Below are 115,343 nucleotides of genomic sequence, written 5' to 3'. Positions count from 1 at the left end.
GAAGCAGTATCAGGATCCACATGGGCCTGATAAAGCTGATGCTGGACCTCTCCGATCTGTGTGCGGCCCAGGAGGATGCCTTTATGGAAAAGGCCCATTATAACAGAAAAATAGTGGATATCATAGATCATATAAATGATAATCTCTCCGGGGATCTGTCCATAGATTCAATAGCTGACAGGTTTTACATCAGTAAATACCACATGATGAGACTCTTTAAAGCTGAGACGGGTTTCAGTGTCCATCAGTATATTACCCAGAAGAGGGTGCTAAGGGCCAGAGACCTCATTGTCAGAGGAGAGGGAGCCATGACTGCTGCCATGGAAGCCGGTTTTCACGACTATTCCGCCTTTTGCAGCGCTTTTCAAAAGCTGACGGGCAAGCTTCCATCTGATTATTCGTGGGGGTAAAGAAAAAATACTTGACACCCTGGGGCTGCTCATGTAATATAGGTAAGGTGCTTATGAGGCACTGGAAGGTGTTACCATGAGACAGGTTGAGAAATTGGTGGAACAGGGCCTTTTGTATGACTTTTATGGTGAGCTGCTCACAGATCATCAGAGAGAGGTATATGAGAACCTGGTATATAACGACATGTCGCTTAATGAGATTGCTGATGAATACGGAATCAGCAAGCAGGGTGTACATGATCTCATAAGAAGATGTACTGCTGCAATGGAAGGCTATGAGAAGAAGCTCAGGATGATAGAGCGCTTCCGTGCTATTAAATCCGCTGCAGAAGAGATAGACAGAGTGCTGGATACAGAGAATTTATCTGAATCTGATAAAGACGAACTCAGGCGCTTGTCCGGACTGATCATAGAGGAACTTGGCTGATGGCATTTGAAAGCTTATCCGATAAATTACAGAATGTTTTTAAACAGCTCAGGGGTAAGGGCAGACTTACAGAAGATGATGTAAGGACAGCCCTTAAGCAGGTTAAGATGGCCCTCCTTGAAGCTGATGTATCTTTTAAGGTTGTAAAGAAATTTACAAAAGCAGTTGAAGAGCGAGCTATTGGCGAAGACGTAATGAACGGTCTCAATCCCGGTCAGATGGTCATCAAGATCGTCAATGAAGAGATGGTAAGTCTCATGGGCTCAGAGACTACTGAGATTGCCTTTAGACCCGGTCAGGCCATGACAGTCATCATGATGGCTGGTCTTCAGGGTGCAGGTAAGACTACCACTGCAGCCAAGCTTGCTGGCAAGCTTAAGAGCAGGGGTAAGTTCCCGCTTCTGGTAGCCTGCGACGTATACAGACCTGCGGCTATAGATCAGCTAAGGGTCAATGCAGAGAAGGTACTGGTTGACTGTTACTCTGAGGGCACTGACGTAAGTCCTGTAGATATAGCAAGACATGGTATAGAATATGCAAAGAACCACAATAAAAATGTGGTGATCATAGATACAGCAGGACGCTTGCAGATTGACAATGCCATGATGGCAGAGCTTGTGAATATCAAGCAGGCTGTAGATGTATTTCAGACTATCCTTGTGGTTGACGCTATGACAGGTCAGGAAGCTGTAAATGTTGCTTCTGAGTTCAATGACAAGGTTGGTATAGACGGTATCATCCTATCCAAGATGGATGGCGATACCAGGGGCGGTGCGGCACTGTCCACCAGATTTGTAACAGGTAAGCCTATCCTCTATGTGGGTATGGGTGAGAAGCTCCAGGATCTGGAGCAGTTCTATCCCGACAGAATGGCTTCCAGAATACTGGGAATGGGAGATGTGCTCAGTCTTATTGACAAGGCTGCTGCAGCCGCTGAAGAAGCCGATCTTCAGGAAACTCAGGATATGGCTGAGAGAATGAAGAAGGGCAAGTTTGACTTTGAGATGTATCTGGAAAGCATGAAGCAGATGCGTAAGATGGGCGGACTGGGCAGTATACTGTCAATGCTCCCCGGAGCTGGCAAGATATCCCAGGATCAGCTGCCTGATGAAAAGGAGCTGGCAAGGCTTGAAGCTATAGTTCTTTCCATGACTCCTCAGGAGAGAAGAAATCCCAAGCTGATGAGCCCTTCCAGAAAGAAGAGGATCGCAGACGGCTCAGGCAATGATATAGCAGCTGTTAACCGTTTTATCAAGAACTTTGAGCAGTCCCAGAAGCTGATGAAACAGCTGGGCGGCATGAAGAAGGGCAGACATGGCGGACTGGGAAGCCTTATGAACATGCAGAATATGATGAAGGGTGGCAAATTCTTCTAAATATCCTGCAGGCTTTTATTCGCAGATTCACGAATTTACTATTGTTTGAAGCAGCCATACTTATCTGAAAAGGATTTTTCAGTGAATGACTGATTTTCATATTAACATTTATTTTTATTCAATGGAGGAAATTGAAAATGGCAGTAAAGATCAGATTAAAGAGAATTGGTAAGAAGAAGACTCCTTTCTACAGAATCGTAGTAAGTGATTCCAAGTTCCCTGTAGCAGGAAGATTCATCGATGAGATCGGAACATACGATCCCAACACAGACCCTGCAACAAGCAAGGTTGATGCAGAGAAGGCTCAGAAGTGGCTTGCTAACGGTGCTCAGCCTACAGACACAGTAGCAAAGATCTTCAGACAGGCAGGAGTACACAAGAACTGATCTGTCCAGAGCCGGAGGTGGTAGGCAGTATGAAGGAATTAGTTGAGGTTATCGCAAAGCGTCTTGTGGATAATCCTGATCAGGTTGTAGTTAATGAGAAGGATAATGGCAGAGACGTGATCATTGAGTTGCATGTGGCTTCTTCCGATATGGGTAAGGTAATAGGCAAGCAGGGTAGGATAGCCAAGGCTATACGTTCTCTGGTAAAGGCAGCATCTACACGTGAAGATAAGCATGTTGATGTTGAGATTGTCTAATGACCGGAAGCTGAGCTGATTATTATGTCCCGCGGTACTGCCGCGGGATATTTTATTCGCAGCAACTAGGAGGCTTTATATGAACTATTATGTGTGTTCTCTTTTTCCCGAGATGATCAGTCAGGGACTTGATAATTCCATATTGGGAAGAGCTATGGAAAAGGGGTTGATCAGCCTCACCGGGCTTAATATCCGTGATTATTCCCTTGATCAAAGGCATCGCAGGGTAGACGATTATACCTACGGCGGCGGAGCTGGCATGCTCATGCAGGCTCAGCCTGTATATGACTGTGTTATGGCAGCCAAAGGTATGTGCAGCTTAGCATCGCCTAGAGTCATATATGTCACACCCCAGGGAAGAGTGTTTGATCAGGCTATGGCTGAGGAATTGTCCAGGGAAGAAGACCTGATATTCCTCTGCGGGCATTATGAAGGGATAGATGAGAGAGCACTGGAGGAGACTGTAACAGATTATGTGTCTATAGGTGACTATGTGCTGACGGGAGGAGAGCTTCCCGCCATGGTCATGATAGATTGCATATCCAGACTGGTCCCGGGTGTACTTAGTAATGACGTGTCTGCTGAGACAGAGTCCTTTAATGATGGACTTCTTGAGTATCCTCAATATTCTCGTCCCGAAGAATGGATGGGTAAGAAGGTGCCGGCTATACTATTATCCGGTAATCATCAAAAGGTGGATGAATGGCGCCTGGAACAGGCTATTGAGCGCACCAGGCTTCGCAGACCTGACCTTTATGAAGCATATATGAAGGCGCATCCGCCAAAGCCTCCAAAGGCTAAAAGAAAAAGGAAAAAAAGCCGAGATAATACTGTAAGCTCTGATATTGTGACTGATGAAAACAGATGTCCTGAAGATAAAGAAAATTAACGCCAAGCATGTATGTAAATATAATGGGAGATATATATGCCATATACTGAAAAATTTCAGGTGGGAGTAATAGCTTCAACTCATGGATTAAAAGGAGAGGTCAACGTATTTCCAACAACGGAAGATCCTCAGCGCTTTAAAAAGCTAAAAGAGATCACTATGGAGAGTGAGCGTGAAGGAAGTGTGGTCCTTCACATTGAGAGAGTAGCATTTACCAAGAAATTTGTAATACTTAAATTCAAAGAATATAACGATATCAATGAAGTGGAGCGCTTTAGAGGAAACAGCCTTACTGTTCCCAGAAAGGATGCTATAGAACTCCTGCCGGGTGAGCATTATGTGCCTGATATGTACGGCCTTGATATAGTGGATGAAGATGGAAATAAGCTTGGTACCCTGGTGGAGGTGATCCAGACGGGTGCCAATGATGTATATGAGATGAAGAGGATAGATGGCGGTCCCAATGTCATGATCCCTTCTATCAAGGAATGTGTACTGGATGTTGATCTTGACAGCAATACTATGAAAATACATGTGATGAAAGGCCTCATGGACTAAAACAGATTAAGGATTGGAGGAAAGCATGGTAGATTACACAGAAGGAGCAGGTATTCAGTATCATATACATACAAGTCCTGACAACGTAGGAGAGTATGTGATTCTCCCCGGTGATCCCGGTAGATGCGAAAAGATAGCAAGCTATCTGGATGCTGCCGAGAAGGTTGCGGAGAATAGAGAATTTACAACCTATACAGGCAGTCTTTTAGGACACAAGGTCAGTGTGACCAGTACAGGCATAGGCGGCCCTTCCGCATCCATTGCCATGGAAGAGCTGGTCAGATGTGGTGCCAAGACCTTTATAAGAGTGGGCACCTGCGGCGGTATGCAGACCAATGTGCTGGGAGGAGATATTATCATCGCTTCCGGAGCTGTCAGGATGGAAGGAACCAGCAAGGAGTATGCGCCTATAGAATTTCCTGCTGTGGCTGATTTTGCAGTGACCAAGGCCCTGGTAGAGGCAGCTGAGGCCAAGGAGTATCCTTATCATGTGGGTGTGGTTGAATGCAAGGATTCCTTCTACGGACAGCATGAACCTGAAAAGAAGCCTGTAAGCTATGAGCTTGAGAATAAATGGAAAGCCTGGATGAGACTGGGGGTACTGGGAAGTGAAATGGAATCTGCGGCCCTATATACAGTGGCTGCAGCACTAAAAGTACGCTGCAGCACGGTACTCCTTACAGTGGCCAATCAGGAGAGAGCAAAGCTCGGGCTTCCTAATCCCCAGGTACATGATACAGGCAAGGCTATAGAGACAGCTGTAGAAGCTATCAGGATACTGATAAAGGCTGAGCATAAGGGAGCGTGATATTTTGAAGGATTATTTTAAGCTGATGCAGACTGCTATGGATATGAGATACAAAAGCTATGTGCCCTATTCTCATTTTCATGTAGGTGCAGCCCTTCTTACAAATGAAGGATATGTATATACAGGCTGCAATATTGAAAATTCATCCTATGGCGCAACAAATTGTGCCGAGAGAACAGCCCTCTTTAAGGCTATATCAGAGGGCGAGCGGGAATTTGAAGCCATTGCCATTGCTGCCGGAAGAGAGGAAGGAATAGGTGATCTGATCACAGTACCTGCCCCTCCCTGCGGAATATGCAGGCAGGTGATAAGGGAATTCTGCGGACCTGATTTCAAGATTGTATTGCATGACAAAGAAGGCAATATTAAGGTCTATACACTTTCTGAGCTTTTGCCTGAAAGCTTTGGACCTGAGAATCTGTAAACTTGACGATATTTGATATTCATGTTATCATATGACAGTTGTCAAAAACCGGACGGTCCTCTGTTGCTGCTGATCCCAGAGTGGAAGCGTGTATGGCATTATAGAACGTCTCAGAAGAAGGAGAAATACCATGAGCACAATTATTGAAGAAATCGAAAAGGCACAGCTTAACGAGAACGTTCCTCAGTTCAACACAGGTGATACTATCAGAGTATACGCTAAGATCGTTGAGGGCGAGCGCACAAGAACTCAGATGTTCGAAGGCACAGTTAAGAAGATCCAGGGCGGTTCCAACCGTGCTACATTTACAGTTCGTAAGATTGCTTACGGCGTAGGCGTAGAGAAGACATGGCCCATCCACTCCCCTCTCATCGAGAAGGTTGAGGTTGTTCGCAGAGGCCGTGTAAGACGTGCTAAGCTCAACTATCTTGTTGGTCTCACCGGCAAGAAGGCTAAGGTTAAGGAAGCTAGATAATCTTAATTCTTTAATCGATACGAGAAGTATAGGCAATTGTCAAAGACTTATGAGTTCTGCGACAGTTGCCTTTCTTTTTACATTACATTGAAGTGCATCCATGCACTTCAGAACATGTTAGGATATATCCGTATATCCATGACATTGAAGTGCAAACTAGTGTGGAGTGAGGGTATAAGAAGGTATGGGCAGGAGAAGAAGATCAAGAAAAGAGTTTCACCTTGTTTATGGCGATGAGAAGAAGATCATCACACCTGAGCTTATAAGAGAGATTTTGTCTTTTGTATTTTATACTGTATGTGCGGTCGCAATAGCCTACCTTTTGTCCATGGGCTTTGGCAAAAGCGTGCAGAATGTGGGAGATTCCATGGAGCCCACCATATCCTCGGGACAAACGGTGCTTGTCAATCGCGTTACTACAGGACTGTCAGGGCCATCAAGAGGCAGCATCATAGCCTTTTTGCCAAACGGCAATACTAATCTTCATTACTATATCAAGAGAGTAGTGGGTGTCCCCGGAGATAGTGTTCAGATCATTGACGGGGCTTTATACATAAACGGTGCTGAGGTTGTCAGGGATTCAGAGAGCTTTGATGAGATGGTGGATGCCGGTATTGCATCCAGTTCTGTGAAACTTGGAAACGGTGAATTTTTTGTACTTGGAGATAACAGAAACGCTTCTGAAGACAGCAGAAGTGCCGATATAGGTATCGTAAAGAGTGAATATATACTGGGAAGCTGCTGGTATTATTATGGCGGCGGCGAGCATGGATTTATAGGCAGTTCCTATCCCGAAGGGGACGAATGACGGTAAGGGATCAGATATATGAGAATGGATAATAAGAAGAATAAAAGCGGGGCCGGGCCCGGTAAAAAAGCATCTGCGGTAAATGGAGCAAAGGCTTCGAATAAGTTTAATAAGCAGGCAGCTATAAAGAATTCCGGCAAAAATAATGCCCAGGTTAATAAAAAGATAAACAAGAAAGCCGGCAAGACTGAAAATACAGATGCCTCCGATAAGAATACTGAAAAGAGCAGCATTAACTGGTATCCCGGTCACATGACCAAGGCAGTTCGAATGATGAAGGAAAATATCAGCCTGGTGGATATCATTGTGGAGATCACAGACGCCAGAATCCCTTCTTCCAGTAGAAACCCTGATATAGATGAGCTGGGTAAGGATAAATTCAGGCTGGTGATCCTCAATAAGGCTGACCTGGCTGATAAATCCATTACAGATAAATGGATCGAATATTATAAGTCTAAGGGCATATATGCCATTGAGCTGGATTCCAGGAATTTTAAGGGAATGAAGGATGTAAAGAACCTGATGACACTTGCCTGCAAAGAGAAAATAGACAGAGATAGGGCCAGAGGCATTATAGGTAGGCCTATCAGGGCCATGGTGGCAGGTATCCCAAATGTGGGCAAGTCCACCTTTATCAACCATCTGACTGGTAAGAATGCAGCCAAGACAGGTAATAAGCCCGGTGTTACCAAAGGTAAGCAGTGGATCATGCTGGGACAGGAGATACAGCTTTTGGATACTCCCGGTATACTCTGGCCCAAGTTTGAGGATCAGAGAGTAGGCAATCACCTGGCTATGACAGGCTCTATCAATGATAACATACTGGATATCGGCGAACTCTGCATTGGTCTGTTAAAGGATCTGGAAAAGAACTATGCAGCCAATATATATAAGACGTATAATATTAATGACGAAGATATTGATAGAGCTATAGAAGAGGATCATCTTATGGCCAGGGAAGCGGGTATCATTGCTGCTGTAGCAGCCAGGAGAAATCTTCTGCTGCCGGGCTCAAAGTATGATTATGCCAGAGCTTCCGATCTGATAATCGATGATTTCAGGAGCGGGAGACTGGGCAGGATCAGTCTGGAAGAACCTATGCATGACGATGGCTTATAGAAGGGACATGGATCCTTTCGTTTCATGGCTTATTGATGACTACTCAGTATAATAATTTCCTTATTCAGGGGGTTGTGCGAGATATGGAAGACAGAATAATAGAAAGCTGCGAAGATAAGAGTGAATCAAAACTCAGACATTTTATAAAAGAGCTTATCAGCACTGTTTTGTACTTTGTATCAGTGATAGTGATAATGATACTCTTTATGACCTTTGTTGCCCAAAGGACGGATGTACTGGGCAATTCGATGCTCAATACCTTGCAGGACGGCGATTCTCTGATAGTATCCAAGATATCCTACATTATAGGTGAGCCCGAAAGGTTTGATATTGTAGTATTTCCTCATGTTGATATGAGGACCGGGCAGGATTCGTATTTTATCAAGAGAGTCATAGGACTGCCCGGTGAGACTGTGTATATTGATCCGGAAGGTAATATATATATAAACGGTATCGTATTGAATGAGAGCTATGGCAGAGAAGTAATAGTAAATGCAGGCCTGGCTTCTTCGGAGATCACTCTGGGAGAAGACGAATATTTTGTAATGGGAGACAACAGGAACGATTCTCTGGATTCCAGATATCCGGAGGTGGGTAATATCAAGAGAGACGAGCTGGTTGGTAAGGCTGTTGTCAGGATATTCCCCTTCTCATCCTTTGGACTACTTAAGAAATAAACAAGAGCAGGGGGACCGGTAAGTAAATGGAAAGTATCACATCAATCAAAGCAAAATTTGCATCCAGCCCGGATACAGGGCTGGATCTCTTTATAGACAGCTATTCAAATGATGAGAGAAGCGGTGTACAAAGCCTGGTAAAAAGAGCTATCAAAAGAAGGGATGCTTATCAAAAGGAGCTTTTAAGGATTGAGGAGATGAAGCATTTTGAAAAGCTCTATGCTGATAGGGGCTATATCTGCGGCGTAGATGAGGTGGGCAGAGGCCCGCTGGCAGGCCCTGTGTGTGCAGGCGCAGTGATACTGCCTGCTGACTGTGACATCCTCTATCTGAATGATTCCAAGCAATTATCCGAAAAAAAGAGAGAAGAGCTCTATGAACTGATAGGGGAGAAGGCTGTGGCCTGGGCTGTAGCCTTTGCTGATAATGACAGGATAGACGAGATCAATATCTTGCAGGCAGATTATGAGGCTATGGCAGAGGCTGTGGGTAGCCTTAAAGTAAAGCCGGGGATCCTGCTTATGGATGCTGTTCATGTGCCTCAGCTTGAGGACTATGAGCAGGTATCTATCATCAAGGGAGATGCCAAGAGTATATCCATTGCGGCAGCCAGCATCATGGCCAAGGTAACAAGAGACCGTTATATGGCGGAGATGGATAAAGAGTATCCCGGATACGGCTTTGCCAGAAACAAGGGCTATGGAAGCGCTGAGCACATTAAGGCGCTCAAAGAGATAGGGCCTTCAAGGATCCATAGGAGATCCTTTATAGGTAACTTTGTGTGATAGCTTATATTCCGGGAGTGTCCGTATGGTCAGTGATCTGAGTATAAATCAGGGTTTCAAAATCAGAGAGCCCATTGGGGTTAATGATCAGCAGGCCGGGGCACGTGCGTCAAAGGATGTTGCCTCTTCACTAAAAGCAGGCGACAGCGTAAGCGGCAGAATCGTGGATCTGACAAGTAATTCCGATGGCAGCAGAAATGCAAGGGTAGATATGGGCGGCGGCAATATGCTGGATGCCAGGTTGTCCAATTCTATGGATATTTCCAAGGGACAGAATATCCTCTTTACAGTGAGAAGCGCATCTTCAGGACAAGTCACATTATCCCCCTTATATGAGAATACAGCTGCTCTTACAGCTACAACAGACAAGGCTCTCATGGCTGCAGGGCTGGCTATTACTGACAAGCTTAGGGAAATGGTGGGCAGTATGATGAAGGAGGGTATGGGCATAGACAGGAATGCGCTCCTTGATATGGCCAGGACCCTGGATTCATACCCTTTAGCCAGTCCTTCTGTGCTGGTGAGGATGACCAGTAATGAGATTCCCATAAATGAAACCAATATACAGCAGTTCACTAATTACAGCAATTATGAACACCAGATAATATCAGGAATGCATGAGATAGCAGATGGTATTCCTGAGGTTTATCAGAGCCTTACGTCCGCAGGAGATCAGGATGGCGCTTTGGAGCTCATGGGAGATATCATAAGGCTGTTTGGAGAAGGGGCAGAAGAGGGAGCTGATGAGGGACAGCTTATGAGCGCTGTAAAGGGCGAGCCCCGGGCACAGGAAGGGAGAGCAGGTATAGCAGGGGATGACGCATCAGCTGCAGCAGCTGCTAAAGGTGAAGAAGCCCTGCAAGAAGCCAAAGCAGGTGTCATAGATATAGGAGAGGGCATAAATAGCGAAAGTGGGTCAGAAAAAATCCTGTTAAAGGGCGAAGCTGCAGACAATGGACAAGGCGCGGGGGAAATAAAAGGAGAAGAAGCCCTTGCCGGACAAAAGAATCTATCTGCAGGAGCTGAGGGTAAAGGATCAGAGGGCCCCCTTCAAGCTGACAGATTGATACGGGATCTGTTATCGGGGATATCAGATACTAACAGCGCTGACAAGAATGCAGGTAATCAGGCTATAAAGAGCCTTGTTGGGAGCCCGGAATTTCGAGAGCTTGCAGGAGAGCTTTTAAAGGATCCTTCTCTGGCAGATGTTTTTAAGGGCATGCTGCAGGGAAAAATGCCGACAAGTTCCTCTGATGTGATCAATGATCTTTCACGCCTTTTTGACCAGTCTCTGCATCAAAATGACGGTGTTGATAAGGCATGGAACAGGCTTTTTAACTCAGATTCTTTTGTCAAAGCTCTAAAAGAGACCATATCCGATCAGTGGACCCTGACCCCTAAGGAAGTGGGGGAAAAGGGAAATGTGGATGATCTATACAGGCGTCTGGAAAACAATGCGAGACGTCTGACTGAGCTATTTAAGGATTCGTCTCTGGAAAATACGGCATCCTTTAAGGGCTCTCAAAATATGCAGCAGAATCTGGACTTTATGAATCAGATGAATCAGATGGCGGCATATGTGCAATTGCCTCTGAAAATGGCAGGCAATGAGGCTCATGGAGACCTCTATGTATATTCGGGCGGGAAAAATGCCGCCAGCGAGGATGGTTCTGTATCGGCTCTGCTCCATCTGGATATGGCTCATTTGGGTCCTACAGACGTCTATGTGAAGATGAAGGGCGATACTGTCACCAGTAACTTTACACTGGCTGACGAGGCTGCGATGGACCTTATAGAGGCCCATATAGATGAACTGGATGCAAGGCTAAAGGCAAGAGGCTATAATGCCAGCTTTGCAGTGAAAAAGTCAGGGGATGAGGATCCCTCAAACAGCGCCTTGGACGAGATGCTGGGCCTTAAGACTGACAGCAAGCTGGTACGTAGTACGAGCTTTGATGCGAGAGCATAGATGGAGGAATCATGGCGGATAAGAATAAAACAGCCATAGCTCTTGGATACGATCCTAATGAAGATAATGCCCCCAAAGTCATTGCTTCAGGTAAGGGAAAGATCGCCGAGAGGATCATAGAAGAAGCTAAAGAGAATAACATCCCCCTTCACAAGGACGATAAGCTGGCCGATACCCTGTCAAGGCTTGATATAGGCGAAGCTATACCTCCTGAGCTCTATAATGTTGTGGCTGAGATCCTGGTATTTGTTGATGCAATGGACAAGATCAAAGCAAAGTCCGGGGGTAAGCTGTAGTGAACAAGCATTTATACGGTCAAAGGGGTGAGGAGATAGCGTTGCGATTTATCACGGACAGAGGCGGAGAGCTCCTTGAGAAGAATTATAGATTCAAAAGAGGCGAGATAGACCTGATAGTAAGGGACGGGGATTATATAGCCTTTGTAGAAGTCAAATACAGACAAAATGACCATTATGGAAGCGCAGCTGAAGCTGTAGGTTATGAGAAGCAGCGCAATATATCAAGAGGCTGTGATCATTATTTGATACAAAAGGGTCTTGATGAATATACTCCGGTGAGATTCGACGTGCTGACACTGGAGAAAACAGATGACCAAAGGGGAGATCTGTATATCAAATGGATCAAAAATGCTTTTGATTATATACCATTAAGGAAAAAGAGGGGGAGATAGTAATATGGATTCAACTTATAATTTCTTTGCCACAATATCCAGAATGAAATATATAGAGAGATGGGCTCTAATGAGAAATTCAAGGCCTGAGAATCTCTCCGAGCACTCCTGCGAAGTAGCTATGATATCCCATGTACTCTGCAGTATGGCTAATGTGAGATATGGGCATGAGCTGGACGCCAATATGGCGGCACTCATAGGCCTGTATCACGATACAACAGAGATCATTACAGGGGATATGCCTACGCCCGTAAAATACTTTAACAGCAGTATCAGGGATGCATATAAGGAGGTAGAGAAGGTAGCGGAGAATACACTGCTGGATAGGCTTCCGGATGACCTGCGCCCCATATATGAGAAGATATACAAGGGCTGTGGCTGCAAGGAAGAGGCTTATATGAGAAGCCTGATAAAGGCTGCAGATAAGCTGTCAGCTCTGATCAAATGCATTGAAGAAGAAAGGAGCGGCAATACGGAGTTTAAGACTGCCAAGGAATCTACCTGGAAGTCAGTCAACGAACTTTGTGCCAAATATCCTGAGGTCCTTGATTTTGTAAATGAATTCCTGCCTGCTTACGGCAGGACACTAGATGAACTGAGCAGAGGATAAATAAAACAGTCCTTTGGCAAAAATTGATTTATTGCCTAAGGACTGTTTTTTTAGTTACATCAGTATGATGATCACTGCCCCAGTTCTGCGATGGAGTGGTCGCCTTCGTTGTAGCGACGAACAATCTCGTGGATCTTGGAGGTAGGAGTCAGGATATTGCTGGTGGATGAATCATGATTGAAGAAATCAATGATGGTAGCAATAAAGCTGCTCATGTCTGCCACGAGATAATAAGGACGCTTTACGTTATCAGGATGCTGGTAGGTCAGGTTGGTGGAGATAATGTAATCAAAATCTCTCTTCTCATAAGCGTCATCAAATTTATCAAGACCGTCTGTAAAGAGACCGAATGTACATGCGATGAATACCCTGCCTGCTCCCATAGCCTTGAGCTGTCTGGAGGTATCGATCATGGATGCACCTGAAGATATCATATCATCAACAATGATAACGTCCTTGCCCTGGATATTGGAGCCCAGGAATTCATGGGCTACGATGGGATTGGAACCGTTAACAACATGTGCATAATCGCGGCGCTTATAGAACATACCTGTATCTGCGCCGAGAACGTTTGCAAAGTATACTGCTCTGTCCAGAGCACCTTCATCGGGGCTTATAACAATAAGGTGATCCTTGTCCACAGTCAGGTCATTTATATTATTGAGCAGGACCTTCATGAACTGATAGGTTGCCATGAAGTTATCAAAACCTGTAAGAGGAGCAGAATTGGATATTCTGGGATCATGAGCATCAAAGGTGATGAAGTTCTTGACGCCCATATCGCTGAGCTCCTTGAACATAAGAGCTGCATCCAGGGATTCCCTCTGAGTACGCCTGTGCTGACGGCCTACATAAAGGAAAGGCATGATGACATTGATCCTCTTGGCCGAACGGGACGCAATGGCAATGACTCTCTTAAGATCCTGATAATGATCATCGGGAGACTTGTAATTGGTAAAGCCGTTCATATTGTAAGGACAGTTATAGTTCATGATATCTGTAAGGATAAAGCAGTCCTTACCTCTTGTAGAGAATCTGAATCTTGCCTTGGCTTCTCCGCTGGCGAAGCGGTCAAGCTCAGGCCATGCCAGATAGGAATCCTCTTTGTATCCATTAAAAGCGGGATCGTTCTGAGGCATTTCGTGCATGGTGTGGCGAAATTCTACAAGATGAGAGTCTACAGCTTTGGCCAGTTCTGCAGCTGAATCCATTGCTACAAGCTGAAGTGGAGCTACAGGCAGTGTGGCTTCCAATTTGTGAAAATCCGGCATTTTGATACCTTCCTTTTTAAATCTTTTACAATAAGTCTCTTATGTTTTATCATCTGTTGTGTGGCGCGTCAAGGTCAATCATGCTAAAATAACTTTGTATGCGCAGATATAATTAAGATAAAGGCAGTATATATGCAAAAAGATATTAAGGGACACCTTATAAAAGAAGTGAACCCCGGAAGCATTGCTGAGGAAGTTGGCATTGAAGTCGGGGATTATCTTCTTGCCATAAATGATAATGAGATAAAGGATATTTTTGACTATCAGTATTTTACTGAAAATGAAGAGGTCAATGTTCTTATCCAGAAGAGGGACGGAGAACCCTGGCTTTTGGAAATAGAAAAGGATGAGGATGAAGATCTTGGCATTGTTTTTGACAATGGCCTTATGGACAATTACAGGTCATGTCATAATAAATGCATTTTTTGTTTTATAGACCAGATGCCTCCGGGTATGAGAGAGACACTGTATTTTAAGGATGATGATTCCAGGCTTTCTTTTCTCCAGGGGAATTATGTGACTCTCACCAATATGTCAGATGAAGATCTGGAGCGTATCATCCGTTATCATCTATCTCCTATCAATGTGTCTGTGCAGACTACTAATCCTGAGCTTAGGAACATGATGATGGGCAACCGTTTTGCAGGGGATGCTCTGAAGAAGCTCCACAGGCTCTGTGATCCTGCTAATGGTCTGGAGCTTAATGGTCAGATAGTGCTCTGTAAGGGTATCAATGACGGGGCAGAGCTTAGAAGATCCCTTTCGGACCTCTATGCTATGAGACCCTCTATGGTCAGCCTCTCTGTGGTGCCTGTAGGTCTCTCAAGGTTCAGGGAAGGCCTGTATCCCTTAGAGCCCTTTGAGAAAGAGGACGCCGGGAAGGTCATAGAAGAGATATCCTACTGGCAGGAGAAGAGCTACAGGGAATACGGAGACCATTTTGTCCATGCTTCCGATGAATGGTATATGATAGCAGGACTGCCCATTCCCGGTGCTGAGATATATGACGGCTATGGACAGCTGGAAAATGGCGTGGGCATGGTAAGGCTGATGCTGGATGATTTTTATTCCTGTCTTGACAGGCTCAAAGCCAGATACAAAGAGGATCCGGAATTTGCCAGGCATATTGATGAGCGCAGGTTTAAATGCAGTTCCGTGACCGGCAGACTTATTTATCCCTGGGTAAAAGAGATGGCTGATAAGCTTATGGAATTTTGTCCCGGACTTGACTTTAATGTGATAGAAGTGGTAAATCATTTCTTCGGTGAGAGGATCACTGTCACAGGTCTTCTCACAGGAAGGGATATCATAGACAGGGTTAAGCAGGAGGATGCAGGAGAGGTGCTCCTTCTCCCCGGCAATGTGCTTAGGGCAGGAGAGAATTATCTTCTGGATGATATCACTGTTGAAGATATAGAAAGAGAATTACAGATTCCCGTTGAGATAATTGATTCTTCCGAGGACGGACTGGTCAGGAGACTCTTGGGAATATGACAGGTAAAGGAGTTATATGAGAAAACAGATAGTAGCTGTGGTGGGGCGCCCTAATGTGGGCAAATCCACATTGTTTAATGTTCTGGCAGGCAAGAGGATCTCCATTGTGGAAGATACTCCCGGTGTTACCAGGGACAGGATCTACGCGGATGTAGAGTGGCTGGGAAGGGTGTTTACCCTGATAGATACAGGCGGTATAGAGCCTGACAGCAAGGATGTCATCCTCTCTCAAATGAGAGAACAGGCCCAGATGGCCATTGATACTGCTGATGTGATCATTTTCCTCTGTGATCTAAAGCAGGGCGTGACCGATGCTGATGCTCAGGTGGCTGATATGCTGCGCCGAAGCGGCAAGCCTGTGGTACTGACTGTTAATAAGGTGGATTCCTATAAGAGAGACAGCCTGGATGTATATGAATTCTACAATCTGGGAATAGGCGATCCTGTACCGATCTCTGCTGCCAATATGCAGGGTATAGGCGATATGCTGGAAGCTGTTGCCGAGCATTTTCCTGATGAGAAGGAGATAAGGGAAGAGGAAGAGGATGACAGCATCAAGGTGGCTGTAATCGGTAAGCCCAATGTGGGCAAGTCCAGTATCATCAACCGTCTCATCGGTGAGAACAGGCTGATCGTATCAGATGTAGCAGGTACTACCAGGGATGCCATAGATACCAAGATCATACACGCCGGTCAGGAATATACATTTATCGATACCGCAGGTATCAGGCGTCACAATAAGATCAAAGAGAACCTGGAACAGTATATGCTGGTCAGGACAGTTACCGCTGTTGAGAGAGCCAGTGTATGTGTCCTTGTCATCAATGCAGAGGAAGGAGTCACTGAGCAGGATGCCAAGATAGCAGGCATAGCTCATGACAATGGCAAGGCTGTTATAATTGCTGTTAATAAGTGGGACCTTATCGAAAAGGATAATCATACTGTGGGCAAGTTTACGGAGAAGATCCGTCAGACTCTTGCATTTATGCCTTATGCTGAGATACTCTTTATATCGGCTCAGACCGGTCAGAGACTGGTCAAGCTCTATGATATGATAGATGCTGTATATCAGAATCATTCCATGCGTGTGGCAACAGGTGTCCTTAATGAGATATTGATGCAGGCTCTGGTAATGCAGCAGCCTCCGTCAGACAGGGGCAGGGTACTCAAGGTCTACTACATGACTCAGGTATCAGTATGTCCTCCCACCTTTGTCATTTTTGTAAATGACAAAAAACTGATGCATTTCTCCTACACCAGGTATATTGAGAATCAGGTAAGGGCAGCATTTGGTTTTGCGGGTACACCGCTTAGATTTATAATCAGAGAGAGAAAGGGCGATAATTCGATAAAGGGAAACAACAAATGACTATGACAAGCCTTCGATTTATTTGTATTGCCATTGGCTACGTTTTTGGCATGATCCAGACTGCGTATTTCTACGGAAGACTAAAGGGTATCGACATCAGACAGTATGGCAGCGGCAATGCAGGTACCACCAACACCTTAAGAGTCCTTGGGGCCAAGGCCGGATTTATCGTTCTTTTCGGAGATATGCTCAAATGTGCACTGGCTGTATGCCTGGTAGGTTTCCTCTTTTCCTCCGCATATCCGGAGCATGTGTATCTGCTTAAGATGTATACAGCATTTGGAGCTATACTTGGACATGATTTTCCTTTTTACATGAAATTCAAGGGGGGTAAGGGAATAGCTGCAACCTGCGGCTTTATGATAGCTTTTCACTGGACCTTTATTCCCATGTTCCTGATAGTATTCCTTCTCATTTTTAATCTGACACACTATGTGTCACTGGGGTCTCTTGCTCTCTATCTGGGTTTTGTGATCCTGCTCATGTTCGAGGGAGAGAAGGGGCTCTTTGGATTCGGAGCTATGGCTGCAGCTGACAGGGTTGAGATGTATATCATAGCCATTGTCATGACATGCCTTGCCTTCTGGCAGCACAGGTCCAATATCAACAAGCTGGTGAACCATACTGAACGCAAAACATATATTTTCAAGAAAAAGAATGCAGAGGATTAAATGGAAGAGACTTTAAGTATAGGCATTTTGGGTGCAGGAAGCTGGGGAATGGCTCTGGCTTTTGTTCTTGGAAGCAAGGGATATAATGTTACTGTCTGGTCCAGACGCGACGAGATGGTCAGAGAGCTGACAAGAAGTCATGAAAATAAAGACAAGCTTCCGGGAGTAATACTTCCGGATACAGTAGGATATACTTCTGATATAGAGACTGCTGTTAAAGACAAGGATATTATTTTGATGGTAGTACCTGCTGCCAAGACCAGGGAGACCTGCAAGAAGATAGCTCCCTTTGTCAGCATAGATCAGGTGATAGTGACCTGCTCCAAGGGCATAGAGGAATCAACTATGCTCCTGGTGTCGGAGGTCATAGAAGACGAGCTTGACGGCAGGATACAGAGGGGAAATGTAGCTGTCCTGTCAGGCCCTTCACATGCAGAAGAGGTGGGCAGGATGATGCCTACGGCTATAGTAGTGGGCGCATCTACAGCCAGCCTTGCCAGAAGATTGCAGAATATCTTTATGAGCAAGGTGTTCAGGGTATATATCAGCCCTGATATGACAGGTATAGAGCTGGGAGGTGCCTGCAAGAATGTCATAGCTTTGGCGGCAGGTATAGCTGATGGGCTGGGCTACGGAGACAATACCAAGGCAGCACTTATCACAAGAGGGATAACTGAGATAACAAGACTGGGTATGGCTGCAGGAGGACAGGCTGAGAGCTTCTCGGGCCTCACCGGTATAGGAGACCTGATAGTGACCTGTGCATCCATGCATTCCAGAAACAGAAGAGCAGGCATACTTATTGGTCAGGGCAAGACTCCTGATGAAGCCATGGATGAAGTCCATATGGTGGTTGAAGGAGTATTCAGTGCTAAGGCGGCGCTGGAGCTTGCCAGGAAATATAAGGTGGAAACACCTATTATCGAGCAGGTATGCGAAGTGCTTTTTAATGGCAAAAGCGCCAGGGAAGCTGTTGCAGACCTTATGCTGAGGGACGGCAAGGTCGAGAATAATACACTTTCATGGCCTGATGAATAAATTAAAAAGGGAGGAGTAAAATTATGTCACTTATCGTATCACTGATCCTGGGAGCAGTAGCAGGATGGATCGCCAGCAACATCATGAATACCAGCGGAGGCCTTCTCAGGAACATCATCCTGGGTATTGCAGGGGGAGCTGTTGGCAGCATTCTCTTTGGCCTTATCGGACTTACTTCCACAGGAAGTTTTGTAGGTAATATGATCGTCAGCGTAGTGGGAGCATGTGCTCTTATATTTGCAGGCAGAATATTGTTTAAATAATGTATAAAATAATCAAGATAACCCACCACCTTTAGGTGGTGGGAATATCTTGATTACGGGTGCGGGGTTATAAGCCCCGTACCCGTAGAACTGCGTCAGCAGTGATTTTATAACGAGCAAAAAGCGAAGCGTTTGCGAGTTTAACTGTGTCATTTGCCCCGGATGTTAATTTCCGGGGCTTTTTGAATCAAAAGAACAGCAATTACAAGAAGAGGTATAAGATGCCCGGAATCAAGGATATAGCCCAAATTGCAGGAGTGTCTCCTTCTACTGTTTCCAATGCACTCAATGGAAGAGCGAATTGCAGCGAGGTTACCAGGAACAAAATATTAAAGATCTGCAGAGAGCTGGATTATCAGCCTAATGAAGCTGCGAAAGCGCTGAAAAACGGCACTGCCAGGACCATTCTCTTTATCTTTAGCGACTTTGACAGGAAATTTTACCTGGAAGTGATCCATGGTATCAGCGATTATGTTTATTCCAGAGGCTATGACCTGATCATATGTTCCGGTAAGAGTGCTGAGAAATTCATGTCAGGCCTCTATACCTGTGGGGCTATAGTGCAGGATATCACCTGCCCTGACAGCCTTCTTATCAAAAAGGCAGAGAACGGCTTTCCTCTTGTATTGCTGGACAGAGTCCTGGGCCAGAGAGGGATCAAAAGCGTGGTAGTAGGTAATTACCAGGCTGAAAGGGAGCTTGTCTCAGGGCTGGTGGATAAGGGCTTTAGGCATTTTGCTTTTCTGAGCGGCCCTGAAAGCGATGATACAAGGCAAAGGTTCCGCGGATTCAGGGACGTGCTAAGGGAGCATGATATTGTCTTTAAAAGTGAAGATCATTATACGGGAGACTTTAGAGAGAACAGCGGAAGGCAGGCTGCCAGGCTGATCATGTTGTCTGAGAATATGCCCCAGGTCCTGGTCTGTGCCAATGATACTATGGCCATAGGGGCTATAGAGGCCTTTAAGGAGAATAATATCCGGGTGCCTGAAGATATAGCTGTATGCGGCTTTGATGACAGAGAAATGTCTGAAGTATATGGTCTTACAACGGTATCGATCCCCTATTATGAGATAGGGTATCTGGCTGCTCAGGATCTTATAGAGATGATAGATGGGGGATGTAATTACGATACCTTCACTGTAAATGCCAGGGTTCAGTGGAGAAACTCCACACAAAAAGCTATTTTGGGAAAAACAAAAGAGCATAATAGATAAAAGCATAAAAGATAAAAGCAGGGAAGCATGATCTGTAATCATATTTCCTTTGCATGAACAGCCTGTAAAAAAGGTAAAAACTATTCAAAATAAGTAAAACGTTTACTAAATATAAGTAAACGATTTACTTATTTTTTTACATATAATATGATATTCCATAAAAAACCACTAAAGATAAAAAGCCGAAAATATCTATAACGGGGAAAATAACGACAGGCCATTGACTCTATAATGAAAGTTATTAAAATACACATATAACGTTTTACATGCACCGAGTCGCGAATCGGTTGCTTGTGGATACAAGAAAAATGAGTTGGTATTGAAAATTATGGAGGATGATTATGAAAAAATTAGCTAAGTTAGGAACTGCTATGCTCAGCGTGGTAACTGTAGCAGCTATGCTTGCAGGCTGCTCTAAAGAGGCCCCCGCTGCTGATGATAATGCCGCAGCAAACACACAGGATGCAGCAGAAGTAGCCGCTGCTGACAAGTTTGTACTCTTCCAGTCAAAGACAGAGATCATGGGAGAGCTTAATAAGCTGGCTGAGGCTTACAAAGAGGAGAAAGGCGTAGAGATAGAAGTATGGGAGACTACAGGTGATTCATATTTTACAGATCTCAAGACCAACCTTTCTAACGGAACCGGACCTGCACTTTTCTCACTGGCTCCCGGCTCTGAGTCCAGGGAGATGGCTGATTACCTGGAGGATATAGGATCCCTTGAAGTTGCAGGTAAGATCTCAGACAAGCTTCTTGATACAGTAGACGGCAAGGTAGTAGGTATCCCTTATACAGTTGAGGGCTTTGGCGTTGTATATAATGCAGACCTCTATGATCCTTCCAAGGTTACAGATACCGATGCTTTCATATCCTTCCTTCAGGATCAGAAGGCTGCAGGGGTAAACGGCTTTGGACTTTCCCAGGAAGATTATTTCCTTATCGCTCACATCTTAAATACACCTTTTGCTGTTCAAGCAGATCCTGATCAGTATCTGGCAGATGTTCTTGCAGGAAATGCTCGCTTTGCAGATAATGATGCATTTAAGGATTTTGCCAGGGTAATGGAAGCTATCCGTGACAATTGCACCAATCCTATGGATATCGCTTATGACGGCAACTGCGGTGATTTTGCTACAGGAAAGAGCGCTGCTGTACATCAGGGCAACTGGTGCTACTCAATGTTTGCAGACTATGATGTAGCCTTTGATATGGCTATCGCTCCCCTTCCGATCCAGGGCAATGACAAGGTGTCTGTATCCGTTCCTACATCCTGGTACGTAAATGTGGACGCTGATCCTGCTCAGAAGAAGGCAGCTATGGATTTCCTTGACTGGCTCTATGGAAGCGAAACAGGTGTTGATTATCTGATGAATAAGTTTGGCTTTATCCCTGTAGTAGACGGTATGAAGTCTGAGCAGCTCGATCCTCTGTCACAGTCTGTTGCAGACACTGTTGCAGCTGGCAAGACAATGCCCTGGGTAATGTCCAACTGGCCTGCTGGTCTTATCACCAATGAGCTGGCACCTATCACAGCCCAGTTCTTCACCAGTGATATGACAGGAGATGAGCTCCTTGATCAGCTCAATGACGCATTTGTAAATGCAGCAAAATAATAGCTGATCTGGCCTGGCTTGCTATACAGGCTATGAAAAAATAATTACCAAAAGACAGGCTGTTCACATCAGAAATGGTGTGAACAGTATTTTTGAGAAAAACACTTTTTATCTGATCTATGGAGGTATAGATGAAGGCATCTAAATTATGGTATGCGGTATTTACACTGCCCCTTATGCTCATATTCCTCAGTGTGGTTGTGATCCCTTTCCTCATTGGTATAGGTTATACCTTCGTGTCCTGGGATGGAATGGCAAAGCATGCGGCAGAGTTTGTAGGTATCAGGAATTATATTGATGTATTTTCAGATGACAGATTTCTTCAGGCGGAGATCAGGACTGTCATCTTTACGATCTTTTCTGTTGTGGCTATAAATCTCCTGGGACTGACCTTTGCCATAATAGTGACTACAAATCTTAGGACCAGGAATATAGCAAGGACCATGCTTCTCATGCCTTACCTTATAGGCGGACTTATCCTGGGTTATATCTGGAAGAGTATATTCTCAGAGTTCTTTATCTCAATTAATTGGGGTAACTGGCTGACAGATGCGCATAAGGCCATGGCTGCCATGATCATAGTGACCTGCTGGCAGATGGCAGGGTATGTAATGATCATATATATCACAGGACTCATGGCTATACCTGATGATGTGATCGAAGCTGCAGGTGTGGACGGAGCAGGCTTTTTACAGACACTCTTTAAGATCCGCTTTCCACTTCTTATGCCTTCATTTACCATCAGCCTTTTCCTGACACTTTCCAACTGCTTTAAGGTATACGATGTCAATCTGTCCCTTACGGGATCAGGCCCCGGTAATCAGTCGGAGATGTTCTCCATGAACATAGTATCAGAGATCTTTAGCCTTAATAATTTTGGCTATGGTCAGGCCAAGGCTATCATATTCTTTGCAATTGTTGCATGTATCACTCTGGTGCAGGTGACTATCACCAGAAAGAGGGAGGTAGAGCTGTGATGACAAAAGATTTAAAAAGAAAGATCGCATCCATTGCGGCTGATCTTGCGCTCATGGTATTTTGCCTGCTTTATCTCTTTCCCATATATCTTATAGTTACCAACTCTTTTAAGAGCAGGGCGGAGATGTACGATAACATGGTTGCTTTACCAAAAGTGCTGTCTTTTCAGTATTATGCCAGCGCTCTGGAAAAGGTTAATTTTGCGGTATCCTTTAGAAATTCTCTGATGCTCACAGTCTTTTCCATACTGGCTATTGTGATCCTGACTTCCATGACTGCATGGATGATCACAAGGCAAAAGAATAAGCTATCCACAGCTATCTACAATCTTCTCATCGCCACCATGCTCATACCTTTTCAGACACTGATGATGCCTCTGATGCAGGAGATGAGCATCATACAGCGAAACACAGGTATCAGGATGCTGGATACCATACCGGGTCTTATATACATGTATATAGGCTTTGGTGCCGGAATGGGCGTTTTTCTCTATTCTGGTTTTGTAAACTCCATTCCCGTATCTTTGGAGGAGGCTGCCAGGATCGATGGCTGTAATGCCTGGTCCACTTATTGGAAAATAGTATTTCCAAATATGAAACCCACTACTGTTACAGTTGTGATTTTAGATGTAATATGGATATGGAACGATTATCTACTTCCTTCATTAACACTTAAGTCCAAGGTTAACAGGACTGTCCCTCTGGCAACAGCCCAGTTTTTTGGTCAGTATACCATTAGCTGGAATGAAGCTATGGCAGCCCTTGTGGTTACTATCATACCTGTGCTTATTTTTTATCTTGCAGGGCAAAAATACATTGTAAAGGGCGTCGCAGCAGGCGCAGTAAAGGGATGATCTGACTATGAATAAACGTATTATTTCCAGGAACATGACCCACGCAGATGATAAAGAGAGAATGCTTGCAGAAACACTTTTTTCCACTGCCAACGGATATCTTGGCGTCCGGGGATGCAATGAAGAAGGACTTCCGGATGGTAAGAATACCTGCAGGGGCATGTATCTGAACGGGGTATACGAGATCATTCCCATGAAGCAGGCGGAGAGCCTGTTTGGTCTGATAGAAGAGAAGCAGACCATGATCAACTCAGGTGATCTGCAGACTGTATATATATCCATAGACGGCGAGCGCATGGAATACGGTAAGGGGACTGTATTGTCTGAGATCAGAAGCCTGGATATGGACAAGGGTATCAGTATTAGAGAGGTCAGATGGCGCTCTGAAAGCGGCAAAGAAATAGAGCTCAGAGTAAAAAGGATGACTTCTTTTGTGCTAAAGAATCTCTTTATTTTGGATATGGAAGTAAGGAGCCTGAACTTTGAAGGTGATATAGCATTTGAAGCTCTGCATATTGCAAAGGCTAATAACTATGCTAATCCCGACGACCCCAGAATGGCAGCTGAGGGGAACTGCTATCTGGAGCCCCAGCGGATCGAAGCCCTTAAAGACAGGAGCCTTAGCCTTACAAAGACAAGGGTGAGCGGTATCACTGTAGCTATTGCTTCGGCACATGAGTGTACTGCTGCCGGAAAAAAGATAGATTGTGTTTACAATAAAGAAGGGGAGAAGGTTATATATAGAGCCGGCTGCAGATTAAAGGAAAATGATACTGCAGTCCTGACAGGTTACGTGGTATTTGCAGACAGTCTTAGAGAAGAAGATCCTGGGGCCTCTGTGATGACTATGCTGGATAGTGCTATCAGTAATAAGAGCGCATACTATTATGATGCTCAGGAGCAGTATATGGCTGCATTCTGGGACAATGCTGATATGGAGATACTAGGGGACGAGGACAGCTCCCTCTCAGCATGCTTTAATATCTATCAGCTGCTGCAATCTGCAGGCACTATGAAGCGCAGCTCCATAGCAGCCAAGGGCCTGTCTGGTGAAGGCTATGAGGGCCACTATTTCTGGGATACAGAGATGTTCCTGATGCCCTTCTTTAACCTGACAGACAGAGAAGTGGCAAGGAGCCTTATCAGCTACAGATATGATACCCTGAAGGAAGCCAGGGAAAATGCAAGACTTTTGGGGCACAAAAAAGGTGCACTCTATCCCTGGAGGACCATAAATGGTACAGAGTGCTCAGGTTATTATGTATCCGGTACTGCTGCTTATCATATTAACGGAGCCATAGCCTATGCTATATGCTCCTATTATGACATATCCGGAGATATAGACTTTATGATGGATAAGGGAGAAGAAATACTCCTGGAAACAGCAAGGCTCTGGAGATGCGCAGGAAGCTATTACAAGGACCGTTTTATGCTCTTTGACGTGACAGGTCCTGATGAATACACCTGTATGGTGAATAATAATTACTATACCAATCTCTGTGCAGCCTACAATATGGAGAGAGCAGCACAGATCATGGAAGAGATCACAGTTATAGACGGAGGAAGGCTAATGGATAAGCTCTCTTCGTCAAGAGAAGAGCTGGAAAGTCTCAAAGAGGCTGCGAAGAAGATCTATCTGCCCTATGATGAAGAGCTGGGCATTAATCCTCAGGATGATTCCTTCCTTCAAAAGCCTGTATGGGACATTGAGGCAACTCCCAAGGAGGAATTCCCTCTTCTCATGCATCATCATCCGCTGGAGCTCTACAGATACCAGGTCTGCAAGCAGGCGGATACCGTACTGGCCCATTTCCTTTTTGAAGACAGGGTGGATGCTGAGACCAGGAAGAAGTCCTTTGAATATTACGAAAAGATCACCACTCATGATTCCTCCTTGTCCAGGTGTGTATTTGCCATAGCTGCAGCAAGGCTTGGAGAAAAGAAAAAAGCTCTTTCCTATTTTGGCGATTCTGTTAAAATGGATTTGATGAATCTGCAGGGGAATACGGGAGATGGAATCCATACTGCAAATATGGGCGGCAGCTATATGGCTATCGTATACGGATTTGCAGGGCTTACTATCAGGCGAGACGAATTGTCTCTGGATCCTTTCGTACCGGATAGCTGGAAGGGTTACAGATTCCGTTTCAAAAAGGGAGATAGCAGGATAGAAGTCTGTGTTCTCACAGATGAAGTAACAGTCACTCTCCTGGATGGACCGGAGCTATCGATCAAAGTATGGGGTGAAGATCACTTGCTAAAGGCTGATAGTCCTCTAAAGCTTCATCAGAAAAAATAAATATACAGACAAAAGGAGAATTTAGGGGAAATGTTAAAGGCAGTTATTTTTGATCTGGACGGTGTTATCACCGATTCAGCCAGCTATCACTATGAGGCGTGGAAAGAACTGGCAGACAAAATGGGGATACCCTTTGATGAGAAGGTCAATGAGCAGCTTAAGGGCGTATCCAGAATGGACTCTCTTGAGATTATCCTGAGGAATGATCCTCAGAAGAGGAATTTTACACAGGAAGAAAAAGAGGCGCTTTGCACTGAGAAAAATGAGAACTACAAGAAGTTGATACTGAAGATCACTCCTGGAGATATGCTTCCCGGTATAGCAGAGCTCCTTAAAGAACTTGAAGAGCATGGCATCATGAAGGGCCTGGCATCTGTAAGCCATAATGCAGAGACCATCCTGCGCCAGCTTCAGATTTTTGACAAATTTGACTATATCGCAGATGTAAACAGAGTAAAGAGATCAAAGCCCTATCCGGATATCTTCATGGATTGTCTGGTAAGTCTGGGCGTGGACGGACGCGATGCCATTGGTATCGAGGATGCTGCTGTGGGCATTGATTCCATCCACAGAGCTGGTATGAGAGCTGTAGGCGTAGGTTCTCCTGACATGATGGGAGCAGCCGACCTGATCCTGGCAGATACCTCTAAGCTTAGCTATGATAAGCTTGTGGAGCTTGCCTAATGCATGGTTAACGAGCATTTAGTTCTTGGATTTCGCTGCTGCAGAAGTTATTTATTCGCTCACACACTTCAAATGGTGTTTTGCTAAGTTCTTCATCACAGCCTTTTTTATTACGCCGCACTCGAAAGAACTCACCTATCAAAAAGGGAACTATAGTTCCCTTTTTGATAGGTTCAAACAGCTTTCTCGTGGGCGCATTAAGGCTGTGATTGAAGAATAAGCAAAAACAACCATTTGAAGTGAATGTTCGCTTCATATAATAACTTCTGCAGCAGCGCTCGTTAGGAACTGACACCTACCTCATAATATATGCTTTGACATGTTGATAATGATATAATATATTATAATATGTTATATCATTTATTTTATAGGGGGAATTAGCTATGTTACTTGGAGCGCTTGAGGCTGGCGGCACCAAGATGGTGTGCGCCATTGTTAAGGATAATGGTGAGATATTAGAGAGAGTGAGCTATCCTACACTTACGCCTGATGAGACCTTGCCTGTACTTGCAGACTTTTTTAGAGATAAAGGTATCGAAGCACTTGGTATAGGCTGCTTTGGACCTATTGATCTAAACAAAGAGTCAGATACCTATGGTTATATCACATCCACGCCCAAGCTTGCGTGGAGAAATACAGACATAGTTGGATACTTTAAGAAAGAGCTGAATATTCCCATTGGCTTTGATACCGATGTTAACGGTTCTCTTCTGGGTGAAGTGACCTTTGGTGCTGCTAAGGGAATATCTGATGCCATATACCTGACTATCGGGACCGGCATTGGCGGCGGCGTGATGTCAGGAGGCAATCTCCTCCACGGCATGCTCCATCCTGAGATGGGTCATATCCTTATGTCCAGGATACAAGGCGATGATTATGCAGGCAAATGCCCTTATCACAAGACCTGCTTTGAAGGTATGTGCGCAGGTCCCGCTATTGAAGAGAGATGGGGAAAAAAAGGTGTGGAACTGGCTGACAGAGACGAAGTATGGGAGCTGGAGAGCAGCTATATAGCCCAGGCACTGGTAAGCTATATACTGATCCTGAGCCCTAAGCTGATCATCCTGGGCGGAGGTGTGATGCACCAGAAACAGCTCTTCCCCATAATCAGGAAGAAGACAGCAGAGCTGTTAAACGGATATCTTGAAACTGCAGAATTAAAGGATATGGATAACTACATCATATCCCCTGCACTTGGAGATGATCAGGGCATCCTGGGCGCAGCAATGCTGGGACTTGATATGCTCAAATAAAGCTATATCGTTATTTTTTTATAAGATCTATTTGTAGGAGCTATAGATGACAAAGCACTGTCATTTATAGCTCTTTTTCTTTCGCGTAAAAATCCTGGCCTCCATTGAAAGGAGGATATGCAGGAAATGTATATGGAAAAAAACTGCGTAAATTTCATATGAATAATGCATGGAACAAGGCTGGTGATATCTTCAAGAACGATTCATTACAATTGAATAACGTAGAGGAGGTAGAAGCAATGAACAGCAATGCGGAACGCTATTGCGGCGTATATAAAGAATTAGCTGAATTGCTGGGCGATGCTGCAACAATAAAGATCTGGAAGCAATTTTCAGGGCTCAGTATCACATTTCCCCAGAAACTATATTCAATTGAATATCGAAAAGAATTTATCATGGAACATCAGTGTACGATGAAGCCATCGGAAATGGCTAAAATTCTTGGACTATCTGAGAGAAGAGTTCGCCAGATAATTGTGGAAATCAAGCATGAGAAAGGTGGCGATGTAAATATTTAAATAGTTGTAAGTAGTTATTTGACAGAAAATATTATTGCATATGGAGGTTTGAATAAGTTATGAAAAGACATTATGGTCAGTGGAGCGTTGTATTATGTGTAGTAGTGTTAACTTCTCTTTTGATGGTTGCATGCGGAAAAGCAACTGAGGATCTGACCTCAAAGGAAGAAATACAAGTTGAGCATACAGAAGAGTCGGCTTCTTTTGAGGAGCCAGGCGCAGAGGAAGTAACTACAGGTGAGGCAAGTGCAGAGGAAAATAAGGAAATTACCGATACGGATACTGATAGCAGTCAATTCGTGATAGATCTGGAAGGGATCAGCAGTTTGGACGAGTTGGAAGACCGCATTGAAGAACACTTGTCGGATTGTATAGAATCATTGAGCTCCCGTGTAGAGAAATTAAGCGCAGAGATTGATTCTTATGATAAGTATTGTAAACATTCGGAGGAGATTTCAGATTTCTATAAGACAATTGAGGATGATACAAGGCAGATGTGCATTATGCTTCGAGAGTATAGCGCGGTATATGCAAGAATGATACTGGATTCTGATATGTCAAAAGAAGATAAATATGATGCAATAGAAGGAATAAGTGACTGCATCTATGACGACGCCTGTGATGAGATCAAGGATGAGATCTATGACGAGCTTATGGATGACATGAAGAAATATTTTTATGATGGAGTATTGGAAGACGGTAACGACTCTGCTGATTACAGTGAGTGGGTCAATATATGCTCTGAAGAGTATTCACAGTGGTATGATTCTTCATCTGAAGTTTATAGCCTGTATTCTGACGCTGCATCAGATATATATTCTTTCTATAGTGATATGTCCAGTGCGATATATAGCGAAGATACAGAACGTGCTGAGAAAAAATACAGTAACTTTCTGAAAAGGATTGAAAAAGAAAAAAATAAGGGAAAAGAATCAGATATTTATCCGGATGCAAAGTTTGATACAAGTTTAAGACCCGCAGAATCCTATGAGGATATAGAAGATGTCGTAGATGCGCATGTTTCAGAATGTGTTCAGGCATTGAAAAATGAGTGGACTGATCTTTCATCAAAAATAGATACATATGATAAATACGTTGAAAATACTGATGACATAGAGGACTATTATGAGCATGTAGAAGACGCAAGTGTAGAGATGCTGAATATGATATCTAATTACGGCGTGTTATATGCAAAGCTGGTTGTGGATTCCGATTTATCAAATAAAGATAAATATCTGGAGTTGGATAACTTCAAGTATTGTATTTATGAAGATGCATGTGAGTACATCAAGGATGATATCTACAAAGATCTATTGGAAGATATTAAAGACTACTGCTATGGAGGTATCTTAGGAGATATTCCGGAAGATGTTGACTATAGTGACTGGTCAGATGCGCGAAGTGATGCATATGATTGGTGGTCTGATGCTCGTGGTGGCATTTATGAAGAATGGTCAGACACTCGTTCGGATCTATATAGTTTCTGGGGGGATGTAAGATCAGAATTATATAGTGGAGACATTGATAAAGCCAAAAAGGAAATAACTACATTTGAGGGGAAAATCGGAGGATCAAAAACAATAAATGATACTGTAAATGATGAAGATGTTAATTCATCTGATGCAGAAGAGCATGAAACATCAAATACACTTGAGTCCGCGGCTTCATCAGATATTCGTCCGGAGTTTAAACAGGCTATGGATGATTACGAGGATTTTTATGACGAATACATTGATTTTATGAAAAAATACAATGAAAATCCAACTGATACCAAGCTTCTTGGGGAATACTTTGATATGCTCACGGAGCTTGAGGAGATGAATGAAAGCTTTTCCGAATGGGAAGATGATGATCTTAACGATGCGGAATTGGAGTACTATCTTGATGTTAATGCTCGTGTTGAAAAGAAAATGCTGGAATCATTGTAAAAGACACTAGTGCTTGTTTTTAGCCATTAAGCGTTTGTACATTATTTGAGAGCTCGATAAATGGAAAAGGGTCTGACTTGAAGGTCAGCCCCTTTTCACTATTATTTTTTAGAAACTGCAGATTGTAAGAAGTATTGCTTTGTATTTATATAGTGAAGTCTATCGATTATTTATGGGCGTCATGCATTTATATTCGGGTATAATAAAACTATAACACTAAGATTTGATTGTGATTCAGTTAGTTGCTCTTCACTCGCTGACAAATATACAAAAAGCACTGTAGCAGAAGGTTATTTCTGCAGTGAGCATTCACTTCAAATGGTATGTATTCTTGGAAGCTTTATCCAAGAATACATAGTTTTACTAATTCTTCATACGCAGTCTTCTAAGCGCCCGCGAGAAAGTTGTCTGAACCTGACAAAAGGAACTATAGTTCCTTTTGTCAGGTGAGTTTCTTTCGAGTGCGGCGCAATTATAGAAGGCTGCGGAAGAATTTAGTAAAACACCATTTGGAGTGTCGCGATCTAAGAAATAACCTTCTGCACAAGTGCTTCAAGTAATAGAAATGAGTGAAGAGCAACGGCGTTGAAACACTGTGAAATGTGCAGGTTTAAGTGGAAAAAATATTGCCAGGGAGAGAGTGTGTCTATATGACAAAGTCTTATGAAGATAAAGCTGCAACTAAAAACGGTATCTTAAGGTTTGTATTTTTTGGAATAGCTATCATACTTGAGATACTCTTTTTCTGGATTGTCTTTTATACCAGGCTGGAGAATTATCTTGGGCTGATAACTGTGATCAATAGGCTGCTGGCTCTTGCTCTGGTGGTAGCGATCTATAGTCAGTACGGCTCGCCTTCAATTAAGATGCCCTGGATCATTCTCATGATGGCGGTGCCTATAGTGGGAGTGTCGCTGTATCTGCTCATAGGTCTGTCCGGTTCAACAGGACGCATGAGGAAGAGATATGAAGCCATCGATAATATTATGTTCCGTCACCTTCCTCAGGATCCTGCTGTTATCAGCAAGGTGTCTCAGTCATACAGCTCCTGCGCGGGCATTTGCACTTATATCCAAAAGGAGAGCGGATATCCTTTATACAGGGATACGCTTGTCAGATATTTTAAGGATGCAGCAGAAGCTGTTGAGAGTCAGAAGAGAGATTTCCTGGCGGCAAAGAAGTTTATCTTTCTTGAATATTTCCTTATAGATGATAAGGAGTGCTGGCAGGAGATTGAAGATATCCTGGCTCAGAAAGTCAGAGAAGGAGTAGAAGTCAGAGTAATCTACGATGATATAGGCAGTATAGGCTATATCAGTAATTATTTTGCTCAGAAGCTAAGAAAGCGCGGGATCAGCTGCAGAGTCTTTAATCCCATGGGGCCTTTTCTGAATATGTTTCTCAATAACAGGGATCATAGGAAGATCACTGTTGTAGACGGAGAGATAGGCTATACCGGAGGATATAATATAGCCAACGAGTATGTACATCTCTCTGTGCCTCATGGTCATTGGAAGGATACAGGTGTCAGACTAAAGGGTAATGCCGTAAGGTCTATGACTGCCACTTTTCTTGAGATGTGGAATGCTGTCAGGGCTGATGACAAGGACGATGACGGACTAATCAATAAATATCTTCCTCGCCTGGACTATACTGCAGCCTCTGACTGCGGCTTTGTACAGTTCTATGCAGACAATCCCATGGATAAGAAGCCTGTGGGAGAGGATGTATATATGTGCATGGCTTCCAGGGCTCAGAAATATCTCTATTACATAACTCCATATCTTATCATCACGGATGAGATGAGCAGGACCCTGGGACTTGCTGCCAAGAGAGGAGTGGATGTGAGGATCATCACTCCGGGGATTCCGGATAAAAAGATAGTATACATGATCACCAGATCCTATTACAGCAGGCTTGTACGTGACGGGGTGAGGATATTTGAATATACTCCAGGCTTTTGCCATGCCAAGATGAGTGTGTCTGATGATATTATCGCCAGCTGCGGCACCATCAACATGGATTACAGGAGTCTCTATCATCATTTTGAGGATGGCTGCCTTATGATAGCTTCCGAAGCTGTCATGGATATCAAGAAAGATATGGACGAGACTTTAAAAGTATCCAGGGAGGTCACTGAGGACTACAGGTCCGGGATGGCTGCACACATGCGCTTTGGACAGCTCATACTTCGTCTTCTTGCACCCCTTATGTGATTATTATCTATGATCCAAAGGGTAAAACTTATCCGGTAAAGGTAAAAAAAGAGCAAGCGCAGTGGATTATTTACATGGGTCTCCAATTTAAAGTAAAAAGATTCCAATTTTAGGAAAACAACCTATATTATTATAGTTTCTCCGATTTTATATGTTATTTATAGGGTTATATCAAAACCAGATAAATAATAAAAAGGAGAAAGGAAATGGGAGTAAAGGTCCAAAAGAGGGGAAGAAAGACCTACAAGCGCATGTGCTCATTTGCTATGGCGGTGAGTCTTGCGGCAGGTGCAATGCCTGCAGCTTTACCTGCTGTTACAGTCTTTGCAAAAGGCGGTGACGGGGTGAGCATGAATGAATCCAATGCTTTTCTTATTGAAGCAGAGGATCACTCTTCCAGCCAGGGGGGCAAAAAGCTGGAAGATGGTAATGCCTATAGCGGCAGCGGTTATATAGGCGATTTTTTTGTGGGAAATAGTTTGACGTTTAACCTGGCAGGTATTGCGGCAGGATCATATGAGCTGCTGGTAAGAGTAGGTACTGAGCAGGCAGGGGGATCCTTTGACGTCCTGACAGGTGATGAAGTGATAGCTTCAGGATCATTTGATTCCACAGGAGGCTGGCAGAATTATATTGAAGTCAGTGTTCCCATAGAACTGAGTGAAGATATCAGTTCCATCACTATTAGAAATACCCGTAATACCTGGAATATCGACCGTATAACCCTGATAGGTGCAGGCAGCAGAGTTTCATCTGACTTAGATCTGATGATCGAAGCTGAGGACTATATCTCCGGCAGCGGTCAGTTCAAGATCCTATATGATGGGAGTGCAAGCAGTGGAGCACATCTTGGGGATTTTGATGCCGGTGACAGTGCTTCCTATGGCTTCTTTGCCCAAAATAGCGGCAGATACAGGTTTACTTTTTTGGCCGGCTCTGAAAGGGATGATGCTGCAGCCAATGTATATCTGGATGGTCATGCATATGATATATCCCTTAACAGGACAGGCGGCTGGCAGACTTATAAGCCTATGAGCTTTACAGCAGAAGTTGATAGTGGATATCACTTCCTGACTGTGGAAGATACAAAGGGGACATGGAATTTTGATACATTGACCGTTTCCTTTGTGGATGAGAGCCTTGTAACATATGTTGATCCTAAGGAGGATACAATAATCTCACCTTCATTTGTTTCTGATTATGCGGGCATTGTGATAAATGAGGATGGAGATTCAGACAGTGGTTACTGCATAGATGATATTGATGCAGGTGACTATGTGACTTACCTGCTCTCATCTGATATTAAAGCGCCTTACGAGATAAGGCTTTTGACCAAAGCAGGCGGTGATATCTATAGGGCGGCTTATCTGTCTGTAGCAGGAGAAGAAAAGCCTGTATCCATTTATTCAGGGTCAGACGGATACACACTGTCAGATCCTGTATACATCAGTCTAAGGGAAGGCGAGCAAATGCTCAGGATCAGAGCTTCTGAAGGCGACTGGAAGCTGGGCGCTATAGTGGTGAAGGGTACAGATGAAGAGGTAGAAGATGACCTTGCTGAGATCACAAGGGACGCTTATATCAAAACTTCTGACGGCTGGAAGAAAGCTGTTGAAACAAGCTCTATAGCCAGCAAAGATAATAGTATCAGTTTTTCCTTTGACCAGGAGAGATCTGTCAGGAAGCTTGTGTTATCGGGATTAAATGTATCTGCAGACGTTTCGGCCAAAGTCATTGTCAGAAACTCTGGAGGGGTAACAGAAACTCCTGCGGCAGTATCAGTTAATGATGAAACAGGGGAAGTGACATTTATGCTGCCAGGGGGTATTTGGTCTGACAGCTTTGAGCTCTTACTTGATACAGAGCTTTCAGTGTCCTGTGATCAGCTGAGGATATATGAGAATACCGATTTGGCAGCTCCAGAAAAGGATACATCCGCAGTGCTCTTTCAGAATGTATGGAAGAGAAATGAATATCTGTCTGTTAACAGTGAAGGCAGGATAGTCTACAATGCCTCCGGCAGAGAAAATGCAGATGATAACTGCGTCTGGGATCTGGAGAAAAAAGGCGAATATTACACTTTAAAAAATGCTGCATCCGGTAAATACGCAGGCATTGACGAAAACGGAACTGCTGTATGCATATCCGATACTGCAGATTCTTTGAATGAACAGTGGAAAGTCAGGGATATGGGATCTGACAAGCGCTTTGAGAATGCCGCTGATAGCAGCAGGGTGCTGCAGGTAGAGGCTCAGGACGGTCTGGTATATACAGATTATGTGCCTGATCACTATCAGAGCGCTATGTGGAATGTGGAGAATTCCTCATACGGCTATACACTGGAAGAAAACCGGGCTTATGGTCCCGACTGGAGAGTGATCGCCAATAGCGGCAGTAAGATCACATCAAACAGAGAGGGCAAGGACAATACATGGAAGCTCTCAGAGGATATCTCTTTTTCCCCTGTATTCAAGGCTCCCAACACTCCTCTTGCTGAGGCAGTATACAACCTCTCAATGGAAGAAGCTTATCTGAATATGTTCCAGGGAAATAATGGCACTGTTTTCCGCACAGGAACTGACTGGCCCAAGGTATGGACCAGGGATACAGCTATGTCCTGCGAATATTCTCTTGCAGCTCTTTTCCCTGAGATATCAAGGAACTGCGCCCTTGAGAAGGTAGTTGGAGAGGAAGGCTCTCTGACCTTTGAACAGGATACAGGTACAGGCGGATCTTATCCTGTATCTGATGACAAGATCATCACTATGCTCTCTGTATGGGAGATTTATCTGGCAACCGGTGATACTGCTATCCTTGACGATTTCTATGATATTGCAGAAAATACTATCGCTCAGGACCTTCACGTGTGCTTTGATAGTGAGGCGGGACTCTTTAGAGGGGAGACAGGCGGCCTGGATCACAGGGACAAGACCTACCCCGACTGGATGAGCGAAACATACAAAGAGAGCCTTGCAAACATAGCAGAGTCCAAGCCTGCTGTTGTAAATATCATATACTGCGAAGTATTTGATATTATGTCAGAAGCTGCAAGGATCCTTGGCAAAGATGCAGATACAGTTCAGAAATGGGCAGAACTAAGGGATAACCTTAAGAAAACTGTAGAAGAGAGACTGTGGTCAGAGGATCTGGGCATATATTCCAGCTGGGAATATCCTGAGTATATGGGCTCTCCTCTTGCATACAAGAGTGATGTTATATCTAACGGTTATGCTCTGCTCTTTGACATAGGCAGTGCCGAGCAGCTGCAGAAGATCGCAGAGAACTATCCTCTGGTAACCTTTGGTGCTCCTACTGTATATCCTCAGAAGAATGGCAGACAGGGCGGCACTATATATCACAACAGAGGCGTGTGGCCAGGCTGGGAAGCTGTACTGATGCTGGGTGCTGATCATGCAGGCAATCGTGCATTGGCTTCTGAGATCTGGGATTCCTGCATATATGGTGCTTCTGCGCTTCTCACTAATCGTGAAGTCATAGACTTTACAACAGGTGCTCCCGGTTATTCGAAGAGACAGCTCTGGTCTATTGCAGGAACTCTGGCAGGCTATCTCAAGGTTCTCTATGGTATGGAATATACTACAGATGGCGTGAAATTCCATCCATTTGTTCCTGACTGGATGGAGGGACCTTTTGAGCTGACAGGCCTGAAATACAGAAATGCTAGTTTGAACCTGAAGCTGGAAGGCAAGGGAGATACCATCAGATCCATCAAGGTCAATGGGCAGGAGTTTTCATCTGATTACATCCTTCCCGGAGACGTAACGGGCACAGTAAATATCGAGATCCTTGTAGATGGTAAGAGCGATGCTTCATCTTACAACTTAAATGATGACAAGAATCATGTGACTTGCCCTGACCTTCCTGAGCTGATTTATGAAAACGGAGAGCTTAAATGGGCAGAGAAAGCGGGCCTTAGCTACAAGCTCTGGACCGGCAGAGAATATATCTCTGTATCCGGCGGCAGCTACAGACCTGATACAAGTGTATACGGAGCATACAGCCTTGTTGCTGTAAATGCTGATGGCATCTCTTCTGAGATGTCCAGACCTGTGGTATTAAATGATCCATCAAATATGATCACCCTGGAAGCTGAGGATGGAAGCTATGCAGATGGCTCTTTTGCAAGCTCTAAGTCAGGCTATACAGGCAGAGGATATGTTAAGGATCCCCGCGCATCATCAGCACCTGTGACAGTAACAGCTGATCTTGATAAGGACGGTGTATACCTTCTGTCATCTATTTACAACAATGTGGGAGATACCACAACCGGTGATGCCTGCGCTATCAGGTCGGTATATGTTGATGGCAAGGATGTGGGCAGCCTGGTATTCCCTGTAATGGGCTTTAATTACCAAGAGAGCACCCATCTGACTCTCAGGCTTGAAAAGGGCAGACATGAGATAAAGGTGCTCTATGACAATGATAACTGGTATGACAGGAATATGAATAAGGCAAAGAATGACGTGGAATATGACAGCTTCATCCTGGAAAGGATAGCTGACTATACGCCTGAAATAACTGATCCTGATCAGCCGGGAACAGAAGATCCTGGAACGGATGTTCCTTCAGAGCCTACAGAACCTGATCAGCCGGGAACAGAAGATCCTGGAACGGATGTTCCTTCAGAGCCTACAGAACCTGATCAGCCAGGAACGGATGATCCCGGAACAGATACACCTAGTGATGACCAGTACGGAGAGCCCGTAGCTGTTGATACAAAGGCAGAGCTGGAAAAAGGCGAATTCAGAAGGCTTCATGCAACTGATTCCACGCTTTGGGTACCCGGAGTAGAATGGACTCTTACTGCTAACTGGACCAAACGCCCTGACAGATATGTAGTGTTAAAGGGCGGCGTTGCTGCAGCTGTGCAGGTAACACCTGCAGGTAAAGTACTGACTGCAACTGCCACAAAGGATGGTAAGATCCTGACAACGGTCCAGATCACTGTAAAGGACACCAAACCAAAATACAAGAAGGCAGGCCTTCTCACCACAGGCGGCATCCTGGTAACAGATACTGTAGAGCTGAGCCTTGGCAAAGAGCCTAATGACTATGTAACAGTAGCAGGTGCACTGGGACTTACAGGAGCCTCCATAAAAGCAGAAGTTTACGGCAGCGCAGTAACTGTAAAGCATTCCGGTTCCCTTCTGGGGCTGATCCATACCTTTAAGCTGTCAGCTAAAGAGCCCGGAACTGCATACATAGTATGGACTGCCACAAAGGGCAGGAAGACAAGTCAGACTCTGACTAAAGTCATCATCACAAAGCCGCTTCTTGGCAGTGAGATATCTGTAGAAGGACCTAATGTTACAAAGACTGATAAAGGCTATGAACTGGAAGTTGTTAATGGCAAAGAAGAGCAGCTAAAGATCGTGCTGCCTGCAGACTATACAGACCTTAAGGATCTGACCTTCAAAGCCAGTGGTTCCTCCGTCAAGGTAACGGCTGATGGCACAGTATCTGTACCTTCGAAGCTTAAGAAGGGCAGCTATGTGACAGTCTCACTTGGCAGTGCCAAAGTCAAAGTCTATATCACGGAGCGCAATTAACTTATTCATTTTTACAGGGCTCCCACGCAGCTAAAAAAGTGTCATGCCCGGCTTAAATTGCCGGGTATGGCATTTTTTGTTTACTAATAATATAGTAAAATCAGAGAAGGAGTATAAATGCCGAGTATATAGACTTAACGTGTTCACTTTTTTATATATCAAAGGCTAGCTTCGGAACTTGGAATATCATAAATGGAGGGAGAAGAGGATGAAAGAGATTGAAGATATCGTCATAGGAAAGAACAGTATTCCGGCTTTGATAATTACTATAATTCTTATGATCCTGATAACTGTGTGTGCTGTCATTTATTGGCGCATAAAGCATAGGGAAGAGACGAAATTCAAATATCTACTTGCGGGAGCTGCAGGCTTTATTGTATCTGCCAGAGTGCTGGAGCTTGGGGTTCATTATTTCTGCATTATTCTTGATAATCCGGTATCCCGCTTTATCAATGGCAACACAGCCGCTTTTGTCTTATACGGAGTAATCATGGCGGGGGTGTTTGAGGAGTGCGGAAGGTATATTGTTCTTAAATATTTTATGAAAAAAGATCGCACCCGTGAAAACGCTGTTTTTTATGGCATTGGTCACGGCGGGATAGAAGTCCTTTTGGTCATTTTGCCGGGGATCATCAGTGGTCTTGTGGTTGCGAGCATTTTCTCATCTATGTCTACCCGGGAAGCTATGACTGCGCTGCAGATCACTAAAGATAATGCTTCCATAGCTCTTCCCTCTATTCAGGCGGCTGCCTCTTTTGGCTACGGCATGATGGCTTTGAATGTTATAGAGCGTGTATTTGCAATGCTCCTGCACATAGGACTCACAGTCATAGTCTATTATGGTGTGGTCACATCCAGGATAAAATATCTGCCCCTTGCAATCCTTATGCATATGCTGATGGATACCTTTGCGGCTCTCTATCAGAGAGGAATATTACCACTTTGGTCAGTAGAGGTTTGGTGCGGTATTTGGGCAATTGCAGCTATATATATTGCTGCAAAGTTGTATGCAAAGCTGAAAGACTGATAAGATTGTAGGCCCCTGGATTTTTGGTCCACAAACCCCGTCCCCAGGTAGCTCATTCTAGGTCAGTATATTCCAGTCCGATCTGCTGCCTGATAGTGTCAAGGATATGCATTACATCTGATGTGGCCTTAAGAGGGACTTTTGCGCTCTCTTTAAGGCCTTCTCTTATTTCTGAGGCAACAGTGTCAAATTCGGGCATGTATCCTATTGATTCACCATCTCCCTTATAGATATCTGTTTCGCCTGTGTTTAAGATGCAGCTGGCTTCCTGGCCGAAGTGATAATTGTCTGCTGTTATCTGTCCCTTGTCACCGTTTATGGTCATCTTCTCAAGGCCATCAAAGTCTACTATAGAGGCACGTATTGACACCTTCTCGTCGCCTGCAAATTCCATTTTTACTTCTTCATAGTGATCTACGCCATTTTCTATATGGCCATTACTGCTTATCCTGACAGGATAGCCCCAAAGCCTGTAGGCATAGGTGATGGGGTAGATAGTAATGTCAAGGAGAGCACCGCCTGCGCGCCTTGGATCAGATACCCTGGGTGCGTAGTTTATGGACTGCATGCAATATGTAAAATGCGCATCTGTGACGCGGCCTATACGACCGGAGTCCACCCACTGCCTGACCTGATTGGCAGGACTTCCAAACCAGGTCCACATGGCTTCGCAAAGGTATACGCCCTTATCTCTGGATATTTTTATGAGATCATCTGTTTCACTGCCTTTTACGGTAAAAGCCTTTTCGCACAGGATGGGCTTTCCAAGCTCCAATGCCTCTTTTGCATAGCGGTAGTGGGCGTTGTGCGGAGTTACTATATATACACCCTCTACGCCTTCTGCAAGGATGGCATCTTTGGCATTCGTACAGGCTTTAGCACCATAATCGGTCGCAAAGGCCCTGCATTTATCAGGGTCTCTGGTATAACAGGATACAATTTCATGTCTGCCGCTATCTGTGATCTCTTTGGCAATATGGGTTGCCAGCGTACCTGTTCCAATAAAACACCATTTGAATTTGTCCATGATTGTCCTCCGTATATGACAAGTGTTAGAAGCGAATCTTGTTTTTGCTTCCTTTTGTAAGCATGATCACTGTATCATTTTCTGCCAGTACCTGGCTTCCGTTTGGAAATATATTTTCACCCTGTCTTTTGATCAGCACAATAAAGGTCTTTCTGGATATATCCAGATCTGATATCTGCATGCCGTTCCAGGGATTGTGCTTTTTGATGGTGATCTCCTTGAGGGTTAGATTGGTCTGAACATCATCCCGGGTGGTTCCAAGGACCAGCCTGTCATCAGCCTTTAGGATGACATTGCCCCTGGGGATAATAGTCTCGTTACCTCTTTGTATAGCTGTAATGGCAACGTCATGGGGGAGGGATATGTCTTTAATATTTTTGCCGGTCCATTCATCCTTTGCCTTGATGCGAACAGTGATGAATTTCATATTTTCCTCAATGCCCACGTCACTGATATTAGTGAATCTGGAATACTGCTCAACAAAACCTGCGGAAATGATACCTGTAGGGATGGCTACCATGCCCACGCCCAGGAAGGTGATGATAATGGAGAATATCTTGCCCAAAATGGTGACGGGATAAATATCTCCGTAGCCTACGGTAAGGAGCGTTGATACTGACCACCAGATGCCGGAAAAGGCATTCTCGAATATATCCGGCTGTGCTTCGTGTTCCAGAGAATACATACACAGGCTTGATGCCAGCATCAGTGTGAAAATGATAAAAACTGAGGATAAGAGCTGCTGGCTCTTGGCTGAAATAACCTCAGTGATAACATTGAGAGAATCGTAATAGGCATTGATCCTAAAGAGCCTGAATATCCTGATCATCCTGAACATCCTGAAGGCAGCAATGCCTGCGGGGAAGAAAATAGGCAGAAAATAGGGCAGGAAGGAGAGCAGGTCTACGATGCCGTCAAAGCTAAATACATATTTGGCGACCGCGCCCTTCTTTGTCCTGTCGGGATAGAGGCAGTGGGACGTTATGAGCCTGATCGTGTAGTCAACCGCAAAAAAAATGACAGTTATAAGCTCGACCCAGTATAGAAGTGTGCCGAATCTGTCAGCTACATATTTGAAGGTGCCTGCGAAAGCGCCTACAAGATTGGCTATGAGCGCTCCTGTACTGATCACGTCATAGCTCTGATTTATGGGATCATCTATAACACCCACGGATACCATCTTGAATAATGCGCGGATCCGTTCTTCTTTGGTCTTTGCAGCCAATTTTACTTCCTCCCCTTTATGAATGATTACCTATATCAATACTATCATACTGTATATCATCTGGATAGCAATTGGCTGACATGACAGCGGCATGGCTTAAAGCTATAATATGACGTAAGGGTCAAAAGTCATTTCGATTCGAGCTTGCTCGAAATCGAATATGAATTTATGACCCGCAAAACATGAGCAAAGTAGCACGTAGTGCGGAATGCATGGATGCATTTCGACATGTCCAGAAGTGCAGGGAGGCACTTCTATGTCGTAATTATGCGAATGTTTTAGGATTGTGAGAGTTTCGAAGAAACGGAACAATCCGTTAGTCATAAGGTGTCAAAAGGAACTTTTGACACCTACCTCATAATATGACGTAAGGGTCAAAAATAACTTTTGACACCTGCCTCATAATATCTCATAAGAGAGATGAGATAGTTAATATAGCTTTTTTAGGAGAATAATATATGAACTTTTACGTGGATTTTGATGATTGTTTGTGCGAGACAGCAAAGGCTTTTACCATGATAGCGGGGAGGCTCTTTGGCAAAAATGTCCCCTATGAAGATGTGAGATTTTTTGACCTGCAAAAGTCCTTTAGCCTTAGCGATGAAGAGTATATACAGCTTATGGAGGAGGGGCACAGGCCGGAAGTATTGCTGTCTTATGAGGAGACTCCCGGGGCCTGCGATACCATAAGGGACTGGCTTTGTAAGGGCCACGAAGTGAACGTTATCACAGGTCGCCCTTACAGTGCCTATGATGCATCCAGAAAGTGGCTTGATGAGCACGGACTCTCAGGAGTGAAGCTCTTTTGCCTGAATAAATACGGGAGAGATTCATTTTATCAGGCAGGTGAGCACAATCTGGAACTGGAGGATTTCTACAGGATGCATTTTGATATTGCGGTAGAAGATTCGCCTATGGCTCTTCCTTATCTGGAGCACTTTCCCGGGGTAAAAGTCATGGTGGTAGACCGTCCATGGAACAGGGGATGCGACTTCCCCTCAAGTAACTATATAAGGTGCATGGACTGGGATGTCATAAGGGAATGTGTAAGATACATATGACGAACGGATTGCTTCGTTTCTGCGAAACTCTCGCAATCCTGAAACATTCGCAACTTCACACTCCGTGCTTCGTTGCTCATGTTTGAACCTGTTCGTCATATTATTTTCAAGATAGAAAGAAGAATTTTCAATATACCTTTATAGTGGGTGGTTCTATAATCCTAGATGTAACGAAGAAAGAAGTTCCATATAGAGCATTATTTCAAAGTTAAATCTAAGGAGGTATTTATGAAAAAGAAATTGGTATCAGTTGTTCTTGCATTCGCACTTACAGCATCTCTTGCTGCATGCGGATCCGGTACAGGCTCTAACCCTTCTGCTAATGAGCAGGCTGATGGGGCAGAAAGCGAAGATGCAGGTGCAGAAAGCGAAGATGCAGGTGCAGAAAGCGAAGATGCAGGGGAAACAGCTTCTTCAGGCGGCGAAAACAGCCAGAAGCCTCTCGTATGGTGGAACCGTCAGCCTTCTAACAGCTCTACAGGGGAGCTGGACATGGATGCGCTCAACTTCAATGACAAGACCTATTATGTAGGTTTTGATGCTAACCAGGGTGCAGAACTCCAGGGCCAGATGGTTGTAGATTATCTCAACAACCATGCTGAGGGCATTGATCGTAACGGCGATGGAATTATCGGTTATGTACTTGCTATCGGTGATATAGGACATAACGATTCTATTGCTCGTACAAGAGGTGTCCGCAAAGCGCTTGGTACAGGCATTGATGCTGATGGCAATATAGATCCTTCACCTGCAGGCACCAACGTAGACGGAAGTGCTTCAGTAGTACAGGATGCCAAGATCACACTGGGCGGCAAAGAGTATACCGTTCGTGAGCTTGCTTCACAGGAGATGAAGAACTCCGCAGGTGCTACATGGGATGCAGCTACAGCAGGTAACGCTATTGGTACATGGTCAGCTACTTTTGGCGACCAGATCGATATCGTAGTATCCAATAATGACGGCATGGGCATGAGTATGTTCAATGCATGGTCCAAAGAAAACAATGTTCCTACCTTCGGATATGATGCTAACAGTGATGCTGTAGCAGCTATTGCTGAGGGTTATGCAGGAACTATCTCACAGCACGCTGATGTTCAGGCGTATCTCACACTTCGTGTACTTCGTAACCTTCTTGACGGTGTTGATATCGACACAGGTATCGGCACAGCAGATGCTGCAGGCAATGTTCTGTCCGACACAGACTATAAGTATGTGCCAGAGGAGCGTTCCTACTATGCTCTGAATCTTGCTGTAACAGCAGATAACTATCAGGATTTCACAGATGCTACCAAGACCTATACACCTGTATCCAATCAGCTTGATGAGGCATCATCACCTGTTAAGAATGTATGGCTTGATATCTATAATGCTTCAGATAACTTCCTGAGCGCTACATATCAGCCTCTTCTTCAGAACTATGATGATCTGCTCAACTTAAATGTTGAGTACATCGGCGGTGACGGACAGACAGAGTCCAACATTACCAACCGCCTTGGCAATCCCAGCCAGTATGATGCATTTGCCATCAACATGGTTAAGACTGATAACGCAGCAAGCTACACAGCAATACTTAATCAGTAATTAGAATTATCTAAATGGGGCAAAAAATATTAAAGGCTGCCGGCGGCACTAACCTGCCACCGGCAACCTTTTATGAAACAGGAGATTAGATATGTCAGAAAACAAAGACAATATAATCCTGTCCATTCGCGGAATGTCCAAATCCTTTGGAAGGAACAGGGTCCTGGATCACATAGACCTTGATGTTAAAAAGGGGACCGTAATGGGTCTAATGGGTGAGAACGGAGCCGGCAAATCTACTATGATGAAATGCCTCTTCGGAACCTATCACAAGGATGAGGGGGATATATTTCTGGACGGCAGGGAGGTTTCCTTTGCTAATCCCAAGGATGCTCTTGAAAATGGTATAGCCATGGTACATCAGGAGCTGAACCAGTGCCTGGAGAGAAGCGTTGTAGACAATCTCTTTTTGGGCAGATATCCGAGAAACGCAGCAGGCATTGTGGATGAAGCCAGGATGAAAAAGGAAGCTGCGGAGCTCTTTAGAAAGCTGGGTATGACGGTGGACCTGACACAGCCCATGCGCAATATGTCTGTTTCTCAGAGACAGATGTGCGAGATTGCCAAGGCGATTTCTTATAATTCGAAAATAATAGTTCTGGACGAGCCTACATCATCCCTTACAGAGCCTGAAGTCAGGAAGCTCTTTAGCATGATGAGACAGCTCAGGAGTCAGGGCATATCACTAATATATATATCACATAAGATGGACGAGATCTTTGAGATCTGCGATGAGATAAGCGTCCTTAGAGATGGCAAGCTGGTAGCTACCAAAAAGACTGCCGAGACTAATATGAACGAACTTATCTCCGCCATGGTTGGAAGGAGCCTGGATAACAGATTTCCCCCTGTGGATAACACGCCGGGAGAGAATATCCTCTCCATATCCCATTTGTCCACAAAGTTTGAGCCTTATCTTACAGATATCTCTTTTGATGTGAGAAAAGGAGAGATCTTTGGACTCTACGGACTGGTGGGCGCAGGAAGGACAGAGCTTCTTGAGACTATCTTTGGTGTCAGGACCAGGGCAGCCGGACGAGTATATTACGATGGCAAGCTCATGAACTTTAGCAGCTCCAGAGAGGCTATGGGTAACGGCTTTGCCATGATTACCGAGGAGAGAAAGGCTAACGGCCTTTTCTTGAAAGGCGATCTGACCTTTAATACCACAATCGCCAATCTGTCTCATTACAGATCAGGCCCCATGCTGTCTGACCAGAAGATGCACAAGGCCACTCTTAATGAGATTGGTATCATGCATACCAAGTGTATGGGACCGGATGATATGATCACATCACTCTCCGGAGGTAATCAGCAAAAGGTCATATTCGGTAAATGGCTGGAGCGCGATCCCAAGGTGTTCATGATGGATGAGCCCACAAGAGGTATTGATGTAGGTGCCAAGTATGAGATATACGAGCTGATCATCAATATGGCCAAAAAGGGAAAGACAATCATTGTAGTATCATCGGAAATGCCTGAAATACTGGGAATTACCAACAGGATAGGCGTAATGAGCGCAGGCAGGCTCTCCGGAATAGTAAACACCAAGGAAACCAACCAGGAAGAGCTTCTTCGTCTCAGTGCGAAGTACCTTTGATCGGAGGATAAAATGAGCGAAAACAATATGAACATATATGAGGCACTGGCAATTGCTTCTGAGAATGAAGCAAAGCTCCTCTCACCCATAAGCGAATATGTGGACAAGATACAAAAGAAGATAGATGAGCTGAGGCTGGAAGGCACTGACAAGGTCATCTATTATCAGAATCATATGCAGCTTACCAAAGAGGATAAGAGTCTGTCCAAGGGTGAAAAGGAAGCCATAAGGCGTGATGATCAGGCTAAACTTGCCAGGGCCAGAGAGGTAGAAAACTCTCATAAGGATGAGGTTGCAGGTCTTATAGCTGATGCTGAAAGCTATATCAAAGAACATTTTGACAGGGAATACTATGGGCCTGTATCTTCCACCTGTGAGCTGCTTGTAAAGAGAGCGAGAGATTCTTATCAGGAGAAACTAAAGGAGCTTAAGGCAGAGCATGAAAAAGAGATGGATGCCATAAGGTCCAAGGCAGGCACCGGTGCTTCTCAGGAAGAGAAGGATGAGAAATACGTATACAAGAACAAGATCTTTGATGCAAAGGTGAATTATCAGAAGGAACTGGAAGCTATCAAGGACCATAGACATGAGGCTTTTTCTCAGAAATATCACATGATAGACCTCCTTCGTATGTCAAGGTTTAGCCCGTCCCAGACACTGGCTCAAAGATGGGAGAATTATAAATACTCCTTTGACCGCAAGCAGTTCCTCTTAAAGAATGGTCTCTATATCGTCATCCTAATGGTATTTATAGGTCTGTGTATCATCACACCTATTGTGAAGAATACACCACTTCTGACCTGGAATAATATACTCAACATCCTGCAGCAGGCTTCACCCAGAATGTTCCTGGCTCTTGGAGTTGCTGGCCTGATCCTGCTCACAGGTACCGACCTTTCCATAGGACGAATGGTTGGTATGGGCATGGTCACAGCAACTATCATCATGCACAAGGGTATCAATACAGGTGGTGTATTCGGGCACATATTTGACTTTACAGGGCTGCCTGTTGTAGCAAGAGCTATCCTGGCACTGGTTATGTGTATCATATTCTGTACCTGCTTTACTTCCATAGCAGGCTTCTTTACAGCCAGATTCAAGATGCACCCCTTTGTTGCGACCATGTCCAACATGCTGATGATCTTTGGTATAGTAACCTTTGCTACCAAGGGTGTGTCCTTTGGTGCAATAGAAGCTGAGATCCCTTCCATCTTCATACCCAAGGCAGGCAATTTCCCTACCATCATCCTCTGGGCTGTTGCTGCGGTGTGTATTGTATGGTTTATCTGGAACAAGACCAAGTTTGGTAAATATCTCTATGCAGTAGGCGGCAACCCTGAAGCTGCTGCGGTATCAGGTATCTCCGTATTCAAGGTGACCATGATGGCATTTATGATGGCTGGTATCCTCTACGGCTTTGGATCCTGGCTGGAATGCCTGAGAATGGTAGGTTCCGGTTCTGCTGCATATGGACAGGGTTGGGATATGGATGCCATCGCAGCCTGCGTAGTAGGCGGCGTATCCTTTACAGGTGGTATTGGTAAGATATCCGGCGTGGTGACAGGTGTTATGATCTTCACTGCACTTACCTATTCACTTACCATCCTGGGCATTGATACCAACCTCCAGTTCGTAATAGAGGGTATCATCATCCTGACAGCGGTTACTCTGGACTGCCTCAAGTACGTTCAGAAGAAGTAAAGCTTGCATCTTTTTACCTCGTTACTGAACACTCGCTGGTGATATTATGATTAGCGCTGCTGAAGTATTATTCTCCTTGCTCGCTGCACTATAAATGGTGTTTTTACTATAATTCTTCAGCAGCCTTCCTGAAAACGCTCCCACTCGGAAAAAACCCGGGCTTTCAGCCCGCTTTGACAGTTTTCTCGTGGGCGCCTGGAAGGCTGCTTTGAAGAATTAGTAAAAACTACCATTTACAGTGAATGCAAGCTTCGGACAATAATTCTGCAGCAGCGCTATTATCATGCTCTATAGCGAGTGATCAGTAACTGCTTTGTATTTAAGGATGCACTTCTATGTCGTATAATAATTAATGGCTGGTTTTGAAAAGATATATATACATTCTTGGATAAAATATCCAAGAATGTATGCAAATAGGCCATTTGAGAGCGGCCAGGGCCGCTGGGCCTATTTGCCAGCAACATGTTCTCACGAAACACGCAGTAAATGCGTGTTTCTGAAGGTTCATCTAATAATACATACTTTTTTATATTTTGTATATCCGGAGGAATGGTTTTGGCATACAAGTGCTTACTGGTAGATGATGAAGAAGATGTGATAAGAGCTATCCTGGGCAAGTTGGACTGGGAAGCCCTGGGTTATGAGACTCCGGGCTATGCTGCTAATGGACTTGAGGCCCTGGAGATTGCAGAAGCAGATACCCCTGACGTTGTTATGACGGACATCAGGATGCCCTATATGGGCGGCCTGGAGCTGGCCCATGAGCTGAGGAATCTCTATCCCGGTATCAGGATCATCATCTTCTCCGGTTTTGATGAATTTGAATATGCCAAAGAGGCTATCAGGCTGGAAGCGGAAGAATATATATTAAAGCCTGTGGATTCCGAGGAGCTAAGAAGTGTATTCTTTAGGATCAAGGAGTCTCTTGACAAGGAGAGAGAAGAAAAGCAGAGTATCCAGAAGCTGTCCAGATATTATGCGGAAAGTCTGCCTCTTCTCCAGGAAAATTTCTATTATTCCCTTTTGGAAGGCAGGATCCCTTCTGATAAGATCAGGGAAGAGATGCTCAATTACCAGATCGATCTTACGGGACCAAAATATACTGTGGTCATATTACATACTTCCAGCAGGAAAGCTCCGGAAGGCCTTAATCCCGTGTTGCTGGAGCTCTCTGTTAGAAAGCTTGCAAAGGAAAGGCTTGAAAAGGAGCTGGATGCCCGTATCTTTTCCCGCCAGGGTGATACTGCCATGATAGTACAGCTAAGTGAGGATGCAGCTTCACAGATACTGGAGCTGACGGATATCTGTGACAGGTTCTGCAGGATGGCAGCCAGTGTCTGCCAGGCTGTGGTCACAGCAGGTATAGGAAGAGTGTGCTCTGACATTTCTGATATCAGTGATTCTGCAGAGAGTGCAGATGAGGCTGTTTCCTACAGAGCTGTATATGGCAGCGGCAGAGCTATCAATATCTCTGAGATAGTACCCGGCAAGGAGATAGGCGATGATCCGGAAGATAGCAGTAGAGAGCTTGGTGAGATTCTAAGGTCTATCAGAGCAGGCAAGGATATAGACCTGGCAGCCATGTCCTCTGATTTTGTGAGATGCTTTGCTTCAGGCAGTACATCCATACAGAATTATGAATTCTTTGTCTATGATACCATGAGCCGCCTCTACCGCTTTGCGGCAGAGAATGGCATGAATATAGAAGCTGTCTTTGGCAACGCGGGGCCGGCCCATATGGAATTTATGGATGCTGCGGAATTTAGCGATTATCTTTATGATATCCTAAGAAGGATGCAGGAAGAGATCAGCGAGAACAGATCCGGAAGCAACAGGTCCTTTGTATCAAAGGCAAGACAGTATGTGGAAGAAAACTATTCTGATGAGAATATTACTATAGAAAAAATATGCAGGAGCCTGGGGGTATCCAGTGCATATTTTTCCACTGTATTCAAGAAGGAAACAGGCAAGACCTTTGTGACCTATCTGACTGATGTGAGAATGGACAAGGCTGCAGAGCTGCTGACCTTGAGCGATGACAAGACATATATCATAGCAGGTAAAGTGGGCTACAGCGATCCTAATTATTTTAGTTATGTATTCAAGAGGCAGTTTGGTATGTCTCCTTCCGCATATAGGAACAGCAAATAAGCCTTTGGGGAGGCATTTATACCGCATAAAGCGGATCGTCAAATGAGGGATAAATGGGAGAAGAGACTAATAAGGAGAAGACCGGGGGCAGGTCTCTGATCAAAAAAATATATTCCAGACTGGAACCAAGGTCCATTCAGGGCCTTCTTTTGGTGTCCTTTACCATAGTAACTGTCCTGTCCATGATTTTTGTAGGCACAACTCTCTATTCCACCTTTAGAGGGAGGCTGAAAAGGGCTTATGCCCAGGGAAATGATGCTATAGTCACTCAGACAGGTCAGAAGCTGGAAAGTCTGCTCAGAGACATGAGAGTATTATCAGATACCCTCAACTATACAGTTCTCAAGAATCTGGATCTGGAGGATGAGAAGGTCTCATCTGATCTGGAGCTTCTATACGAATCCAATAAAAATGATGTAGTCAGTATGGCTATATATTCCGAAGAGGGTGAGCTTATAGCAACCAGCCCTGCTGCAGCGCCAAATCCCCATGCAAATCCCTGCGAGCAGGACTGGTTTATCAGTGCTCTTTTAAAGCCTGAAAATCAACACTTTACCCCACCGCATGTACAAAATCTTTTTGCAGGCAAGGATAATATGGGCAGATGGGTCATATCTCTTAGCTCGGCTTCCTATATGACCAGGGGAGGACGTCCTGAGAACGGCGTGATCCTTGTGGATATGGACTATTCTTATGTGGAAGCTATGTTGGAGAATATAGATGCAGGCGGAAGCGGAGGATATTTTTATCTGTGTACCGACGATGGTGATCTGATATATCATCCCAGGTATATGCAGATTGCATCAGGCCTTGAGTCTGAAGACTCTTCTTTGGCTGCAGGGCTCACAGATGGTATACATCAAAGCGTCAGATATGGCGGTAAAAAACAGACTGTCATAGTATATACAGTCAGCTATACGGGCTGGAAATTGATCAGTATAGTCCCGGAGAGAGGCTTTTTATCGGAATCTGATACTACGGGATATTTTCTTCTCCTGGTCATGCAGCTGACCCTTCTCATGGCTATACTTCTTAACAGACTCATATCCAGCAGGATATCCAGTCCTATCAGGCTCTTGACCGCTTCTATTCGTGACAAGGAGGTATCCGGTGATCAGGTTCCCAAGGTCTATATAGGGGGGAGCGGCGAAGTGAGATATCTGGGCAGGACTCTGCAGAAGCTCCTTAATCAGATATCCTTTCTGATGCGTGACATCGTAAGTGAGCAGGAGGATAAGAGGAAGAGCGAACTGGATGCTCTTCAGTCCCAGATCAATCCGCACTTTTTATACAATACGCTGGATTCTATAGTGTGGATGATAGAAGGCGGCAGAAACAAGGATGCTGTGTTTATGGTTTCTCAGCTGGCATCTCTCTTTCGTATATCCCTTTCTCAGGGCCGTACCATCATAAGAGTAGAGGAAGAGCTAAGGCATGCTGAGAATTACAGCAACATACAGAAGATCAGATTTAGAAATTCCTTTGAAACAATATTTGATGTGGATAAGGACGTGCTAAACTGCTGCACTGTGAAGCTGGTGATCCAGCCTATCCTTGAAAATGCCATTTATTACGGTGTAAAAGAGCTTGGAGACGAAGGCAGGATAGTGATAAGAGGCAGACGAGAAGGCGATGATATCTTTATCGAGGTAGAAGATAACGGTCTTGGAATGCAATATTCCCAGGTGGAGCAGATCCTGACTGAGCGGGGAAGACGCCACGCCAAGGGCTCAGGAGTAGGTCTTATCAATGTTCATTCCAGGATCAGGCTCAGATTTGGTAATGAGTATGGGTTAAAGATATGGAGTGAACCTGATGAAGGTACTAAGGTGACCATACACCTGCCTTATATACCTTATAATGATGGGAATCTGAGGATGTTGGAGAATGGTAAGCCAAGAGGAAAAGATCCCGCAGGCGATGCAACAGGGAGTGACGAATGAGAGATAAAATGCAAACTCCTGAGAACAGGGGACTGATAGCGATCATAACTCTGCTCATAATGGGCATCATATTGTGTGCTGTACTGATGGGCAGAGCCGGTATCGAAAAGAAGCCCTACAGGATATCCGTGATCGTGGACGATGTTACAGGTACCTCCAGAGAGAGTCTGACTGCAGGTCTCAAGCAGGGCGCCTTGGAAAAAAATGTCAGGCTCAATTATGTGACCAGTTATATCCAGGGCGATCTGGAGAAGCTTGAAGATCTGATGGAGCAGGAAATAGATAACGGCGCGGGAGCGCTGATCGTGCAGCTTCCCTCCAGTAATGAGACCAGGGATATGCTTTTTAGGATATCAGGTAAGGTGCCGGTGGAACTTATAGAGACTGACGGCGAGCGAAGCGAAGAGGATATGGCTCTTATTGGCTGCATAGAGGCTGATTCCCAGAGCCTGGGCAGAGAAATGGCATCAAGTGCTGCATCTCTCTACGGAGGTAGCCTCAAAGGGATAAGGATAGGCCTTCTTGCAGGCAATGTGAGGACTTCAGCCCTGAGAGACAGACAAAGGGCTTTTGAAGACGAAGTAAAAAAGCTTGGAGGGAATCTTACATGGACCCTTACAGGGACAGACACCCTGTCTGAGCGCTTTGAAGATAAGATGGCAACTGATAAGGTGGATATCATCATCAGCCAGGAAGAGAAGCTGACTCTTATGGCAGGCAGATACAAGGAAGACAATGGTGCTGATTATAAACTGCTGGGCCTTGGCAGCAGCATAGATAATCTGGCATATCTGGACAACAGAGTCACAGACATGCTCTTTAGTGTGAATAATTATCAAATGGGTTATATGGCAGTGGTAGATACGGCTGAAGTTTTGGAGAACAGATACTCCGGGATGAAGAACAGGACTATAAGCTTTTCGAAAGTGACCGCTGATAACATCTATTCCGAGGATCATCAAAAGCTTCTTTTTCCTTTCATAAAATGACGTAAAGGATAAAAGGGACTTTTGGCTACTGGCACAAATATTATCTTTGTTTAAAAGTATACATTCTTGGATAGAACATCCAAGAATGTATGCAAATAGGCCATTTGAGAGCGGCTAGGGGCGCCTTGCCTATTTGCCAGCAACATGTTCTCACGAAACACGCAGTAAATGCGTGTTTCTGAAGGTACGTCTAATAACATATAACTTATTACAGGGGGAATCATGTCAAAGGATTATTATGAAAAGACTAAGGGGGATTATCCCGGGAATATAGCAGCTGATGAAGATGAAATTTGTCAAAAATACGGAATGGCTCTGATAGACGGTGATGAAGATGTATCCTATGATCAGTCGTTTGGAAGTGGAAAGAAGATCCTTAGAAAAGTTTTCTATACCCTTATCGCCTTCATGATCATATTTCTGACTATTAATCTCTATTCCTGCAAGCCTTCATATTCAACAGGAAAGTCTACTATCAGGATAGGCGTATCTATATATGATTCCAGGGATACCTTCATCAATCAGTATATGGATTCTTTTAACTCTTTTGCAGGGGATAATGTGGCAGTGGTTACTTATAATGCGGCTCAGAGCCAGAATACCCAAAATGACCAGGCAAGAGAGATGATAGATGATGGCTGTGATGTCATCTGCATCAATCTGGTGGACAGGACAGAGCCGGCCAAGATCATAGATATGGCCAAGGAGGCAGGTGTGCCTGTGATCTTCTTTAACAGAGAGTTGGTACCTGAGGATATGGAGAGATGGGACAGGATATACTATGTGGGGGCTGATGCCAGACAGTCCGGCATAATGGAAGGCGAAGTGGCTGCAGAGGATATTGCCAGGGAGAGGACCGGCATAGATAAAAATGATGACGGGATAGTGTCATATGTTCTTCTGGAGGGCGAAGCAGGGCATCAGGATGCGTCTGTGAGAAGTGAATACAGCGTGGATACCATACAGGGACGTGGGATCAAGCTGGACAGGGTAGGCTATGCCATAGCCAACTGGTCCAGGAGTCAGGCTCAGACCAAGGTGGCCCAGTTTATAGACCAGGGCCTGAATATAGAGATGATCCTGGCTAATAATGATGACATGGCCCTGGGGGCTATAGATGCTTATCTGGATGTATACGGGGAGGAAGCAGTCCTTCCTGCTATATACGGGATAGATGGGACTACAGAGGGCCTGGAAGCTGTGAGAAAGGGCTATATGAAGGGGACTGTATACAATGACAAGGAAGGTCAGGCCAGGGCTATGTACGATCTTAGCTGTGCTCTTGCAAGAAATGAGAGCATCGAGAACTTTGATTTTACAGACGGGCACTATATAAGGCTCCCTTACAGCAAGGTGTCACCATATAATGTAGATAGCTATTAAAACCGATAACGCTATTAGGAAACTTATAAAATTTAATATTTTTCAAGGCGGTTTATATGGTGATCCCTGCGCATAATGGCGCAGTATTCCTCTGAACTACAGATGAATATGTGTTATTATTATACTGATCGGATAAAAATATAGTTGATTGATTACTTGGGAAAGGGCTATATGAAATACGTCTTTTTTGATATTGATCATACACTTTGGGATTCCTACGAGAATATCCCTGAATCTACAGTGAGGGCTATCAGAAAGCTCCGTGAAAATGGTCATGCTGCCTATATCAATACAGGAAGGTCAAGGTCCAATACCTTTAGCAAAAAGCTGTGGGATATAGGATTTGACGGCATCATAGCGGCCTGCGGCTGTCACATAGAAAGAGACGGACAGATCCTCTATGAGAGACTCCTTACTGATGAGCAGATAGCAAGGAGCCGCAAGGTCCTCTTTGAGAATCATATGCCTGTTATCTATGAAGGCCCTGAGTATCACTATATGAACCCCGAAGATTTCCCCTTTGACCCTTTTGTAGAGAGGTTGCAAAAGAGGCTGGGAGATCTGGCAAGACCACTTGATGAGCTTACAAATGGATGCAGGGTCAACAAGTTCAGTGCGGATATCTATCCTTCCACAGACCTGGACCTTGTGAGAAATAAGCTTTTTGACTTCGATTTTATAATCTATGACATGAGAGTGACCGAAATAGTACTTAAGGGCTCCGGCAAGTCCAAAGGAATTGAGAAGCTCATGGAGCTGGAGGGCGTAGATATAGATGACGTTTATGCTATAGGAGACAGCATAAACGATATGGATATGATAGATTATGTCCGTCACGGTATAGTGATGGGTAACGGTGATGACAAGCTCAAGGCTGTTGCCGAGTATGTGACTGATGACTTGGATAAGGACGGCGTGGAAAAGGCACTTATGCATTACGGTCTGATATAAATACAGCGTGGAGGTTTATTATGTTTATCTGCATGACATGTCAGGATAACACAGAGAAGACTATCACTGAGATCTGCCAGTTTCAGGGGATCCGCTATGACAACAGGTACAAGACTGCTGTGATATCTACAGAGCATTCTCATCATGACTATGTGGCTCCCATGACTGAGACCCAGTATGAGAAGCTGGTGGCTCAGATAGCAGGGGCTATGAATAAGGCTCAGGTATTCTATCTAAAGGGCGGTATTGTATTCAGATGCCGAAAGGGCGAGATACACCATGGTGCTGATCAGAATCTGACTGCGGAGATATGAATAGTTACTTTATAAGCCCGGCCTGATCATTCTCACATTATTAAGGTATTGACAGATAAGACCCAAATAGTTAGAATGATTGTTAAATGCAGTGATGGCGTGGCCTTGGTGCCGAGATGATAGGTTTTGTATCTTATTTAGAGAGAAGGGTCATCGGCTGAAAGCCCTTTTGAGACAACTTATCGGAACTTTCTCGCCGGAGCAGATCGGGTGAAAATTCAGTAGCCTGATACGTAGACGTTCGTTACACGTTTCAAGTGCCGGTTTATTCCGGAACACGGGTGGTACCGCGGATTACGAGATGATTCGTCCCATGTAAATGATTTATTCATTTACATGGGATTTTTTTATTCTATCAAATGGAGGTAAAAGATGTTGGAGAATGCTGCATTAACAAAGAAGATTGAAGCTATAAGAGCAGAGATCAAAGAGAAAATCGAAAGCCTTGACAGTTCTAAGCAGGTATATGAAACCAGGAAGAGCTTTATGGATCCCAAGGCCGGCAAGATAAATGCACTTATGAAGGAAATGAAAAATGTTCCCAAGGAGTCCAAAGCCGAGTATGGCAAGGCGGTAAATGATCTTAAAGCATGGGCACTGGACTGTTTTGACAGTATTGATAAGAAGATGAAAGAGCAGGAAGCCAGATTAAGGTATGAGAGCGAGAAAATCGATGTTACTATGCCTGCCAAGATTAGAAAGCCCGGTAACCTTCACCCTGTAACACAGATGAGAGAAACTCTTATCGATATTTTCGCAGGAATGGGATTTGAGATCTTTGAAGGTTCTGAGGTAGAGAACGATTATTACAACTTTACAGCACTTAATACACCTGCCGATCACCCTGCAAGAGATATGCAGGATACTTTTTATCTGAGTCCTGAATACCTTCTTCGCACACAGACTTCAGCAGGTCAGATTCATGTAATGGAGAATCAGAAGCCTCCGATCAAGATCCTTTCACCCGGTAAGGTATTCCGTTCTGATGATGATGCTACTCATTCACCTATGTTCTCTCAGATGGAAGGTCTTGTAGTTGATAAAAATATCAACCTTTGCGATCTGAAGGGAGCTCTGGATCTCTTCGTACAGAAGATATATGGAGAGGGTACCAAGACAAGGCTTCGTCCTTCTTATTTCCCTTTCACAGAGCCTTCTGTTGAAGTTGACTGCAGCTGCTTTGAATGCGGAGGCAAAGGATGCAGCCTTTGCAAAGGCACAGGCTGGATCGAAGTCCTGGGCGGCGGCGTAGTTAATAAAAAGGTACTTGAGAACTGCGGAATTGATTCTAATGAGTACAGCGGTTTTGCATTTGGTATTGGTATCGAACGTATCACGATGCTCAAGTACGGTATCAACAATATCAAGCTTCTCTTTGAATCAGATCTTGAGGTTCTTGATCAGATCAATCACTACGAATGATACCATTATAGACTAATGTGCGAATTTCTGAAAAATTACTTTTAGAATACATACAATAAGGACCAGATACCAGGAGGAATCAAAATGTTAGTACCTTTGAGTTGGCTTAAAGATTATGTAGATATAGATATTGAACCAAAAGAACTTGAAAAAAAACTCTTTTCCTGCGGCTTTGAAGTAGAAGAAAGCTGGGAAGTGGGCAAGGATATTTCAAAAGTTGTAGTAGGACAGGTAGAAAGCTGCGAGCCTATTCCGGATACACACCTTCATGTGTGCAGAGTTAATGCCGGAAGCCACGGCACATTTCAGGTATGCTGCGGTGCAGACAATGTTAAAGCCGGTGGCAAGTATCCTCTGGCTCTTAACGGCGCAACAGTTATAGAGACTGCCAAGGATCACGTGACTGTAGTAGGTGTTGCGACTATTAAGAAGGGCAAGCTTCGCGGATATGATTCTGAAGGCATGCTTTGCTCCGGTGTAGAGCTGGGTGTTACAGAGGATATGTATGAGGGTGCAGGATATAACGGACTCCTTGTTTTCCCTGATGATACAGAGGTTGGCGCTGATGTTAAGCCTATTCTGGGGCTTGACGACTGGATCTTTGATGTTTCCATAACAGCTAACAGGCCTGATTGTCAGAGTATATTCGGCCTGGCAAGAGAAGTAGCCGCGGTTCTTGAAAAGCCTCTTAAGGAGCCTGACCTTTCTTTTACTGAGGATGATACAGTTAATGAGGGATTTAGCGTAACTGTTGATGCTCCGGACCTTTGCCCCAGATATATAGCACATTATGTGCATGATGTTAAGATAGGCGAAAGCCCACGCTGGATGAAGAGAAGACTGGCTCTGGTAGGCAATAACTCTATTTCCAACATGGTTGATATCACCAATTATGTCATGAGAGAGTTTGGTCAGCCTATGCATGCCTTTGACGGCGGCTTCCTGGAAGGTAATCAGATCGTAGTTCGCAGAGCAAATGATGGTGAGAAGATCGTTACTCTTGATGAAAAAGAGTTCACTCTTACAAATGACAACCTCGTTATCTGCGATGGTGTTAAGCCTGTAGCTCTTGCCGGAATTATGGGAGGTCTCAATTCAGAGATCAGAGATACAACAACAGCTGTTACATTTGAGTGTGCTAAGTTTGCCCGTGACAATATCCGTAAGTCATCCCGTGCTCTTGGACAGTCATCTGATTCAAGTGCTGCGTTCTCCAAGGGGGTATATGAATATACCACTGTTATGGCTATGAAGAGAGCTCTACACCTGGTAGAAGAGCTGGGCTGCGGTAAGATATCCGCTACTCATGTAGATGTTAATACAGGCAACAGCCTTGAGAAGAGGGAAATGAAAGCTTCTATCTCTAAGGTGAACGGAGTGCTGGGTATCACTGTTCCTGATGAAGATATCGAAAGGATACTGACTAATCTTAATTTTGAGCCTGTAATTAACGGTGATGAGATGACTATTAAGATCCCTGCATACAGAGAGGATATGGAGGATTATCCTGATATAGCAGAGGAACTGATCCGTATGTATGGATACGATCACGTACACGGTACCTTCCTGGAAGGCGCAGCTGTTACCATGGGAGGCAGGAACAGCAAGCAAAAAGCTGAACTGAGGATCAAACGTGCTCTGTGTGCACAGGGTGCTAATGAGTGCATGCATTATTCATTCTTCTCGCCTTCAGATCTGGATCTTCTGGGTTATGAGGCAGATGCTAAGGAAAGAGAACTTGTAAAGATACTGAATCCTATCAATGAAGACCTGTCAGTTATGAGAACTACTTTGGCAGCTCAGATGATCCATGCTATCTCCAGGAATCAGAAAAAGGGCAGCTTAGAAGGCAGACTGTTTGAAGTTGGTAACAGATTCTTCCCTAAGAGTCTTCCCCTTAACGATTATCCTGAAGAGAAGGTTACTCTGTGTATAGGTATATTCGGTCAGGATGAGGATTTCTATACACTTAAGGGCCTGTGCGACAATGTTGCTGATACGCTACATATTAGTTTTAAATATGAGGCGGCTGATAAGCCTTTCCTTCACCCTTACAGAACTGCCAGGATCATCTGTGATGGTGTGGAAGTAGGCTATCTGGGACAGCTCACATATGAGATCCAGGATAGCGAGGATATGAGAGTTCCTGCTTATCTGGCAGAGATTGATTTGGACGCTCTTTCAAAGTATTATGAGAATGTACCTGCTTTTACAGCTCTTTCCAAGTTTGATAAACAAAAGCGTGACCTGGCTCTCATCATGGATAAGACTACTACTTGCGGTGAAGTTGAGGATGCTATCTACTCATCCTGCAAATTTGTTACAGATGTTAAGCTCTTCGACGTATATGAGGGACTTCCTATTCCTCCCACCAAGAAGAGTATGGCTTTTACTATTACCTTCACACCCAGAGATGAAGAGCTTACAGATGAGATTATCAGCGGCTACGTTGATAAAATGCTCAGAAAGCTGCAGTTTACAATGGGAATTGAGCTCAGAAGTTGAATCTCACTAAGGAGAATAAAACAATGTTAAGAAAAAATACATGGGCCATCTATGATCATGATATGGCCAAAAAAGCCTTTGATTTTGCAGAGGATTATAAGAACTTCCTGGATAATGCCAAGACAGAGCGCGAAGCTATTGATACCATTGTTAATGAGATCGAGGCGGCAGGCTATAAAGAGCTGTCTACACTTATCGGCGGCAGGAAGAAGCTGAAGAAGGGTGACAAGGTCTACAGCGTATGGATGAACAAGTCTATTGTCATCTTTAAGATCGGTTCAGAGCCCATGGAAAAGGGCATGAATATCCTTGGCGCTCATATTGACTCGCCCAGGTTGGACGTTAAGCAGAATCCTCTCTATGAGAAGGGCGGACTGGCTTTCCTGGATACTCACTACTACGGAGGTATCAAGAAATACCATTACGTGGCTACACCTCTTGCTCTGCACGGTGTTGTAGTGAGGAAGGATGGCACTATCTGCCAGTTAAATGTAGGTGAAGATGAGGATGATCCGGTATTCTTTATTTCTGATCTTCTGATCCATCTCTCCCAGGAGCAGATGAGCAAGACTCTTGCCAAGGCTATTGAGGGTGAGGCTCTTGATCTGATCATCGGTCACAAGCCTCTTGTCATTGACAACAAGGAAAAGGATAAGGCTGAGAAGATTGACAAGACTCTTACTATGGGCCAGCAGTATGCCGTATCTGCCCAGAAACAAGAGGATAAGGAGAAGTCAAAGCTGTCAAATGCTGTAAAGAAGGGCGTTCTGGCTATCCTTAAGGATAATTACGGAATAGAAGAAGATGACTTCCTCTCAGCTGAGCTGGAAGTAGTACCCGCCGGTAAGGCCAGGGATGCGGGCTTTGACAGGTCTATGATCCTGGGATATGGCCAGGATGACAGGGTATGTGCTTATCCTTCAATGCGCGCTATTCTTGAGGCAGGCGATCTGAAGAGAACCGGAGTATGTATCCTGGTGGATAAGGAAGAGATTGGCTCTGTAGGTGCTACAGGCATGCAGTCCCACTTCTTTGAAAATGCAGTTGCAGAAGTCATGAATCTCTGCGGAGATTACAGTGAACTGGCTCTGAGACGTTGTCTTGCCAATTCCTGCATGCTCTCATCCGATGTAAGTGCTGCATTTGATCCTACGTATGCATCAGCCTTTGAAGACAAGAATGCTGCATTCCTTGGTGGCGGAATAGTATTTAATAAGTTTACGGGAAGCCGCGGGAAGTCGGGCTCTAATGATAGCAATGCCGAATATCTGGCTGCTATCCGCAAGGTATGCGATGATGCAGGTGTTAACTTCCAGACAGCAGAGCTGGGCAAGGTAGATGTAGGCGGAGGCGGTACTATCGCTTATATCCTGGCTCTCTATGGTATGAATGTTGTGGATTCCGGTGTTGCTGTCCTGAATATGCATGCGCCGTGGGAAGCAACTGACAAGGCAGATATCTATGAAGCTCTTCGCGGATATATAGCCTTCCTTGAGAAGATGGATTTCTAATGGAGAATGCCATGCCCAGTAAAGAAGCTGAATTTATAAATGAATTATTTAAAAATGCACTAAAAGAAGAAGGCAAGGGCTACGAGCAGGAGAGGGAAGAAGGCAGAAAGAGGGCTAAAAGAGAGCTTCCTGAAGGTATGACTCTAAAGGAACTGGAATTAAACGGCTGCTATGCTGAGCTTATAGAAAAGCCGGGGAATAATGGTCCTCTTGTGATCTATATCCATGGAGGCGGCTTTAAGACAGGTGATGCCAGGGAAAGAAGAGAGATCACCTTTGAGATAGCCAAAGAGTACGGATCAAATGTGATCTCTGTGAATTACAGACTGGCACCTGAGAATAAATGGCCTGCCCAGCTTGAAGACTGCGTGGGTATATATAAGGAGATATTATCCATGGGTTATGACCCTGCTGACCTGGTTCTCATGGGTGAAAGCGCCGGAGGCAGCCTTGTAGTAGCCACTATCCTATATCTTCTGGATAATAATATGCCTATTCCCAAGGCTGGTGTGGTATATTCCTGCAGCATCAATCATGGAGGTCATTTCAGATCCCATTTTGATAATATTGCTACAGATTATATGCTGGGTGATGCGGTATCAAGGGATGATGATATTCCTGAGTTGTACGGTGAGGGCTTAAGAGGCATAGAAGAGAGTAAGAGCAGGTATGCATCTCCATATGCTGCAGATTTTACAGGCTTTCCGCCTATTTTCATCGCTGTGTCTGATAGTGAGGCGCTCTATGATGACTCTGTGATATTATATGACAGATTACAGGAAGCTCATGTATACTCCAAGCTTCATGTGGGACATGATCTGATTCACGCATATCCCATATTCCATACTCTGCCTGAATCTATTGAGACTATGAAAGAGACCTTCGAATTTATAGCTTCTATAGATCAGAGAAAACAAAAGAAATAGAAAAACTAATATATAAAATAATCAAGATAACCCACCACCTTTAGGTGGTGGGAATATCTTGATTACGGGTGCGGGGTTATAAGCCCCGTACCCGTAGAACTGCGTCAGCAGTGATTTTATAACGAGCAAAAAGCGAAGCGTTTGCGAGTTTAACAAAACTATTAGAAATATATTAGATAAAAAACGGTCTTAATGTATATTGCCCTCCGATAGTTGCTTCCAGGCTGACTATCAGAGGGCAGTAGTTGTTAATGCTGTTTTTATTTGCTGCTTATATTTCTCTATAATATTCTGAGAAAATTTTACAGCTTGCTGATCTCTTCCTGGTTGTAGAGACGGACATTTTCATTTTGGAGGATCTCGATGGTCTTTTGAAGATCATCTGTCTTAAGTGCTATGGATGCTCCATCATCATTGAGAGAGAGGCCGTATACATACTGGATATTGAGACCTTCTTCATTGAGCCTTTTGACTACAGCCTTAAGTGATCCTACAGCCTGAGGGATAGAGACTACTATCACCTCGTTTACCTTGGAAGTGATGCCGGTATCCTTCAGGAGGGCATGAGCCTTGAAGGGATCTGAACAGAGCATGCGCAGTACACCAAAGTCTGCTGTATCAGCAAGGGATATGGATACTATATTGATCCCGCTGTTGCTGATAACGGATAATACCTCATCCAGGCGGCCTGCTTTGTTTTCAAGAAATACAGAGAGCTGCTCTACAAACATATTTCATCCTTTCTGCCATATCCGGCAATGAATCTAGCTATTATTTATATTCATAGATGATATTTCTGAAACACGCATTTACCGCGTATTTCGTGTAAATATACGATTATTCATAGAGCTTACGCTTATCTATTACGTGCTTACTCTTGCCATCGAAGTGCTCGAGACCGTTGGGCTCTACCAGTCTGACCTTGGCATTGAGGCCTATAGCACCCTTTAGCTTCTGGTGGATCTCTTCAGAGAGTTTCTCAAGACCTGACACTTCGTCGGTGAAGACTTTCTCTGCTACTTCAACCTGTACTTCAAGAGTATCCTTGTTGTCTACGCGGTCTACAACCAGCATGTAGTGAGGTGTGGTGCCGTCTATTGTCAGGAGAGCCGCCTCTACCTGTGAAGGGAAGACGTTGACACCGCGGATGATGAGCATGTCGTCGGTCCTTCCCTTGAAGCGCTGGATCCTGGCCATAGTCCTGCCGCATTCACATTTACCATACTGAAGAGATGTAAGATCCCTTGTTCTGTATCTGAGAAGAGGCATGCCTTCTTTTGTAAGGTTGGTGATGACCATCTCGCCTGTTACACCTTCAGCTTCCTGCTTCATAGTGGTGGGATTTATGATCTCGGGATAGAAGTGGTCTTCCCAAATGTGAAGACCCTTGTGGTATTCGCAGTCGCAAGCTACTCCGGGACCGCATATCTCGGTGAGGCCATAGATGTCATAAGCTTTGATATTGAGCCTCTTTTCCATCTGATCCCTCATCTCATCGGTCCAGGGTTCAGCGCCGCATATAGCGGTCCTTAGGTGGATTTTGTCCAGTACGTCATATTTCTCTATATCCTCAGCTACATGGAGGAGATAGGAAGGGGTGCAGGCAATAGCAGTAGCTTTGCAGTCTATCATCATATCAATGAGCTTTTTGGTATTGCCTGTGGACATAGGTATGACCATTGCTCCAAGGTATTCTGCTCCGTAGTGGGCGCCAAGTCCACCGGTAAAGAGGCCGTAGCCGTAGCCTACCTGGATGATATCATCCCTTGTGATGCCTGCCATAGCCAGACATCTGGCTACTGCCTCGGACCAGATCTCTATATCTCTTCTGGTATAGACACCGATCTTGGGCTTGCCAGTGGTGCCGCTGGATGCATGTACTCTGATAAGCTCAGATGTGGGTACCGCAGACAGACCAAAAGGGTATGTGATCTTCAGGTCTTCATAGGTTGTAAAGGGGAGCTTTTCAATGTCATGGATATCCTTGATATCTCCGGGCTCTAGACCCAGCTCCTGCATCTTTTTGCGATAGTATTCTACATTGTGATAGACCCTGTTTACGGTTTTGACCAGTCTTTTGGATTGCAGTTCTTCCAGCTGGTCTCTGGACATACATTCTTTGCTCTCGTTCCAGATCATTGGATTCTCCCCGCTGCGCAGCATAGCGCAGCTTTATTCTAATAAGCTTTATTATCAGTTTCCTCTTCCCAGGTCAAAGGCTTTTTTATTAAGCTCCAGGAATTTGGCAGGAACACATTCTTCAATGGCTTCCAGCCATTCTTCCTTGCTGACGGAAGTAAAATAGTTGGAGAAACGGCCCATGAGTACCACATTGGCGGCCTTGGAACTGCCTGCTTCTACAGCAAGATCAAGAGCGTTAAAGGCGTCAACCTTAGCACCTGCAGCTGTCATCTTGTCAAGAAGTCCTTCGGGATATTCTGCAGCACCTGTGATGACAGGCATGGGATCGATCTGCTGTGAGCTTACTATCACCTGTCCGCCGGGCTTAAGATTCTCCATATATCTTGCAGCTTCCAGTAGTTCAAAAGAGATGATGTAATCAGCTTCGCCCTTATCTACGATGGGAGAGTATACCTTGTCACCAAATCTGACATAGGTTACAACGCTGCCGCCTCTCTGGCTCATACCATGGACTTCGGATACCTTCACATCGTAGCCCTTTTTGATCATTACATGGCCCAGAAGCTTACTTGCAAGAAGTGAGCCCTGACCACCTACACCTACTATCATTACATTAACTGTATTCATGATTATCCTTTCATCCGGGACCTGTCAGATCCAGGCTTATACACTGTTTATTATAGAGTTCATTTACTAAAGACACTTTGCTTATGCATTGTCTTTTGTCATAAATGGGATAGGTCGTTGCTCTCGAGTGCGTCAAAATGGCAGAGCTGTTTGCAGACTCCACAGCCTACGCAGAGGGTGGTATCAATATTAGCCTTTCCATCCTTCATTGAAATGGCAGGGCAGCCTATCCTCATGCAGGACTTGCAGCTCTTGCACTTGTCCTTATTAACATTAAGAGGAGCCTTGTGCTTGACCTGCTTTAAGAGAGCGCAGGGACGACGGCTGATGATAACGGAAGGCTGAGCCTTTGCCAGTTCCTCTTTGATAGCGTTCTCTGTTTCTGTAAGATCATAGGGATCTACTACGCGTACGCTTTCTATACCCATAGCCTTGCAGAGGGCTTCCAGGTTGATCTTGCCTGCAGGCTCGCCGCGAAGGTTCAGACCTGTGGTGGGATTCTGCTGATGTCCTGTCATACCTGTGATGGAGTTGTCCAGAATGATCACTGTGGAATTAGTCTGGTTGTAGGCTATATTAGCAAGGCCTGTCATACCGGAATGCATAAAAGTGGAATCACCGATCACGGCAACAGTCTTTCCTTCGGAATCCTGTCCCAGTGCCTTGTTAAAGCCGTGAATGGAGCTTACGGAAGCCCCCATGCATTCTGTGGTATCAACAGCTGAGAGAGGAGCTGCCGAGCCCAGTGTGTAGCAGCCTATATCGCCCAGGACAGTGATCTTGTTCTTTGACAGAGTATAGAAGAGTCCTCTGTGAGGGCAGCCTGCGCACATAACAGGGGGACGTACAGGAAGGTCCTCTATTTTTGAGCAGTGCTCCTTTACAGGCTGTCCAAGTTTTGATGCTATAAGGCTCTGGGAGAACTCGCCGATCATGGGGAAGAGCTCCTTGCCTGTTACGTCAAGGCCCAGGACCTTGCAGTGATTTTCAATAATGGGATCCAGCTCTTCAATTACATAGAGCTTTGTGACCTTAGAAGCAAAATCTTTGAGTCTCTTAACAGGAAGAGGATTGATAAGTCCGATCTTGAATATATTTACGCTATCTCCGTATACTTCCTTAACATACTGATAGGATGTGGAATCAGTGATTATACCCATATCAGAATCAGCATATTCTTCCTTATTGAGATCTGTGGTCTCTGCCAGCTCTGTGAGCTTTGCTGTACGCTCTTCGACAAGAGGATGACGTCTTATAGCATTGGCAGGAGTCATGATATATTTTGAGGGGTTCTTTTCATAGGTCCTGACAGGCACTTCAACTCTGTCAGAGAGTGTTACCAGGCTCTGAGAGTGGGACACCCTGGTGCACATTTTTAAGAGAACAGGAGTATCGTATTCTTCGGATATCTCATATGCCTTCTTGGTAAAAGCAAGTGCTTCAGAAGAGTCTGAGGGCTCCAGCATAGGGAGCTTTGCAGCGATAGCATAATGACGGGAATCCTGCTCGTTCTGAGATGAGTGCATACCCGGATCGTCAGCTACATTGATCACCAGACCTGCACCCACTCCTGTATAAGAAATTGTAAAAAGGGGATCCGCAGCAACGTTGAGTCCTACGTGCTTCATGGCACAATAAGCTCTTTTGCCAGCAAGAGATGCACCAAAAGCAGTTTCCAGAGCTACTTTTTCGTTGGGTGCCCATTCACAATAGATCTCGGGATACTTGGCAGCTTCCTCAGTGGTCTCTGTACTGGGAGTGCCGGGGTAAGAACTTGCAACACATACTCCGGCTTCGTACAGACCTCTTGCCAGAGCTTTATTGCCTAACATTATTTCTTTCATTGCTACTATCTCCTCCTGATATATATTCCTTGCCGGCTGAGGATATAAGGGAAAAGCTTTGAAAACAACTAAAAATTGTCCTTATATCAACTGGAATCAGCCTTGAAACACTTTTTTCATTATATCATTAAAGTGTTAAAGTGTGAAAGGAATAACGGATATTATTGATAATATTTGACGCTGGGTTATGCTGCTGTTATTATGTTTGAGGACCTGGAGAAGATAGCGCTTCTATGGGAGCATTTTTTGCTTATCCCATAGCGTGAGCATATAAGGTCTTAACAAGTGTAGATAATGCGGAGTATATAAGGATCATGTCATTAGAGAATAATAATAACGACCCTATGCTGGGTCTTAGAACTTCAGATTACAAATTTGATCTTCCACAGGAGCTGATCGCTCAGGATCCTCTTGAGGACAGGGCTTCATCAAGGCTCCTTGTGATGGATAAGAATACGGGAGAGCTGCAGCATCATGTTTTCAGAGATATCATAGATTATCTTGATCCCGGCGACTGCCTGGTACTCAATAATACCAAGGTTATACCTGCCAGGCTCCTTGGTACTAAGGAAGGTACTGGTGCAGCAGTTGAGATACTGCTTCTAAAGAGAGTAAAGGCAGATCTATGGGAGACTCTTGTTAAGCCCGGCAAAAAGCTTCGTCCCGGCGCAAGAGTGACCTTTGGAGACGGAAGATTAAAGGCTGAAATAGTAGAGGTGCTGGATGATGGTAATCGTCTGGTAAAGTTTGAATATGAAGGTATTTGGGAAGAGGTGCTGGACAGTCTTGGAGAGATGCCCCTGCCGCCCTATATCACCCATAAGCTTCAGGACAGAAATATGTACCAGACTGTTTATGCAAAGTTTGACGGCTCGGCTGCAGCTCCCACTGCAGGCCTTCATTTTACACAGGAGCTTTTGGACAGGATAGAAGAGAAGGGGATAGACCTTGCATATGTAACACTTCATGTGGGTCTTGGCACCTTTAGACCTGTTAAAGTGGATAATGTCAAAGAGCATCATATGCATACAGAATGGTATCAGGTGACTCAGGAGGCTGCTGACAAGATCAATAAGGCCAAACAGTCAGGCCACAGAGTGATATGTGTGGGCACCACCAGCTGCAGGACCATAGAGAGTGCAGCTGATGAAGACGGACGCATTATGGCATCCTCTGATAATACCTCGATCTTTATCTATCCCGGCTACAAGTTTAAGCTTATGGACTGCCTGATCACCAATTTCCATCTGCCTGAGTCCACCCTTGTAATGTTGGTATCAGCTCTTGCAGGAAGAGAGCACGTGCTTAATGCCTATAATGTTGCTATCAGTGAGGGTTATAGATTCTTTTCCTTTGGAGATGCATGTTTCTTTACTGACAAAATGCCATGCATAGACAAATGATAATAGATAATATAGAATAGAAATGTACGATATATCACATATATCACATGTCTATTTTATGCGAGGTGCATCATGGAAGAGAGAAGAAGAAGCAAGAGACTATCAATGTCCGGCAAGATCATCATCAAGGAGATGGCAGGCAAAGAAGCTGTGGATGAAGCCACCATCGAGATATTGAACTGTTCAAGGCATGGCCTTGGATTTAATTGCAATAAACAGCTGATGATCGGAAATAATTATGAGGCTTATCTGACTATCTGGACCATGGAAGTGCTGCATGTATTTCTGCAGATCGTCAGATCTGAGCAGTTTGAAGAGGGAATCTATAATTATGGCTGCATCTTTATTGGGATGCCCGATGCAGATCGTCAACGGATCTCTGTATACGAGACAGTTGAGGAGTTGATCCCTCACGAAAAGGATTAAGAGCTAATAAGATATAAAAAGCCGCCGGATGACCGGCGGCTTTTTATGCACTTCTATGTCGTATTTACAGGGAAGTATTCCGACATGTTCAGAAGTGCAGGGATGCACTTCTATGTCGTATATACAAGGATGTATTATGACATGCTCTGAAGTACAAGGATGTACTTCAATGTCATATTTACAAGCTTCTAAGATCGTTAAAGAATGTGGGATAGGAGATGTTCACACATTCCTCATTATCTATTGTGGTTGTTCCTTCTGCAATAAGAGATGCAATGGCAAAAGTCATAGCCATGCGGTGATCATCATAGCACTTGATATTGGCTCCGTGGAGAGGCTTGCCTCCGTTGATGATCAGGGCTCCGTTCTCTTCGTAGCAGTCAGCGCCCATTGCGCTGAGGTTCTCGATGATACCGCTTACTCTGTCGGACTCCTTCACCCTGAGCTCAGATATATTGTTGATGATGGTCTTGCAGTCAGCTGTTGCTGCCAGTACTGCAAAGATTGGTATCTCATCTATCATGGTGGGAATCAGCTTGTCGCTGATCTCGAAGGTCTTATTGGGAGCACCGTGAAGGCTGGAACTCTTTACCAGGATATCAGCCTTGGGCTCTACTTCATTGTTCTCATTCAGAAGAGTGATATTAGCGCCCATCTGATTAAGTACAGCCAGGATACCGGCTCTTGTAGGATTGATGCCTACGTTTCTGATCAGGATCTCCGAATCAGGTACCATAAGACCTGCTGCTATAAAATATGCTGCAGAACTGATGTCACCTGGGACGTTGATGCTCCTGCCAAAGAGGGGCATGCCGGGGTGCAGGACAGCTGCAGCCGGGCCGTATCTAGTCACATCATTGTGGATATCAGCGCCAAAAGCTCTGAGCATTATCTCTGTATGGTTTCTGGAGAATGCAGGTTCGTGAACTACTGTATCGCCGTGGGCATAAAGACCTGCCAGCAAAATAGCACTCTTGGTCTGAGCAGAAGCTACTTCATTTCTCCAGTTAATGCCGTGAAGTGATTTGCCGCCTTCTATGCGAAGAGGGCATGTTCCTGTGCCTCTGACACTTTCGATACTGGCACCCATGGAATTAAGAGGTTTCATGACTCTCTCCATGGGTCTCTTAACGATACTGCTGTCGCCTGTGATAGTTGAATTGAAAGGCTGTGCAGAGAGGATACCTGCCATTAATCTGGTGGTGGTGCCGCTATTACCGGTGTAGAGAGTACCATAGGGTTCTCTAAGGCCGTGAAGTCCAACGCCGTGAACTGTGATGGTGGGTACACCGTTAACAGGGCGGGAGCTCTTCTCTATCTGAACGCCCATCTGTCTGAAGCATGCTATGGTAGAAAGGCAATCTGCACCCTCCAGGAAACCGGTGATCTGGGAGGAGCCCTGTGCCAGTGAAGATATCATGACACTTCTGTGTGAGATTGATTTGTCTCCGGGGACGAAGAGATCGCCCTTCAGAGGTCTGTTGATCGGGGATAAACTCAGCATATATAATTTTTCCTTTTTTCTAATGAGATTTACATGTAACTAGCTGTAAAAAAACCTAATCTGCCAAAGTTCCTGCATACATATTAACATGAATTTTTTAATCAGAGATCGAATATCCGCTTTCTCTTAAGAGAGCAGAAGCTTTTTCTTTTTCATCACTGCTCCAGAATTCTATGCGTATGGAGCCGTTTTGCATTTCTCTGTTGTGAGTGATGCCTATATTCCTGATATTGATATTGTTATCAGCAAGGAGCGTAGACAGACGCGCGATCATGCCGGGCTGGTCTTCAATATCAGCATGGATTGTATATACCTTCTTAATAGGACCAAATGAGCTGTCTATAAATGACTCTCTGTAATTTCTGGCTGAAGTAAAAAAGTCCATAAGGGCGTCAGCATCTCCCTTATCTATATCTTCTTTTACTCTTGAAAGAGCATTGATATAGTCGCCTAAAAGAAGAGATATATTGTCTTTGTTGGTCAGACAGATCTGCTGCCACATAACAGGAGATGAGGAAGAGATCCTGGTAATATCCTTAAAGCCTCCTGCGGCTACCAGCTTCATAAGACCGTTTTCATCATCTTCTCTGTCTACCAGATTGACAAGGGCTGCTGATACCACATGGGGGATATGTGATATACCTGCCACTACTTTATCATGAAGATAAGGATCCATGACCAGGGGGATAGCTCCTGTAGCTGTCACCAGTTCTTTAAAATCCTCTACCTTGTGGGATGATATATCATCAGTATGAGTAATTATATAATAAGCATTCTCCAGTAGCAATGCCTTGGAGTTAAGATATCCGATTCTCTCTGCTCCGGCCATGGGATGTCCGCCTATGAAACGGTGAGAGAGCTTTCTCTTTCTGATCTCATCGTATATATCGCCCTTGACACTTCCTATATCAGTAAGAACTGCGTCCTCTTTCATGTAGGGAAGAAGAGCCTCTATGTTACTTATATTATTCTGAACAGGTGCACACAGGAATATATAGTCGCAGGATGAGAAAGTATCATCTATAGTGTCAGTTATGTTGTCTGCCGTGCCGTCTTCAAGGGCGGACCTTAGAGCGTCATGGTTTATATCGTAAGCGACGATCCTGATATCCGGTAGATTTTTTCTGAGGGATTTGGCAATAGAACCGCCAATGAGTCCCAAACCGACAAATCCCAGGGTCGTCTGAAAAGGGATCAACATTACTGCCTCCTAAATAAATAAGAAATCTCTGATAATATAACACTTTAACGTGCTAAAATCAAGAAGGATTTTGTTAATTTTTTAATAATCTTGTTTGGATTTTATGATGCAAAGTTTTTCTTATCAATACTGCACATTTGTGTTTTAATTCCGTTTAAACTATTGTACAATATACACATGGGACGTGTGGGAGGAGTGTCTTTGTTTTCTGCATTATACCCAAAACATACTATATACTGGAGGACATGATATGAACGTTTACACAACTGACAAAATTCGTAACGTAGTATTGCTGGGTCATGGTTCAAGCGGTAAGACAACGCTTGCAGAAGCTATGTGCTATCTGGCCGGTGTAACTTCCAGATTGGGGAGTGTTGACGACGGTAATACAGTAAGCGACTATGACAAAGAAGAGCAGAAAAGAAAGATATCCATTTCTACATCCACAATTCCCCTTGAATGGGACGGATGCAAGATCAATATACTGGACACACCCGGATTTTTTGACTTTGTAGGTGAAGTGGAAGAGGCTATCTCTGTAGCTGACGGAGCTATCATCGTAGTATCCGGCAAGAACGGAATCGAGGTAGGTACTCAGAAGGCATGGGAGCTTTGCGAGGAGTACAATATTCCCCGTATGATCTATGTTTCAGACATGGACATTGATGAAGTCAGCTATCGTCAGGTAGTGGAGGATCTGGTAGCAAGCTTCGGCAAGAAGATCGCTCCTTTTAATCTTCCTATCAGAGAGAATGAGAAGCTGATCGGTTATGTCAATGTTATCCAGGAGAAGGCTTTCCAGTGGGAAAACAAGAAGGCTACACCTATTGATGTGCCTGAGTATTCCAAGGAATACCTCTCATCCTACAGGGATACACTCATGGAAGCCGTTGCAGAAACATCAGAAGATCTGATGGACAGATATTTTAACGGCGAGATCTTTACCGAAAACGAGATCCGTTCCGCGCTCAGGACCAATGTGTGCGATGGCAGCATTGTTCCTGTTGAGCAGGGTTCTTCCATTTATTGCGAAGGCGTATACACACTTCTGGATGATATCGTTAAGTATATGCCCAGTCCTGAGAACCGCAAGATGAGCGGTATCAATATGAAGACTAACGAGATCTTTGAGGCTAATTTTGACTTCTCCAAGCCCAAGACCGCTTTTGTATTCAAGACTATCATCGATCCTTTTATCGGAAAATATTCTCTGGTAAAGGTTCGCTCAGGTGTTCTTAAGACCGATGACGTACTCTATGATCCCAATCAGGACAAAGAGGTCAAGATCGGCAAGCTCTACCTCCTTCGCGGCAACAAGCAGGAGGAAATCGGAGAAGTACATGCAGGTGATCTGTGTGCGCTTCAGAAGCTGGATATCAATACAGGCGATTCCCTTGCTACCAAGGCTAATCCTGTACAGTATGCAAAGATGAACATCTCCACACCTTATACATATCAGCGCTATCACGCTCAGAACAAGGCTGATATTGATAAGATCGCTCAGTCTCTGGCCAAGATCCAGGCTGAAGATCCTACCATCAAGGTGGTAAACGATGCTGAGAATCACCAGTCACTGATCTATGGTATGGGTGATATGCACCTTGAAGTAGTAGCTTCCAAGCTGCAAAACGAGTACAAGGTGGCTATCGACCTCACCAAGCCCAAGGTAGCTTTCCGTGAGACTATCAGAAAGAGCTCTGATGTAGAGTCCAAGTATAAGAAGCAGACAGGTGGCCATGGTCAGTATGGACACGTTAAGATGAGATTCTCACCCCTTGGTGATGACAGTAAGGCCTATGAATTCTCTGAGGAAGTAGTAGGCGGCGCAGTTCCCAAGAACTATTTCCCTGCTGTAGAAAAGGGCCTTACAGAGTCAGTACAGAGAGGACCTCTTGCAGCTTATCCCGTTGTGGGCGTTAAGGCTGTACTCTATGACGGATCCTATCATCCTGTAGACTCTTCAGAAATGGCATTTAAGGTTGCTGCAAGGAATGCATTTAAGGACGGCTTTATGAAAGCCCAGCCCGTACTACTTGAGCCCATCGTATCCCTTAAGGTTACAGTACCGGACAGCTATACCGGTGATGTAATGGGCGATCTCAATAAGAGAAGAGGCCGCGTAACAGGCATGAATCCCATTGGCGGCGGCAAGCAGGTCATTGAAGCTGATGTTCCTCAAATGGAGCTCTACGGCTATTGCACCACTCTCAGGTCCATGACCGGTGGTGCAGGCAGCTATGAATATGAGTTTGCACGTTATGAGCAGTGCCCTTCAGATATCCAGGAGAAGGAAGTGGAGGCAAGAGCTTCCAAGGTTGCTGCTGAAAGCGATGCAGACGAATGATGTCGGTCTTCCAATAGTATATTTTAGCCATATTTCCAGCGAGACACCCGGATCATCATGATCCGGGTGTCTTGCTGCCTTCATACATATACTTTGTGGTATTGTTCACTCGCATATGACGATTATCACTTATTAAGATGTTAAATTAGTATCATTGACAATGTTTGTATGATTGTATACAATTATACCCAATACTGGAAACATAAATATTTCCAGGCTTTCAAAGCTGTCTAAGACTGTTCGTATGATGACGTTATCAGTATTTTGGGGAAAGGATCAAGAACAATGAATCAGAATAATGAAACATTTCAGAACCGACCGGTTACTATGAACTCAAAGAACAATCTGCTTCAGATTGAAGAGCATATGTATATTCTGGATGATGTGGCCAAGCCCAATGTATTCAGAAATATGTTTCCATATGAAGAGATCCCCAAGATCCCTTTTAATGACAGGATCGTTCCCCATAATATGCCAAAGGATATATGGATTACGGATACAACCTTTCGTGATGGTCAGCAGTCAAGAGCGCCCTATACTACAGAGCAGATAGTCAGGATTTATGACATGCTCCACGAACTGGGCGGCGAGAACGGCATGATCAGAGCGTCAGAGTTTTTTCTTTATAGCAAGAAGGACAGGGATGCAGTATATAAATGTATGGAGAAGGGCTACAAGTTCCCTGAGGTCACAAGCTGGATAAGGGCCAGTCAGGAGGACTTCAAGCTGGTCAAGGAGCTGGGTCTTAAGGAAACAGGTATTTTGGTATCCTGCTCCGATTATCATATTTTCCTCAAACTGAAGATGACTAGAAAGCAGGCTATGGAGCATTATCTCTCAGTTATCAGGTCCTGTCTTGATGAGGGCATATCACCCAGATGTCATCTTGAGGATATCACAAGAGCTGATATTTACGGTTTTGTAGTACCTTTTTGTATAGAGCTGATGAAGCTCAAGGATGAGTATGGTATACCTGTTAAGGTACGTGCCTGTGATACAATGGGTTACGGCGTCAATTTCTCCGGTGCTGTTATACCCAGAAGCGTACAGGGTATCATATACGCCCTTAATACTAACGGCGGTGTTCCTTCAGAACTTATGGAGTGGCACGGTCACAATGACTTTTACAAGGCTGTTACTAATTCCACAACAGCATGGCTTTATGGCTGCAGCGGTATTAACTGCTCACTCTTTGGTATTGGCGAGAGAACAGGTAATACACCTCTGGAAGCTATGGTATTTGAATATGCTCAGCTCAAGGGTGATCTCAATGGCATGAATACCCGTGTGATCACAGAACTTGCAGAGTATTATGAAAAGGAGATAGGCTTTAAGATTCCGCCTCAGACTCCTTTTGTAGGTAAGAATTTCAATGTTACCAGAGCCGGCATCCACGCTGACGGACTTCTCAAGAACGAAGAGATATATAATATATTTGATACTGATAAGTTCCTGGGCAGGCCCCCTGTAAGTGCTGTGAGCAATACTTCAGGTCTTGCAGGTATCGCACATTGGATCAATGTACATTACAAGCTGAAGGGCGATGAGGCAATGGATAAGAAATCAGAGCTTGTGGTGAGGATCAAGGAGTGGGTAGATAAGCAATACGCAGACGGAAGAGTGACCGTTATTACCGACGACGAGCTTATTACTGAAATAAATAGTGTGACAGCAGAGCTTGGTATGACACTTGCTTAAACAAGGCTTTTGACTTTCCACTATAGTGATGGCCTGACTGTGCGGGCATGGAGGAAAAATATGAGCGCAAGCGATATTAGTGATATTAACGGCGACGAAATGGACAAGTACTCTTTGAGAGGACGTGTTTTTCGCAAGATCCGCGAAGATATACTAAGTGGTAAGTACAAGGATAATGAAGAACTTAAGGAAGTAGCCATAGGCAAGGAACTGGGTGTATCCAGAACTCCCGTCAGGGAAGCCTTCAGACAGCTGGAGCTGGAAGGCCTGATCAAGATCATCCCCAACAGAGGAGCCTACGTGACAGGTATCCATGCCAGGGATGTTAAGGATATATATATGATCAGATCCCGGCTGGAGGGGCTTTGCGCCAGATGGGCCTGCGAGCATATCAGCAAGGAGCAGATGGAAGAGATGGAGGAAGTGGTATATCTCTCTGAATTTCATGCTTCCAAGGGACATATGGATCAGCTGGCAGAATTGGATAACCGTTTTCATACTATCCTTTATGAATCATGCAATTCCAAGATGCTGGAGCACACACTCAAGGATTATCATCAATATGTCTGGAGAGTGAGACAGATGACCCTGGCTTCCTCCAGGGGCAATGTGTCCAATAATGAGCACAAGCTGATCATGGATGCTATCAAAGCCGGTGATAAGGACCTGGCTGAGAAGCTGGCCAATCAGCACATGATCAATGCATATGATAATATGGTAAAGAACGGCCTCTATGATCTCTATGTAGATGAGAAACCTGAAGATAATGAATAAAAGAACATGTTGCTGGCAAATAGGCCCAGCGGCCCTGGCCGCTCTCAAATGGCCTATTTGCATACATTCTTGGATATTTTATCCAAGAATGTATAACAAATAATACAATATTTTTGAGGAGAAAGAGCATGACCAAGATTCAGATGACCACACCCCTTGTTGAGATGGACGGAGATGAGATGACCAGAATCCTCTGGAAGCTGATCAAAGAGAACCTTCTGGAGCCATATATCGACCTTAAGACAGAATATTATGACCTGGGCCTTGAGAACAGGGATAAGACTGACGACCAGGTTACCATAGACAGTGCCAATGCTACAATCAAATACGGTGTAGCTGTTAAGTGCGCTACTATCACTCCTAACCAGGCAAGGGTAGAAGAGTATAATCTGAAGAAGATGTACAAATCACCCAACGGAACTATCCGTTCCATCCTGGACGGTACAGTTTTCCGTGCTCCTATCATGGTAAAGGGTATCGAGCCTTGTGTAAGAAACTGGGAAAAGCCCATCACTCTTGCTCGCCATGCATATGGCGATGTATACAAGAATGTGGAGATCAAGGTTCCGGGCGCAGGCAAAGCAGAGCTGGTGTTTACAGCAGCTGATGGAAGTGAAGTAAGAGAGACTATCCATGAATTTGATGGCGCAGGTATCCTGCAGGGCGTACACAATACTGACAAGTCCATTGAGAGCTTTGCAAAGAGCTGCTTTGAGTATGCTCTTGATTCCAAGATGGATCTCTGGTTTGCAACCAAGGATACTGTGAGCAAGACCTATGACGGACACTTCCGTGAGATCTTTGACAGCATTTATGAGAAGGAATATAAGGCTAAGTTTGAAGAGACAGGAATCGAATATTTCTATACTCTTATTGATGATGCAGTAGCCAGAGTCATGAAGTCCAAGGGCGGCTTTATATGGGCCTGCAAGAACTATGATGGTGATGTAATGAGTGATATGGTATCCTCAGCCTTTGGTTCACTGGCTATGATGACATCTGTACTGGTATCACCTGCAGGCATCTATGAGTACGAAGCAGCTCACGGTACTGTCCAGAAGCACTATTACAAGTACCTGAAGGGTGAGGCTACATCTACCAATCCCGTTGCTACTATCTTTGCATGGACCGGTGCTCTCAGAAAGCGCGGCGAGCTGGATGGTATCTCAGAACTCTGCGCATTTGCAGACAAGCTTGAAAAGGCCACATTAACTACTATCGAGAGTGGCAGGATGACAGGAGATCTGGTTCTGATCACCAGCCTTGAGAATGCACAGAAGCTTGGAACAGAGGAATTTATCCTTGCTATCAGGGATGAACTTGATACAATGGTAGGTTGATAGTAAAGGATCATCTAAGTTGAAAATAAAAAAGGTCGAGGAAAAATTCTCGGCCTTTTTTATTTATGACATGGAACCAAGTTCTTCGGAGAGGCGCTCCCAGTCAGTGTAGAGTGTCTCCAACTCGTTATTGTTTTTATCCTGCTCATCAGTTCTTATTCTAAGTTCTGCCAGGTCTGTGGCAATCTCCGGGCGGGATATCTCTTCGTCTAATACAGCATTTCTGTCTTCCAGCTCTGCAATTTTATCCTCACAGCTTTTCAGGGCTTTTTCAAGTTTCTTTTTCTGTGCTGCCTGAGCTTTCTGGGCTTTCCAATCTGCCTGAGAGCTTCCGGAGGAAGACTCTGAGCTGTACTGGAAGGAGTTGCCCTTCATATTAAGGCTGCCGTTTTTGTTAGATGCGATGTCGCTGCCTGTTTTGCCAAGTATCACGCCGCTGGCTGCACCGCTGGCAGTAGCTGCGCGGTTGCCGGATAGAATTGAGGACATCCTTTCCTCCTGATGAGCCAGGTAATAGTCATAATTACCTATATAGCTCACCAGCACTCCTCTTGTAAGGTCCAGTATCCTGGTGGCAGTCCTGTTTATAAAATAACGGTCATGGCTGACATAGAGCACAGTTCCTTCGTAGTTGTTGATGGCAGTTTCCAGGATCTCCTTGCTGGTGATATCCAGATGGTTGGTAGGCTCGTCCAGGAGCAGGAAGTTGGACTTGCTCAGCATGAGCTTTGCCAGTGATACACGGCCCTTTTCACCTCCTGAGAGATCCCCTATACGCTTAAATACATCTTCTCCTGTAAAGAGGAAGGCTGCAAGGGTGTTGCGTATTTCTGTATTGGTCATGGAAGGATATTCATCTGATATCTCCTCAAAGAGAGTCTTTTCATCATGAAGCACATGGTGCTCCTGATCGTAGTAACCGGGATATACCTTTACTCCAAGAGTGATCTTGCCACTGTCCGGAGGCAGGAGATTATTTATCATCTTGAGCATGGTGGTCTTACCTGTACCGTTATCACCGATGATGGCTACATGCTCACCTTTCTTGATCTCAAAAGAGATATCTTCAAAGAGCCTGGCGTCTCCAAAGGATTTGGAAATAGACTCGACTTTAAGTACATCGTTGCCGGATTCGCAGGAGGGAGTGAGTTTGAAGTTCATCTCGTCATTTATCTCCTGAGGCTTATCTATAAGCTCCATCTTACTTAGCATTTTCTCGCGGCTTTCGGCGCGCTTGATGGATTTTTCTCTGTTATAACTCTTTAATTTGTCAATAACAGCCTGCTGATGCTTGATTTCCTGCTGCTGGTTGAGATAGGCACGCATTTTGGCATAGCGGCGTTTCTCTTTTTCAGCGGAGTAAAAGCTGTAATTACCGTTGTAAACTTCAGCCTGGCCGTTTTCTATCTCTATGACCTTGCTAGCAGTCTTATCCAGAAAGTATCTGTCATGGGATACGATCAGGACTGCCTTTTTGTAGTTTAAAAGATAGTTTTCCAGCCATCTGATGGAATTCATATCCAGGTGGTTGGTAGGCTCGTCCAGGATGATAAGGTCAGGCTCTTCAAGAAGGAGCTTGCCCAGAGCAAGTCTTGTTTTTTGCCCGCCGGAGAGTGTGGCAACATTTTTGCCAAATTCCTCATCAGAAAAGCCAAGGCCTCTCGCAACTCCCTGTACCTGGCTTCTCCAGGCATAGCCGTCGGATATGGCAAAGAGATGGGAGAGTCTTTCGTACTCCTCCATGAGGGCCTCCAGCTCCTTGCCTGTAAGGTGCTTCATCCTCTCTTCGGCATCTCTTATTTTTTCTTCCATCTCGATGGTATCTTTTTTGACAAGCTCCAGCTCGGATATGACAGTCCCTGCCATATCAATGTTCTGATTCTGGGCTAGATATGCAAATGTGCTGTCCCTCGCAAATACAACGCTGCCCTCATCTGCCTCCATTTCTCCTGTGAGGATCTTCAAAAGGGTGGTTTTACCTGCTCCGTTGATGCCTACTATGGCGCATTTTTCTCTTTCTTCCATGTGGAAGCTTATATTCTTAAGGATTTCCTTGCCATCAAAGGCCTTGGAAACACTATGACAATCAAATAACATGGTACACCTCGTTATAGATATAATATCTGTGCCGCTCTGACTGCCCTAAAATAACAAAAGGCGCAGCTTCAAAACAGTAATCATTATTTTACAAAAAACACAGCAAAAAAGCAAAGAAAGCTTGATTGACTAGTTTTTAACAAGTGTGTAAAATACTATATATAGATAGTTAGTTATTGCTGTAGAGAGGGTTAGGATGGATAAGGAAATTTCTCAGGCGGTGATTTCAAGGCTCCCAAGGTATTTCAGATATCTTGGCGAACTCAAAGCCAATGGTAAAGAGAGAGTGTCATCTCAGGAGCTTAGTGCGATCATGCATGTTACTGCTTCTCAGATCAGACAGGATTTTAATAACTTTGGAGGCTTTGGCCAGCAGGGCTATGGTTATAATGTATCTTACCTATATGGTGAAATCAGCAGGATACTGGGTATAGACAGGCAGCATCAGCTTATCATAGTAGGTGCAGGTAACCTGGGTAGGGCTCTTGCAGGTTATGCTAATTTTTCCAGCAGGGGATTTGTTGTCAGAGGTGCATTTGATTCGGATCCTAAGCTCTGGGGCTGGAAAATAGGGGAAGTGGAGATACGTCCTGTCAGCGAGATGGAAGAGTTCGTTAGAAATAATAATATAGATATTGCGGTTTTGACCATACCGAAGGATCAGGCTGTAACAGCAGCTAACAAGCTTATTGACTGCGGAATCAAGGCAATACTCAATTTTGCTCACGTAGATCTGGATGTTCCCGAGAATGTGCAGGTTGAGAATGTGCATCTTTCGGATTCACTGATGAAGCTTTCGTATAATATAGGCAGATACGAGCGTACACACAACAAGAAATGAGGTCATTATGTCCGGTCATGAGGAAGCTTACAAGTCGGCTCTTGCCGGCAAGAATATTCCCATAGTTACTGCAGATGACAAGTGGAAGCTCCTCTTTGGCGAAGAGGGTGCTACTCCCGAGATCAATGCCATGGCCAAAGAGCTGGATGAGCTGATAGACAGACAGTCCATGTACAAGCAGAAGATCAGAGACATCAAGCGTCTCAAGAAGACTCTTCTGGATGAGGTCATTGTGCTCTCTGACAAGCTTAACAGCGGTGACAAATCTGCAGGCAAGGAGCTGGACGACCATAAGAGACTGGTCAAAGATTGCAACAGTGAAATGGAAGAACTTGAGGAGAGCCTGATAGGCCTTCCCACAGCGATATATGAACTGAATTTCAAGCTGATGCTGGCTTCCATGGAGGTCTGTTATGATAAGCTCCATGCGAATACAGAGCGTATCAACGAGATAGACTCCTGGCTTTATGCTACCAGAAAGGAATTAAAGAAGCAGGTCATAAGACTTCAGGAGGGCGAGACCGAGAATTTCAATCTCTATTCCTATATGCATCAGATATTTGGCCCTGAAGTTCTTGATATATTTGATATGGCTTATGATCCTGAAAGAGAGCACAGAGTAAGGACTACTGACCTTGCAGACTGAGCATCTGATCTGTGCCTTTTGGCTTTTTTATCAGCTCTGCAAATATGATGTTTGAGATGATTTTAGGAGATGTTATGCAGTATCTTACGGATTCTGTTGAGATGAGAACCTGCGATAATAATACAATAGATCATTTTGGCATTCCCGCTCTTGTCCTTATGGAAAGAGCGGGTCTTGCTATTGCAGATGAGATATTGAAATGGGCAGGGGAGAGAAAGCCAGGGAGAACTCCCCGAATACTCTCTTTATGCGGAAGGGGAGGCAACGGCGGAGACGGCGTGTGTGCTGCCAGGATACTAGCCTGCAAGGGCTGCAGGTCTTATATATCCATGGTTGAAGATAACGGCAGGATAGCCGCGACTTTAGAGAGTCAGATAGCCAGTGCAGAGGCTTATAATATCCCTTTTGTTAACTTTGATGAATTATACTCTCAGATAGCTGCCGATAATGCTTATCCTCGCGGACCTTTGTTTGATGTGATCATTGATGCGGGCCTTGGCATAGGAGCAGACAGGGAATTATCCCCGGATTATCTGAAAATGGTCAGATTTATAAATAGTCTGAAAGATGATAGGGGCGAAGATATACTGGTAATATCAGCAGATATTCCTACAGGTATTTCTGCTGACAGCGGCAGGGTTATGGGGGATGCCGTAAAGGCGGATGTCACTGTGACCTTTAATTATCCCAAGATAGGTCATATACTTTACCCCGGTGCAGATCACTGCGGACGCCTTCTGGTGGCTGATGTAGGCATCAGCAAGGAAGGCTTTATGGGAAAGCTCCCATCGCGATTTATTTATGGCTATGAGGATCTAGGAAGGCTTCCACCAAGGAATCCTGCCGGCAATAAAGGCAGCTTTGGCAAAGTACTCATAGCAGCAGGTAATGCCAAGGTATCGGGAGCATGCTTGCTGTCAGCGGCGGCGGCACTAAAAAGCGGGGCCGGGATGGTCAAAGTATTCACCGACAGGGCCAATATTGATGCTGTCAAAAAATACCTTCCTGAGGCTATGTTTAACTGCCCTGACGAAGATAATATAGAAGAGGAGCTCTTATCAGATATAGCATGGGCTGATTCCATGGTAGTGGGTCCCGGTATAGGCACGGATAAATGGGGCAGAAGTGTCATGTCTGCAGTCCTTATGAGCAGTATAGAAAAGCTGGTTATAGATGCGGATGCTATCACTCTCATAGCTATGGATGATAAGCTTAAAAAAAGCCTTGATTCTCTGAGTCGCAGAGGCTGCAGGATAGTGGCTACGCCCCATATGGCAGAGTTTGCAAGGCTCTATAATGCATATTATCCCGATGACCAAAGAAGCGTCTCAGATATCAAGGATGATATCTGGAAAAGCACAAGGAGACTCTCTGATAAGATGGGACTGATAATTGCAGCCAAGGACGCCAGGACTGTGGTCACAGGGCCTTATCAGTATCTGAATGTGTCCGGCAACAGCGGCATGGCTACTGCCGGCAGTGGAGATGTACTTACAGGTGTGATCGCATCTCTCCTTAATCTTGTGGACGATCCTTTTACTGCAGTATGCCTTGGAGTATATATACACGGCCTTGCAGGGGATGCTGCAGCCGGGGAAAATGGGGAATGCTCCATTACCGCAGTAGATATTGTCGGGGAGTTAGCAGGCATTTTTTCCAAAGCGAATGGCAAATAAGAGAATTATGCATAACGGCTTTATGGTATACAATGAATATATTATTTGCATATATTCCTGGATTATTTATCCAAGAATTCATATATAAGAAATAATGTAAGGACATATGCTATAAATGGAAGAATATACAGTTATAGACAGAGAAAAACTTGAGAATTATCTGAATGTAGTCCACCCCAGGGTATGTGAGGCTGTAGACCTTGACGCGGTCCTCTTTAATATGAGATCCATGCACAGGAGTCTTGGGGAGCCTACAAAGCTATGTGCAGTCATCAAGACCGACGGATACGGAATGGGCGCTGTGCCTATCGCGCATCTTCTTGAAAAAGAGGATTATGTTTGGGGAATGGCTACAGCTACCTGTGAAGAAGCATATATCCTTAGAGAAAGCGGTATCAAAAAGCCCATTCTCATACTTGGTTATACTTTTCCGGAGACCTATGAAGAGCTTGTATTAAAGGGTATAAGACCTGCAGTATTCAGGTTTGACCAGCTTGAAGCCCTTGATGAAGCTGCAGCCAAACTTAGAAGAGAAGGTTATGATATCACTGCTCCCATTCATATCGCAGTTGATACAGGTATGAGCAGGATAGGCATAAAGCCTGATGATGGCGGCGCTGAATTTGTGAGGGAAGCTCTTGGCAAGGAAAATCTTACTGTGGAAGGTATCTTTACCCATTTTGCCAGAGCAGATGAAGCGGATCTTTCTGATGCCAGGAATAAGAAAAGCTCCTTTGCTGACTTTGTAGAGCGCGTTGAAAAAGAAAACAGGGTCCGTATACCTATACATCATTGTGCTAATTCTGCAAGTATAATTGATATGCCTGAAGCCGGGATGGATATGGCCCGCGCGGGTATCACTATCTACGGAATGTGGCCTTCTGATGAGACTTCCAAGAACAAGGTGGCCATAAAGCCTGTAATGTCCCTTCATAGTCATATTGTATTTATTAAAGAGCTGGAAAAAGGTACTCCCATCAGCTATGGAGGAACCTATGTAACAGACAGATACAGCAGGATAGCCACTATTCCTGTGGGATATGGAGATGGATATCCAAGGAGCCTGTCCGGCAAGGGTTATGTGCTCATCCACGGCAAGAAGGCACCTATACTTGGCCGTGTGTGCATGGACCAGTTTATGGTAGATGTGACTGATATACATGAAGCTGCTGAAGGGGATGACGTGACCCTGATAGGCAGAGACTATGATGAAGTCATCACAATTGAAGAGCTGGGAGATCTCAGCGGACGCTTTAATTACGAGCTTAGCTGTGATATCAATCACAGGGTACCCAGAGTGTACATACATAATGAAGGGGAATTTCAATCCTGAAATTCCCCTTTGTGGCGCTTGAGCCAGTCTGCATATTCTGAGTCCAGTTTGGGATCTACCTTGGATCTGAAGGGAAGATCAAACATATATCTGCGCCTTCGTCCGAATTGCTCCCAGGGGGCTCTCATGGTAAATAGTGTCATTATAAGATATAAGATCAGATCCGCCATAAAAGATAGGGCCAGGAACTTCTGGCCGCTTACTACGGCTGAAGATATGAGAGTGGCTATAATGATCGGGATGCCAAGAGCTATTGATAGCACTACGAGGAGGATCTGCCTGATCTTGGAGCCTGTATTCATTATCAGAGCCTTCCACCAGAGGGTGACCTTTCTTGCAAGGCTCTCTGCAGCCTTGTCTGCTATATCCTGAGCGGTCTGTTCTATTTCTTCTGAGATTTTGTCTGTGAGAGTGCCCTTGCTTTCACTTATTGTTTCTTCTATATTATCCCCGAAATCCTGCAATATTGTGCTGCTGGGACTTTCAGCCGATGCATGGATGGCAGCGAGTATATCTATATCAGAGGGTATGTATTCCTTGCCTGTGACAAAGCCTGCAGTTTCCAGTATTATGAGGATCACCAGCACCAGAGAGCTGATGGGCAGGAAGCAGTAGAGCAGCTTCCATATCTTCCACACAAGACCGGCGCAGCCCTTGATCAGTGCTATGAAGAAGAATAGTATCCAATGTATGATAGTAGAAATAATAGTGATAGTTATCATGAAAATCCCCCAAAAACAATTGATCTTCCAGTTAAGTATAGTTTAAAAGATAAAACCCTTCAATAATGAAACTATGTTATGATATATGTGAAGCGGTCAAATTGACTGTTTATATGTATCAATGTACTTAATAGCGCTCCTGCAGCAACGCTTATAATTAACATGAAAGTCCTAAGCCGCAACCGTTCTTGACGGGTTTACAAGTGAATGATATAGTTGAAGTACTGTTCTTATTTTGTTAAGAGCTTGTTTTTGATGCAGCAATCTGCGAGTTTGACAAAAGGAGACATCTTATGGACGATGGCAGTCCCTCTGCCACTACAATTATCATACTGCTGATCATATTTATAATTGATGCAGTAGTATACGGTTTTGGCTCGGCACTCCATTATTTAAAGGCAGAAGATCTGGAAGAGGAGCATAATAGTCAGGATGACGCGCAGCAGACTGATAAAGTCATGGCTCGAAAAAGCAGGCACAGCTTCCTACTCAGAGTGCTTGATGAGCCTGCTGAATATATGACTACTGTGCAGCTTTTGGTATTTGGGCTTAATCTGCTCATAGGCAGGGTGTATGTCAGAGATCTGGCCTTTGTTTTTAAGAGATTTACAGCGGGCTTTGGCGGCTTTTCTGAGCTCTTGTCTCAGATACTTACAGCACTGGTCCTCTTATATCTGATGCTGACATTCAGCGTACTTTTGCCAAGGAAACTGGCAAAGCTTGCACCGGTCAAATGGGCGGTGATCACTGCTCCCTTTATCAGATTTATGATGATCATCCTATATCCTTTCTCAATGATCATCAGGATGAGTGCCGGGGGAATCCTTTATCTCTTTGGTGTCAGGGATGATAAGGACGATTATGATGTGACAGAGCAGGAGATCAGATCAATGGTCAATGAAGGTCAGGAACAGGGAGTGATCCAGGATTCCGAGGCCAATATGATCACTAATATCTTTGAATTCTCTGATAAAGAGGTCAAAGATATCATGACTCACAGAAATGATATATGCGGGATAGACGGTACTACTTCATTGTCTGATGCCATCAGCTACATGCTAAGTGGCAACAACAGCAGATTTCCTGTTTATCTTGACAATATAGATCATATTATAGGTATAGTACACATCCGTGATGCTGTTTCTGCCCTTTCTGATAACGAAGAGGCCGGCAGTAGCCAGATCAGACATGTGCAGAAGCTTATGAGGCAGCCTATGTATGTGCCTGAGACCAGAAAGATCGAGTCTCTCTTTCACAGCATGCAGGCTACCAAGACTCAGATGGCTATCATAATTGATGAATACGGCCAGACAGCAGGATTGGTATCTATGGAGGATATCCTGGAAGAGATCGTGGGTAATATCATGGATGAGTACGATGAGGATGAGAGCTATATCATCCCCTCCGGCAAGCCCGGCGAATTTATAGCCTTGGGAAGGACGCCTCTTGAGACTTTGGAGAAGCGTTTTGATTTGGATCTTGAGGAGGAAGAATTTGAGACCTTAAATGGCCTCATGATTTCCAGGATGGACAGAATACCTGAGGAGGGCGAAAAATTTGAGGTCACCATTGGTGGTTATGATTTCAGGATCATGTCTGTGAAGAATCACATGATCACTGATGTTGCTATCAGGAAGGTGGCAGCTGCCCCAAGTCCGCAGGATACTAGTGAGAGCTAATGTTAACCTAGGCTGGTCCCAGGTCATTACAAGATAGATTATTCAAAAAGGAAGGTTTTACGAAAAATGTCAGGACATTCAAAATTTGCTAACATCAAGCATAAGAAAGAAAAGAATGATGCAGCCAAGGGCAAGATCTTTACAGTTATTGGACGAGAGATTGCAGTTGCAGTTAAAGAGGGTGGTCCCGATCCATCCAATAACTTCAAGCTGGCTACAGTAATCGCCAAGGCTAAAGCCAACAACATGCCCAATGACACTATTGAAAGAGGTATCAAGAAGGCTTCAGGTGAAGGCGGAGCAGTAGACTACAAGAATATAACATACGAAGGATACGGCCCCGGCGGAACAGCAATCATTGTTGAGGCGCTTACAGATAATTCCAACCGTACTGCAGCTAATGTTAAGAGCGCATTTTCCAAGGGCAAGGGTTCCATAGGAACTCCCGGATGCGTATCTTTCATGTTTGATGAGAAGGGTCAGATCATCATCGACAAGGAAGAGTGCTCAATGTCTGCAGACGATCTGATGATGGAAGTACTGGATGCAGGTGCTGATGATTTCAAGGAAGAGGATGACAGCTTTGAGATCCTGACAGCTCCTGAAGCATTCCAGGGTGTATCCGAAGCTCTTACCAAGGCTGGCATCACACCTGTTTCTGCAGAGATCACCAGAATCCCTCAGAACTATGTACAGGTTACTGATCCCGAAAACGTAAAGGGTATTCAGAGGATCCTGGATCTTCTGGATGAGGATGATGATGTTCAGAATGTATATCATAACTGGGATGAGCCTGAGGACAACTAATAGACTATATTAATACGGACATAACTCAGAGGAACCGGGGGGCCTTGAAGATGATATTAAAAAAGAGTGGCGAGCAGTATTTGATTTGGGGAGTATTTTCTGTTTTTATCTTATTGCTTGCAGGACTTTTACTATTATCATCTGGGCTTTCCCTGATTGGAAATACAAGTGGAGGCACAGCAGGCTACCTGCTTATGGCAATAGCTGTCTGCTGTTTGTCTATGCTTGTATTTTTTTTGATATATAGACTTATGGCGCCATTTATGGAGCGGATCACAGTCTCTGAGGTTCCTCTTGAGATCTTATATGTTATAAGCTTTGCTATTATTTCCATAATATATGTATATTACAGGTTCACCGTGCTGCAGTCTCTGGGCTATGAGATCAGGGATGGAGCGGATCTCTACGATAGAGCACTGATATCCCAAGGAGCGAAGGCTATAAGTGCTGACAGCTATCAAAAGCTGTGGTATTTAACCGGACTTAGGTGGATATTTACACTTGTAGGTAACAGACAGGATGCAGCTCTTAATTATCAGATGGGACTGGCGCTTGCAGCTTCAGTGCTTTTTGCCATAGCTGTAAGACTTCTTCTGGGAAGAATAGCATCTATTACCACAATGCTGGCGTTTACCTTTTTGCCTGTATTTGGAAGAGAGATCTGCTATCTTGATGTGAGCGTCATCACCAAGCTTATGATAGCTGCAGAGCTGGTGTTTTTGGCATATTATGTCAGAACTGTCATATTTGATGCTGAGCCCGGAGTGGCGCTCATGCTTCTGCAGCTCTTTACCGGCATTATGATTGGTTTTGTCACATATATGGATGGTGGCAATCTGATCATGATCATTATTCCATTCATATGCACTTTTTCATATCTTAGAAGAAAGATTTCTATTGTAGGCTTTATAAGACTGCTTGTGGGAGCGGCCTTTGGCTTTGTAACTGCAGCTGCGCTCCTTTGGAGAGGTAATCTGATAAGTGTGTTTATGGACTGGGCAGACAGGACCTTTTACTATGGTTCTCTTAGTCCTCAGATCTATCTGGATGTTTTTTCTGAGCTGACGAGGGGCTATGAACTCCTGTATCTGCTGCTACTGGCAGTCCTCTTTGGTGCTCTTAGCACTTTTCTCTATAATAAGAGAACAGGCAGGCTTGCAGTATGGATTGCCCTGGCTATCCTGATGCTGGCTACCTATCCTTGCATGAATGAGACTGTATTTAAAAGACCTGAACTTTTGATAGCTCTCTTTTCTGCTATTGCAGGTGGGGGCCTGTTTACAGCTCTTGGTCTTGACAGCAAGGACGCAGATCTTCTTGAAGAAATGGGCGACTTTGATGAAGATAAGGATACTGCATCATTCGGAGAAGAGATCAGAGAGATCAGGATGGAGGATCTTGAAGATGGTTATGAAGGTGAGACTGTAGAAGAGAGAGTGGCAAGGCAGCTTGGCGTACGCAGAAATACCAGGCCTAAAGGCATACAGGAAGTAGTAAGACCTGAGAATCCTCTTGCTGTTAAAGTCAAAGAACATCTGCCTTTGAATGATGCCTATGACGACAGCGCCAAAGAGTCTGATAGCCATAATGATGAACTGCCTTCATATGATCCTTTGTATGAAGAACCTCTATTAACTGTGGCTGCAAGCAAAGAGAAGGAGTATACTCCGGAAACCGATAAGGCTGCTCGAGAGCCAGCTTCAGAAACTGGAGAGACTGAGTCTGTTAATGTGGAAATTGCAGACAAGGGCTCCAGATTTGTTCCTAAGGGTATGTTCGTTCCTCTTGAGAATGAATATGACACTGAAGAAGCTCATGCTGAGTCTGCAGAGCTTAAGAAGAGACGAGAAAATACCAGGAAGATGATGGAAGTAAACGGCAAAATAAAGCTTTCTGAGCATGATGGCTTTACAACGGCGCGTAGGGAAAAGACAGCTGATTTTGACCTGCCTTTTGCACCGGGGGATGACTTTGACCTGGCTTAAAAATAATAGTAAGTTAACATATACATTCTTGGATGCTTTATCTGGGAATGTATGTAATGGGAGACAGATATATGAAGGTTACAGATCTTACAGCCTATGAGATCATAGAGCACAGAGCTATTGATGATATTGGCTCAGACAGCTATATATTAAAGCACAAAAAGACAGGAGCCCGTATAGCGGTACTGTCCAATGATGATGAAAATAAGGTGTTTTATATTGGCTTTAGGACACCGCCCAAGGATTCCACCGGCGTGGCTCATATTATAGAGCACACTGTACTGTGCGGTTCCAGGGACTTTCCTGTAAAGGATCCTTTTATAGTTCTTGCAAAGGGATCTCTTAACACATTCCTTAATGCCATGACATATCCTGATAAGACTGTATATCCTGTTGCCAGCTGCAATGATACGGATTTCAGGAACCTTATGCACGTCTATCTTGACGCTGTATTTTATCCAAATATTTATAATACAGATAATATATTCAAGCAGGAGGGCTGGCACTATGAGCTTAAGGACCCTTCTGATGACCTTAAGATCAATGGTATTGTCTATAACGAAATGAAGGGAGCTTTCTCCAATCCTGATGATATCCTGGATAGAGAGATCCTTAATTCCCTTTATCCTGACAACAGCTATGGTTTCGAGTCAGGGGGAGACCCTGAGAAGATTCCGGATCTGACCTACGAGGATTATCTGGATTTTCACAGAAAATATTATCATCCTTCAAACAGCTATATTTACCTCTATGGAAATATGGATGTGGCAGAGAATCTAGACTATCTGGACAGGGAGTATCTGTCCTCGTTTGACAGGCAGGATTATGATTCATCCCTTAGCCCTCAAAAGCCTTTTGCAAATACAGCAATGATCGATATGGATTATTCTGTATTGGACGATGAGGAAGAGGAGGGTGGATATCTGTCCCTTAACTGGTCTGTGGGTAACAGTCTTGATCCCAAGCTCTATCTGGCTTTGGATGTTCTGGACTACAGCCTTTGCTCGGCTCCCGGAGCTATTGTGAAGAAGGCACTGTATGACAAGGGTCTTGGAACTGATGTATATAGCAGCTTTGAAAATGGACTGCTCCAGCCTTTCTTTTCCATAGTATCCAAAAATGTGGACATCAGTCGAAAAGCTGAATTTCTGGATACTATAAGAGAAACACTGGAAGAAGCAGTAAAGAACGGCCTTGACAAAAAGGCCCTTGAAGGGGCTATAAATACAGACGAATTCAGGTTCAGGGAAGCTGATTTTGGAAGACTTCCCAAGGGCCTGGTATACGGCCTTAAGATGCTTGACAGCTGGCTCTATGATGACAGGCTGCCCTGGATACATCTTGAAGCAGGTGATACTTACAAAGAGCTGAGAAAAGAGTTATCCGGAGACTATTTTGAAAAGCTGATACAGACTTATCTGCTGGATAACCCCCATAGAAGCGTGGTTACCTTAAATCCCGTGAAAGGTCTGGGAGAAAAGAAGCAGGCAGAGCTTGACAAGAAACTGGCTGACTATAAGGCATCCCTCACGGCAAAAGAAATTGAAGATATAGTAAAGGCTACTGCAGAGCTTAAGGCCTTCCAGGAGAGGGAGGACAGCCCTGAAGCTCTGGCCACCATTCCTATGCTCTCTATAGAGGATCTGAAGAAGGAGCCTGATCCTTTTATCTATGAAGAAAAGCATTTTGGAGACAATGTGCTCCTGTATCATGATATCCAGACCAATGGTATCGCATATCTTACCTTCCAGTTTGATATGAAGGACATTCCTGATGATCTCTATGACTATGCTTCCATCCTAAGAAGCGTCCTGGGACAGGTTGATACAGAGCATTATGATTACAATGACTTCTACAATGAAGTAAATATCCGCACCGGCGGAATGAGGGTGGATACAGCATATTACAGCGACAAAAAGGATATTAACCTCTTTAAAAATACCTTTGAGATAGAAGTGAAGGTATTAAAAGAAAATCTTAGAGATGCCTTTGAGCTGGCCACGGAGCTTGTCATGACTTCTAAAATGACTGATAAGACAAGGCTTGGAGAAATTCTTGACGAGAAAAAATCTCATATGCAGTCCGGTTTTATATCAGGAGGAAATGTGACAGCTTACCTAAGAGCAATCTCAGGCGTATCACCTGTCATGGTCTCTGTGGAAAGACTTGTTGGCGTCAGCGCTTATGAAAAGGTCAAGGCGATGGATGAAAACTATGATGAGGCTACTCACAAGGAACTCTCATCAAAGCTTGAAGAGCTTATGCGCTGCCTCTTCAGGAGAGAGAATCTCCTTATAAGTTATACCTCGCCTTCCAAGGATTATGGCGATATAGAGGCCCTTTGCGAAGAATTTGCAGACAAGCTCTATAAAGATGAATGCAGACAAGGAAGCCCTGTGTTTAAACCTGTAGCAAGAAATGAAGCCTTCAAGACAGCCGGACAGGTTCAATACGTTGCTATAGCAGGAAATTTTGCCAAAGAGGGGCTTTCCTATAATGGGGCTCTCAAGGTACTCAAGATGATCCTGGGATATGATTATCTTTATAATAATATCAGGATCACCGGCGGAGCTTACGGTGTACAGGGAGCTTGCATCCATAATGGTGATTCCTATATGGTCACCTACAGAGACCCTCATCTTGGCAGATCACTTGATGTATTCAGAAAAGTTGCTGACTTTGTCAGGGACTTTGACTGTGATGACAGGACTATGACCCAGTATATAATAGGTACCATAGGAGAGATCGATACCCCTGCCACTCCCAGTATGAAGGCTTCAAGGGGGATGGCGGCATATATCACACGCAGCAGCATTGAAGATGAGCGGGAATACAGGAGACAGGTTCTTGAAGCTACTGTCTCCGATATCAGAGCTCTTGCCGCGTATATAGAGGCCTATCAAAAGAACGCTTGCATCTGCGTAGTGGGTACTGCTGAGAAGATAGATGAATACAAGGATTTATTTGATGTGATCAGGCAGCTTTGAGAAATGAGCCGCTATACTTGCGGTATTAAATGATCCGGGTCCATGTTTTATGGACCCGGAAGTAAAGAGAAATGCTAATGGATAATTTTAAGACAGGCTATATAGCCCTGGTGGGCCGCCCAAATGTAGGCAAGTCCACACTTATGAACAATATGATAGGTCAGAAGATCGCCATCACCTCCAGTAAGCCACAGACTACCAGGGGCAGGATCCAGACGGTTTATACAGATGACAGATGTCAGATGATCTTTGTGGATACCCCTGGTATCCATGAGTCCAAGAACAAGCTGGGAAGTTATATGCTACATATCGCCCAGAAGACTCTTGAAGATGCCGATATGATCCTTTGGCTTGTAGAGCCGTCTTCATATGTTGGCGCTTCTGAGAGATATGTTATCAGTCAGCTAAAGAAGTGTCGTCAACCGGTGATCCTTGTGATCAACAAGATTGATACCATCAGTAAGGACAAGCTTGAGACTGTGATTAATTCCTATAAGGATCAGATGGTCCTGGCGGATATTGTACCGGTATCAGCTTTTAAGCGCATCAATCTGGAATCACTTATGGATACCATATATAAATATCTGCCTTACGGACCTGCTCTCTATGATGAGGATACAGTCACTGAGGAGCCTGAGAGGGATATAGCAGCTGAGATCATCAGAGAGAAGGCGCTAAGGCTCCTTAAGGATGAGGTTCCCCACGGAATAGCAGTGACTGTTGAAAAGATGCACGAGAGAGAGGATTTTGTCACAGATGACGGCAGGAGCCTGATAGATCTTGATGCGTCTATCATCTGTGAAAGGGATTCCCATAAAGGCATCATAATAGGCAAGAACGGAGCCATGCTCAGGAAAATAGGTTCCCAGGCCAGGATAGATATTGAGAAGATGACAGAGACCAAGGTCAATCTCAAGCTCTGGGTCAAGGTCAGAAAGAACTGGCGTGATGACAGCTCCATGATGAAGCATTTTGGATATGATGAGCGCAACATATGATGAATAACGGATCTTATGATGATGCAAGGATCAGGGTGAGCGGCATTGTGATAAGGCACAGACCTGTGGGAGATTATGATTTTGCTGTGACCATCCTGACCATGGAAAAAGGCAAGATCTCTGCATTTGCAAGGGGAGCAAGAAAGCCCGGCGGCAGACTGTCCGGTAATGTTGAGCCCTTTTGCTGTGGGAATTTTATCCTTTTTGCAGGTAAGAATTCATACAATATCATCGAAGCAGACATTATTTCATATTTTGAAGAATTCCGCCGGGATCTGGAGAAGACGGTGTATGGCAGCTTTCTCCTGGAACTGGCGGATTATTATGGCACTGAGAATTCAGATGAAAGAGATCTCTTTCGCCTGCTATATGTATCTCTTTGCGCCCTTACCAGGGAAGGCTTTGACAGAAAGCTGGTAAGGTGTGTCTACGAGATCAAGGCCCTTATGATAGATGGCCAGTTCCCGGGCATCGATCCCATGACTCAGAGCCCGATCCTTCAAAAGACCCTGCAGCATATCATGACCGCGCCCTTTAAGGAGCTCTTCTCCTTCAGGCTGTCCGGTCAGGGAATGGAAGAGCTTGAGCGCTATACCCGCCGCCTTAGAGACAGATTTGTGGATAGACGCCTGTCTTCACTTGATATGCTATCTGCATTTGAAAGTTGAAAAAAGATGAGGCTGCTATTATAATCTAAGAATATGCCGATAACGGGAGGATATTATATATAATGTCTAGGATATTTGATAAGCTTTTGGTATCATGCTCTATCCTTATCCTGTGCTTAGCACTTGCCGGATGTAAGGGGGCTTCCGCAAAGGATGCAGAGGTTACTACCCTTGAACTGGATAAAGATGGGAGCCTGATATCCTGTATTGTCGAAGATTTTGATATGGATTATTACGATGTGGATGAGCTCAAGAATATGGTGAGCTCAGAGATCGCCGGTTTTAGCGGCGGCGGAGTAGAGATGCTCAGCGCTGACAAAATGGGCGATAAGGTCAGGCTCATAATGAAGTTTGCCTCGGCATCAGATTATGCTGATTTTAATAATATCAGCTTTTTTGCAGGCTCTAAGACTGAGTGCTCTTTGTCAGGTATCAGCATGCCTGATCTCGTATCTGCTTCAGGGGCAGATGCTTTTGAAGTTACAGACAACATGAAGGTCATCATGATATATGAAGAAGAGGATTTTATAGCTCCTTCCAAGATATTGGCAGCCAGCAGCAATGTGACTGTATCAGGAAAGACTGCAAAGGTTAATGCATCAGAGGATGATCCTGCCTGTATAGTAATAGATAATAAATAATTGAAATAATATTATAGGGAGATTTAAGAGATGAAAGCAGAAGAAAAAACAATGGACAAAGTCATTGCTCTTGCAAAGGGCAGGGGATTTATCTATCCCGGTTCCGAGATCTACGGCGGTCTGGCCAATACATGGGATTACGGCCCGCTGGGAGTAGAGTTCAAGAACAATGTTAAGAAGGCCTGGTGGAAGAAGTTCGTACAGGAGAGCAAGTACAACGTAGGTGTAGACTGTGCTATCCTTATGAATCCTCAGACATGGGTGGCTTCAGGACATCTTGCAGGATTCTCAGATCCCCTTATGGATTGTAAAGAATGCCATGAGCGTTTCAGAGCAGACAAGATCATCGAGGACTATGCCGAGGCTAACGGCATCACTCTTGAGTCATCAGTAGATGGCTGGTCCCAGCAGGAGATGAAGGATTTCATCGAAAAGAACAATGTTCCCTGCCCTACCTGCGGTAAGCACAATTTCACTGATATCCGTCAGTTCAACCTGATGTTCAAGACCTTCCAGGGTGTTACAGAGGATGCCAAGAATACTGTATATCTCAGACCTGAGACAGCACAGGGTATCTTTGTAAACTTCAAGAATGTACAGCGTACCAGCAGAAAGAAGCTTCCCTTCGGTATCGCACAGGTTGGTAAGAGCTTTAGAAATGAGATCACACCCGGTAACTTCACTTTCAGGACCCGTGAATTTGAGCAGATGGAGCTTGAGTTCTTCTGCGAGCCCGGCACAGATCTTGAGTGGTATGAGTACTGGAAGGATTATTGCGAGAACTTCCTGCTCTCACTGGGCATGAAGAAGGATGAGATGAGGCTTAGAGAGCACGATCAGGCTGAGCTTGCATTCTATTCCAAGGGTACTACAGATATTGAATTCCTCTTCCCCTTCGGATGGGGCGAGCTTTGGGGTATCGCTGACAGGACAGATTATGATCTGGGCCAGCATCAGACTACCTCCGGTGAGGATCTTACATATTTTGACGAGGCAAGCGGTAAGAGATTTATCCCTTACGTTATCGAGCCTTCACTTGGTGCTGACAGAGTGGCTCTTGCATTCCTCTGCGCTGCATATGATGAAGAAGAGCTTGAAGGCGGTGATGTACGTACAGTTATGCATTTCCATCCTTTCCTTGCTCCTGTTAAGATCGCAGTGCTTCCTATCTCCAAGAAGCTCTCAGAGAATGCCGAGAAGGTATTTGATCAGCTCTCATCCAAGTGGAACTGCGAGTATGATGACAGAGGCTCCATTGGTAAGAGATACAGAAGACAGGATGAGATCGGTACTCCTTTCTGCATCGCTTATGACTTTGATTCCGAAGAGGATCACTGCGTGACCATCAGAGAGAGAGATACTATGGCTCAGATCGAGTACGAGCCCGGCAATGTAAGATGGCCCATCGACAAGCTTGACAGTTTCTTTGAAGAGAAATTCACATTTTAATTTGGGAGAAGGTTATGAGACAGTTTACGTCCAATGAGTTAAGAAAAGAATGGATCCGCTTCTATGAGGAGAGAGGTCACGTTAACTGTGGTGCCGTATCCCTTGTATCTGACGGTTCTACCGGTGTTATGTTCAATGTAGCAGGTATGCAGGCTTTGATGCCCTACCTCCTTGGCAAGAAGCACCCCATGGGTAAGAGGCTCTGCAATGTACAGGGCTGCGTTAGAACCAACGATATTGATTCCGTAGGCGACAGAAGCCATGTTACTTTCTTTGAGATGATGGGCAGCTGGAGTCTTGGAGATTATTTCAAGGCTGAGAGGTGCAAATGGAGCTATGAACTCCTTACACAGGTATTCGGCTTTGATGCAGATCACCTTGCAGCTACAGTATTTGCAGGTGATGAGAATGCACCCAGGGATGAAGAGGGTGCAAAGTACAGGATAGAGTCAGGCTTCAAGCCCGAGAATGTATATTTCCTTCCTGCAGAAGATAACTGGTGGGGACTGGAATTTGGACCCTGTGGTCCCGATTCCGAGATGTTCTATATAGCCGACGTTCCGGATTGCGGCCCTGATTGCGGACCTGGATGTGATTGCGGCAAGTATACAGAGATCGGTAATGACGTATTCATGCAGTATGAGAAGCATGAGGATGGTCATCTCACACCCCTGGAAAAGAAAAACGTAGATACCGGATGGGGCCTTGAGAGAATATTGGCTTTCCTTAACGGAAGCAAGGATGTTTATAAGACAGACCTTTTTGCTCCTATTATTGCTTATATTGAGCAGGCATCCGGCAAAAAATACGATGCTGATGACAAGTATACAGTATCCATGCGTATTCTTGCTGATCATACAAGAACAGCGGTGATGCTCATTGGCGATAAGGCAAGGCTCCTTCCTTCAAATATGGGTGCAGGCTACGTACTTCGTCGCCTTATCCGCCGTGCTGTGCGACATTCCAGGAATCTGGGAATCCAGACATCTGATATTCTGCATATTGCATCTATGTATGTGGATGAGATCTATAATGAGTCTTATCCTCTGCTGGTACAGAACAGAGAGTTTATCCTTACAGAGCTGGGTAACGAGATCAGAAGATTCGAGGCTACTCTTGAGAACGGTCTGAAGGAGTTTAAGAAGATACTTGGCGAGAAGAAATCTGTAGGCTCCATTGATGGCAAATCTGCATTCTACCTTTATGATACATTTGGTTTCCCTATTGAACTCACTGTGGAAATGGCATCAGAAGAGGGCCTTAGCGTAGATGAAGAAGGCTTTAAGGCTGCCATGGAAGAGCAGAAGCAGCTTGCCAGAGAAAATGCTGCATTCTCACAAAAGACTGTTGCGGCTGATATCTATGAAAAGGTTGATAAGAGCATAAGCAGTGAATTTATTGGTTATGACAGATTGAGCTCTACTGATAAGATTCTGGTGCTTGCTGATAATACAGCTGTTCAGGATAGCTTATCAGAAGGAACAGAAGGAACTGTGATCGTAGCAAAGACTCCATTCTATGCCACAATGGGTGGTCAGAAGGGTGATAAGGGTGTGATCAGGACTGCCGGTGGTGTATTTGAAGTAGCTGAGACAGTAAAGCTTCCTGAAGGTAGGATCGGACATACCGGTAAAGTGGTATCCGGAACTATTAAAGTAGGTGAGGAAGCAGAGCTTGAAGTTTGCAGGGAGACCAGAACAGCTACCTGCAAGAATCATAGTGCTACTCATCTGATGCAGAAGGCTCTGAGACAGGTACTGGGAGATAATGTAGAGCAGCAGGGTTCTTATCAGGATCCTGACAGGACCAGATTTGATTTCTCCTATGGCAAGGCTATGACAGCCGATGAGATTTCTAAGGTAGAAGAACTGGTTAACAAGGCTATTGCAGATGATCTGGCAGTACGTACAGATATCATGAGCATCGAAGATGCCAAGAAGACTGGCGCCATGGCACTCTTTGGCGAGAAATACGGTGATGAAGTACGTGTAGTCAATATGGGTGATTACTCAATTGAGCTTTGTGGTGGTACTCATGTAGCTCACACAGGTGAGATCGCTAACTTCAAGATCCTGTCTGAATCAGGCGTTGCTGCCGGCGTAAGACGTATCGAGGCTATCACAGGATCTAATGTGATCAAATATTACAAGAATAACGAAAAACTCCTGGAAGAAGCTGCTGATGCTGCAAAGACCAGAGCAGAAGAGCTTCCTGCAAGGATAGCTGCAATGCAGGCTGAGATCAAGAGCCTTCATCATGAGCTGGAGAGCCTCAAGGCCAAGGCTGCCAAGGAAGCGGTTGGAGATGTAATGGATAGCGCTGTTACACATGGTGAATACAAGCTCTTGGCTGTAAAGGTACCCGGAACAGCAATGAACGGACTCAGAGATCTTGCTGATGAGCTTATGACGAAGCTTGGAGAAGGCGGCGTAGTGCTGGCTTCTGATGAAGGCGGCAAGGTCAATCTTGTAGCCAAGGTATCTGACAAGGCAATGAAGAGTGGTGCTCATGCAGGTAACCTGATCAAGGAGATTGCAGGTCTTGTAGGCGGAGGCGGCGGTGGCCGTCCTAACATGGCTCAGGCCGGTGGTAAGAATCCTGCAGGTATTGAAAGCGCCCTGGAGAAGTCAATTGAAGTATTAAAGAAGCAGCTTGGTTAACAAATTATAATAACCCCCTTGACGGGACTTGCCATAAGGGTTTATAATTCTTAGTGCTGTGTAAGTGATTTGTTTACAAGCAAAAATAACCCGATCAGCCAGATATGTACGGGACTGAAGGGAGGGTAGAGAGCATATGTCAACAGTAATAGTAAAGGATAACGAAACACTTGACTCCGCACTTCGTCGTTTTAAGAGAAGCTGCGCTAAGGCCGGCATCCAGCAGGAGATTCGTAAGAGAGAACATTACGAGAAGCCCAGCGTAAAGCGTAAGAAGAAGTCCGAAGCCGCTAGAAAGCGTAAATACAACTAAAAAGAATTCAGCCCTTGATCCTATTGGACCAGGGGCTTTTCTTTTGCATAAATGCCTGCATATAATATCTATATATATATGAGGCGTAGTTTGTTATAATATGACATAATGAGTTTATGACCCGCCAAACATGAATGGTGAAGCACAAAGTGCTTATAGTATAAAAGTGGGAGCCTGTTTTTTAGATGGGGAGAATACTTCTAATATTAGGACTGGTCCTGATCTGCCTTTTTGTTATGGTGCTGATTGTCAGCTATCATGACATTCACAGATTCGTAACAGTCCATTACAGAATTAAGATGGCTAATATCAAAGCTCCTGTCAGGATATGCCTTATATCGGATCTACACGGATGTGTACATGGTGAGGCTAACAGGGACCTGATAGAGGCGATAGATAGAGAAAAGCCTGACCTCTTAGTGCTTGCCGGAGATGTGATCAATGGCGGTGAGCCTCGTGAGACACTTGAAATCGAGATGCCTCTTTTACAGCATCTTGCAAGCCATTATCCTGTTTATGCAGGAAATGGAAATCATGAGAGCAAGCTCTATTGGTATCCGTATCGTTATAATGGCTTTGATCGCAAATTCAAAGAGATCTATAAAGATATGGGAATCAGGCTGCTCATAGATGATTCTGAATATATAGAGGACTATGGTATCAGGATCAGTTCCATTGAGCTGGGGAGAGAGTTTTATCGCAGATTTTATGAGAGGAAGATGGGGGAAGGATATATGGAAGGGAAGCTTGGTAAAGCTGACCTTAACGTCTGTAATCTTCTGATTGCTCACAATCCCAGATATTTTAAAGAATACGCTGCCTGGGGCGCCGACCTTACTCTGTCGGGGCATGTTCATGGCGGAGTTATGAGACTGCCTCTTCTTGGAGGAGTTATTTCTCCTGCGTTTATTCTGTTTCCCAAATATGACGGAGGAGAGTATGATATGAACGGCAAGAAGATGGTCTTATCCAGAGGGCTTGGTGTACATACACTGCCCTTCAGGGTCTTTAATCCCTGTGAACTGGTGATCATCGATCTGGATACAGATCAGTAAGCTGTGAAAGGAATAATATGGCTCTTGAAGTAAAACTGCAGACTTTTGAAGGACCGCTTGACCTTCTGCTGCATCTTATTGAAAAGAATAAAGTTGATATCTATGATATACCCATCTCCATGATCACGGGCCAATACCTGGACTATATCAATGAGATGGACAGGCAGGATATGGAAGTGACCAGTGAATTTCTGGTGATGGCTGCTGAGCTTATGGCTATTAAATGCAAGATGCTCCTGCCAAAACAGGTAGATGAAAACGGAGAGGAAGAGGATCCCAGATCAGAGCTTGTTGATAAGCTGCTTGAGCACAAGATGTACAAATACCTGTCATCTCAGCTCAGGGACCGCTTTGACGGCTGTGATTATTCTTTTTACAAGAAGAGGGATATACCCAGAGAAGTGTCCGAATACGAGGAGCCTATTGATTATGATGAGCTGATAGGTGACAAAGACCTGGTGACGCTTAGGGAAATATTTGAGGATCTGATGAAACGTCAGGAAGACAGGATCGACCCTGTCAGGAGCAGCTTTGGTGAGATCAAGAGAGAAGAAGTGGATATTGACGAAAAGACTTTGTTCATCAAGGCTTATGTAAGACGCCACAAGACCTTTTCCTTTAGAAAGCTTTTAGAGTCCCAGGCTTCCAAGACGGAGGTTATCGTGGCATTTCTGGTCATCCTTGAAGAGATGAAGTTGGGCGAGATCAGTATAGAGCAGGACGAGATATTTGGAGATATTATCATTACTTCCAACAAGTACGGAGAAGAGCTTGAGGAAGATGAAATGGCACAGGAGGTATCCTGATAATGCAGCTGGTATCTTTTGCCTTTCTCATTTTTCTGCCCATTGCAAGTCTGATATACTTTTTGATCCCTTCAAGGTTCAGGTATATAGGCCTCTTTATGATCAGCGCAGGCTTTTATCTGTCTCTGGATCTAAAAGGGACACCGGTACTTGCTTTTACCCTTTTGTCTGCATATCTTGGGGGGATGTTCATAGACAGGCATAGGGGCACAGCCGGGAAAATCGTTCTTTTTCTAGTTATTGCAGCCAATATTCTGATCCTTGCTCTGGCCAAATATGCCGGCCTCAACTTTTTGTCCGCCGCAGGGATGTCCTTTTTTATCTTTATGGCTGTAGGTTATCTCATTGATGTATACAGAGAAGATATTCCTGCTCAGAAGAATATTATCCTTCTTGGCCTTTTTATATCATTCTTTCCTGTGGTTACTTCGGGACCTATTGAGAGGGCAGGGCACATGCTTCCTCAGTTTATAGAAGCGCCGGGATTTGATTATGACAGGATGAGATCCGGACTATTGCAGATGATCTGGGGATATTTTATGAAGATGATCATAGCTGACAGGTGCGCTATCATCGTTTCGTCCGTTTATTCTGATCCGGTCCGCTATGCAGGTACAGCTACCCTTATTGCTTCCATACTATATACCATCGAGATCTACTGCGACTTTGGCGGCTACAGTAATATAGCTATTGGCTGCGCCAGGGTCCTGGGCTTTGACCTTATGAAGAATTTTGATGCGCCTTATCTTTCCCGTAATATACAGGAATTCTGGAGAAGATGGCATATTTCTCTTTCAAGCTGGTTTAGGGATTATCTCTATATCCCACTTGGAGGCAACAGAAAGGGTATAGTCAGAAAGTATATTAATATTCTGATAGTATTTGTGCTCAGTGGTCTATGGCATGGTGTGTCCTATACATTTGCAATATGGGGACTTCTTCATGGGATATATCAAGTGGCAGGTGGGATTCTCCTCCCTTTGAGGCGTAAGCTTACAGATGCATTTAAGATAGACTGCAACAGCTTTTCACACAGGCTCCTTAATATCCTTGTGACTTTCTTTCTTGTGAATATAGCCTGGATATTCTTCAGGGTCACGGATCTTCATGCGGCTATATATATGGTCAGACATATTTTCAGGTTTGTTCCTTCTTTTATCACTGAGGGAGGACTGTATAGCCTGGGACTGGACAGACCTAACCTGAACCTCTTGTTCATGTCCGTCATACTTTTACTGGCTGTGGACATTGCTAATAAGAAGGGGATCGTTATATCAGAGAAGATCACCTCTTTTGGACTATGGCTGCGCTGGCTTATATACATTGCCGCTGTGTTATTTATCATTACCTGCGGCATCTGGGGTACCGGTTATGATGCCCAGGGATTTATCTATCAGGGATTTTGATATTGGTGATCAGGGTATGATTTTTTATGAAAGATAGAATAAAGCTACTGCTTAAAACAATTATTTTTCTTATTATATTATGTCTTTGTCTGGGTCTTGTGATGATTCTTACTCAGAGAAAAGAGAGCTATAACAAGAACAAGCTCTTTTTTGAAGAGGCTCGTGAAGGGCATCTGGATGTTCTTTTCCTGGGCTCTTCGCATGTGATCAACGGTATCAATCCCATTGACCTGTATGAGAAATATGGCATCACATCCTATAATCTGGGTGGCCACGGGAGTCTATTAAAGGAAAGCTACTGGCAGCTAATAAGGGCTCTTGACTATTGCAAACCGGAGTATGTGGTTGTTGACTGCTATATGATGGACAGGAATTATGACTACATAGATGAAATGTATGAGGACAGCTCGGATGAGCTTAAGGCAACATCTATCAGCCAGCTCCATCTGAACCTGGATGCCTATCCTCTTAGCAAAGTCAAGATAGCTGAAGTAAATGACCTGGTACATGATCCTAAGGTCCGTATGCAGTATCTGTTTGACTTTAGCATCTATCACAGCAGATGGAGTGATCTGGATAAGGACGACTTTGAGATCTTTAGAGGGAAAACTGATTATAACAGGCTCATGGGTGCCACAATGAGGACATCTGTAAATGATTATGCAGATGAGGGCGTGGCCTATGATCCGGGCCTTCGCCTTCCAGAGCATACTGTCAATGAAGAGTATCTGATGAAGATCATTGATGAATGCCAGAGGGATGGTATAGGGATCTTGGTGACATATCTGCCCTTTGCAGGTGAAGACAATGATATCATGGCTTCCAATTCTGCAGGGGATATTGCTGCTGTTTATGGTGTGCCGTATATCAATATGATGGCCATGCCTGATCTTATAGACATGCAGACTGACCTGGCTGACCATGGGCATCTGTCTATAACAGGAGCTTCTAAGGTAACTGACTATATAGGGCAGTGGCTAAGGGATAATACAGCTCTTGCAGATCACAGATTTGACGACTATCATCATATCATTGATGATCTCTCTGAGAGCTATGATGCCATGATCTTTAATGATTCTGTATACAGCAGTGATTTTCTTGCCCAGCTAAATCTGTTGACCATGGGCAGAGTAAGTTTTTGTTTATTCGTATCAGAGGATTCGCCGGCTTTGTCTGATCCGCGCTTCAGGCACCTTGTATCCAATCTATCCGGCACTGACAGGATAGAAGAAGCAGGTGCAACGGGCGATCAGTATTTTCTTTTGGAAGACAGGGGGCGCGGGACCAAATACGAGGCTGCAGGATATGAGAGCCTTGAAGCTATGGATACTTCCATGGGACTTATGGATTATATCCCTGTGGAAAAATTGTTCAGATTTTTGTATAAAGAATCTGATAAGGATACTAATTATCTCTATGATGATGATCATACAGAGGATGACATACAGCTGATCATATACGATAATGAAACAGGAGATATTCTTACGCATATGTATGTCAGCTCGGCATCTCACTACAGCTTTGAGAACCATTGATATTTGATGATAATAAATTACCCGGAGAGGATAAAGATTTGGAAAAAACACAAGGCGCAGCAGCAATAGAGGCAATACTATTTACCATGGGAGATTCCGTGACCCTTAAGGCTTTATGCGAAGCTCTTGAAGAGACCATGGATGAGCTTAATGAGCAGATTGACTATTTAAAGGAAAAATATTCTGCAGCTAATAGCGGCATACATCTCATAGAACTGGAGGAGTCCCTGCAGCTGTGTACCAAGAAGGAAATGTATCCTGTACTTATAAAGATAGCTCAGACTCCCAAGAAGCTCCAGCTCACAGATTCCCTGCTGGAGACCCTGTCAATAATAGCTTACAGGCAGCCTGTGACCAAGGCGGAAGTGGAGAGGATAAGGGGAGTCAATTCCGATCATGCAGTGAACAGGCTGGTGGAATTTGGCCTTGCTGCTGAGCTTGGAAGGATGGATGCACCCGGAAGACCCATACTTTTTGGCACTACAGAGGAGTTCCTTAGGAGCTTTGGTGTCAAAAGCGTTGAAGAATTGCCCTCTTTGGACGCAGTAAAAGTTGAAGAATTTAAAAAAGAAGCTGAAGCAGAGATAGATGTTAAGCTTGACATATGATACAATAGTATTCGTGAAAAGTTGGCATTGGGGAGAGATGCGGACTTTTTGGCGCATTTTCCCATGCTTTGCACAAAAAAATAAATGGAGGTAGTAGAATGAGCAGTACTTCACAGGCGAGTCAAAGAATAGCGGCTTTACTCGATGAAAACAGCTTCGTCGAGATCGGTGCCGGAGTGACATCAAGGAGTACCGATTTTGGCCTGAAGCAGGAAGATACTCCTTCTGACGGTGTAGTAACAGGTTACGGCGTTATAGGCGGTAATCTTGTATACGTATACAGTCAGGATAGCGGAGTACTCGGCGGATCTGTGGGAGAGATGCATGCGCGCAAGATTGCTCACATTTATGATCTTGCAGTGAGAATGGGTGCACCTGTTATCGGTATAATCGATTCCACAGGAATGCGTCTGCAGGAGGCTTCAGATGCACTGGACAGCCTTGGCACTATTTATGCCAAGAAGGTTGAGGCATCAGGCGTAGTTCCTCAGATCAGCGTAGTATTTGGTAATTGCGGAGGTGGTCTTGCCCTTATCCCTGCATTATCTGATTTCACATTCATGGATGACAAGAAGGGCAAGTTATTTGTCAATTCTCCCAACGCCATTAAGGGCAATTATGAGGAGAAGTGCGACACTTCCGCAGCATCCTTCCAGGGGGCTAAGGCTGGACTTGTTGATGTAGCGGGAGATGAGGGAACAATTTTTGCTGAGATAAGGAATCTTGTTTCCATGCTGCCTTCCAATAATGAAGACAGAGATTTCTATGAGGATTGCACAGACGATCTTAACAGAGCTATGGATAACTTCGATGGCGCTATTGCAGATCCTGCTCTTGCACTTTCTCAGCTCGCCGATAACGGATCTTTCTTTGAGACCAAGAGAGATTTTGCTCGTGAGATGGTAACAGGATTTATCAAGCTCAACGGAGCAACAGTTGGTGTTATAGCTAATCGCACCAAGACTTTTGATGAAGAAGGCAAGGAAAAGGAGACTTTTGAACCCCTTCTTACATCTGCCGGCTGCGATAAGGCTGCTTCTTTTATCAAATTCTGTGATGCATTCGACCTGCCTATACTTACCTTCACAGGTGTCAAAGGATTTGCTGCGACATGCTGTGAGGAGCGTAATATAGCCAAGAAGGCTGCTGCTCTTGTTATGGCCTTCGGCACAGCAACAGTTCCCAAGGTTAATTTCGTTACCGATTCTGCTTTTGGAAGCGCATATGTCATCATGAATTCCAAGGCTGACATCACTATGTGCTGGCCTGATTCCCGTATCGGCGCTATGGAAGCTGATATGGCTGCCAAGATCATTGGTGAGGGCAAGAGCGCTGATGAGATCAGTAGCATTGCCGATCAGTATTCAGATCTTAATGATGCTTCAAAGAGTGCCGCAAGACGCGGATTTGTAGATCAGATCGTAGATCCTGCAGATACCAGGAAATACGTTGTTGCAGCATTCGAGATGCTTTTCACCAAGAGAGAGGAGCATCCTGCCAAGAAGCATTCTGCTAAGTAAGGAGGAGCGCATATGACGACTATTTTATTACAGACTCCTGCGCACATCCTTGCAGCTGCAGAAGGCACAAATGTACTTTACGATGCAGGCATCAATACACTTTTGGGAATGGGAATGGCTTTTGCTGTTCTGATCCTCATAAGTCTCTTGATCTCTCTATTCCCGCTTATCAATAAGGTATTAAGCGGTGAATCAAAGCCTGCACCGGCTCCTGTACCTGCTCCGGTCAAAGCGCCCGTTGCAGAAGAAAGCGTAGATGTGACAGACGATCTTGAACTCTATGCAGTCATAGCAGCAGCTATCGCAGCATATGAAGAAGGCTCATCCACAGATGGCTTTGTAGTAAGGTCCATCAGGAAGAGAAGAATTGGAGCCAGGTAAGCATTATTGATTGAATACTTGAGCCGCCGGGTGCGGCAGGAAGGAATCTAAATGAAAACATATACCATAACCGTTAACGGAACAGCATATGATGTAACTGTTGAAGAAGGAAGCGGACAGGGCGCAGCTCCTGCAGCAGCTCCCAAGGCTGCAGCTCCTAAGGCTGTAGCAGCTCCCAAGAAGTCCTCAGGCGGTGCAGGCTCTATCAAGGTAGAGGCCGGTGCAGCAGGCAAGGTTGTTAAGATCAATGCCAACGTTGGTCAGTCTGTTAAGAAGGGCGACGCTGTCATTACTATTGAGTCCATGAAGATGGAGATCCCTATGGTTGCTCCTTCTGATGGCAGTGTAGTCAGCATCGATGTTGCAGTAGGTGATCCGGTAGAGGCAGGAGCTGTTCTGGCAACACTTAACTAAATCACGCTGATTCTGCTGGAGGACGAATAATGGAAAAAATTATTGAGACATTGTCCAATCTATGGGATCAGACCGCCTTCAATAATCTATATTGGGGCAATTATGTCATGATTCTCGTAGCATTTGTTTTTTTGTATCTGGCAATAGCTCATGACTTTGAGCCTCTACTCCTTGTACCTATCGCTTTTGGTATGCTTCTTGTTAATATCTATCCTGATATTATGAAAGAGCTGGGAGAAGACGGCGCAGGCGGCGGCTTGTTCAGATACTTCTACAAACTTGATGAATGGTCTATTTTGCCATCGCTGATCTTTATGGGCGTTGGAGCGATGACGGACTTTGGTCCTCTTATTGCCAATCCCATATCATTCCTTATGGGTGCTGCGGCACAGTTTGGTATCTTTGCAGCATATTTTTTGGCTATCGCATTGAATTTCACAGGCGAAGAGGCTGCATCCATTTCAATCATTGGTGGTGCAGACGGACCTACATCAATCTTCCTTGCTACTAAGCTGGGATGCACAAGGCTCCTGGGACCCATTGCCGTAGCGGCATACTCCTACATGTCTCTGGTACCTGTTATCCAGCCTATTGTCATGAAGGCTCTCACCACTGACAAGGAGAGGAAGATCCGTATGACACAGCTCAGACCTGTGTCCAAGATTGAGAAGATACTCTTCCCTATCATTGTTACAGTTGTTGTTTGTATGATTCTTCCCACAACAGCTCCCCTTATCGGTATGCTGATGCTGGGTAACCTCTTTAGAGAATCAGGAGTGGTTCATCAGCTCCAGGATACAGCTTCCAACGCACTTATGTATATCGTAGTTATCCTGCTGGGTACCTCCGTAGGTGCTACTACCAGTGCAGAAGCATTCCTGAACTGGGATACTATCAAGATCGTATTCCTTGGACTTGTAGCATTTGCCGTGGGCACAGCTTCAGGTGTCCTTCTGGGCAAACTTATGTGCTTCCTGTCCGGAGGCAAGATCAATCCTCTCATCGGCTCGGCCGGTGTATCTGCAGTTCCTATGGCTGCCCGTGTTTCTCAGAAGGTTGGATCACAGTACGATCCTACCAATTTCCTTCTGATGCATGCTATGGGACCTAATGTTGCAGGTGTTATTGGTACTGCGGTTGTTGCAGGTACCTTTATGGCTATTTTCGGAATTAAATGATTCTAATGATTGTATAGAAAATGGAGGATTACTATGGCAGAAATAGTTAAAAAGCCTGTCAAGATAATGGAGACTGTCCTGCGTGATGCTCATCAGTCCCTTATCGCTACAAGAATGCCTATTGAGCAGATGCTCCCTATTGTAGATACAATGGATAAAGTAGGATATGCCGCAGTAGAGTGCTGGGGCGGAGCAACCTTTGATTCATGTCTTCGTTTCCTTAAGGAAGATCCCTGGGAAAGGCTTAGAAAGCTTAAGGCAGGATTCAAGAATACACCTCTTCAGATGCTGCTGAGAGGCCAGAATCTTCTGGGCTACAGCCACTATGCTGATGATGTTGTAGAAGCATTTGTTGCAAAGTCTATTGAAAACGGTATTGATATCATCCGTATCTTTGACTGTCTTAATGACCTTAGAAACCTTGAGACATCTGTAAAGGCCTGCAAGAAGTACGGCGGCAAGGCACAGATCGCCCTGTCCTATACTCTTGGCGGTGCTTATGATGATGATTATTGGATGAATATTGCAAAGCAGATTGAAGCTATGGGTGCAGATTCTCTCTGTATCAAGGATATGGCTGGCCTGCTCCTTCCTTACGAGGCTGAGAAACTGGTACGTGCACTTAAGAAGGGTGCAGATATTCCTATCGAGCTGCACACTCATTACACATCCGGTGTTGCCAGCATGACTTATCTTAAAGCTATTGAAGCCGGTGTTGACATCATCGACTGCGCTATAAGCCCTTTTGCTCTTGGTACCTCACAGCCTGCAACTGAGGTTATGGTTGAGGCTCTTAAGGGTACAGAGTATGATACAGGCTATGATCAGAAGCTTCTGGCTAAGATCGCTGATCACTTCAGACCTTATCGTGAAGAGTGTCTGGAGAATGGACTGCTCTCAACCAAGGTTCTGGGTGTTAATATCAAGACTCTTATGTATCAGGTTCCCGGTGGTATGCTGTCCAACCTGACCAAGCAGCTTTCTGATCAGGGCAAGATCGATAAGCTTGAAGAGGTTTTGGAAGAAGTACCGAGAGTAAGAAAGGATCTGGGCGAGCCCCCGCTTGTTACTCCTTCTTCACAGATCGTAGGTACACAGGCAGTTATGAATGTACTTATGGGTGAGCGTTATAAGATCGTGCCTGAGCAGACCAAGGATCTGGTAAGAGGTAAGTACGGAAAGACTATCAAGGAGATGGATCCCGAAGTAGTTAAGAAATGTATCGGAGATGAGGAGCGTATCACTTGCCGTCCTGCAGATCTGATCGAACCTCAGATGGATGAGTTCCGTGAGAAGTCCAAGGCTTATGCAACCTGCGAAGAAGACGTGCTCTCATATGCACTTTTCCCTCAGGTAGCTACAGACTTCTTCAAGTATAGACAGGCTCAGCAGACCGGCGTAGATATGGCCAAGGCTGATAGTAAAAACGGGGCATACCCTGTATGATATTAAGTCATAATTCGAGATGGGAGCATGCTTGCATGCTCCACATCTCGAATTCATGACTTTAACAAACATGAGGAAAAAAGCTGTTTACGAAGTAAATAGCGATTTCCGAATGTTTGTAGAATTGCGAGAGCCCGATAGGGCGGAGCAATTCGTATATCATACTAAAAGTGTATTATTCATTTTAGACGGACAGTAACAACTGTCCGTCTTTTATGTTAAAATAAAATATGGGATTATGTGTGCTTTATGGGGGAACATATGGATCATTTTATTATGACAAAATATGAAATGAAAGAGGGTTCCGCATCATGAGTGAATTCAGAAGGCGAAGGATAGAAAGGAAAATCCTCAGAGATCATCATGCATCCGAGCTGCGTAAGACAGATTTTAACCGTCAGATGCTTGCTCTGGATGAGATAGATGGCTACAGGGTAAGGCCGGGCTACTATGAAATGAACGGTGCTACAGTTATCCCTGATGGAGTTAATTTTACCTGCTATTCCAAGAACGCCACCAATATTACATTATTGCTCTTTAGAAGGGGAGAGACTGCCCCTTTTGCTCGTCTGCCTTTTCCTGAAAGCTATAGGATAGGCAGAGTATATTCCATGATCGTATTTGGTATCAACATTGAAAATCTTGAGTATGCTTATAGTGTTGACGGCCCCTGGGATCCTGTGAGAGGACTTTTGTTTGACAAGAATCATATGCTCCTTGACCCTTATGCCAAGGCTGTAAGTGGTCAGCGCTTATGGGGCCAGAATGATAACAGAAGCGGTATCTATAGGGCAAGGGTAGTCAGAGACAATTTCGAGTGGAATGCAGCCCAGCAGCTGATCACTCCCATGGAAGATTCCATCATTTATGAGCTTCATGTAAGAGGCTTTACCAAGCATCCCAGCTCAGGCGTAAAGTATCCCGGTACCTTTGAAGGACTCAAGGAAAAGGTGCCTTACTTAAAACATCTGGGAATTACTGCTGTAGAGCTGATGCCCATTTTTGAATTTGATGAGACAAGAGATAAGAGGATAGTAAACGGCAGGACTCTCCTGGATTATTGGGGATATAATACAGTTAGCTTTTTTGCGCCCAATACCGCTTATGCATCAGTAGGTGAGCACAACTATGAAGGCATGGAGCTCAAGAACCTGATCAAAGAATTTAAGGAAAACGGTATTGAGGTCATCCTGGATGTGGTATTTAATCATACTGCAGAAGGTGATGAGAATGGTCCCTATATTTCTTTTAAGGGCTTTGATAACAATATCTATTATATGCTCACTCCTGATGGCAAGTATTATAATTTCTCAGGCTGCGGCAATACCATGAACTGCAATAATCCCATAGTGCAGGAGCTCATTGTAAACTGCCTGAGATATTGGGTTGAGGAATACAGAGTAGATGGCTTTAGATTTGATCTTGCCAGTATCCTTGGTAGAAGTGAAGACGGATCGCCTATGGACAGGCCGCCGCTTATACAGAGGCTGGCTTATGATCCCATTCTTGGAAATGCCAAGCTTATAGCTGAGGCCTGGGATGCAGGCGGAATGTATCAGGTTGGAAGCTTCCCTGCATGGAAGAGATGGGCTGAATGGAATGGTAAATACAGGGATGATCTAAGGTCCTATCTAAAGGGCGATTACTGGGCAGCCCCTGAAGCAGTCAAGAGGATCACAGGCTCTATGGATCTCTATGATGGAGAGTATGTAGGTTACAACTCATCCATTAACTTCTTGACTTGCCATGACGGCTTCCCGCTTTATGACCTCTATAGTTACAATAACAAGCATAATGAAGACAATGGCTGGAACAATACTGACGGTAGTAATGATAACAGAAGCTGGAACTGCGGAGTGGAGGGGCCTACAGATGACCCCGGCATCGAAAGTCTCAGATTCAGGATGATGCGAAATGCTATTACAGTGCTTATGTGCTCCAGGGGTACACCCATGCTCCTTGCAGGTGATGAATTTGCCAACAGCCAGTTTGGAAATAATAATGCATATTGTCAGGACAATGAGATTTCCTGGCTTGACTGGTCATATATGGAAAAGAATATGAACTATTACAATTTTTATCGTAATGTGATCCAGTTCAGAAAGCGTCATCCTGCCATTAGAAAGGATCTGCAGCCCGCGAGATGTGGTTTTCCTTATATCAGTACACATGTGGAAGATCCCTACAATGACTATATCAGCAAGGACTCCAAGATGATCGGAGTACGTTTTGCGGGATATTCCAGAGATAAGGGCCATGATGATGTAGTCTATATCGCGATCAACGTATACTGGGAAGATGTACCTATTAAGCTTCCTGATATGCCGGAGGGCTGCTATTGGTCACTTGCTATTGATACAGCTGCGGATGACGGCAAATACTTTTATAACAGGCCAAGGCCTCTTACCGGTGACAGGTGGCTTATGAAGGCCAGAAGTGTAGCAGTTTTTAACGGTACATTCCCGTCTGATTATAACTGATCTATAGTTGGAGGCGACTGTGGCGACAGAGGATATTAAGAGTAGAACTGACAATGGATCCGCAGATGGTCTTGAAGTGAGCGGTTTTAAGTTTCTCACTAAGGCAGATGCTGACAAGGCCAGGATAGATCAAAAAAAGATTGAATACCTGGAGTCCCATGTGAAGATGAATACTGCGGTCAATATTAAGACAGTATATTTGAAGTCCATGGAAAACAAGATATTCTCTACTCCTGTGGGCTGGTCCTACCTTGCTGAGCTAAGGCGCAATATGGCAAAGCTTGGCGGGGATGTGGCTGAGCTACCTGTGATCGATATGAAAGAGAATTTTACACATCTGGAGTCTGCTCCGGGAGATTATATTCCTAAAGCAGCTGCGCCACCTCCTGCCAGGAAGCCCAAAAAGAATAATCTGCTCTTGTATTCTGTGATCATTAATATTATTTTACTGATAATGATCATAGGTATGTTTGTGATAGCCTCTACCAATGCATCACCTACGGTATTGAATTACCGGGAAGAGATCATAAATGAATATTCGCAGTGGGAAATGGAACTGCAGGAGAGGGAAAAGGCTCTGGAAGAAAGAGAAGCAGGGGAATAGGATATGGATAAGATAAAGATCCTGGTCGTGGATGACGAGAGCAGGATGAGAAAGCTGGTCAAAGATTTTCTTGCGAGGGCTGGTTTTGAAGTAATAGAAGCTGAAAACGGTGAACAGGCACTGGATATATTCTTTGAAGATAAAAATATTGCACTCATAATACTGGATGTGATGATGCCCGGTATTGACGGCTGGCAGGTCTGCAAGGAGATCAGAAGTTACAGCAAAGTTCCAGTGATAATGCTCACTGCCAAAAGCGAAGAAAAGGATGAGCTTACAGGCTTTGAGCTGGGAGTGGATGAGTATATCACCAAGCCCTTTAGCCCCAAGATCCTGGTGGCTAGAGTTGAGGCCATACTTAGAAGGACCAGTTCTCTTGAAGCAGATGATACTCTTGAGCTTGGTGGCATCAGTATTAATAAGACAGCACATATCGCATCTGTTGATGGAAGAGAACTTGACCTTAGCTCCAAGGAATTTGAGCTCTTGTCTTATTTTATCGAGAACAGGGGCGTTGCCCTTACCAGGGAAAAAATACTGGACAATGTATGGGATTATGATTATTACGGCGATGCCAGGACAGTTGATACCCATGTAAAGAAGCTTCGTGCCAAGATAGGTAAGAAGGGCGAGATGATAAAGACTGTCTGGGGTTATGGCTACAAGTTTGAAGAGTAAAGAGGTGACGAGCTATGACTGCTTCCGGGGCAAAAAGGAATTATAGGGTCAAGCATCCTCTTTTTCGCGATTATATGATCATTATGGTCCTTCTGATAATCGCTATGGTAGGGGGAATCCTCCTTCTGAATTCCACATTACTTGAAAAATATTATACTGCTGATAAAACCAAGGTCCTGAAAAGGGCTTATTTCAGCGTGGAAGAAGCGGTCTCCAACGGAGATGTAAGATCTGACGATTTTAATATAGAGCTGATGAAGATATGTGAAAGCTATAACATCGATGTGATCGTGGTGGATGCTGATTCCAATGTGGTCAAGTCCTCATCTCCTGATTACAGATATCTTCAAAAAAAGCTCTGGTCCAATCTTCTTGAAATGGATGACAGCTCCAGAAAGAGTCTCATAGATAAAACTGATAATTACACTATACAGATTGATACCGACGATAGAACAGCCACTGAATATATGGATATGTACGGTTTTTTGGATGAAGATCATGTATTCATGATAAGGTCGGCTATGGAGGGGATTAAGAATAGCGTAGAAATTTCCAATAGATTTACTGCCTATATAGGGCTGGGGGTCATAGTGCTTGGAGCTGTGCTTTCATTTGCCCTTGCAAGAGGTGTTACAAGGCCTGTTATGGAACTTGCTTCTATATCAGAGAATATGAAGAATCTCAATTTTGAGACTAAGTATAAGAGCCGCGGCAGGAGTGAGATGGATCTTCTGGGCGAAAATATAAATGAGATGTCAATGACTCTTGAGAATACCATATCAGAGCTTAAGACAACCAATATCAGGCTTCAAAATGAACTTGATAATATGAACAAATTAGAGGCTATGCGAAGCGACTTTATAGCCGGCGTATCTCACGAACTCAAAACCCCACTGTCCCTTATATCAGGTTATGCAGAAGGACTTCTTGATGGCGTAAACGAAGGTGATCCCGAGGGTATGAAGTTCTATTGCGAGGTCATCTCAGATGAAGCATCCAAGATGAACAGCATGGTCAAACAGCTCCTTGATCTTAATGAGCTGGAGTTTGGGCACGGGGATATAGAGATGGAGCGATTTGACATCTCTGAACTGGTTCAGAATTATCTGAAATCAGCCGATATACTAACGAGAAATAAAAATATCAGACTGATATTTGAGCCTTTAGAGCCTGTATACGTATGGGCTGACGCATTCAGGACCCAGGAGGTTTTGCAGAATTATTATACAAATGCAGTCAATCATGCCGAAGGAGACAAGATTGTAGAGATACGCATACAAAAGCATGATGGAAGAGCAAGGATATCTGTCTTTAATAGCGGAAAACCCATTCCCGAAGAAAGTATTGATCGGATATGGGAGAAATTCTACAAAGTAGACAAAGCCAGAAGTAGAGAATATGGCGGAAGTGGCGTGGGACTTTCTATTGTAAGAGCGATCATGGATGCTATGGGACAGGATTATGGCGTTGTTAATTATGATAATGGTGTAGAATTTTATTTTGAACTGGAAACCAGGTAAGGGCAGTATTTGACTACTGCGCAGGGTGGACTGATATGAAAAGGAATAAGCTGCTGCTTCTTCTATTAACTTCATCTCTTGTTTTATCTGCCTGTAGCCTGGGGGATTCTATACCCATTTCCAAAGAAGAAAATGAAGATGAATATAAGCAGGTGACTGCGTATGCGTCAGAGATGCTGATGAAATATTCATATAATTTGGTAGATGACCTTACCTATGTGGAGATCAAGAATTCCGAAAAAGCTGTAGCTGCATCGCCATCCACATCCCAGGGAAATGCTTTTGCAGGCATATCCATAAGTAAAGGTGAGGATGAACCGGTAGATGAACCTGTAATAGAGCCTGAAGCAGAGCCTTTGCTGCCGGATACTCCCGTAATTGATGATAACAGTAATGCGGGAGAAGATAGCGGCGACGAAACTTCTGCGCCTGAAACTGAACCTTCAGAGGACGATAACGGCTATGACAATCCGGTAATAGCAGAGACGCCTGCTGATAATAGCACTGATGCTTCCGGCGAAGGTGAAAATGAGACTCCCATAGAGGGAAATGACAACGAAGATATTGATACTCATGAAGTTACAAATGAGCCTCAGGATACCCTTATGGATATTCAGCAGGCTCTGCAAAATGAGCTGGGTGGCTTAAAACTTGTATATAACGGTAATTCCAAGCTTAGTGCATATCCTTCCATGTTTGCCCAGGGCGCTGTGGTAGCAGGAGATAATGAGAAAATCCTGGTCCTGAATTTTACACTTGCCAATCAGACAGGGCAGGATATAGATCTGGACATCCTTAGCCATGGTATGAGATTCAGAGTATTTGTAAACGGCAAGCAAATGAAATACGCTGAAGTGACTATGCTCAGTGATGACCTGAGAGGCTTCAAAGGTGTAGTGGCTGCAGGCTCAGAGCAAAACGTGGTCCTCTTGGAAAAGCTTCCTCAGCAGGATGTTTCAAATATAAACAGCATAAGTCTTGAAATTGCAGGTAAGGGATTCTCTCATACGGTAGCACTTGAGTAGAGCTGTGATCGTATAAAAGCATCTGAGATTTTAAGGTTAAACTCGCAAACGCTTCGCTTTTTGCTCGTTATAAAATCGCTGCCAAAAGTTTAAATGGGCAGCGATATATTTTGGTCTAAGGGATCATTTTCGATTTGTACTATAAAGATCATTTTCTGGTAAAAATCCTTAATTTATCAGACATTAAGGGATATTAACAGGATTGACGATATTTGTAATTATGAGAATCAAAAAACGCTATAACAATTACAAATTTTTTTTGGAAAATCTATTGACAGTATGCTATCTATGCCGTACAATAAATTACGTTCCGCTCGTACGGAACACTTCAAAAAAGCTCTGAACTTTGACAACTGAACAGCAATGCAACCCTGAAGATTCCAAGCTTCTAATAAGAAGCAAAGTTATTTTCAGAGAACCAAAACCAAAAGTAAACGGAAAGCAGAATTACAGCTAGTGTAATTCTGAACCGAATCGAATTTTAAAGTGAGAGTTCGATCCTGGCTCAGGATGAACGCTGGCGGCGTGCCTAACACATGCAAGTCGAACGGAGTTGCTCGCTGATGAAGCTTCGGCAGAATCTTGAGTAACTTAGTGGCGGACGGGTGAGTAACGCGTGGGTAACCTGCCTCGTACTGGGGGATAGCAGTTGGAAACGACT

The 115,343-nt window shown here is 44.5% G+C and carries 95 protein-coding genes and 1 rRNA gene (1 of these 96 running past the window's edge); 85 read left to right on the top strand and 11 right to left on the bottom strand.

Translation table 11 applies throughout. From position 1 onward, the window contains the following. The 18 genes from G636_RS0106145 to yfbR form a co-directional block, all read left to right on the top strand. A protein-coding gene (locus G636_RS0106145; protein WP_026507334.1) for an AraC family transcriptional regulator crosses the window boundary here: on the top strand, nt 1-410 show its final stretch. The gene continues 487 nt to the left of window position 1, outside the view; only the last 410 of its 897 coding nucleotides appear in the window; the start codon falls outside the window, past its left edge; it ends in the stop codon at nt 408-410. Between the two features lie 76 nt (nt 411-486). Beyond that, a complete protein-coding gene (gene ylxM / locus G636_RS0106140; RefSeq protein ID WP_035778956.1) occupies nt 487-837 on the top strand; it encodes a YlxM family DNA-binding protein in 351 nt (116 codons plus the stop codon). Beyond that, nucleotides 837-2,213, top strand: coding sequence for a signal recognition particle protein (gene ffh, locus G636_RS17495; RefSeq protein WP_051226596.1), 1,377 nt, complete (start codon nt 837-839; stop codon nt 2,211-2,213). The genes ylxM and ffh overlap by 1 nt, the downstream gene beginning before the upstream one ends. A 137-nt stretch (nt 2,214-2,350) precedes the next feature. After that, nucleotides 2,351-2,599 (top strand): 30S ribosomal protein S16, encoded by a 249-nt coding sequence (rpsP, locus tag G636_RS0106130; protein ID WP_026507332.1) that lies wholly within the window; start codon nt 2,351-2,353, stop codon nt 2,597-2,599. Between the two features lie 29 nt (nt 2,600-2,628). Further along, nucleotides 2,629-2,856, top strand: a complete 228-nt coding sequence (locus tag G636_RS0106125) for a KH domain-containing protein (protein WP_026507331.1) — start codon at nt 2,629-2,631, stop codon at nt 2,854-2,856. A gap of 79 nt (nt 2,857-2,935) precedes the next feature. Then, complete coding sequence (trmD, locus tag G636_RS0106120) at nt 2,936-3,745, top strand: tRNA (guanosine(37)-N1)-methyltransferase TrmD (protein ID WP_026507330.1); 810 nt, start codon at nt 2,936-2,938, stop codon at nt 3,743-3,745. A gap of 36 nt (nt 3,746-3,781) precedes the next feature. Next, on the top strand, nt 3,782-4,303 hold the full coding sequence (gene rimM, locus G636_RS0106115) for a ribosome maturation factor RimM (protein ID WP_035778954.1): 522 nt from the start codon (nt 3,782-3,784) through the stop codon (nt 4,301-4,303). Between the two features lie 25 nt (nt 4,304-4,328). Next, nucleotides 4,329-5,111 carry a uridine phosphorylase gene (gene udp, locus G636_RS0106110; RefSeq protein WP_026507328.1) on the top strand — a complete coding sequence of 261 codons (783 nt, stop codon included), beginning with the start codon at nt 4,329-4,331 and terminating at the stop codon, nt 5,109-5,111. A gap of 25 nt (nt 5,112-5,136) precedes the next feature. Beyond that, nucleotides 5,137-5,535 (top strand): cytidine deaminase, encoded by a 399-nt coding sequence (gene cdd / locus G636_RS0106105; RefSeq protein ID WP_051226627.1) that lies wholly within the window; start codon nt 5,137-5,139, stop codon nt 5,533-5,535. 130 nt (nt 5,536-5,665) lie between these two features. Further along, nucleotides 5,666-6,010 (top strand): 50S ribosomal protein L19, encoded by a 345-nt coding sequence (rplS, locus tag G636_RS0106100; RefSeq protein WP_026507326.1) that lies wholly within the window; start codon nt 5,666-5,668, stop codon nt 6,008-6,010. Between the two features lie 184 nt (nt 6,011-6,194). Beyond that, nucleotides 6,195-6,818, top strand: a complete 624-nt coding sequence (gene lepB, locus G636_RS0106095; RefSeq protein WP_026507325.1) for a signal peptidase I — start codon at nt 6,195-6,197, stop codon at nt 6,816-6,818. 24 nt (nt 6,819-6,842) lie between these two features. Then, nucleotides 6,843-7,937: a ribosome biogenesis GTPase YlqF gene (ylqF, locus tag G636_RS0106090; RefSeq protein ID WP_081668295.1), complete on the top strand. Its 1,095-nt coding sequence runs from the start codon at nt 6,843-6,845 to the stop codon at nt 7,935-7,937. Nucleotides 7,938-8,020: 83 nt separating this feature from the next. Further along, entirely contained in the window at nt 8,021-8,614 is a 594-nt protein-coding gene (gene lepB / locus G636_RS0106085; protein ID WP_051226594.1) for a signal peptidase I, read from the top strand. A gap of 26 nt (nt 8,615-8,640) precedes the next feature. Continuing rightward, nucleotides 8,641-9,399, top strand: coding sequence for a ribonuclease HII (locus tag G636_RS0106080; protein WP_026507322.1), 759 nt, complete (start codon nt 8,641-8,643; stop codon nt 9,397-9,399). A 25-nt stretch (nt 9,400-9,424) separates the two neighbouring features. After that, nucleotides 9,425-11,368 (top strand): flagellar hook-length control protein FliK, encoded by a 1,944-nt coding sequence (gene fliK, locus G636_RS0106075; RefSeq protein WP_026507321.1) that lies wholly within the window; start codon nt 9,425-9,427, stop codon nt 11,366-11,368. A gap of 11 nt (nt 11,369-11,379) precedes the next feature. Then, complete coding sequence (locus G636_RS0106070) at nt 11,380-11,664, top strand: EscU/YscU/HrcU family type III secretion system export apparatus switch protein (RefSeq protein ID WP_035778949.1); 285 nt, start codon at nt 11,380-11,382, stop codon at nt 11,662-11,664. Continuing rightward, nucleotides 11,664-12,059, top strand: a complete 396-nt coding sequence (locus G636_RS0106065; protein ID WP_026507319.1) for a YraN family protein — start codon at nt 11,664-11,666, stop codon at nt 12,057-12,059. Before G636_RS0106070 ends, G636_RS0106065 begins: the two co-directional genes overlap by 1 nt. A 4-nt stretch (nt 12,060-12,063) precedes the next feature. Further along, a complete protein-coding gene (yfbR, locus tag G636_RS0106060; RefSeq protein WP_026507318.1) occupies nt 12,064-12,669 on the top strand; it encodes a 5'-deoxynucleotidase in 606 nt (201 codons plus the stop codon). A gap of 71 nt (nt 12,670-12,740) precedes the next feature. Here the strand turns inward: yfbR and G636_RS0106055 are convergent, their stop codons facing one another. After that, nucleotides 12,741-13,940 carry a ribose-phosphate pyrophosphokinase gene (locus tag G636_RS0106055; RefSeq protein WP_026507317.1) on the bottom strand — a complete coding sequence of 400 codons (1,200 nt, stop codon included), beginning with the start codon at nt 13,938-13,940 and terminating at the stop codon, nt 12,741-12,743. A 132-nt stretch (nt 13,941-14,072) separates the two neighbouring features. Here G636_RS0106055 and G636_RS0106050 point away from each other — a divergent pair, with 132 nt between their 5' ends. The 17 genes from G636_RS0106050 (at nt 14,073) to G636_RS0105970 (ending at nt 38,931) form a co-directional block, all read left to right on the top strand. Further along, nucleotides 14,073-15,434: a DUF512 domain-containing protein gene (locus G636_RS0106050; protein ID WP_026507316.1), complete on the top strand. Its 1,362-nt coding sequence runs from the start codon at nt 14,073-14,075 to the stop codon at nt 15,432-15,434. A gap of 16 nt (nt 15,435-15,450) precedes the next feature. Continuing rightward, a complete protein-coding gene (der, locus tag G636_RS0106045; RefSeq protein WP_026507315.1) occupies nt 15,451-16,803 on the top strand; it encodes a ribosome biogenesis GTPase Der in 1,353 nt (450 codons plus the stop codon). Beyond that, a complete protein-coding gene (gene plsY, locus G636_RS0106040; protein WP_026507314.1) occupies nt 16,800-17,474 on the top strand; it encodes a glycerol-3-phosphate 1-O-acyltransferase PlsY in 675 nt (224 codons plus the stop codon). The genes der and plsY overlap by 4 nt, the downstream gene beginning before the upstream one ends. Then, nucleotides 17,475-18,512 carry an NAD(P)H-dependent glycerol-3-phosphate dehydrogenase gene (locus G636_RS0106035; RefSeq protein WP_026507313.1) on the top strand — a complete coding sequence of 346 codons (1,038 nt, stop codon included), beginning with the start codon at nt 17,475-17,477 and terminating at the stop codon, nt 18,510-18,512. Between the two features lie 23 nt (nt 18,513-18,535). After that, nucleotides 18,536-18,775: a GlsB/YeaQ/YmgE family stress response membrane protein gene (locus G636_RS0106030; protein ID WP_035778947.1), complete on the top strand. Its 240-nt coding sequence runs from the start codon at nt 18,536-18,538 to the stop codon at nt 18,773-18,775. A 221-nt stretch (nt 18,776-18,996) separates the two neighbouring features. Continuing rightward, nucleotides 18,997-19,992: a LacI family DNA-binding transcriptional regulator gene (locus G636_RS17490; protein ID WP_051226592.1), complete on the top strand. Its 996-nt coding sequence runs from the start codon at nt 18,997-18,999 to the stop codon at nt 19,990-19,992. A 341-nt stretch (nt 19,993-20,333) separates the two neighbouring features. Continuing rightward, nucleotides 20,334-21,605: an ABC transporter substrate-binding protein gene (locus tag G636_RS0106020; RefSeq protein ID WP_026507311.1), complete on the top strand. Its 1,272-nt coding sequence runs from the start codon at nt 20,334-20,336 to the stop codon at nt 21,603-21,605. A gap of 131 nt (nt 21,606-21,736) precedes the next feature. After that, a complete protein-coding gene (locus G636_RS0106015; protein WP_026507310.1) occupies nt 21,737-22,582 on the top strand; it encodes a carbohydrate ABC transporter permease in 846 nt (281 codons plus the stop codon). Next, on the top strand, nt 22,582-23,436 hold the full coding sequence (locus G636_RS0106010) for a carbohydrate ABC transporter permease (protein WP_051226591.1): 855 nt from the start codon (nt 22,582-22,584) through the stop codon (nt 23,434-23,436). Before G636_RS0106015 ends, G636_RS0106010 begins: the two co-directional genes overlap by 1 nt. Nucleotides 23,437-23,443: 7 nt before the next feature. Beyond that, entirely contained in the window at nt 23,444-25,735 is a 2,292-nt protein-coding gene (locus G636_RS0106005) for a glycoside hydrolase family 65 protein (RefSeq protein ID WP_026507308.1), read from the top strand. 30 nt (nt 25,736-25,765) lie between these two features. Then, a complete protein-coding gene (pgmB, locus tag G636_RS0106000) occupies nt 25,766-26,419 on the top strand; it encodes a beta-phosphoglucomutase (protein ID WP_026507307.1) in 654 nt (217 codons plus the stop codon). A 383-nt stretch (nt 26,420-26,802) separates the two neighbouring features. Next, nucleotides 26,803-27,672 carry an ROK family protein gene (locus G636_RS0105995; protein ID WP_026507306.1) on the top strand — a complete coding sequence of 290 codons (870 nt, stop codon included), beginning with the start codon at nt 26,803-26,805 and terminating at the stop codon, nt 27,670-27,672. A 158-nt stretch (nt 27,673-27,830) separates the two neighbouring features. After that, nucleotides 27,831-28,190, top strand: coding sequence for a hypothetical protein (locus G636_RS0105990; RefSeq protein ID WP_051226590.1), 360 nt, complete (start codon nt 27,831-27,833; stop codon nt 28,188-28,190). A gap of 59 nt (nt 28,191-28,249) precedes the next feature. After that, nucleotides 28,250-30,118, top strand: a complete 1,869-nt coding sequence (locus G636_RS0105985; RefSeq protein ID WP_026507304.1) for a DUF6591 domain-containing protein — start codon at nt 28,250-28,252, stop codon at nt 30,116-30,118. Between the two features lie 650 nt (nt 30,119-30,768). Further along, nucleotides 30,769-32,334 (top strand): cardiolipin synthase, encoded by a 1,566-nt coding sequence (gene cls, locus G636_RS0105980; protein ID WP_035778945.1) that lies wholly within the window; start codon nt 30,769-30,771, stop codon nt 32,332-32,334. A gap of 206 nt (nt 32,335-32,540) precedes the next feature. Further along, on the top strand, nt 32,541-37,904 hold the full coding sequence (locus G636_RS0105975; protein WP_026507302.1) for a carbohydrate-binding protein: 5,364 nt from the start codon (nt 32,541-32,543) through the stop codon (nt 37,902-37,904). 208 nt (nt 37,905-38,112) lie between these two features. Next, complete coding sequence (locus tag G636_RS0105970; protein ID WP_026507301.1) at nt 38,113-38,931, top strand: YhfC family intramembrane metalloprotease; 819 nt, start codon at nt 38,113-38,115, stop codon at nt 38,929-38,931. Nucleotides 38,932-38,983: 52 nt separating this feature from the next. Here the strand turns inward: G636_RS0105970 and G636_RS0105965 are convergent, their stop codons facing one another. Beyond that, nucleotides 38,984-39,958, bottom strand: coding sequence for a Gfo/Idh/MocA family protein (locus G636_RS0105965; RefSeq protein ID WP_026507300.1), 975 nt, complete (start codon nt 39,956-39,958; stop codon nt 38,984-38,986). Nucleotides 39,959-39,983: 25 nt separating this feature from the next. After that, entirely contained in the window at nt 39,984-41,183 is a 1,200-nt protein-coding gene (locus tag G636_RS0105960) for an ion transporter (RefSeq protein ID WP_026507299.1), read from the bottom strand. Nucleotides 41,184-41,641: 458 nt separating this feature from the next. Here G636_RS0105960 and G636_RS0105955 point away from each other — a divergent pair, with 458 nt between their 5' ends. The 14 genes from G636_RS0105955 to G636_RS0105890 all read left to right on the top strand — a co-directional run bounded on the left by G636_RS0105955 (nt 41,642) and on the right by G636_RS0105890 (nt 61,221). Further along, nucleotides 41,642-42,244: a 5' nucleotidase, NT5C type gene (locus tag G636_RS0105955; protein WP_026507298.1), complete on the top strand. Its 603-nt coding sequence runs from the start codon at nt 41,642-41,644 to the stop codon at nt 42,242-42,244. Between the two features lie 228 nt (nt 42,245-42,472). Further along, complete coding sequence (locus G636_RS0105950) at nt 42,473-43,825, top strand: substrate-binding domain-containing protein (RefSeq protein ID WP_026507297.1); 1,353 nt, start codon at nt 42,473-42,475, stop codon at nt 43,823-43,825. 91 nt (nt 43,826-43,916) lie between these two features. Next, nucleotides 43,917-45,425, top strand: coding sequence for a sugar ABC transporter ATP-binding protein (locus tag G636_RS0105945; protein ID WP_026507296.1), 1,509 nt, complete (start codon nt 43,917-43,919; stop codon nt 45,423-45,425). Nucleotides 45,426-45,437: 12 nt separating this feature from the next. Further along, on the top strand, nt 45,438-47,126 hold the full coding sequence (locus G636_RS0105940) for an ABC transporter permease subunit (protein ID WP_051226588.1): 1,689 nt from the start codon (nt 45,438-45,440) through the stop codon (nt 47,124-47,126). 549 nt (nt 47,127-47,675) lie between these two features. Then, a complete protein-coding gene (locus tag G636_RS0105935; protein WP_035778942.1) occupies nt 47,676-49,277 on the top strand; it encodes a response regulator in 1,602 nt (533 codons plus the stop codon). Nucleotides 49,278-49,330: 53 nt separating this feature from the next. Further along, nucleotides 49,331-51,220 (top strand): cache domain-containing sensor histidine kinase, encoded by a 1,890-nt coding sequence (locus tag G636_RS0105930; protein ID WP_051226585.1) that lies wholly within the window; start codon nt 49,331-49,333, stop codon nt 51,218-51,220. Beyond that, entirely contained in the window at nt 51,217-52,209 is a 993-nt protein-coding gene (locus tag G636_RS0105925) for a sugar ABC transporter substrate-binding protein (RefSeq protein WP_026507292.1), read from the top strand. The genes G636_RS0105930 and G636_RS0105925 overlap by 4 nt, the downstream gene beginning before the upstream one ends. A 222-nt stretch (nt 52,210-52,431) precedes the next feature. Next, a complete protein-coding gene (locus G636_RS0105920; RefSeq protein WP_155832329.1) occupies nt 52,432-53,592 on the top strand; it encodes a galactose ABC transporter substrate-binding protein in 1,161 nt (386 codons plus the stop codon). 171 nt (nt 53,593-53,763) lie between these two features. Continuing rightward, the gene (locus G636_RS0105915) at nt 53,764-54,543 is read left to right on the top strand and encodes an HAD hydrolase family protein (RefSeq protein ID WP_035778937.1); all 780 of its coding nucleotides are present in this window, start codon (nt 53,764-53,766) and stop codon (nt 54,541-54,543) included. A gap of 20 nt (nt 54,544-54,563) precedes the next feature. Then, nucleotides 54,564-54,857: a hypothetical protein gene (locus tag G636_RS0105910; protein WP_026507289.1), complete on the top strand. Its 294-nt coding sequence runs from the start codon at nt 54,564-54,566 to the stop codon at nt 54,855-54,857. A gap of 372 nt (nt 54,858-55,229) precedes the next feature. Continuing rightward, nucleotides 55,230-56,279 (top strand): phenylalanine--tRNA ligase subunit alpha, encoded by a 1,050-nt coding sequence (gene pheS / locus G636_RS0105905; RefSeq protein WP_035778926.1) that lies wholly within the window; start codon nt 55,230-55,232, stop codon nt 56,277-56,279. An 84-nt stretch (nt 56,280-56,363) separates the two neighbouring features. Continuing rightward, nucleotides 56,364-58,784 (top strand): phenylalanine--tRNA ligase subunit beta, encoded by a 2,421-nt coding sequence (pheT, locus tag G636_RS0105900; protein ID WP_026507287.1) that lies wholly within the window; start codon nt 56,364-56,366, stop codon nt 58,782-58,784. Nucleotides 58,785-58,807: 23 nt separating this feature from the next. Further along, nucleotides 58,808-60,295 carry an aminopeptidase gene (locus G636_RS0105895; protein ID WP_026507286.1) on the top strand — a complete coding sequence of 496 codons (1,488 nt, stop codon included), beginning with the start codon at nt 58,808-58,810 and terminating at the stop codon, nt 60,293-60,295. Nucleotides 60,296-60,306: 11 nt separating this feature from the next. Next, complete coding sequence (locus tag G636_RS0105890) at nt 60,307-61,221, top strand: alpha/beta hydrolase (protein WP_196803044.1); 915 nt, start codon at nt 60,307-60,309, stop codon at nt 61,219-61,221. Nucleotides 61,222-61,523: 302 nt separating this feature from the next. Here the strand turns inward: G636_RS0105890 and G636_RS0105885 are convergent, their stop codons facing one another. The 4 genes from G636_RS0105885 to iorA form a co-directional block, all read right to left on the bottom strand. After that, nucleotides 61,524-61,952, bottom strand: a complete 429-nt coding sequence (locus G636_RS0105885) for an ACT domain-containing protein (RefSeq protein WP_026507284.1) — start codon at nt 61,950-61,952, stop codon at nt 61,524-61,526. A 106-nt stretch (nt 61,953-62,058) separates the two neighbouring features. Then, nucleotides 62,059-63,360 (bottom strand): phenylacetate--CoA ligase family protein, encoded by a 1,302-nt coding sequence (locus tag G636_RS0105880; protein ID WP_026507283.1) that lies wholly within the window; start codon nt 63,358-63,360, stop codon nt 62,059-62,061. Between the two features lie 54 nt (nt 63,361-63,414). Then, nucleotides 63,415-63,990: an indolepyruvate oxidoreductase subunit beta gene (locus tag G636_RS0105875; protein ID WP_026507282.1), complete on the bottom strand. Its 576-nt coding sequence runs from the start codon at nt 63,988-63,990 to the stop codon at nt 63,415-63,417. A 98-nt stretch (nt 63,991-64,088) separates the two neighbouring features. Next, on the bottom strand, nt 64,089-65,834 hold the full coding sequence (iorA, locus tag G636_RS0105870) for an indolepyruvate ferredoxin oxidoreductase subunit alpha (RefSeq protein WP_035778924.1): 1,746 nt from the start codon (nt 65,832-65,834) through the stop codon (nt 64,089-64,091). A gap of 314 nt (nt 65,835-66,148) precedes the next feature. Between iorA and queA the strand changes: the two genes are divergently transcribed. Both queA and G636_RS0105860 read left to right on the top strand, forming a co-directional pair. Further along, nucleotides 66,149-67,237 (top strand): tRNA preQ1(34) S-adenosylmethionine ribosyltransferase-isomerase QueA, encoded by a 1,089-nt coding sequence (gene queA, locus G636_RS0105865; protein ID WP_305803588.1) that lies wholly within the window; start codon nt 66,149-66,151, stop codon nt 67,235-67,237. 72 nt (nt 67,238-67,309) lie between these two features. Further along, nucleotides 67,310-67,663 carry a PilZ domain-containing protein gene (locus G636_RS0105860; protein WP_026507279.1) on the top strand — a complete coding sequence of 118 codons (354 nt, stop codon included), beginning with the start codon at nt 67,310-67,312 and terminating at the stop codon, nt 67,661-67,663. Between the two features lie 178 nt (nt 67,664-67,841). Here G636_RS0105860 and aroA read toward each other — a convergent pair whose 3' ends face one another. Further along, on the bottom strand, nt 67,842-69,167 hold the full coding sequence (gene aroA, locus G636_RS0105855; RefSeq protein ID WP_026507278.1) for a 3-phosphoshikimate 1-carboxyvinyltransferase: 1,326 nt from the start codon (nt 69,165-69,167) through the stop codon (nt 67,842-67,844). Nucleotides 69,168-69,264: 97 nt separating this feature from the next. Beyond that, nucleotides 69,265-70,368 (bottom strand): prephenate dehydrogenase, encoded by a 1,104-nt coding sequence (locus G636_RS0105850; RefSeq protein WP_026507277.1) that lies wholly within the window; start codon nt 70,366-70,368, stop codon nt 69,265-69,267. 250 nt (nt 70,369-70,618) lie between these two features. Here G636_RS0105850 and fusA point away from each other — a divergent pair, with 250 nt between their 5' ends. The 4 genes from fusA (at nt 70,619) to G636_RS0105830 (ending at nt 76,524) form a co-directional block, all read left to right on the top strand. Further along, the gene (gene fusA, locus G636_RS0105845; protein ID WP_026507276.1) at nt 70,619-72,712 is read left to right on the top strand and encodes an elongation factor G; all 2,094 of its coding nucleotides are present in this window, start codon (nt 70,619-70,621) and stop codon (nt 72,710-72,712) included. 285 nt (nt 72,713-72,997) lie between these two features. After that, on the top strand, nt 72,998-74,410 hold the full coding sequence (locus G636_RS0105840; protein ID WP_026507275.1) for a 2-isopropylmalate synthase: 1,413 nt from the start codon (nt 72,998-73,000) through the stop codon (nt 74,408-74,410). A 60-nt stretch (nt 74,411-74,470) separates the two neighbouring features. Continuing rightward, entirely contained in the window at nt 74,471-75,184 is a 714-nt protein-coding gene (locus G636_RS0105835; protein WP_242826927.1) for a GntR family transcriptional regulator, read from the top strand. Between the two features lie 128 nt (nt 75,185-75,312). Next, entirely contained in the window at nt 75,313-76,524 is a 1,212-nt protein-coding gene (locus tag G636_RS0105830) for an NADP-dependent isocitrate dehydrogenase (RefSeq protein ID WP_026507273.1), read from the top strand. A gap of 63 nt (nt 76,525-76,587) precedes the next feature. Here the strand turns inward: G636_RS0105830 and G636_RS0105825 are convergent, their stop codons facing one another. Further along, nucleotides 76,588-78,621, bottom strand: a complete 2,034-nt coding sequence (locus G636_RS0105825) for an ABC-F family ATP-binding cassette domain-containing protein (protein WP_026507272.1) — start codon at nt 78,619-78,621, stop codon at nt 76,588-76,590. Between the two features lie 196 nt (nt 78,622-78,817). Between G636_RS0105825 and G636_RS0105820 the strand changes: the two genes are divergently transcribed. The 4 genes from G636_RS0105820 to alr all read left to right on the top strand — a co-directional run bounded on the left by G636_RS0105820 (nt 78,818) and on the right by alr (nt 83,117). After that, the gene (locus tag G636_RS0105820; RefSeq protein ID WP_026507271.1) at nt 78,818-79,462 is read left to right on the top strand and encodes a redox-sensing transcriptional repressor Rex; all 645 of its coding nucleotides are present in this window, start codon (nt 78,818-78,820) and stop codon (nt 79,460-79,462) included. Nucleotides 79,463-79,469: 7 nt separating this feature from the next. Then, complete coding sequence (locus G636_RS0105815; RefSeq protein ID WP_026507270.1) at nt 79,470-80,108, top strand: hypothetical protein; 639 nt, start codon at nt 79,470-79,472, stop codon at nt 80,106-80,108. A 74-nt stretch (nt 80,109-80,182) separates the two neighbouring features. Further along, nucleotides 80,183-81,784: an NAD(P)H-hydrate dehydratase gene (locus G636_RS0105810; protein ID WP_196803043.1), complete on the top strand. Its 1,602-nt coding sequence runs from the start codon at nt 80,183-80,185 to the stop codon at nt 81,782-81,784. Between the two features lie 115 nt (nt 81,785-81,899). Beyond that, a complete protein-coding gene (gene alr, locus G636_RS0105805; RefSeq protein ID WP_155832328.1) occupies nt 81,900-83,117 on the top strand; it encodes an alanine racemase in 1,218 nt (405 codons plus the stop codon). Here alr and G636_RS0105800 read toward each other — a convergent pair. Then, the gene (locus tag G636_RS0105800; protein ID WP_026507267.1) at nt 83,108-83,839 is read right to left on the bottom strand and encodes a hypothetical protein; all 732 of its coding nucleotides are present in this window, start codon (nt 83,837-83,839) and stop codon (nt 83,108-83,110) included. The genes alr and G636_RS0105800 overlap by 10 nt on opposite strands. 293 nt (nt 83,840-84,132) lie before the next feature. On the opposite strand from G636_RS0105800, the gene G636_RS0105795 reads away from it, so the two are divergent. The 26 genes from G636_RS0105795 to G636_RS0105670 form a co-directional block, all read left to right on the top strand. Then, nucleotides 84,133-85,518: a hemolysin family protein gene (locus G636_RS0105795; RefSeq protein WP_026507266.1), complete on the top strand. Its 1,386-nt coding sequence runs from the start codon at nt 84,133-84,135 to the stop codon at nt 85,516-85,518. A gap of 66 nt (nt 85,519-85,584) precedes the next feature. Further along, nucleotides 85,585-86,325: a YebC/PmpR family DNA-binding transcriptional regulator gene (locus tag G636_RS0105790; protein WP_026507265.1), complete on the top strand. Its 741-nt coding sequence runs from the start codon at nt 85,585-85,587 to the stop codon at nt 86,323-86,325. A 50-nt stretch (nt 86,326-86,375) separates the two neighbouring features. Beyond that, the gene (locus tag G636_RS17485) at nt 86,376-88,310 is read left to right on the top strand and encodes a hypothetical protein (RefSeq protein ID WP_035778921.1); all 1,935 of its coding nucleotides are present in this window, start codon (nt 86,376-86,378) and stop codon (nt 88,308-88,310) included. A 71-nt stretch (nt 88,311-88,381) separates the two neighbouring features. Further along, on the top strand, nt 88,382-91,297 hold the full coding sequence (locus tag G636_RS0105780) for an insulinase family protein (protein ID WP_026507264.1): 2,916 nt from the start codon (nt 88,382-88,384) through the stop codon (nt 91,295-91,297). 71 nt (nt 91,298-91,368) lie between these two features. After that, nucleotides 91,369-92,295 (top strand): GTPase Era, encoded by a 927-nt coding sequence (gene era, locus G636_RS0105775; protein ID WP_035778918.1) that lies wholly within the window; start codon nt 91,369-91,371, stop codon nt 92,293-92,295. Next, a complete protein-coding gene (gene recO, locus G636_RS0105770; RefSeq protein WP_026507262.1) occupies nt 92,295-92,963 on the top strand; it encodes a DNA repair protein RecO in 669 nt (222 codons plus the stop codon). Before era ends, recO begins: the two co-directional genes overlap by 1 nt. A gap of 62 nt (nt 92,964-93,025) precedes the next feature. Continuing rightward, complete coding sequence (locus G636_RS0105765; RefSeq protein ID WP_026507261.1) at nt 93,026-93,604, top strand: hypothetical protein; 579 nt, start codon at nt 93,026-93,028, stop codon at nt 93,602-93,604. 30 nt (nt 93,605-93,634) lie between these two features. Next, entirely contained in the window at nt 93,635-95,053 is a 1,419-nt protein-coding gene (locus G636_RS0105760; protein WP_026507260.1) for a glycine--tRNA ligase, read from the top strand. Between the two features lie 14 nt (nt 95,054-95,067). Further along, nucleotides 95,068-97,713 carry an alanine--tRNA ligase gene (gene alaS / locus G636_RS0105755; protein WP_026507259.1) on the top strand — a complete coding sequence of 882 codons (2,646 nt, stop codon included), beginning with the start codon at nt 95,068-95,070 and terminating at the stop codon, nt 97,711-97,713. Nucleotides 97,714-97,849: 136 nt separating this feature from the next. Next, a complete protein-coding gene (rpsU, locus tag G636_RS0105750; RefSeq protein WP_026507258.1) occupies nt 97,850-98,026 on the top strand; it encodes a 30S ribosomal protein S21 in 177 nt (58 codons plus the stop codon). A 185-nt stretch (nt 98,027-98,211) separates the two neighbouring features. Then, nucleotides 98,212-99,081: a metallophosphoesterase gene (locus tag G636_RS0105745; protein ID WP_026507257.1), complete on the top strand. Its 870-nt coding sequence runs from the start codon at nt 98,212-98,214 to the stop codon at nt 99,079-99,081. 17 nt (nt 99,082-99,098) lie between these two features. Continuing rightward, on the top strand, nt 99,099-99,887 hold the full coding sequence (locus tag G636_RS17480) for a segregation and condensation protein A (protein WP_051226583.1): 789 nt from the start codon (nt 99,099-99,101) through the stop codon (nt 99,885-99,887). Nucleotides 99,888-99,889: 2 nt separating this feature from the next. Further along, complete coding sequence (locus G636_RS0105735) at nt 99,890-101,293, top strand: MBOAT family O-acyltransferase (protein WP_026507256.1); 1,404 nt, start codon at nt 99,890-99,892, stop codon at nt 101,291-101,293. Nucleotides 101,294-101,394: 101 nt separating this feature from the next. Continuing rightward, complete coding sequence (locus G636_RS0105730; protein WP_155832327.1) at nt 101,395-102,828, top strand: hypothetical protein; 1,434 nt, start codon at nt 101,395-101,397, stop codon at nt 102,826-102,828. A gap of 38 nt (nt 102,829-102,866) precedes the next feature. Beyond that, the gene (gene scpB / locus G636_RS0105725) at nt 102,867-103,436 is read left to right on the top strand and encodes an SMC-Scp complex subunit ScpB (protein ID WP_026507254.1); all 570 of its coding nucleotides are present in this window, start codon (nt 102,867-102,869) and stop codon (nt 103,434-103,436) included. Between the two features lie 98 nt (nt 103,437-103,534). Further along, entirely contained in the window at nt 103,535-104,956 is a 1,422-nt protein-coding gene (locus G636_RS0105720) for an acyl-CoA carboxylase subunit beta (RefSeq protein ID WP_026507253.1), read from the top strand. A 12-nt stretch (nt 104,957-104,968) separates the two neighbouring features. Further along, complete coding sequence (locus tag G636_RS0105715) at nt 104,969-105,337, top strand: OadG family transporter subunit (protein WP_026507252.1); 369 nt, start codon at nt 104,969-104,971, stop codon at nt 105,335-105,337. Between the two features lie 51 nt (nt 105,338-105,388). Beyond that, entirely contained in the window at nt 105,389-105,751 is a 363-nt protein-coding gene (locus G636_RS0105710) for a biotin/lipoyl-containing protein (RefSeq protein ID WP_026507251.1), read from the top strand. 29 nt (nt 105,752-105,780) lie between these two features. Continuing rightward, nucleotides 105,781-106,929: a sodium ion-translocating decarboxylase subunit beta gene (locus G636_RS0105705; protein ID WP_026507250.1), complete on the top strand. Its 1,149-nt coding sequence runs from the start codon at nt 105,781-105,783 to the stop codon at nt 106,927-106,929. Nucleotides 106,930-106,962: 33 nt separating this feature from the next. Continuing rightward, a complete protein-coding gene (locus tag G636_RS0105700; RefSeq protein ID WP_026507249.1) occupies nt 106,963-108,375 on the top strand; it encodes an oxaloacetate decarboxylase subunit alpha in 1,413 nt (470 codons plus the stop codon). Between the two features lie 401 nt (nt 108,376-108,776). Continuing rightward, complete coding sequence (gene glgX / locus G636_RS0105695; RefSeq protein ID WP_051226620.1) at nt 108,777-110,855, top strand: glycogen debranching protein GlgX; 2,079 nt, start codon at nt 108,777-108,779, stop codon at nt 110,853-110,855. A gap of 19 nt (nt 110,856-110,874) precedes the next feature. Next, nucleotides 110,875-111,459 carry a hypothetical protein gene (locus tag G636_RS0105690; RefSeq protein WP_026507247.1) on the top strand — a complete coding sequence of 195 codons (585 nt, stop codon included), beginning with the start codon at nt 110,875-110,877 and terminating at the stop codon, nt 111,457-111,459. A gap of 3 nt (nt 111,460-111,462) precedes the next feature. After that, the gene (locus G636_RS0105685) at nt 111,463-112,137 is read left to right on the top strand and encodes a response regulator transcription factor (protein WP_026507246.1); all 675 of its coding nucleotides are present in this window, start codon (nt 111,463-111,465) and stop codon (nt 112,135-112,137) included. 14 nt (nt 112,138-112,151) lie between these two features. Then, the gene (locus G636_RS0105680) at nt 112,152-113,657 is read left to right on the top strand and encodes a sensor histidine kinase (RefSeq protein WP_026507245.1); all 1,506 of its coding nucleotides are present in this window, start codon (nt 112,152-112,154) and stop codon (nt 113,655-113,657) included. A gap of 35 nt (nt 113,658-113,692) precedes the next feature. Further along, nucleotides 113,693-114,682 (top strand): hypothetical protein, encoded by a 990-nt coding sequence (locus tag G636_RS0105675; RefSeq protein ID WP_026507244.1) that lies wholly within the window; start codon nt 113,693-113,695, stop codon nt 114,680-114,682. Nucleotides 114,683-115,164: 482 nt separating this feature from the next. Beyond that, a 16S ribosomal RNA gene (locus G636_RS0105670) occupies nt 115,165-115,343 on the top strand; the annotation flags it as partial.

The organism is Butyrivibrio sp. MC2013 (assembly GCF_000424585.1).
Lineage (GTDB): Bacteria > Bacillota > Clostridia > Lachnospirales > Lachnospiraceae > Butyrivibrio.
Note: the sequence above shows the minus strand (reverse complement) of the source record. Positions and strands in the feature narration are given on the sequence as shown.

What these genes read in the sequence shown, in the direction of transcription:
- G636_RS0105780 (WP_026507264.1), top strand. Translation starts at nt 88,382, where the DNA reads ATGAAGGTTACAGATCTTACAGCCTATGAGATCATAGAGCACAGAGCT.
- era (WP_035778918.1), top strand. Translation starts at nt 91,369, where the DNA reads ATGCTAATGGATAATTTTAAGACAGGCTATATAGCCCTGGTGGGCCGC.
- lepB (WP_026507325.1), top strand. Translation starts at nt 6,195, where the DNA reads ATGGGCAGGAGAAGAAGATCAAGAAAAGAGTTTCACCTTGTTTATGGC.
- rplS (WP_026507326.1), top strand. Translation starts at nt 5,666, where the DNA reads ATGAGCACAATTATTGAAGAAATCGAAAAGGCACAGCTTAACGAGAAC.
- G636_RS0106005 (WP_026507308.1), top strand. Translation starts at nt 23,444, where the DNA reads ATGAATAAACGTATTATTTCCAGGAACATGACCCACGCAGATGATAAA.
- G636_RS0105835 (WP_242826927.1), top strand. Translation starts at nt 74,471, where the DNA reads ATGAGCGCAAGCGATATTAGTGATATTAACGGCGACGAAATGGACAAG.
- G636_RS0105860 (WP_026507279.1), top strand. Translation starts at nt 67,310, where the DNA reads ATGGAAGAGAGAAGAAGAAGCAAGAGACTATCAATGTCCGGCAAGATC.
- G636_RS0105830 (WP_026507273.1), top strand. Translation starts at nt 75,313, where the DNA reads ATGACCAAGATTCAGATGACCACACCCCTTGTTGAGATGGACGGAGAT.
- lepB (WP_051226594.1), top strand. Translation starts at nt 8,021, where the DNA reads ATGGAAGACAGAATAATAGAAAGCTGCGAAGATAAGAGTGAATCAAAA.
- G636_RS0105925 (WP_026507292.1), top strand. Translation starts at nt 51,217, where the DNA reads ATGAGAGATAAAATGCAAACTCCTGAGAACAGGGGACTGATAGCGATC.
- G636_RS0105885 (WP_026507284.1), bottom strand. Translation starts at nt 61,952, where the DNA reads ATGTTTGTAGAGCAGCTCTCTGTATTTCTTGAAAACAAAGCAGGCCGC.
- G636_RS0105895 (WP_026507286.1), top strand. Translation starts at nt 58,808, where the DNA reads ATGTTAAGAAAAAATACATGGGCCATCTATGATCATGATATGGCCAAA.
- G636_RS0106020 (WP_026507311.1), top strand. Translation starts at nt 20,334, where the DNA reads ATGAAAAAATTAGCTAAGTTAGGAACTGCTATGCTCAGCGTGGTAACT.
- G636_RS0105950 (WP_026507297.1), top strand. Translation starts at nt 42,473, where the DNA reads ATGAAAAAGAAATTGGTATCAGTTGTTCTTGCATTCGCACTTACAGCA.
- rpsP (WP_026507332.1), top strand. Translation starts at nt 2,351, where the DNA reads ATGGCAGTAAAGATCAGATTAAAGAGAATTGGTAAGAAGAAGACTCCT.
- G636_RS0105880 (WP_026507283.1), bottom strand. Translation starts at nt 63,360, where the DNA reads ATGATCTGGAACGAGAGCAAAGAATGTATGTCCAGAGACCAGCTGGAA.
- G636_RS0105730 (WP_155832327.1), top strand. Translation starts at nt 101,395, where the DNA reads ATGATTCTTACTCAGAGAAAAGAGAGCTATAACAAGAACAAGCTCTTT.
- G636_RS0106035 (WP_026507313.1), top strand. Translation starts at nt 17,475, where the DNA reads ATGGAAGAGACTTTAAGTATAGGCATTTTGGGTGCAGGAAGCTGGGGA.
- cls (WP_035778945.1), top strand. Translation starts at nt 30,769, where the DNA reads ATGACAAAGTCTTATGAAGATAAAGCTGCAACTAAAAACGGTATCTTA.
- alaS (WP_026507259.1), top strand. Translation starts at nt 95,068, where the DNA reads ATGAGACAGTTTACGTCCAATGAGTTAAGAAAAGAATGGATCCGCTTC.
- G636_RS0105930 (WP_051226585.1), top strand. Translation starts at nt 49,331, where the DNA reads ATGGGAGAAGAGACTAATAAGGAGAAGACCGGGGGCAGGTCTCTGATC.
- rimM (WP_035778954.1), top strand. Translation starts at nt 3,782, where the DNA reads ATGCCATATACTGAAAAATTTCAGGTGGGAGTAATAGCTTCAACTCAT.
- G636_RS0105890 (WP_196803044.1), top strand. Translation starts at nt 60,307, where the DNA reads ATGCCCAGTAAAGAAGCTGAATTTATAAATGAATTATTTAAAAATGCA.
- G636_RS0105985 (WP_026507304.1), top strand. Translation starts at nt 28,250, where the DNA reads ATGAAAAGACATTATGGTCAGTGGAGCGTTGTATTATGTGTAGTAGTG.
- der (WP_026507315.1), top strand. Translation starts at nt 15,451, where the DNA reads ATGAGAAAACAGATAGTAGCTGTGGTGGGGCGCCCTAATGTGGGCAAA.
- udp (WP_026507328.1), top strand. Translation starts at nt 4,329, where the DNA reads ATGGTAGATTACACAGAAGGAGCAGGTATTCAGTATCATATACATACA.
- G636_RS0105710 (WP_026507251.1), top strand. Translation starts at nt 105,389, where the DNA reads ATGAAAACATATACCATAACCGTTAACGGAACAGCATATGATGTAACT.
- G636_RS0105820 (WP_026507271.1), top strand. Translation starts at nt 78,818, where the DNA reads ATGGATAAGGAAATTTCTCAGGCGGTGATTTCAAGGCTCCCAAGGTAT.
- G636_RS0105875 (WP_026507282.1), bottom strand. Translation starts at nt 63,990, where the DNA reads ATGAATACAGTTAATGTAATGATAGTAGGTGTAGGTGGTCAGGGCTCA.
- G636_RS0105680 (WP_026507245.1), top strand. Translation starts at nt 112,152, where the DNA reads ATGACTGCTTCCGGGGCAAAAAGGAATTATAGGGTCAAGCATCCTCTT.
- ylxM (WP_035778956.1), top strand. Translation starts at nt 487, where the DNA reads ATGAGACAGGTTGAGAAATTGGTGGAACAGGGCCTTTTGTATGACTTT.
- G636_RS0105990 (WP_051226590.1), top strand. Translation starts at nt 27,831, where the DNA reads ATGAATAATGCATGGAACAAGGCTGGTGATATCTTCAAGAACGATTCA.
- fusA (WP_026507276.1), top strand. Translation starts at nt 70,619, where the DNA reads ATGAACGTTTACACAACTGACAAAATTCGTAACGTAGTATTGCTGGGT.
- G636_RS0105965 (WP_026507300.1), bottom strand. Translation starts at nt 39,958, where the DNA reads ATGGACAAATTCAAATGGTGTTTTATTGGAACAGGTACGCTGGCAACC.
- G636_RS0105735 (WP_026507256.1), top strand. Translation starts at nt 99,890, where the DNA reads ATGCAGCTGGTATCTTTTGCCTTTCTCATTTTTCTGCCCATTGCAAGT.
- G636_RS0105790 (WP_026507265.1), top strand. Translation starts at nt 85,585, where the DNA reads ATGTCAGGACATTCAAAATTTGCTAACATCAAGCATAAGAAAGAAAAG.
- G636_RS17490 (WP_051226592.1), top strand. Translation starts at nt 18,997, where the DNA reads ATGCCCGGAATCAAGGATATAGCCCAAATTGCAGGAGTGTCTCCTTCT.
- rpsU (WP_026507258.1), top strand. Translation starts at nt 97,850, where the DNA reads ATGTCAACAGTAATAGTAAAGGATAACGAAACACTTGACTCCGCACTT.
- pgmB (WP_026507307.1), top strand. Translation starts at nt 25,766, where the DNA reads ATGTTAAAGGCAGTTATTTTTGATCTGGACGGTGTTATCACCGATTCA.
- G636_RS0105945 (WP_026507296.1), top strand. Translation starts at nt 43,917, where the DNA reads ATGTCAGAAAACAAAGACAATATAATCCTGTCCATTCGCGGAATGTCC.
- glgX (WP_051226620.1), top strand. Translation starts at nt 108,777, where the DNA reads ATGCTTGCTCTGGATGAGATAGATGGCTACAGGGTAAGGCCGGGCTAC.
- plsY (WP_026507314.1), top strand. Translation starts at nt 16,800, where the DNA reads ATGACTATGACAAGCCTTCGATTTATTTGTATTGCCATTGGCTACGTT.
- G636_RS0105765 (WP_026507261.1), top strand. Translation starts at nt 93,026, where the DNA reads ATGTCTAGGATATTTGATAAGCTTTTGGTATCATGCTCTATCCTTATC.
- G636_RS0105915 (WP_035778937.1), top strand. Translation starts at nt 53,764, where the DNA reads ATGAAATACGTCTTTTTTGATATTGATCATACACTTTGGGATTCCTAC.
- G636_RS0105840 (WP_026507275.1), top strand. Translation starts at nt 72,998, where the DNA reads ATGAATCAGAATAATGAAACATTTCAGAACCGACCGGTTACTATGAAC.
- G636_RS0105800 (WP_026507267.1), bottom strand. Translation starts at nt 83,839, where the DNA reads ATGATAACTATCACTATTATTTCTACTATCATACATTGGATACTATTC.
- G636_RS0105850 (WP_026507277.1), bottom strand. Translation starts at nt 70,368, where the DNA reads ATGTTGATCCCTTTTCAGACGACCCTGGGATTTGTCGGTTTGGGACTC.
- G636_RS0105910 (WP_026507289.1), top strand. Translation starts at nt 54,564, where the DNA reads ATGTTTATCTGCATGACATGTCAGGATAACACAGAGAAGACTATCACT.
- G636_RS0106050 (WP_026507316.1), top strand. Translation starts at nt 14,073, where the DNA reads ATGCAAAAAGATATTAAGGGACACCTTATAAAAGAAGTGAACCCCGGA.
- G636_RS0105955 (WP_026507298.1), top strand. Translation starts at nt 41,642, where the DNA reads ATGAACTTTTACGTGGATTTTGATGATTGTTTGTGCGAGACAGCAAAG.
- alr (WP_155832328.1), top strand. Translation starts at nt 81,900, where the DNA reads ATGGAAGAATATACAGTTATAGACAGAGAAAAACTTGAGAATTATCTG.
- queA (WP_305803588.1), top strand. Translation starts at nt 66,149, where the DNA reads ATGTCATTAGAGAATAATAATAACGACCCTATGCTGGGTCTTAGAACT.
- G636_RS0105675 (WP_026507244.1), top strand. Translation starts at nt 113,693, where the DNA reads ATGAAAAGGAATAAGCTGCTGCTTCTTCTATTAACTTCATCTCTTGTT.
- G636_RS0105795 (WP_026507266.1), top strand. Translation starts at nt 84,133, where the DNA reads ATGGACGATGGCAGTCCCTCTGCCACTACAATTATCATACTGCTGATC.
- G636_RS17485 (WP_035778921.1), top strand. Translation starts at nt 86,376, where the DNA reads ATGATATTAAAAAAGAGTGGCGAGCAGTATTTGATTTGGGGAGTATTT.
- G636_RS0105705 (WP_026507250.1), top strand. Translation starts at nt 105,781, where the DNA reads ATGGAAAAAATTATTGAGACATTGTCCAATCTATGGGATCAGACCGCC.
- G636_RS0105760 (WP_026507260.1), top strand. Translation starts at nt 93,635, where the DNA reads ATGAAAGCAGAAGAAAAAACAATGGACAAAGTCATTGCTCTTGCAAAG.
- iorA (WP_035778924.1), bottom strand. Translation starts at nt 65,834, where the DNA reads ATGAAAGAAATAATGTTAGGCAATAAAGCTCTGGCAAGAGGTCTGTAC.
- G636_RS0105935 (WP_035778942.1), top strand. Translation starts at nt 47,676, where the DNA reads ATGGTTTTGGCATACAAGTGCTTACTGGTAGATGATGAAGAAGATGTG.
- G636_RS0106070 (WP_035778949.1), top strand. Translation starts at nt 11,380, where the DNA reads ATGGCGGATAAGAATAAAACAGCCATAGCTCTTGGATACGATCCTAAT.
- ylqF (WP_081668295.1), top strand. Translation starts at nt 6,843, where the DNA reads ATGGATAATAAGAAGAATAAAAGCGGGGCCGGGCCCGGTAAAAAAGCA.
- G636_RS0106030 (WP_035778947.1), top strand. Translation starts at nt 18,536, where the DNA reads ATGTCACTTATCGTATCACTGATCCTGGGAGCAGTAGCAGGATGGATC.
- G636_RS0105685 (WP_026507246.1), top strand. Translation starts at nt 111,463, where the DNA reads ATGGATAAGATAAAGATCCTGGTCGTGGATGACGAGAGCAGGATGAGA.
- G636_RS0105720 (WP_026507253.1), top strand. Translation starts at nt 103,535, where the DNA reads ATGAGCAGTACTTCACAGGCGAGTCAAAGAATAGCGGCTTTACTCGAT.
- G636_RS0105970 (WP_026507301.1), top strand. Translation starts at nt 38,113, where the DNA reads ATGAAAGAGATTGAAGATATCGTCATAGGAAAGAACAGTATTCCGGCT.
- G636_RS0105995 (WP_026507306.1), top strand. Translation starts at nt 26,803, where the DNA reads ATGTTACTTGGAGCGCTTGAGGCTGGCGGCACCAAGATGGTGTGCGCC.
- G636_RS0106015 (WP_026507310.1), top strand. Translation starts at nt 21,737, where the DNA reads ATGAAGGCATCTAAATTATGGTATGCGGTATTTACACTGCCCCTTATG.
- recO (WP_026507262.1), top strand. Translation starts at nt 92,295, where the DNA reads ATGAATAACGGATCTTATGATGATGCAAGGATCAGGGTGAGCGGCATT.
- ffh (WP_051226596.1), top strand. Translation starts at nt 837, where the DNA reads ATGGCATTTGAAAGCTTATCCGATAAATTACAGAATGTTTTTAAACAG.
- pheT (WP_026507287.1), top strand. Translation starts at nt 56,364, where the DNA reads ATGTTAGTACCTTTGAGTTGGCTTAAAGATTATGTAGATATAGATATT.
- fliK (WP_026507321.1), top strand. Translation starts at nt 9,425, where the DNA reads ATGGTCAGTGATCTGAGTATAAATCAGGGTTTCAAAATCAGAGAGCCC.
- G636_RS0105825 (WP_026507272.1), bottom strand. Translation starts at nt 78,621, where the DNA reads ATGTTATTTGATTGTCATAGTGTTTCCAAGGCCTTTGATGGCAAGGAA.
- G636_RS0105815 (WP_026507270.1), top strand. Translation starts at nt 79,470, where the DNA reads ATGTCCGGTCATGAGGAAGCTTACAAGTCGGCTCTTGCCGGCAAGAAT.
- G636_RS17480 (WP_051226583.1), top strand. Translation starts at nt 99,099, where the DNA reads ATGGCTCTTGAAGTAAAACTGCAGACTTTTGAAGGACCGCTTGACCTT.
- G636_RS0105700 (WP_026507249.1), top strand. Translation starts at nt 106,963, where the DNA reads ATGGCAGAAATAGTTAAAAAGCCTGTCAAGATAATGGAGACTGTCCTG.
- G636_RS0105810 (WP_196803043.1), top strand. Translation starts at nt 80,183, where the DNA reads ATGCAGTATCTTACGGATTCTGTTGAGATGAGAACCTGCGATAATAAT.
- G636_RS0105920 (WP_155832329.1), top strand. Translation starts at nt 52,432, where the DNA reads ATGTCAAAGGATTATTATGAAAAGACTAAGGGGGATTATCCCGGGAAT.
- trmD (WP_026507330.1), top strand. Translation starts at nt 2,936, where the DNA reads ATGAACTATTATGTGTGTTCTCTTTTTCCCGAGATGATCAGTCAGGGA.
- aroA (WP_026507278.1), bottom strand. Translation starts at nt 69,167, where the DNA reads ATGCTGAGTTTATCCCCGATCAACAGACCTCTGAAGGGCGATCTCTTC.
- G636_RS0106055 (WP_026507317.1), bottom strand. Translation starts at nt 13,940, where the DNA reads ATGCCGGATTTTCACAAATTGGAAGCCACACTGCCTGTAGCTCCACTT.
- G636_RS0106125 (WP_026507331.1), top strand. Translation starts at nt 2,629, where the DNA reads ATGAAGGAATTAGTTGAGGTTATCGCAAAGCGTCTTGTGGATAATCCT.
- G636_RS0105940 (WP_051226588.1), top strand. Translation starts at nt 45,438, where the DNA reads ATGAGCGAAAACAATATGAACATATATGAGGCACTGGCAATTGCTTCT.
- G636_RS0105745 (WP_026507257.1), top strand. Translation starts at nt 98,212, where the DNA reads ATGGGGAGAATACTTCTAATATTAGGACTGGTCCTGATCTGCCTTTTT.
- G636_RS0106010 (WP_051226591.1), top strand. Translation starts at nt 22,582, where the DNA reads ATGACAAAAGATTTAAAAAGAAAGATCGCATCCATTGCGGCTGATCTT.
- yfbR (WP_026507318.1), top strand. Translation starts at nt 12,064, where the DNA reads ATGGATTCAACTTATAATTTCTTTGCCACAATATCCAGAATGAAATAT.
- pheS (WP_035778926.1), top strand. Translation starts at nt 55,230, where the DNA reads ATGTTGGAGAATGCTGCATTAACAAAGAAGATTGAAGCTATAAGAGCA.
- G636_RS0105715 (WP_026507252.1), top strand. Translation starts at nt 104,969, where the DNA reads ATGACGACTATTTTATTACAGACTCCTGCGCACATCCTTGCAGCTGCA.
- cdd (WP_051226627.1), top strand. Translation starts at nt 5,137, where the DNA reads ATGCAGACTGCTATGGATATGAGATACAAAAGCTATGTGCCCTATTCT.
- G636_RS0106080 (WP_026507322.1), top strand. Translation starts at nt 8,641, where the DNA reads ATGGAAAGTATCACATCAATCAAAGCAAAATTTGCATCCAGCCCGGAT.
- G636_RS0105975 (WP_026507302.1), top strand. Translation starts at nt 32,541, where the DNA reads ATGGGAGTAAAGGTCCAAAAGAGGGGAAGAAAGACCTACAAGCGCATG.